Origin of the sequence: Acinetobacter sp. ANC 5414 (assembly GCF_013004295.1) — a bacterium.
Taxonomy (GTDB): domain Bacteria; phylum Pseudomonadota; class Gammaproteobacteria; order Pseudomonadales; family Moraxellaceae; genus Acinetobacter.
The window spans coordinates 115,343-230,685 of record NZ_JABERM010000012.1; the positions used below are offsets into that span (position 1 = coordinate 115,343).

The 115,343-nt window shown below is 40.0% G+C and carries 98 protein-coding genes, 3 tRNA genes and 2 pseudogenes (2 of these 103 running past the window's edge); 44 read left to right on the plus strand and 59 right to left on the minus strand.

Features of this window, described 5'->3' with window-relative positions; genetic code table 11:
- The 3 genes from carB to HLH18_RS08605 form a co-directional block, all read left to right on the plus strand.
- Positions 1-2,500, plus strand: partial view of a carbamoyl-phosphate synthase large subunit gene (gene carB / locus HLH18_RS08595; RefSeq protein ID WP_171546493.1) — the 3' portion only. 731 nt of this gene lie to the left of the window's left edge; 2,500 of the gene's 3,231 nt are visible here — the last part of the coding sequence; the start codon falls outside the window, past its left edge; its stop codon occupies positions 2,498-2,500.
- A gap of 90 nt (positions 2,501-2,590) precedes the next feature.
- Positions 2,591-3,067 carry a transcription elongation factor GreA gene (gene greA / locus HLH18_RS08600; protein WP_171546494.1) on the plus strand — a complete coding sequence of 159 codons (477 nt, stop codon included), beginning with the start codon at positions 2,591-2,593 and terminating at the stop codon, positions 3,065-3,067.
- Between the two features lie 490 nt (positions 3,068-3,557).
- On the plus strand, positions 3,558-4,175 hold the full coding sequence (locus HLH18_RS08605) for a CatB-related O-acetyltransferase (protein ID WP_171546562.1): 618 nt from the start codon (positions 3,558-3,560) through the stop codon (positions 4,173-4,175).
- On the opposite strand, the gene HLH18_RS08610 is transcribed toward HLH18_RS08605, so the two are convergent.
- The gene (locus HLH18_RS08610) at positions 4,172-5,596 is read right to left on the minus strand and encodes a KAP family P-loop NTPase fold protein (RefSeq protein WP_171546495.1); all 1,425 of its coding nucleotides are present in this window, start codon (positions 5,594-5,596) and stop codon (positions 4,172-4,174) included. The genes HLH18_RS08605 and HLH18_RS08610 overlap by 4 nt on opposite strands.
- 323 nt (positions 5,597-5,919) lie before the next feature.
- Here HLH18_RS08610 and HLH18_RS08615 point away from each other — a divergent pair, with 323 nt between their 5' ends.
- Entirely contained in the window at positions 5,920-6,360 is a 441-nt protein-coding gene (locus tag HLH18_RS08615) for a universal stress protein (RefSeq protein WP_131292175.1), read from the plus strand.
- A gap of 71 nt (positions 6,361-6,431) precedes the next feature.
- Here HLH18_RS08615 and HLH18_RS08620 read toward each other — a convergent pair whose 3' ends face one another.
- Both HLH18_RS08620 and HLH18_RS08625 read right to left on the minus strand, forming a co-directional pair.
- On the minus strand, positions 6,432-6,767 hold the full coding sequence (locus HLH18_RS08620; protein ID WP_171546496.1) for an MGMT family protein: 336 nt from the start codon (positions 6,765-6,767) through the stop codon (positions 6,432-6,434).
- 83 nt (positions 6,768-6,850) lie between these two features.
- Entirely contained in the window at positions 6,851-8,350 is a 1,500-nt protein-coding gene (locus tag HLH18_RS08625; protein WP_171529838.1) for a cation:proton antiporter, read from the minus strand.
- Positions 8,351-8,585: 235 nt separating this feature from the next.
- On the opposite strand from HLH18_RS08625, the gene HLH18_RS08630 reads away from it, so the two are divergent.
- Complete coding sequence (locus HLH18_RS08630) at positions 8,586-9,143, plus strand: hypothetical protein (protein ID WP_171529839.1); 558 nt, start codon at positions 8,586-8,588, stop codon at positions 9,141-9,143.
- A gap of 44 nt (positions 9,144-9,187) precedes the next feature.
- On the opposite strand, the gene ypfJ is transcribed toward HLH18_RS08630, so the two are convergent.
- Positions 9,188-10,093 (minus strand): KPN_02809 family neutral zinc metallopeptidase, encoded by a 906-nt coding sequence (gene ypfJ, locus HLH18_RS08635; RefSeq protein ID WP_131292183.1) that lies wholly within the window; start codon positions 10,091-10,093, stop codon positions 9,188-9,190.
- Positions 10,094-10,144: 51 nt separating this feature from the next.
- A complete protein-coding gene (locus HLH18_RS08640; RefSeq protein WP_171546497.1) occupies positions 10,145-11,071 on the minus strand; it encodes a DUF808 domain-containing protein in 927 nt (308 codons plus the stop codon).
- A gap of 196 nt (positions 11,072-11,267) precedes the next feature.
- On the opposite strand from HLH18_RS08640, the gene trpS reads away from it, so the two are divergent.
- The gene (trpS, locus tag HLH18_RS08645) at positions 11,268-12,281 is read left to right on the plus strand and encodes a tryptophan--tRNA ligase (protein ID WP_171546498.1); all 1,014 of its coding nucleotides are present in this window, start codon (positions 11,268-11,270) and stop codon (positions 12,279-12,281) included.
- 375 nt (positions 12,282-12,656) lie between these two features.
- On the opposite strand, the gene lysS is transcribed toward trpS, so the two are convergent.
- Positions 12,657-14,183: a lysine--tRNA ligase gene (gene lysS, locus HLH18_RS08650; protein WP_214647307.1), complete on the minus strand. Its 1,527-nt coding sequence runs from the start codon at positions 14,181-14,183 to the stop codon at positions 12,657-12,659.
- A gap of 125 nt (positions 14,184-14,308) precedes the next feature.
- On the minus strand, positions 14,309-14,746 hold the full coding sequence (locus HLH18_RS08655) for an SRPBCC family protein (RefSeq protein ID WP_171546499.1): 438 nt from the start codon (positions 14,744-14,746) through the stop codon (positions 14,309-14,311).
- A gap of 300 nt (positions 14,747-15,046) precedes the next feature.
- Here HLH18_RS08655 and HLH18_RS08660 point away from each other — a divergent pair, with 300 nt between their 5' ends.
- Positions 15,047-15,553 (plus strand): YqiA/YcfP family alpha/beta fold hydrolase, encoded by a 507-nt coding sequence (locus tag HLH18_RS08660; protein WP_171546500.1) that lies wholly within the window; start codon positions 15,047-15,049, stop codon positions 15,551-15,553.
- A 44-nt stretch (positions 15,554-15,597) separates the two neighbouring features.
- On the opposite strand, the gene HLH18_RS08665 is transcribed toward HLH18_RS08660, so the two are convergent.
- A complete protein-coding gene (locus tag HLH18_RS08665; protein WP_171546501.1) occupies positions 15,598-16,140 on the minus strand; it encodes an adenine phosphoribosyltransferase in 543 nt (180 codons plus the stop codon).
- Between the two features lie 534 nt (positions 16,141-16,674).
- On the opposite strand from HLH18_RS08665, the gene rubA reads away from it, so the two are divergent.
- The 5 genes from rubA to HLH18_RS08690 all read left to right on the plus strand — a co-directional run bounded on the left by rubA (position 16,675) and on the right by HLH18_RS08690 (position 20,949).
- Positions 16,675-16,839, plus strand: a complete 165-nt coding sequence (rubA, locus tag HLH18_RS08670; RefSeq protein ID WP_067723781.1) for a rubredoxin RubA — start codon at positions 16,675-16,677, stop codon at positions 16,837-16,839.
- A gap of 69 nt (positions 16,840-16,908) precedes the next feature.
- On the plus strand, positions 16,909-18,087 hold the full coding sequence (locus HLH18_RS08675) for an NAD(P)/FAD-dependent oxidoreductase (RefSeq protein WP_171542506.1): 1,179 nt from the start codon (positions 16,909-16,911) through the stop codon (positions 18,085-18,087).
- A gap of 56 nt (positions 18,088-18,143) precedes the next feature.
- A complete protein-coding gene (estB, locus tag HLH18_RS08680; protein WP_214646093.1) occupies positions 18,144-19,088 on the plus strand; it encodes an esterase EstB in 945 nt (314 codons plus the stop codon).
- Between the two features lie 6 nt (positions 19,089-19,094).
- Positions 19,095-20,000: a LysR family transcriptional regulator OxyR gene (gene oxyR, locus HLH18_RS08685; protein WP_171542505.1), complete on the plus strand. Its 906-nt coding sequence runs from the start codon at positions 19,095-19,097 to the stop codon at positions 19,998-20,000.
- Positions 20,001-20,319: 319 nt separating this feature from the next.
- Positions 20,320-20,949: a response regulator gene (locus HLH18_RS08690; protein ID WP_171542504.1), complete on the plus strand. Its 630-nt coding sequence runs from the start codon at positions 20,320-20,322 to the stop codon at positions 20,947-20,949.
- A gap of 83 nt (positions 20,950-21,032) precedes the next feature.
- On the opposite strand, the gene ppk1 is transcribed toward HLH18_RS08690, so the two are convergent.
- Complete coding sequence (ppk1, locus tag HLH18_RS08695) at positions 21,033-23,114, minus strand: polyphosphate kinase 1 (RefSeq protein WP_171546502.1); 2,082 nt, start codon at positions 23,112-23,114, stop codon at positions 21,033-21,035.
- A 111-nt stretch (positions 23,115-23,225) separates the two neighbouring features.
- Entirely contained in the window at positions 23,226-23,900 is a 675-nt protein-coding gene (gene mtgA, locus HLH18_RS08700) for a monofunctional biosynthetic peptidoglycan transglycosylase (protein ID WP_067724298.1), read from the minus strand.
- 79 nt (positions 23,901-23,979) lie between these two features.
- Here mtgA and HLH18_RS08705 point away from each other — a divergent pair, with 79 nt between their 5' ends.
- Positions 23,980-24,792 (plus strand): rhomboid family intramembrane serine protease, encoded by an 813-nt coding sequence (locus HLH18_RS08705; protein WP_171546503.1) that lies wholly within the window; start codon positions 23,980-23,982, stop codon positions 24,790-24,792.
- A 29-nt stretch (positions 24,793-24,821) separates the two neighbouring features.
- Here HLH18_RS08705 and HLH18_RS08710 read toward each other — a convergent pair whose 3' ends face one another.
- A complete protein-coding gene (locus tag HLH18_RS08710; RefSeq protein ID WP_171546504.1) occupies positions 24,822-27,287 on the minus strand; it encodes an ABC transporter permease in 2,466 nt (821 codons plus the stop codon).
- Between the two features lies 1 nt (position 27,288).
- Positions 27,289-28,017, minus strand: coding sequence for an ABC transporter ATP-binding protein (locus tag HLH18_RS08715; protein WP_171546505.1), 729 nt, complete (start codon positions 28,015-28,017; stop codon positions 27,289-27,291).
- A 56-nt stretch (positions 28,018-28,073) separates the two neighbouring features.
- On the opposite strand from HLH18_RS08715, the gene HLH18_RS08720 reads away from it, so the two are divergent.
- Positions 28,074-28,658, plus strand: coding sequence for an arylesterase (locus HLH18_RS08720; protein ID WP_502708116.1), 585 nt, complete (start codon positions 28,074-28,076; stop codon positions 28,656-28,658).
- 35 nt (positions 28,659-28,693) lie between these two features.
- On the opposite strand, the gene HLH18_RS08725 is transcribed toward HLH18_RS08720, so the two are convergent.
- The gene (locus tag HLH18_RS08725; RefSeq protein ID WP_067724303.1) at positions 28,694-29,308 is read right to left on the minus strand and encodes a carbonic anhydrase; all 615 of its coding nucleotides are present in this window, start codon (positions 29,306-29,308) and stop codon (positions 28,694-28,696) included.
- 310 nt (positions 29,309-29,618) lie between these two features.
- Between HLH18_RS08725 and HLH18_RS08730 the strand changes: the two genes are divergently transcribed.
- Together HLH18_RS08730 and HLH18_RS08735 are read left to right on the plus strand one after the other, a co-directional pair.
- Complete coding sequence (locus tag HLH18_RS08730) at positions 29,619-30,650, plus strand: alpha/beta fold hydrolase (RefSeq protein ID WP_250852395.1); 1,032 nt, start codon at positions 29,619-29,621, stop codon at positions 30,648-30,650.
- Positions 30,651-30,664: 14 nt separating this feature from the next.
- On the plus strand, positions 30,665-31,672 hold the full coding sequence (locus HLH18_RS08735; RefSeq protein ID WP_171546507.1) for a hypothetical protein: 1,008 nt from the start codon (positions 30,665-30,667) through the stop codon (positions 31,670-31,672).
- A gap of 48 nt (positions 31,673-31,720) precedes the next feature.
- On the opposite strand, the gene nfuA is transcribed toward HLH18_RS08735, so the two are convergent.
- On the minus strand, positions 31,721-32,359 hold the full coding sequence (gene nfuA, locus HLH18_RS08740) for a Fe-S biogenesis protein NfuA (RefSeq protein WP_131291234.1): 639 nt from the start codon (positions 32,357-32,359) through the stop codon (positions 31,721-31,723).
- A gap of 159 nt (positions 32,360-32,518) precedes the next feature.
- On the opposite strand from nfuA, the gene HLH18_RS08745 reads away from it, so the two are divergent.
- Positions 32,519-33,136: a rhomboid family intramembrane serine protease gene (locus tag HLH18_RS08745; RefSeq protein ID WP_171546508.1), complete on the plus strand. Its 618-nt coding sequence runs from the start codon at positions 32,519-32,521 to the stop codon at positions 33,134-33,136.
- A gap of 218 nt (positions 33,137-33,354) precedes the next feature.
- A complete protein-coding gene (locus HLH18_RS08750; RefSeq protein WP_171546509.1) occupies positions 33,355-34,905 on the plus strand; it encodes a hypothetical protein in 1,551 nt (516 codons plus the stop codon).
- 70 nt (positions 34,906-34,975) lie between these two features.
- On the opposite strand, the gene HLH18_RS08755 is transcribed toward HLH18_RS08750, so the two are convergent.
- Positions 34,976-36,595 carry an inorganic phosphate transporter gene (locus tag HLH18_RS08755; RefSeq protein WP_214647308.1) on the minus strand — a complete coding sequence of 540 codons (1,620 nt, stop codon included), beginning with the start codon at positions 36,593-36,595 and terminating at the stop codon, positions 34,976-34,978.
- A 430-nt stretch (positions 36,596-37,025) separates the two neighbouring features.
- Between HLH18_RS08755 and metH the strand changes: the two genes are divergently transcribed.
- The 4 genes from metH to dhaK all read left to right on the plus strand — a co-directional run bounded on the left by metH (position 37,026) and on the right by dhaK (position 44,331).
- Positions 37,026-40,718, plus strand: coding sequence for a methionine synthase (gene metH, locus HLH18_RS08760; RefSeq protein ID WP_171546510.1), 3,693 nt, complete (start codon positions 37,026-37,028; stop codon positions 40,716-40,718).
- A 69-nt stretch (positions 40,719-40,787) separates the two neighbouring features.
- Entirely contained in the window at positions 40,788-41,309 is a 522-nt protein-coding gene (locus tag HLH18_RS08765; protein ID WP_171546511.1) for a hypothetical protein, read from the plus strand.
- A gap of 147 nt (positions 41,310-41,456) precedes the next feature.
- Positions 41,457-42,356 carry a hypothetical protein gene (locus HLH18_RS08770; RefSeq protein ID WP_171546512.1) on the plus strand — a complete coding sequence of 300 codons (900 nt, stop codon included), beginning with the start codon at positions 41,457-41,459 and terminating at the stop codon, positions 42,354-42,356.
- A 244-nt stretch (positions 42,357-42,600) separates the two neighbouring features.
- A complete protein-coding gene (gene dhaK, locus HLH18_RS08775) occupies positions 42,601-44,331 on the plus strand; it encodes a dihydroxyacetone kinase subunit DhaK (protein ID WP_171546513.1) in 1,731 nt (576 codons plus the stop codon).
- 163 nt (positions 44,332-44,494) lie between these two features.
- Here dhaK and HLH18_RS08780 read toward each other — a convergent pair whose 3' ends face one another.
- From HLH18_RS08780 to def, 3 genes are all read right to left on the minus strand, one after another.
- Positions 44,495-44,947: a hypothetical protein gene (locus HLH18_RS08780; RefSeq protein ID WP_171527787.1), complete on the minus strand. Its 453-nt coding sequence runs from the start codon at positions 44,945-44,947 to the stop codon at positions 44,495-44,497.
- A 25-nt stretch (positions 44,948-44,972) separates the two neighbouring features.
- Positions 44,973-45,824 carry a GGDEF domain-containing protein gene (locus tag HLH18_RS08785; protein ID WP_171546514.1) on the minus strand — a complete coding sequence of 284 codons (852 nt, stop codon included), beginning with the start codon at positions 45,822-45,824 and terminating at the stop codon, positions 44,973-44,975.
- Positions 45,825-46,259: 435 nt separating this feature from the next.
- Positions 46,260-46,739, minus strand: a complete 480-nt coding sequence (gene def / locus HLH18_RS08790) for a peptide deformylase (RefSeq protein ID WP_171546515.1) — start codon at positions 46,737-46,739, stop codon at positions 46,260-46,262.
- A 223-nt stretch (positions 46,740-46,962) separates the two neighbouring features.
- Here def and HLH18_RS16025 point away from each other — a divergent pair, with 223 nt between their 5' ends.
- Entirely contained in the window at positions 46,963-47,166 is a 204-nt protein-coding gene (locus HLH18_RS16025) for an amino acid transport protein (RefSeq protein WP_250852396.1), read from the plus strand.
- A gap of 414 nt (positions 47,167-47,580) precedes the next feature.
- Here HLH18_RS16025 and HLH18_RS08795 read toward each other — a convergent pair whose 3' ends face one another.
- The 3 genes from HLH18_RS08795 to pnuC all read right to left on the minus strand — a co-directional run bounded on the left by HLH18_RS08795 (position 47,581) and on the right by pnuC (position 49,105).
- A complete protein-coding gene (locus HLH18_RS08795; protein WP_171527790.1) occupies positions 47,581-48,078 on the minus strand; it encodes a DUF2505 family protein in 498 nt (165 codons plus the stop codon).
- A gap of 133 nt (positions 48,079-48,211) precedes the next feature.
- Complete coding sequence (locus HLH18_RS08800; protein WP_171546516.1) at positions 48,212-48,487, minus strand: hypothetical protein; 276 nt, start codon at positions 48,485-48,487, stop codon at positions 48,212-48,214.
- Positions 48,488-48,520: 33 nt separating this feature from the next.
- Complete coding sequence (pnuC, locus tag HLH18_RS08805) at positions 48,521-49,105, minus strand: nicotinamide riboside transporter PnuC (protein ID WP_171546517.1); 585 nt, start codon at positions 49,103-49,105, stop codon at positions 48,521-48,523.
- Positions 49,106-49,326: 221 nt separating this feature from the next.
- Here pnuC and HLH18_RS08810 point away from each other — a divergent pair, with 221 nt between their 5' ends.
- The 3 genes and pseudogenes from HLH18_RS08810 (at position 49,327) to HLH18_RS08820 (ending at position 51,632) form a co-directional block, all read left to right on the plus strand.
- Complete coding sequence (locus tag HLH18_RS08810) at positions 49,327-50,112, plus strand: crotonase/enoyl-CoA hydratase family protein (protein ID WP_171546518.1); 786 nt, start codon at positions 49,327-49,329, stop codon at positions 50,110-50,112.
- Positions 50,113-50,154: 42 nt separating this feature from the next.
- On the plus strand, positions 50,155-51,063 hold the full coding sequence (locus HLH18_RS08815) for an alpha/beta hydrolase family protein (protein ID WP_171546519.1): 909 nt from the start codon (positions 50,155-50,157) through the stop codon (positions 51,061-51,063).
- 35 nt (positions 51,064-51,098) lie between these two features.
- Positions 51,099-51,632 (plus strand): annotated as a pseudogene (locus HLH18_RS08820) (TetR/AcrR family transcriptional regulator).
- A gap of 60 nt (positions 51,633-51,692) precedes the next feature.
- Here the strand turns inward: HLH18_RS08820 and HLH18_RS08825 are convergent.
- Positions 51,693-52,175 (minus strand): hypothetical protein, encoded by a 483-nt coding sequence (locus tag HLH18_RS08825; RefSeq protein ID WP_171546520.1) that lies wholly within the window; start codon positions 52,173-52,175, stop codon positions 51,693-51,695.
- 121 nt (positions 52,176-52,296) lie between these two features.
- Here HLH18_RS08825 and HLH18_RS08830 point away from each other — a divergent pair, with 121 nt between their 5' ends.
- Both HLH18_RS08830 and HLH18_RS08835 read left to right on the plus strand, forming a co-directional pair.
- The gene (locus HLH18_RS08830; RefSeq protein WP_171546521.1) at positions 52,297-52,437 is read left to right on the plus strand and encodes a hypothetical protein; all 141 of its coding nucleotides are present in this window, start codon (positions 52,297-52,299) and stop codon (positions 52,435-52,437) included.
- Between the two features lie 72 nt (positions 52,438-52,509).
- Positions 52,510-53,472, plus strand: a complete 963-nt coding sequence (locus HLH18_RS08835) for a DMT family transporter (RefSeq protein WP_171546522.1) — start codon at positions 52,510-52,512, stop codon at positions 53,470-53,472.
- A 61-nt stretch (positions 53,473-53,533) separates the two neighbouring features.
- Here HLH18_RS08835 and pgaD read toward each other — a convergent pair whose 3' ends face one another.
- The 8 genes and pseudogenes from pgaD to HLH18_RS08875 form a co-directional block, all read right to left on the minus strand.
- Positions 53,534-53,947: a poly-beta-1,6-N-acetyl-D-glucosamine biosynthesis protein PgaD gene (pgaD, locus tag HLH18_RS08840; protein WP_171546523.1), complete on the minus strand. Its 414-nt coding sequence runs from the start codon at positions 53,945-53,947 to the stop codon at positions 53,534-53,536.
- Entirely contained in the window at positions 53,937-55,229 is a 1,293-nt protein-coding gene (gene pgaC / locus HLH18_RS08845; RefSeq protein WP_171546524.1) for a poly-beta-1,6-N-acetyl-D-glucosamine synthase, read from the minus strand. The genes pgaD and pgaC overlap by 11 nt, the downstream gene beginning before the upstream one ends.
- 11 nt (positions 55,230-55,240) lie before the next feature.
- Positions 55,241-57,175 carry a poly-beta-1,6-N-acetyl-D-glucosamine N-deacetylase PgaB gene (gene pgaB / locus HLH18_RS08850; RefSeq protein WP_502708118.1) on the minus strand — a complete coding sequence of 645 codons (1,935 nt, stop codon included), beginning with the start codon at positions 57,173-57,175 and terminating at the stop codon, positions 55,241-55,243.
- Between the two features lie 334 nt (positions 57,176-57,509).
- Positions 57,510-59,237 (minus strand): sensor domain-containing diguanylate cyclase, encoded by a 1,728-nt coding sequence (locus HLH18_RS08855; RefSeq protein WP_502708115.1) that lies wholly within the window; start codon positions 59,235-59,237, stop codon positions 57,510-57,512.
- Between the two features lie 274 nt (positions 59,238-59,511).
- Entirely contained in the window at positions 59,512-59,850 is a 339-nt protein-coding gene (locus HLH18_RS08860; protein ID WP_171546527.1) for an FKBP-type peptidyl-prolyl cis-trans isomerase, read from the minus strand.
- A gap of 159 nt (positions 59,851-60,009) precedes the next feature.
- Positions 60,010-60,192: pseudogene (locus HLH18_RS16320) on the minus strand (MgtC/SapB family protein); the annotation flags it as partial.
- A gap of 88 nt (positions 60,193-60,280) precedes the next feature.
- Positions 60,281-60,811 (minus strand): YaeQ family protein, encoded by a 531-nt coding sequence (locus HLH18_RS08870; protein WP_171546528.1) that lies wholly within the window; start codon positions 60,809-60,811, stop codon positions 60,281-60,283.
- 61 nt (positions 60,812-60,872) lie between these two features.
- Entirely contained in the window at positions 60,873-61,883 is a 1,011-nt protein-coding gene (locus tag HLH18_RS08875) for a CobW family GTP-binding protein (RefSeq protein ID WP_171546529.1), read from the minus strand.
- 478 nt (positions 61,884-62,361) lie between these two features.
- Between HLH18_RS08875 and HLH18_RS08880 the strand changes: the two genes are divergently transcribed.
- Positions 62,362-63,969, plus strand: a complete 1,608-nt coding sequence (locus HLH18_RS08880) for a bifunctional 3-(3-hydroxy-phenyl)propionate/3-hydroxycinnamic acid hydroxylase (protein ID WP_171546530.1) — start codon at positions 62,362-62,364, stop codon at positions 63,967-63,969.
- Between the two features lie 417 nt (positions 63,970-64,386).
- Here the strand turns inward: HLH18_RS08880 and HLH18_RS08885 are convergent, their stop codons facing one another.
- From HLH18_RS08885 to HLH18_RS08915, 7 genes are all read right to left on the minus strand, one after another.
- Positions 64,387-65,001 (minus strand): glutathione S-transferase family protein, encoded by a 615-nt coding sequence (locus HLH18_RS08885; RefSeq protein WP_171546566.1) that lies wholly within the window; start codon positions 64,999-65,001, stop codon positions 64,387-64,389.
- Between the two features lie 142 nt (positions 65,002-65,143).
- A complete protein-coding gene (locus HLH18_RS08890; RefSeq protein WP_171527804.1) occupies positions 65,144-66,037 on the minus strand; it encodes a LysR substrate-binding domain-containing protein in 894 nt (297 codons plus the stop codon).
- A gap of 12 nt (positions 66,038-66,049) precedes the next feature.
- Complete coding sequence (locus HLH18_RS08895; RefSeq protein ID WP_171527805.1) at positions 66,050-67,240, minus strand: MFS transporter; 1,191 nt, start codon at positions 67,238-67,240, stop codon at positions 66,050-66,052.
- Positions 67,241-67,267: 27 nt separating this feature from the next.
- A complete protein-coding gene (locus tag HLH18_RS08900) occupies positions 67,268-67,837 on the minus strand; it encodes a TetR/AcrR family transcriptional regulator (protein ID WP_171527806.1) in 570 nt (189 codons plus the stop codon).
- A gap of 135 nt (positions 67,838-67,972) precedes the next feature.
- Positions 67,973-68,494 (minus strand): acyl-CoA thioesterase, encoded by a 522-nt coding sequence (locus tag HLH18_RS08905; RefSeq protein WP_131292311.1) that lies wholly within the window; start codon positions 68,492-68,494, stop codon positions 67,973-67,975.
- Between the two features lie 367 nt (positions 68,495-68,861).
- Entirely contained in the window at positions 68,862-69,059 is a 198-nt protein-coding gene (locus HLH18_RS08910; RefSeq protein ID WP_171527781.1) for a hypothetical protein, read from the minus strand.
- A gap of 329 nt (positions 69,060-69,388) precedes the next feature.
- Complete coding sequence (locus HLH18_RS08915) at positions 69,389-70,384, minus strand: patatin-like phospholipase family protein (RefSeq protein ID WP_171527807.1); 996 nt, start codon at positions 70,382-70,384, stop codon at positions 69,389-69,391.
- Positions 70,385-70,523: 139 nt separating this feature from the next.
- On the opposite strand from HLH18_RS08915, the gene chrA reads away from it, so the two are divergent.
- Complete coding sequence (chrA, locus tag HLH18_RS08920; RefSeq protein WP_171527808.1) at positions 70,524-71,732, plus strand: chromate efflux transporter; 1,209 nt, start codon at positions 70,524-70,526, stop codon at positions 71,730-71,732.
- A gap of 56 nt (positions 71,733-71,788) precedes the next feature.
- Here the strand turns inward: chrA and gltS are convergent, their stop codons facing one another.
- Both gltS and HLH18_RS08930 read right to left on the minus strand, forming a co-directional pair.
- Entirely contained in the window at positions 71,789-73,030 is a 1,242-nt protein-coding gene (gltS, locus tag HLH18_RS08925) for a sodium/glutamate symporter (RefSeq protein WP_131292317.1), read from the minus strand.
- Between the two features lie 577 nt (positions 73,031-73,607).
- The gene (locus HLH18_RS08930; protein ID WP_171527809.1) at positions 73,608-74,951 is read right to left on the minus strand and encodes a DcaP family trimeric outer membrane transporter; all 1,344 of its coding nucleotides are present in this window, start codon (positions 74,949-74,951) and stop codon (positions 73,608-73,610) included.
- A 388-nt stretch (positions 74,952-75,339) separates the two neighbouring features.
- Here HLH18_RS08930 and HLH18_RS08935 point away from each other — a divergent pair, with 388 nt between their 5' ends.
- Positions 75,340-76,047, plus strand: coding sequence for a nitroreductase (locus HLH18_RS08935; protein ID WP_171527810.1), 708 nt, complete (start codon positions 75,340-75,342; stop codon positions 76,045-76,047).
- Positions 76,048-76,148: 101 nt separating this feature from the next.
- Here the strand turns inward: HLH18_RS08935 and HLH18_RS08940 are convergent, their stop codons facing one another.
- Complete coding sequence (locus HLH18_RS08940; protein ID WP_171527811.1) at positions 76,149-77,366, minus strand: multidrug effflux MFS transporter; 1,218 nt, start codon at positions 77,364-77,366, stop codon at positions 76,149-76,151.
- A 136-nt stretch (positions 77,367-77,502) separates the two neighbouring features.
- Here HLH18_RS08940 and yccS point away from each other — a divergent pair, with 136 nt between their 5' ends.
- From yccS to HLH18_RS08960, 4 genes are all read left to right on the plus strand, one after another.
- Positions 77,503-79,677 (plus strand): YccS family putative transporter, encoded by a 2,175-nt coding sequence (gene yccS / locus HLH18_RS08945; RefSeq protein ID WP_171527812.1) that lies wholly within the window; start codon positions 77,503-77,505, stop codon positions 79,675-79,677.
- 84 nt (positions 79,678-79,761) lie between these two features.
- On the plus strand, positions 79,762-80,322 hold the full coding sequence (locus tag HLH18_RS08950; RefSeq protein WP_131291587.1) for a YcxB family protein: 561 nt from the start codon (positions 79,762-79,764) through the stop codon (positions 80,320-80,322).
- A 175-nt stretch (positions 80,323-80,497) separates the two neighbouring features.
- The gene (locus tag HLH18_RS08955) at positions 80,498-83,161 is read left to right on the plus strand and encodes a PepSY domain-containing protein (protein WP_171527813.1); all 2,664 of its coding nucleotides are present in this window, start codon (positions 80,498-80,500) and stop codon (positions 83,159-83,161) included.
- Between the two features lie 101 nt (positions 83,162-83,262).
- Positions 83,263-84,045, plus strand: a complete 783-nt coding sequence (locus HLH18_RS08960) for a YdcF family protein (protein WP_171527814.1) — start codon at positions 83,263-83,265, stop codon at positions 84,043-84,045.
- Positions 84,046-84,082: 37 nt separating this feature from the next.
- Here HLH18_RS08960 and HLH18_RS08965 read toward each other — a convergent pair whose 3' ends face one another.
- The 6 genes from HLH18_RS08965 to HLH18_RS08990 all read right to left on the minus strand — a co-directional run bounded on the left by HLH18_RS08965 (position 84,083) and on the right by HLH18_RS08990 (position 86,175).
- The gene (locus HLH18_RS08965; RefSeq protein ID WP_171527815.1) at positions 84,083-84,544 is read right to left on the minus strand and encodes a DUF2750 domain-containing protein; all 462 of its coding nucleotides are present in this window, start codon (positions 84,542-84,544) and stop codon (positions 84,083-84,085) included.
- Positions 84,545-84,618: 74 nt separating this feature from the next.
- Positions 84,619-84,694, minus strand: a tRNA-Val gene (locus HLH18_RS08970).
- A 91-nt stretch (positions 84,695-84,785) separates the two neighbouring features.
- Positions 84,786-84,862, minus strand: a tRNA-Asp gene (locus tag HLH18_RS08975).
- 25 nt (positions 84,863-84,887) lie between these two features.
- Positions 84,888-84,963: transfer RNA gene (locus HLH18_RS08980), tRNA-Val, on the minus strand.
- A 289-nt stretch (positions 84,964-85,252) separates the two neighbouring features.
- Entirely contained in the window at positions 85,253-85,783 is a 531-nt protein-coding gene (gene elsL, locus HLH18_RS08985) for a cell wall-recycling L,D-carboxypeptidase ElsL (protein ID WP_171546531.1), read from the minus strand.
- Between the two features lie 8 nt (positions 85,784-85,791).
- Complete coding sequence (locus HLH18_RS08990) at positions 85,792-86,175, minus strand: YbaN family protein (protein WP_171546532.1); 384 nt, start codon at positions 86,173-86,175, stop codon at positions 85,792-85,794.
- 94 nt (positions 86,176-86,269) lie between these two features.
- Between HLH18_RS08990 and HLH18_RS08995 the strand changes: the two genes are divergently transcribed.
- The 3 genes from HLH18_RS08995 to dapE all read left to right on the plus strand — a co-directional run bounded on the left by HLH18_RS08995 (position 86,270) and on the right by dapE (position 88,684).
- A complete protein-coding gene (locus HLH18_RS08995) occupies positions 86,270-87,139 on the plus strand; it encodes a DUF1853 family protein (protein ID WP_171546533.1) in 870 nt (289 codons plus the stop codon).
- 129 nt (positions 87,140-87,268) lie between these two features.
- On the plus strand, positions 87,269-87,418 hold the full coding sequence (locus HLH18_RS09000; RefSeq protein ID WP_131291600.1) for an entericidin A/B family lipoprotein: 150 nt from the start codon (positions 87,269-87,271) through the stop codon (positions 87,416-87,418).
- 129 nt (positions 87,419-87,547) lie between these two features.
- Positions 87,548-88,684 (plus strand): succinyl-diaminopimelate desuccinylase, encoded by a 1,137-nt coding sequence (dapE, locus tag HLH18_RS09005; RefSeq protein WP_171546534.1) that lies wholly within the window; start codon positions 87,548-87,550, stop codon positions 88,682-88,684.
- Between the two features lie 70 nt (positions 88,685-88,754).
- On the opposite strand, the gene HLH18_RS09010 is transcribed toward dapE, so the two are convergent.
- From HLH18_RS09010 to pilG, 6 genes are all read right to left on the minus strand, one after another.
- The gene (locus HLH18_RS09010; RefSeq protein WP_171546535.1) at positions 88,755-89,213 is read right to left on the minus strand and encodes a hypothetical protein; all 459 of its coding nucleotides are present in this window, start codon (positions 89,211-89,213) and stop codon (positions 88,755-88,757) included.
- Between the two features lie 4 nt (positions 89,214-89,217).
- On the minus strand, positions 89,218-93,621 hold the full coding sequence (locus HLH18_RS09015) for a hybrid sensor histidine kinase/response regulator (protein WP_171546536.1): 4,404 nt from the start codon (positions 93,619-93,621) through the stop codon (positions 89,218-89,220).
- Between the two features lie 173 nt (positions 93,622-93,794).
- On the minus strand, positions 93,795-95,867 hold the full coding sequence (locus HLH18_RS09020) for a methyl-accepting chemotaxis protein (protein ID WP_171546537.1): 2,073 nt from the start codon (positions 95,865-95,867) through the stop codon (positions 93,795-93,797).
- Positions 95,868-95,912: 45 nt separating this feature from the next.
- Positions 95,913-96,449 (minus strand): chemotaxis protein CheW, encoded by a 537-nt coding sequence (locus HLH18_RS09025; RefSeq protein ID WP_131291610.1) that lies wholly within the window; start codon positions 96,447-96,449, stop codon positions 95,913-95,915.
- Between the two features lie 5 nt (positions 96,450-96,454).
- On the minus strand, positions 96,455-96,823 hold the full coding sequence (locus tag HLH18_RS09030; protein ID WP_067723813.1) for a response regulator: 369 nt from the start codon (positions 96,821-96,823) through the stop codon (positions 96,455-96,457).
- A gap of 25 nt (positions 96,824-96,848) precedes the next feature.
- The gene (pilG, locus tag HLH18_RS09035; RefSeq protein ID WP_067723812.1) at positions 96,849-97,232 is read right to left on the minus strand and encodes a twitching motility response regulator PilG; all 384 of its coding nucleotides are present in this window, start codon (positions 97,230-97,232) and stop codon (positions 96,849-96,851) included.
- Between the two features lie 280 nt (positions 97,233-97,512).
- Between pilG and HLH18_RS09040 the strand changes: the two genes are divergently transcribed.
- From HLH18_RS09040 to HLH18_RS09055, 4 genes are all read left to right on the plus strand, one after another.
- Positions 97,513-98,154, plus strand: coding sequence for a hypothetical protein (locus HLH18_RS09040; RefSeq protein WP_171546538.1), 642 nt, complete (start codon positions 97,513-97,515; stop codon positions 98,152-98,154).
- 60 nt (positions 98,155-98,214) lie between these two features.
- Positions 98,215-99,345 (plus strand): efflux RND transporter periplasmic adaptor subunit, encoded by a 1,131-nt coding sequence (locus tag HLH18_RS09045; RefSeq protein WP_171546539.1) that lies wholly within the window; start codon positions 98,215-98,217, stop codon positions 99,343-99,345.
- Positions 99,346-99,367: 22 nt separating this feature from the next.
- The gene (locus HLH18_RS09050) at positions 99,368-102,472 is read left to right on the plus strand and encodes an efflux RND transporter permease subunit (RefSeq protein WP_171546540.1); all 3,105 of its coding nucleotides are present in this window, start codon (positions 99,368-99,370) and stop codon (positions 102,470-102,472) included.
- A gap of 96 nt (positions 102,473-102,568) precedes the next feature.
- Positions 102,569-104,284 carry a proline--tRNA ligase gene (locus tag HLH18_RS09055; protein WP_171546541.1) on the plus strand — a complete coding sequence of 572 codons (1,716 nt, stop codon included), beginning with the start codon at positions 102,569-102,571 and terminating at the stop codon, positions 104,282-104,284.
- Between the two features lie 58 nt (positions 104,285-104,342).
- Here HLH18_RS09055 and HLH18_RS09060 read toward each other — a convergent pair whose 3' ends face one another.
- The 6 genes from HLH18_RS09060 to HLH18_RS09085 form a co-directional block, all read right to left on the minus strand.
- Positions 104,343-105,767 (minus strand): hypothetical protein, encoded by a 1,425-nt coding sequence (locus tag HLH18_RS09060; protein WP_171546542.1) that lies wholly within the window; start codon positions 105,765-105,767, stop codon positions 104,343-104,345.
- Between the two features lie 18 nt (positions 105,768-105,785).
- Entirely contained in the window at positions 105,786-108,092 is a 2,307-nt protein-coding gene (locus HLH18_RS09065; protein WP_171546543.1) for a DUF6160 family protein, read from the minus strand.
- Positions 108,093-108,120: 28 nt separating this feature from the next.
- Positions 108,121-108,843, minus strand: coding sequence for a hypothetical protein (locus tag HLH18_RS09070; RefSeq protein WP_171546544.1), 723 nt, complete (start codon positions 108,841-108,843; stop codon positions 108,121-108,123).
- Positions 108,844-108,855: 12 nt separating this feature from the next.
- Positions 108,856-110,745 (minus strand): hypothetical protein, encoded by a 1,890-nt coding sequence (locus HLH18_RS09075; protein WP_171546545.1) that lies wholly within the window; start codon positions 110,743-110,745, stop codon positions 108,856-108,858.
- 244 nt (positions 110,746-110,989) lie between these two features.
- Complete coding sequence (dcd, locus tag HLH18_RS09080) at positions 110,990-111,559, minus strand: dCTP deaminase (RefSeq protein ID WP_171546546.1); 570 nt, start codon at positions 111,557-111,559, stop codon at positions 110,990-110,992.
- Between the two features lie 125 nt (positions 111,560-111,684).
- Entirely contained in the window at positions 111,685-112,278 is a 594-nt protein-coding gene (locus HLH18_RS09085) for a LysE family translocator (protein ID WP_171546547.1), read from the minus strand.
- Between the two features lie 274 nt (positions 112,279-112,552).
- Between HLH18_RS09085 and HLH18_RS09090 the strand changes: the two genes are divergently transcribed.
- On the plus strand, positions 112,553-113,101 hold the full coding sequence (locus tag HLH18_RS09090) for a DUF2062 domain-containing protein (protein WP_350642878.1): 549 nt from the start codon (positions 112,553-112,555) through the stop codon (positions 113,099-113,101).
- Between the two features lie 288 nt (positions 113,102-113,389).
- Here the strand turns inward: HLH18_RS09090 and apbC are convergent, their stop codons facing one another.
- Complete coding sequence (apbC, locus tag HLH18_RS09095) at positions 113,390-114,670, minus strand: iron-sulfur cluster carrier protein ApbC (RefSeq protein ID WP_171546549.1); 1,281 nt, start codon at positions 114,668-114,670, stop codon at positions 113,390-113,392.
- 385 nt (positions 114,671-115,055) lie between these two features.
- On the opposite strand from apbC, the gene HLH18_RS09100 reads away from it, so the two are divergent.
- Positions 115,056-115,343, plus strand: the 5' portion of a protein-coding gene (locus HLH18_RS09100; protein WP_171546550.1) for a hypothetical protein. Its footprint extends 36 nt past the window's final position; the window shows 288 of its 324 coding nt (coding positions 1-288); the start codon lies at positions 115,056-115,058; the stop codon falls past the right edge of the window.

The following is a 115,343-nucleotide window of genomic DNA, read 5'->3' on the forward strand; positions in this document are numbered from 1 at the left end:
AGGTGACTCAATCACTGTTGCTCCTGCGCAAACATTGACAGACAAAGAATACCAGTTGATGCGTAATGCTTCGATTGCAGTTCTACGTGAAATTGGTGTGGAAACAGGTGGTTCGAACGTTCAATTCGGTATTAACCCGAAAGACGGCCGTATGGTTGTAATCGAGATGAACCCGCGTGTATCACGTTCATCTGCACTTGCATCTAAAGCAACCGGTTTCCCGATTGCACGAATTGCAGCGAAATTGGCTGTGGGTTACACCCTTGATGAATTGAAAAATGACATCACTGGCGGTGCAACACCTGCGTCATTCGAACCTGCAATCGACTACGTAGTAACTAAGATTCCTCGTTTTAACTTCGAGAAATTCCCACAAGCTGAAGCAATTCTAACGACACAGATGAAATCTGTGGGTGAAGTCATGGCGATTGGTCGCAACTTCCAGGAATCGATGCAAAAAGCGCTTCGTGGTCTTGAAGTTGGTGCTTCTGGTTTTGATGAAAAAATCGAAGTCGGTGCTGATGGCGCGAAAGATAAAATCCTTCAAGAACTTAAAGTTCCAGGTCCAGAGCGTATCTGGTATGTGGCTGACGCATTCCGTCACGGCTTCACTTTAGATGAAGTTTTTGCTGCGACCAACATCGACAAATGGTTCCTGATCCAGATCGAAGACATCATCAAAACTGAAGAACAAATCAAAACGCTTGGTTTCGGTGATTTGAATGCGGACAACATCCGTTCGTTCAAACGCAAAGGTTTATCGGATCTTCGCATTGCACACTTGATGGGTATTTCACAAAAACAATTCCGTAAACACCGTTGGAACTTGGGTGTGACCCCTGTTTACAAACGTGTCGATACTTGTGCGGCAGAATTCGAATCGGATACTGCTTACATGTACTCAACTTACGATGAAGAATGTGAAGCGAACCCTTCAACTCGCGACAAGATCATGGTCATCGGTGGTGGTCCTAACCGTATTGGTCAAGGGATCGAGTTCGATTACTGCTGTGTACACGCGGCGCTTGCAATGCGTGAAGACGGTTATGAAACCATCATGGTGAACTGTAACCCTGAAACAGTTTCTACCGACTATGACACATCAGATCGTTTGTACTTCGAACCAATTACTTTGGAAGATGTACTTGAAATCGTGCGTATCGAGAAGCCTAAAGGCATTATCGTACAGTACGGTGGTCAAACTCCGCTTAAATTGGCTCGTGCTTTAGAAGAAGCAGGTGCTCCGATCATTGGTACATCACCTGATGCGATTGACCGTGCAGAAGACCGTGAACGTTTCCAGCAAATGATTCAACGCCTGCAACTTCGTCAACCAAGCAACAGCATTGTTAAATCTGCTGAAGAAGGCATGGCTGAAGCGTCTAAAGTAGGCTACCCACTTGTAGTACGTCCTTCATACGTGCTTGGTGGTCGTGCGATGGAAATCGTCTATAACGACGACGAATTGAAACGCTACTTACGTGATGCCGTTCAAGCCTCTAACGAAGCGCCTGTATTGCTTGACCACTTCCTTGATGATGCAACCGAAGTCGATGTTGACTGTGTATCTGACGGTAAAGATGTGGTGATTGGCGGTATCATGCAGCACATTGAGCAAGCCGGTATTCACTCTGGTGACTCAGCATGTTCAATTCCTCCTTATTCTCTATCTCAAGAGATTCAGGACGAAATGCGTCGTCAAACTGTTGCTATGGCGAAAGAGCTTGGCGTAATTGGTTTGATGAACGTACAGTTTGCGGTTAAAAGCAACGACGTTTACATTCTGGAAGTGAATCCACGTGCATCACGTACTGTGCCTTTCGTTTCTAAATGTATCGGTGAGTCTTTGGCGAAAGTGGCTGCACGTTGTATGGCGGGTCAATCTCTAGAATCTCAAGGATTTACTAAAGAAATTATTCCGACTCACTTCGCTGTTAAAGAAGCTGTGTTCCCATTTGCGAAATTCCCTGGTGTTGACCCGATCCTTGGCCCTGAGATGAAATCTACAGGTGAAGTGATGGGTGTGGGTACAACTTTTGGTGAAGCATTCTATAAAGCTGTGTTAGGCTCGAATGATCGCTTACCAGGTAAACCAACCGAAGGTGAAGTGAAACACGCATTCTTGTCTGTACGTGAGTCAGATAAACCGCATGTTGCACGCATTGCACAACAACTTGTTGATTACGGTTTCAAACTTGTAGCAACAAGTGGTACGCATAAAGTAATTACTGAAGCGGGTATTGCATGTGAACGTGTGAATAAGGTAACTGAAGGTCGCCCTCATATCGTAGATCGCTTGAAAAACGGCGAGATTCACCTCATTATCAATACATCTGAAGGTAAACAAGCTCAGCAGGATTCGTTCTCAATCCGTCGCTCTGCGCTTCAAGGTAAAGTGTATTACACCACAACCTTGAATGGTGCTGATGCTGTATGCCAAGCTTTAGCAATTAAATTGCCGATGGATGTATACCGCTTGCAAGATTTAACAGTAGGTTAATAAATTACCGATAAGTCCCGTCACCTTATTGGTGGCGGGATTTTTTTATTTATAAACCATTATTTTTTATACTCACTTAGAGGGACAACAATGAAACGTTATCCTATGACTCCCGAAGGCAAAGAAGCCCTAGAGAAAGAATTACATCAATTAAAAAGTGTTGATCGTCCACGTATTATTGCGGCAATTGCTGAAGCACGTGAACATGGGGATTTGAAAGAAAACGCGGAATACCATGCGGCTCGCGAGCAACAAGGTTTCTGTGAAGGTCGTATTCAAGACATCGAAGGTAAACTCGGTGCAATGCAAGTGATTGATGTTAAAACACTTGAGCAAAACGGTCGTGTCGTTTTTGGCGTAACAGTAACGATTGAAAACCTGGACACCGAAGAACAAAAGACTTATCAAATTGTAGGCGATGACGAAGCAGACTTTAAGATCAACAAGATCTCTGTGAACTCTCCTATTGCTCGTGGTCTTTTGGGCAAAAGCGAAGGTGACGAAGTGAAAATCGTAACGCCTCAAGGTGAAGTGGAATACGAAATTGTAAAAGTTGCCTATCTTTAATTTTAAAGATTGAATACTTTTTAAAGCCCCTCTCTTGAGGGGTTTTTTATTGCAAAATTTTCGATTTATCTTTAACTTATAAACCAATAATAAAATTGATAATGAAAAATGGATGATCGCATCATACAAGCTTTTTACTATGCAATAGGTGGTTTGGTACTTGGTATTGCCATCGCAATAAAGTGGTCATATTTCATAGACACGCATACCAACTCTGTACTTATTATCTTTATCACCACAATCAGCTCTGCAATTTTAGGTTTTCTTTTTCCTAATAGCATAAAAGGGTTATTTATGAGTTTGTGGAATTTTTTTAGATAAAATTTTTCATAATTTTAATCTTCTCCCTCACCCCAACCCTCTCCCAGAGGGAGTAATCATTACAAATCAAAATTCACAATGGAAGTTCCCTCTCCTTAAAGGAGAAGGCTAGGGAGAGGTTATGAAATTCAGCTATAATCCCCCAACCTCCCACGCTGCACATTTCTCTATGGATAATCTGATCAATTCCCCTGTTAAACACTGGTGTGAATTCGAATTCATCTCAAAAACTGTGAAAAATCTGAATATTCACATTAAGGGAAATTACAGTTATTACAGCGCTTATTGGGATCAAGGATTTGAGCGCTGTGTGGTGCGTTATCTGCATGACAAGCCTGCAACTGTAGAGAAACCGATTGATCAGCTGTATATCGGTAATTTTGTCTGTTTTGGCGCTGAATGCGTGATTATGATGGGTGGCAACCAATTACACCGTACTGACTGGATTTCAGCATTTCCCTTCGATACACGCAGTTTTGTTCCTGCCGGCGACACTGTCATTGGTGATGGTTGCTGGATTGGCTCACGTGCCATGATTATGCAAGGCGTGAAACTCGGTGAAGGGGCTGTGGTGGCAACAGGTGCAGTCGTCACTAAAGATGTGCCACCTTATGCGGTTGTGGGTGGTGTACCTGCAAAAATTATTAAATACCGTTTTTCTGAACAAGATATAGAAAAACTGCTTTCCCTTAAAATCTACGATTTAGATGAAAAACAGTTTTTAAAAATGCGCGAGCAGTTGCAGACGGATGATGTGGAAGCATTAATTTCTTTTTTTGAAAATTAAATTCCTCCAAATATGTAGTTTTTCCATCCACTATGAAAATCCGTATTATTTGTTGGTCTAAGATTTCTAACTGATATAGCGCTAAACTTTTTCTGTGAGTTAACTAACTGTTCATAATATTCAACTAATTGAATAAAAATCAAAATTCCAAGTTCTTCTTGAAAGAAATTTGCCTTTCTCATTAATACTGTAGTATGGGTATCAGCCCTATAATTTTCCCCATGGTATTTTTCAAAATCATCTTTATTCGACTGAATATAATTATCCATTTGATCTAATAAAGTTTTAAGTAACTCCAAAGAAGTATTACTTTTTAAAAGAAATGTAGGATTCAATAAAAACATTATCAATAATTGATTTTTATAACTATCAAAACTATCAGAATAGAGTAATGCAAACTGACTTGCTAATTTTGAAATTGCTCTCTTAGATAATTCTTTTTCTCCTACGTAAAAATCTATAAGTTCTATACAGCCATCAAGATTTTGATGGTTTAAATCTATCCCTAAATGCTCAAAAATATTAAATATATTTATCTTCAAATTATCAATGAGGTCAGGAGACAATGAATTTAATCTCACTGTAAAATCAACAAACTTATCTAGATATTCTTCACCGAGTGTTTCATCATAGCCATAATTATGGCAAACAATTTTAGAAAATTGAGATTTATCCATCACTAGAACAAACACAATTTTAGGAATATCAAAAAAATGTTTAATCCGCTCAATTAAACGAATCGCAAAATCTGGTCGGCAACGATCTAGCTCATCAATGATAAATACCAAAGGCTTATCTAAACTTTCTGCCAATTGTGCCAATGTTTGCTTAAAAGCATATACTGAATTTTTTTCTTCTTCATAGCTATCAATTTTGCTTTGAATCGCTTCAGTAACTTTTTCACCAATATTATCAGTCACCTTATCAATAGCATCGTCTAACTTATCTGCAATCTTTTCACTATCAATTTTTATCAGCGGAATTATTCCACCAGTTAAAGCACAGCTAATCACAGATGCAATGAGCGTTGGTGCAAGAGTTAAAAGACCCTGCTGCATAACTGCTGCAGCTTTCTTAAATTTATGAACTAGCGGCTTATTTTTAGCAGTTTTATCTAACTTTGCTGCTATTTCTGAGGCAATAACCAGAAAAGGATCGTCTAAATAATCATTCGCAAAAGCATCCAAATAAATCACGTTATGCTGAGTATCATCTAAATACTTTGCCCAATGCCGTACAAACCACGTTTTACCTTCACCCCAACGTGCATCCAATGCCAATACAGCACCACACTGCAAACGATCAACATAATTTGTAAGCTGAATTCCTAAACGCTGTCTCTCCCAAAGATCGCCTTCCCACGCTTCTTCAATATTTTCAAAATTATCGCGTTGCCAATTCAATTGCTTTATTTCAGTCATTTCTAATTCATTATTAATAAGTTACTACACATATGATATGACAATTCTCAAAGGCAGTTTGCCTATTTTTTTACATATAATTTCAAATTAAAAATCTGCTTACAATTTCATCATACTTTAGTTTTAAACCCTCTAATTTCCCACCCAATCCATGTTAGATTAAATTATAAAATCTTTTTGGGAAGTAAAATATCCCTATGAAATTACTAGGTTTTGTTTTACCGGAAATACAACTAGCATCAAGTTTTAACCTGTTTTAATACACAATAAATCATAATGCTAAAAGCATCTATTTAAGTAATGATTATAAGGAGAAATTCCCCATGGCTTATCACAATATCCTTGTTCCAGTTGACGGTTCAGAAACTGCATATGCAGCGGTAGCAAAAGCAGTTGAGTTTGCTAAAGCATTTGGCAGTAAAGTTACAGTGGTTCAAGTTTTATCACTCGACCCTTATATCGCAGCGGAATATATCTCGGCCAATCAAACAAATGATTTAATTGAACGCGCTCGTACAGCAATTGTAGAGTCGCTTGAGGCTGCAAAAGCAAAGTTTCATGAACAAGGAGTTGAAGTAGAAACAAAACTACTGGAAGGACAAGTGGTTCATCGTGAAATTGTCAAAGCTGCAGAAGACAGTCATGCAGACCTGATTATCATTGGTTCTCATGGTCGTACCGGCTTCAAAAAACTATTCCTCGGCAGTGTCGCACAAAGCCTATTGGGTGAATCACATATTCCTGTACTGATTGTTCGTGAATAATCATTAGCTTGCCTTTCCCATCTTTTTCTAAAGGTGGGAAATCACTAACTCCAGAGCATTTATTGCTGTTATCAATCATTCATCCATTGATATTGTTTTAAATTAATCTTATCTCCAATCACCATCACGCCTTCTTCCAATAATTTCAAGCGTTGAATATTGTCACCACGATCATCCAATTTACTTAGGCTAATTTTCCCTTGCGAATTTATCACTCGATGCCAAGGAATTTTTGCATCAGCATCCAGATGCTTCAAAACATAACCCACTAAATGCGCATGTTTCGGCAACCCTGCCATCTTTGCGATTTGTCCGTACGAAGCCACTTTTCCATAAGGAATGAGAGCAACCACCTGTAAGATTTGACGGGCTAATTCATCACTAGAACGACTGGAATGTTGCGGCATAGATTATCCTTAAATCATCCAATTTAAACTTTCGAGCATAAAAAAAAGCCCTTTAAAAGGCTTTTTTTATCAGGGCTTTACGATTAGAAATTATCTGGACTTTCTAAACGTTTTACGACCTGTACCTTTTCCGGATTATGCATAACAGCAACACCATCTTCAGCTTTCTCATCAATTAAGGCATCCGGGTTATAAACCGTAATGGTTTCATTACCATTGGCATCCTCACCGACAATATACTGAAAACCTTTCCGATTCATTTTATGACACATGCGTTGATACCAACCTTTAAAACCCGTCGTCTCTTCATTCGGGTTGTAATAGAACGCATTCATTACAGCAGGCAAACCCAGTCCACAGACTACACCGGAAAGTAATACCGCAATAAAGGTATAACCAATTAAGATACTGCTATATTCACTCAGTTCAGGAACGTTCGCAACCGCCAGGATCAGGGCAAGTGAGATCCCTCCACGTACCCCGCCCCACGATAAAATGGTCAAACTACCGTTATAACTTTTATTGCGAAAACTAGGGAAAAAGGCAAATGACAAATAGTTTGCAGCAAAGCGCGAGGCATGCAGAATAAAGAACGCGACGATCCCTCCCAGAATCAAACTGATGCTTAAATCTAGAATAAACAGTTCCAGACCAATCAGTGTAAACAGGAATGAATTGATAATGCCTTCAACGGTATGCCAAAAATGGTTTACTTCACGAATTTCACGTTCCTGTAAAATTTCTTTCCATTTGTTCCCAACCACCAAACCACCAATCACACAGGCAATCGGTGCAGAAGCATGCGCAAATAAAGCCACTAAATATGAACCACAGGCCAATAATGCTGTGGTTAAGATTAAAGATTCCATTTCGTGTTTACCACGAAGCAATCTTAAAATACCCAGACCAAAGCCCCAACCAATGATGATTGCAACCACAATCTCATAGAGTAAGGTTTCTAAAGTACCAATAATGGTAAAGTGTTCGCCCTGTAATACATTTAGTAAGGTCATGAACACGGCGATACACATGGCATCATTAAACAGTGATTCGCCTTCGAGTTTCACAATCAGATGATGAGGTGCGCGTACCGAACTTAAAACAGCTTTCACCCCAATCGGATCCGTTGCCCCAAGTGCAGCACCTAATAACAGCAAAACCAGTAAATCGACATGTTTGCCTATCAGGAATTGATATCCATATAAAGTGACGCCAAAAAAGACCGCACAAAGCACCAGTGCAATACTGGCCAAGATACTGATCGGCTTCCAGTGGCTTTTTAAATCGGACACTTTAAATTTTAAAGCGGAAGATGTCAGGATAAAACAAATCACCCCGTTAATTAAAAAGTCATAAAAATCAATATGACGAACCGCTTCTTCAATATTGTGAATGTTAATTGTTATAAACTGATTACCACTGAGTAAGCTCGCGCCCCATTGTAAAATAAAGACAAAGATCGCCGAGACAATCGGTACACCAATGGCTTGCGGGAACCCCAAAATCCGTTTATTAAAAATAGTCGTGGCAATAGAAAGTGCAAAAATGACAGTAAAGACCTGAAGAAAAAAGAAATTTCCCATTAAAGTTCCAATTTTAGCGATGCATTGGAATAAAGCGAATTCATCCAACTATTTCCAAGTAAAATATTTCATTAAATAGCATTTATTAACTTAATCAGTTTAACTATTTTTTGTAGGGCAAACAAAATAGTTAAGTTTTTTTACATATTTTTAGCAATGATTTAACATAGATAAACATCTAAGCATTTAGTGTAGCAACACTTTCTTTAATCTCCACATTAAGTTGAATTTATTCATGCATCAAACAGTTAAAACAATATTTCGACTTTTTTTTGCAGTTGTGATTTTTCTCATTACATTGGCTTTGTTTTTCAGTGCCTATTCAAAAAGCAAAGAAATTTTACAAGCAGATCAGCAATTCCAGCAAGCAAAACACATCTCACTTAAATCGACCGATCAAGAACAACTGGTTTTAGTGTCCAATAATAAGCGACCGGATCAAGCGATTTTTATTTTGATTGCCCAGAATGGTTATATTGCTAAATTAAACTGCGAGCATTATCTGCAAGATATTTGTACCGATGAATATAACCAGCTGCATACCAGACAAATCCAGCAGCTCGATTTGTTAAAAGTAGGTCAGCAGGATTATATTGAAAATATCCGTTATCAAGATAGTCGCTCTCATAAGCAGCAACAATGGTCTTATTCTACCCAACAAATTCAGCAGTTTTATCAGGCAGATATTGCCAGTTTAAAATATATTGTTTTTAGTATTGTTCTGTTTGCCCTTGCGGCACTTTACGTTTCCATTCGAATTATCCGCAATTTCAAAAAGTTTTTAACGCGCTAAAAAGCAAAATAAAAAGAGGATTTTAAATCCTCTTTTTATTCTATTTAAATGGCTTGATTGAAGGTATCGCAATCATTGATCTGGCCTGACTTCAAACCTGTTTGAAACCATTTCATGCGCTGCTCACTACTGCCATGGGTAAAGCTGTCTGGAACCACCTGTCCTGTCGAACGTTTCTGTAAATAGTCATCACCAATTTTATGCGCTGCATCCATCGCTTCTTCAATATCGCCTTGTTCCAAGAATTGGGTACGTTGCTGATTATGATGCGCCCAAATTCCTGCAAAGCAGTCTGCTTGTAATTCCTGACGTACAGAGAGTTGATTGCCTTGTACTGCACTGGATTGAGCACGTGCTTTTTGCACTTGATCTGAAATACCTAACAAGGTTTGAAGATGATGTCCGACTTCGTGCGCAACCACATAGGCTTGAGCAAAATCGCCTGCCTGATCTTGGCGTGAGAGTTCGGTGCTGTTCTGCTCACCGGAAATACCCATTTGCTGACGCATATCTTTAAAGAAAGTCGTATCGATATATACTTTTTGATCTGCTGGACAATAAAAAGGCCCCATCGCAGATTGTGCCGTACCACAGCCGGAATTCACCACGCCACTAAACATCACCAGTTTAGGGGCGACATACTTCGCGTCCAATTGCTGCTGGAAGACTTGAGTCCAGGTATCTTCTGTATCAGCCAATACTGTCCCGACAAAATCCATCGCTTCTTGCTGTTCCGGAGTGGGATTATCTAGACCTCTGGTTTCAGCCGGCTGTGATTGGGAAGTCACCTGCTTGGTTGCCTGATAGGCTTGTTGAGGATCAACGCCAAAAAACTTCCAGGCCACAAATGCAACGATAAGGCCTAAAATACTAATACCACCTGCTTTAGCTCCGGCTCCACCGCGGCGGTCTTCCACATTTGAACTTACACGACGTCCTTTCCAGCGCATAGTGATATTCCTTATAGTTGGCTTTTAGCTTATTTTAACGAGCTTTTGTGATTATGCCTGTTTTGATTTCGGCCAAAACTTTTGAATGCTTGTAACCACCAATAAAACCAATAAGCCCGCAACAAAACCAATGCCAAGATTGATTAAAGTTGGCGTAAGTGCACCTATAATATTTCCAATGGCTGGAATATGTTGCACTTGATCAACAGAATTTTCAGTTAAATGATGAAACCACGGAATGGTATGGGTAATAATCCCCCCACCGACCAGGAACATCGCAATGGTTCCGACAATGGTCAGGGTTTTCATCAGTTTTGGTGCAAATGCCAGTAAACCACGTCCAATGCTTTGCTTGAAACTTGATGCCTGCTCAGTTAAGTACAATCCCAGATCATCAATTTTGACAATCATGGCCACAAAACCATACACACCTACCGTCATTACCACTGCAATGGCTGAAAGCACCATGACTTTAGTAGCAAAAGCAGCAGTCGCCACTGTGCCCAAGGAAATGACCACAATTTCAGCCGACAAAATAAAGTCGGTACGAATCGCACCTTTGACTTTTTCTTTCTCAAACTTGGCCAAATCGGTTTCAATCGCGGTTAATTCCGCTTCAGCAGCCTCTTCGGTCTTGGCTTTTTTATGCTGCAAACTGTGCAGCACTTTTTCCACGCCTTCATAACATAGAAACAAACCACCAATCATCAATAACGGATTGATCAGCCACGGCGCGACCACGCTAATCAGCAAGGCTAGAGGAACAAGAATCAGCTTATTAACGAAAGAACCTTTGGCAACACCCCAAACCACTGGAAGTTCACGTTCAGAACGAACACCACTGACTTGTTGAGCATTCAGTGCCAGATCATCTCCCAATACCCCTGCAGTTTTTTTGGCTGCCATTTTACTCATGACAGCAACGTCGTCTAAAACAGTCGCAATATCATCTAACAATATTAATAAGCTACTCGCCATTCTTGTTTTCCTTAAAGTTTCTATCTTGCATTTTAAAGATAAATATTTAAAAAAACTGTATCAACATCATTAAATTGTTCTTATTTTTTCTATGTTGTGTTTTCATTGTGCCTGACATTCAAAAACATTATGCCGTACAATAAGGCCATTCATCAGCATATACGTGTAGTGCTAACTACTTTGGAATAGAGAAACAATGAGTAATCAAGACAATCGTCCTGTTATTTTGACTGGCGACCGCCCAACCGGACAACTTCATTTAGGTCATTTTGTTGGTTCTTTACGTTCACGTGTAGGACTGCAAGATTCTCACCATCAACATCTCCTCCTTGCCGATGCTCAAGCTTTAACAGATAACGCAGACAACTTCGAGAAAGTACGTCGCAATATTATTGAAGTGGCAACTGACTATTTAGCCGTGGGTATTGACCCAACCAAAACAACCATCTGTGTTCAATCATGCTTGCCTGCATTGAATGAACTGACGATGTTGTATTTAAACTTTGTGACTGTGGCACGCTTGGAACGCAACCCGACCATTAAATCTGAAATTCAGATGCGTGGTTTTGAACGTGATATTCCAGCGGGTTTCCTTTGCTACCCTGTAGCACAAGCCGCTGACATCACCGCTTTTAAAGCAACGGTTGTCCCTGTGGGTGAAGACCAGATTCCAATGATTGAACAGACCAACGAAATTGTACGTCGTTTGAATCGCCAAATTGGTCATGACTTGCTTCCAGAATGCAAAGCACTGCTTTCAAATGTAGGTCGTTTACCTGGTTTTGATGGTAAGGCGAAAATGTCGAAATCTTTGGGCAATACCATTGTGCTAGATGCTTCTGATAAAGACATCAAGAAAGCAGTCAATGCGATGTATACCGACCCGAACCATCTTCGTATTGAAGATCCAGGCCAGGTTGAAGGTAACGTGGTATTTACTTATCTAGATGCGTTCGATACCAACAAAGAAGAACTTGAAGAGTTAAAAGCACATTATCGTCGTGGTGGTTTAGGTGATGGTACGGTGAAAAAACGTCTTGAAGGGATTTTAAAAGAATTGATTACACCTATTCGCGAACGTCGTATGGAACTTCAAAAAGATCCTGATTACATCATGGATATTTTAAAAACCGGCACCGATAAATGTCGCAATATTACCCAGCAAACTCTGGATGAAGTTAAAGCAGGACTAGGTGTTTTTCACTTCTAAAAGCACCTAAAACCGGAAAGGCCCTTTTTTGATAGAAGGGCTTTTTTATGCCAAAATAATGAGCAACAAATCACACTCAGCAATCGTTATTAACCTGAATTAACACAACTTTACTCAAAGCCCCATGAAATGACTCATCATTCATTTTATTATACTCTTAATGCTTAGACCTCTTAGAGTTCTAACATTCTCCTTAACCGAAACTGTGCAAACAGATTCGTTGTTATACGCAGTGATCACCCCAATCATTGCGTATTTTTTTATCTCAAATCTCTATAATTCCAGTGAATATCATCATACTGATTAAGATTGGCATTTATCCTGTCTTTAAAATAAAAAACCCGCTCTAAAGCGGGTTTTTTATTTCAACACAACTTAGTTTTTATGACGCATATGCGGGAATAAAATCACGTCACGAATACTTGCTGCATCAGCAAATAACATCACTAAGCGGTCAATACCAATACCTTCACCCGCTGTTGGAGGAAGACCATATTCAAGTGCTTCAATGAAGTCCGCATCGTAATGCATCGCTTCATCATCACCTGCATCTTTCTCGGCAACTTGCGCTTGGAAACGCTCAGCTTGGTCAATCGGGTCATTTAATTCCGAGAAACCATTCGCCAATTCACGACCACCAATAAAGAACTCAAAACGGTCTGTAATGTGTGAATTAGTGTCATTGCGACGTGCAAGCGGTGAAGTTTCCGCCGGGTATTCTGTAATGAAAGTAGGTTGACGAAGTTTAGTCTCAACCGTTTCCTCAAATACGATGGTTTGAAGTTTGCCTAGACCAAAACCAGGTTTTACTTTTTCTTTCAATTCTTCTTCAATAAATTTAGCCAAGAATTCACGATCAGCTACATTCTCTGCTGTGAATTGTGGGTTATGTTCAAGAATCGCATCAACCATTGAGATTTTTTTGAATGGGCCTTTAAAGCTAAATACTTCACCTTGATAAGGCACATCTGTCGTACCCAAAATGTCGATCGCCAATTTTTCAAGCATATTTTCAGTCAAAGCCATCAAGTCTTTGTAATCTGCATAGGCTTGGTAAAATTCGATCATGGTGAATTCTGGGTTATGACGAGTCGAAACACCTTCATTACGGAAGTTACGGTTAATTTCGAATACGCGTTCAAAACCACCCACAACCAAACGTTTTAAGTAAAGCTCAGGCGCAATACGTAAGAATAAAGGCATATCAAGCGCATTATGATGTGTTTCAAATGGACGCGCAGAAGCACCACCCGGAATCACATGCATCATTGGAGTTTCAACTTCCATGAAGCGCTCATTGGCTAAATACTCACGCATACCCGCAACCACTTTGGCACGAATTTCAAAAGTTTTACGTGTTTCATCGTTCACCATCAAATCAAGATAGCGTTTACGATACTTCATTTCTGTATCGCTTAAACCATGGAATTTATCTGGAAGTGGACGAAGTGATTTGGTTAAAAGCTCGAAATGTTCAATATGAACATACAGATCGCCTTTACCCGAACGACCAATATAACCTTCAACGGCAATAATATCGCCAAGGTCTAAACCTTTAATGGTCGCCAGAACTTCTGGATCTAATTCTTTACGTGCAACATACAGTTGAATACGGCCAGTCATGTCTTGAATCACGATGAATGAACCACGGTTCAACATCACACGACCTGCAACTTTTACATAAACCTTTTCACCAGCTTCAATTTCTTCTTTAGACTTATCAGCAAATTGTTCTTGTAAGTCTTGAGCGTAATGTTCACGCTTGAATGTGTTCGGCCAAGGGCTGGTTCCCTTTTCCTTAGCGTGTTTTTCAATATGCTTTAACTTGGCATGACGCTGTGCAATTAAATCGTTTTCGGAAATTTGTGGTTCAGAAGTCGATTGAGCGTTATGTTGCGTCATCTCTGCCTCGAATATGTGTAAAAAACGGAAGTTGCATAGCATAGCAGATTTAGCAAAAATTTCGTATGACTTATTGCCAAACAAAAGCATTGATTTGCTAAACAGCACTTGCTCTGATTTACATTTTAAGCATCGGCTAATTGTTTGACAATCTCAAAACCTCTTTTTAAGCCATTATTCATCAATTCCACATGTTGTTTAGAGGTTTCCAGTTCTACGCCCAGCTTGGTTGATCCATTTAAATCCTTAAGAACATACTTTTCTAAAACACCACTCCACTTTTTCACGTCTTCACTGTCTAAATCCTCAATTCCATCTTCCAGCATCCCCAAGTGTTTAAAGGTCACGCGTTTAAATTCTTCGAGTTCGGTAATGGTCGAAATCATGCCATCGCCATTGGCATCGAGAAAAACAGTTTGTCCATTCACTTGCCAATCGGAATGCATAGATGAGCCCGGAGCAAAATATTGTGTCCATTCGGTATAAGTGTCTGGATCCCACAAAATCTGCCAAACCTTTTGTGGGGAAGCGTTAATCAAAATTTCATAATTTAAAATTTCCATAGGCTCACCCCGCTCAGATTCATCTTATAAATACCAAGCTATCCAAATTTATTTTTGCATGATACGCAGCTTTTGTTATTGCTTGTGAGATCAACAATCTTATTCTTCTATCCATCTATTTTTAAACCATAATTTATTTTGTAAGTGGGTTTATTGGGTTTGCTTGAATTCATGCCTTAGACCAAAAGCTAACTTCCTTATTCCTCATAGTCACCTACAATAATTTGAGCAAAATGGTTGAAAAGGAAACTATTCAACTTTTTCCATCTTTGTGAAAAAAACAGTGTGAACTATAAAACAATGAATACATGCACTTCGAAAATCTTATTTTTACATGGATTAGATTCCTCTCGTGAATCCACTAACTTCCATGCCATTGATGCCAATCAAAAATATTGCATCGATATAGATTATCGCAATCTAAATTTTCAAACTGTCGCTGATTTTTATCGCGATATTATTGCCAAAATTAAACCTGAAATTCTAGTCGGACACAGCTTAGGCGCGTATTGGGCATTAAAAATGTCGGCCTTATGTAAAATTCCAACGGTGATTGCCAATCCAAGCTTAAGTCCAAATTTTCGTGAAGACTACCCTCCAATTAATGAAGAAGATCTGGAACATGACATTGCGCAAATTGCCTATCTAGAATTAGGCGATGAAATACTGGATATGTATGCAGTTCAAGAACAGCTCGAACCCTATATGATCGTTCAAGCCTTAGAAGGTGGACATCACCGTTTAGCCAGTCCAGAAAACATCAATGGTTTAATTCAACATATGCAAATCCATTTTCTCAAAAAATAAAAAAGCCTTGGTTTAACCAAGGCTTTTTTATGACATACAATTGATTAAGCGACGTCTTGTTCTGGCTGAGATTTATCATCCAACACAGACCAAATATCTAAACCTAAGTCACTGTGCAAATCAGGTAAATCAAGGAAAATGCTCGCTCCCAAAATTTCATGGTTGCATTTGTCTACCAGCTGTTTCACCGCTTTTAAAGTGCCGCCAGTTGCCAAGACATCATCCACAATAATAATTTTTTGCGCTTCGATATTCGCTGACATTTCCAAACGATCCATACCATATTCCAGGCTATACCCTACACCAACAACCGGTGGTGGTAATTTCCCTGCTTTACGAACAAGTAACAAGCCTTTGCCCAAACGCTGAGCCAACAAACTTGCAAGTACAAAACCACGTGCTTCTACCGCAACAAAACTGTCTACTTGTTCCAGTTTTTCAGCAGGAATACTGGCAATTAAAGCATCGGTTAACGGCCCAATATTACTCATGAATAATGGGGTTAAATCGAAGAAGCAAATACCCGGTTTAGGGAAATCTTGGACAGTACGAATGTGAGACCACAAAGTTGTAGACAAATTGCTCATGGGGAGAAAAGTAATTTAAAGGAGAATAAGTGAATTTTAACGCTTTATGTCGTTCATGACCAGTAAATGAGCACACTTACCGGGTAGAAAAACAAGCTAACAAACCATAAGTGATTGATTTAATTGTGTTCATTTTTTAAATAAATATTAGCTATAGATTTATCTGATCATAAACTAACAAACTCTGCTTGTTTTTTCTCCCCGACCTTAGTCTAAACCAGACTTTTCAACTGGCTAAAGTCATTTCTTGTGCTTCTCAACCCAACACTCATTTATGGATATTTTAAAATTCAGATTCAATTTAAATTGTGAGACAAAAACCATATTTATCTATTTTTATGCCAAGTTTTGTCCTGCTATGCAATTCTGGTTTCAAATTCACCAATTAAACTCGGATATTCGCTTTACATTAACGCTAGAACTGCGTAAAAATTTGACTGAATATGTACCTTGAAAGTCATATCACTAGAGTCATGCTGTATATGGGATTTTACTGACTTCACTTTTTAAAAAGTCAGTGTTTTGGAGAGTCAAATGAAAAAGTATCAATGCATCGTTTGTGGATGGATTTATGACGAAGCTGAAGGTTGGCCACAAGATGGTATTGTCGCAGGTACAAAATGGGAAGATATCCCAGATGATTGGACCTGCCCGGACTGTGGTGTATCAAAAGTTGATTTTGAAATGGTTGAATTCTAACAATTGATACCAAAGACCATAATGAATGGTCTTTTTTTAGGTCTTATAGAAAACAGTTTGGAGAAAACTATGCATCCTATCGTCATCATTGGTTCGGGTATGGCAGGATATACCGCAGCGCGTGAGTTTCGTAAGCTAAATCCCGAGCATGAACTGGTCATGATTTGTGCAGATGATGCGGTAAACTATGCTAAACCCACGCTGTCTAATGCTTTAGCCGGAAAAAAAGCACCTGAGCAAATTGCTTTAGGTGATGCCAGCAAAATGAGTGATCAACTGAAGATGCGTATTGAAGCGCATACTTGGGTGAAAGAAATTCAAGCTGAACAGCATCAACTCGTTTTAGAGAAAGATGGACAACAAACGACTCAACCCTATTCAAAGCTGGTTTTAGCGGTGGGTGCAAATCCGGTTCGCTTAGCGATTGCCGGTGATGGCAGCGATGACATTCACGTGGTCAACAATTTAGATGACTACAAAGCCTTCCGTAAAAATCTTGATCAACATCACGATAAACGTGTGGTGATTCTGGGAGCAGGTCTGATTGGTTGTGAATTTGCCAATGACTTACAAAACACAGAACACCAAGTGACGGTGATTGATTTGGCTGCGCAACCTTTAGGACGTCTTATTCCTGATTATGTTGCGGCGTCTTTCCAGGAAAAACTTGAAGACATTGGCATCCACTTTGTACTGGGTACAACCGTTGAAAAAGTGATTAAAGTTGAAAAGGGTGACTATCAAATTACTTTAGCCAATGGTCAATCTGTTATAGCGGATGTTGTACTTTCTGCGATTGGCTTACAGCCAAATTTAGAGTTGGCAAAAGCTGCTGATATTCACTGTAGTCGCGGTATTTTGACCAATGGTCATTTAGAAACCAATCAAGCCGATATCTATGCGATTGGTGACTGTGCAGAAGTGAACGGTTTGCTCTTGCCGTATGTCATGCCGATCATGCAGCAAGCACGTGCTTTAGCGAAAACTTTAAATGGTGAACAAACGCATGTTCATTATCCAGCGATGCCTGTTGCCGTTAAAACTCCTGCTGCCCCCCTGACCGTACTTCCTGCACCAATGGGTGTGGATGTGACCTGGGATAGAGAAGAACTTGAAGATGGCATGATTGCCAAAGCTTTAGATAGTCAAAATACCTTGCGTGGTTTTGTTCTATTAGGTGCTACTGCGGCAAAACAACGTTTAGCTCTAACTAAACTTGTACCTGACTTGATTCCTGCAGCAGTTTAAGGTTTTAATACAAAGGACATTTTTTCAACAGAATGTCCTTTTTTAGGAAAACAATAATGAATAGCGCACTCAATTTTACAGGCTCTCCCTATACTTCTTTTATGCATGAAACCAAAGTCAATTTAGGCAATGGCGTTGAACTGCATGTTGAAATGGGTGGAAATCCTGAACATCCTGCAATCATGCTGATTATGGGTTTAGGTGCGCAGATGTTGTTTTGGCCCGATTTTTTCTGTAAATCACTGATTGACCAAGGTTATCGTGTCATTCGTTTTGATAACCGTGACATTGGATTATCTTCAAAAATCCGTCATTCAGGTCCACGCCTTAATACCTTAAAACTGATGGGTCGCTTTGCTTTAGGCTTAGATAATCAAGGTGCGCCTTATGATTTATATGATATGGCTGAAGATGCAGCATTACTGATTGATCATCTAGGATTAGAGCAAGTTTCTGTGATTGGTGCTTCAATGGGCGGCATGATTGCGCAAATTCTTGCCGCTCAGCATCCTCAAAAAGTCAGCAATCTGGGGTTAATGTTTACCAGTAACAATCAGCCATTATTACCACCGCCTTTTCCAAGACAGCTTTTAAGCCTGATTGGTCGACCTGAATCGACTGATGAAGAAGGTATTGTCAATCATAGCGTGAAAGTTTTTAACATTATTGGTTCACCTGGATATATCAACCAAATTGAGATTATTCAGACCGCACGTAAACTATATCAGCGAAGTTATTATCCAGCAGGTGTACTTCAACAATTTTTAGCAATATTATGTACCGGTTCTTTGCTACAATTGAGTAAGCAAATTCAGCAACCTACCCTTGTGGTACATGGCTCTCGTGATCGTTTACTGCCACCGAGTCATGGCAAAGCAGTTGCAAAGGCAATTACAGATGCTAAGTTTGAATTAATTGATGGAATGGGGCATGATATGCCTCCGCATTTTATTCCATATCTTAGCGGATTATTTGCTGATCACTTTAAATCAAAACATTAGGACACTATGGCTGCATTACCCTCTTTAAGACAGCTGTCATACCTCGTTACACTGTCTGAAACGCTACATTTTACTGAAGCTGCGCGCCGTTCATTTGTGACCCAATCGACTTTGTCAGGCGGGATCATGGAGTTAGAGCGTTTGTTAGGTGGAGTCCTCGTTGAACGCGACCGCCAAAATGTACGTTTAACTCCGCTAGGAGAACAGGTTGTTGCTCGAGCCCGTGTTTTATTGGCTGACGCTCAAGACTTGATGCGATTAAGTCGTGAGATGAGCGAGCCTTTAACTGGTGATTTACATTTAGGGATCATCCCCACCATTGCACCTTTCATTTTGTCGCAACTTTTAGATGAAGTGCATAAACAACTTCCTAAAATTCAATTGCATTTGTATGAAGCGCAAAGCGAAAAAATTGTCGAAAAACTAGAACACGGCAATCTGGACATGATTGTTTTGGCACTGCCTTTTGACACTCGTGGTTTAAAAGTAGCTGAAATCGCTAAAGAAAATCTTTATTTGGTTCACCATAAAGCCGATCAAAATGCGCACAATGCCAAAGTTCTAGATGATTTGGATTTATCACGTTTAGTGTTACTTGAAGAAGGTCACTGTTTACGTAATCATGTTTTAAGTGCATGCCCAATTGGCGAACGTAAAAATGATCATCGTTTGAAAGCAAGTTCATTGCCGACATTGGTTGAAATGGTCTCTGCTGATTTAGGCTTTACCCTGCTTCCTGAAATTGCAATTCATACCAATATGATTAAAGCGAATCCAGATTTAGCGGTTAAATCCATTGAAGCTGCACCAAGTCGCACGCTCGCTTTGGTCACGCGTAAGAGTACGCCATTGCAAAGTGAATTTGATGTGTTATTGCAAATCTTGCAAAAAATCATGCAAAACCTTCATTAAAAACAAGCCATATATCCAAAGGAGCAATTGCTCCTTTTTTTATTGCCCAATTCTCTTACTGACCACTTTTTTTTGCTGAATAGTTAAAATATTTTTATAAATAGTGCTTTTTCTTAATGGATAAAAATTAATACGCTTTGAACAAAAAGACTCAATAACCACCAGATCATCATAAGACCAAGTTTTTCAATTCTTTATTATTCTTTAGATACTTAAATTTACTTTAATTCGATAAATTCCCTAGTTCTTGGGATAGTACTTTGAGGGGTTGTATAGCAAAGTTACTCAATAAAATCTAAACCAGTGTGAGAATAGCCTAGTGGCTGAACTGATGTTGCCTGTTCCTATCTTGTTGATAGAGGATCTACCCGCCTTTAATCATCTATTAAAGAGCATTCTTGTTGGAATAGGCTATCCTGCTGAATTAATTATGAGTACCGATCATCTTGCTGAAGCTGAACAACTCTTACAACAACATTTACCCAACCTAATTTTAATCGATTTATCTATTAATCAAACAGCCACTATTACATTGATCAAGCAACTCAAAAAAAATCATCCCGATGCAAATGTTATTGCAGTCTTAACACAACAACAGACATCTTTACTGTTTGATGCTATTCAAGCAGGTGCACAGGGTTATATTTTTCAAGACAATACTGAAGCAGAAATTTTAAATAACATTAAAAGCATTCTGCGCGGTGGAGCACCGATCCATCATGTTTTAGCGCAATATATTTTGTCGCATCAAGTAGAATCTAAGCAAATAATATCCACTGCTCAACTCAATACGCCAATACATTTAAGCGCAATTGAATATAAAATTTTAACTTTAGTATCAGCGGGTCTTAACCTGCAGCAAGTCGCAGAGCAGACTTTCACCTCTCTTTATAAAATTGAAGGCAATATTAAAAGCACTTATCGGAAAATCGCCTGCTTAAAAAATTAGATCTTTTTATTTTCAATCTTTCTATCGCATAAAAATAAGGGAGTCCAAAGACTCCCTTATCTCTTCATCGACACTTGAAGGAATTATTTGATGATATCCAATAATATTCTTTGTGCATTATGCGGCTCTTGACCTTCTGCGACTGTCGCACGCAACCAGGTTCCATCACCTTGTAACAACCACGCTTGCTGATTGTCTTTCAAATACGTCAGTAAACCCTGCTGATAAATACGTTTTTTCAGTGCAGGGTCTTCAATTGGAAAACAGGCTTCAACACGGTTAAATAAATTACGATCCATCCAGTCAGCACTGGAACAGTAAATTCGGGCATTGCCATTATTGCCAAAGTAATACACACGGGTATGTTCTAAAAAACGACCTACAATGGAACGTACACGAATATTTTCGGAAAGCCCCGGTAAACCAGGACGTAAACAGCAAATTGAACGAATAATCAAATCAATTTTCACACCGGCTTGCGAGGCTTCATATAACTTGTTAATCAGCTGCATTTCAGTGAGTGCATTCACCTTGACAATGATTTGTGCCGGCTTGCCTGCTTTGGCATTGGCAATTTCTTCATCAATAAAATTAATCAGTTGAGCATGCAGGGTAAATGGTGCATGCAGCAGTTTTTTCAACTTCGCCATTTTGCCCATACCGGTCAATTCTTGGAAAATGCGATGCACATCTTCACACAGTTCTTTATCGGTGGTCAGCAAGCCATAGTCGGTATAAATACGGGCATTGCCTGCATGATAGTTACCGGTACCTAAATGCACATAACGCACCAGTTTGTTATTTTCGCGGCGCACCACCAATATCATTTTGGCATGGGTTTTATAACCCACAATACCGTATACCACCACGGCACCGGCTTCTTGCAGCACATTTGCGACTTCAATATTGGATTCTTCATCGAAACGCGCACGCAGCTCAATGACCGCTGTGACTTCTTTGCCATTTCGTGCCGCTTCTGCAAGCACCTGAACAATTTCAGAATCTGCTCCACTACGATACAAAGTTTGCTTAATCGCGAGCACTTGCGGATCACGTGCTGCTTCACGCAACAAATTGATGACCGGTGCAAAAGATTCAAACGGATGATGTAAAAGAATGTCTTGTTTCTGCATGGCAGAGAAAATATTTTCAGACTTCCTCAATACTGTCGGAATAATCGGGGTATGGGAATCATAACGTAAATGTGGACGTTTAAAATTCGACAATAAACGCGCCAGGTTGACCGGACCCGCTACTTTGTAAAGCTGTTCTTTATCGAGATCAAATTCATCGAGCAAATATTCATAGATATGTTCAGGACAGTTTTGAGTCACTTCCAGGCGTACTGCACGGCCAAAACGACGCGAATTCAGCTCCCCTTTTAAAGCTTTGGCTAAATCTTCGACATCTTCATTTAAAGCCAAGTCGGCATTACGTGTGACACGAAATTGATAGCAACCTGTGGCAGTCATGCCTGGGAATAAATCAGACACGTGCTCATGAATAATCGCGGATAGCATGACATGATGCTCTTTGCCATCGGTGAGTTCATCCGGCAAACGGACCACTCGCGGTAATGAACGCGGTGCGGGCACAACCGCCAAATCAATTTGACGACCAAAAGCATCTTTCCCTTCCAAAGTCACAATAAAGTTTAAGCTTTTGTTGACTAAACGTGGAAATGGATGGGCTGGATCTAAACTAATCGGGGTCAGCACTGGAGCCACTTGCTCTTGGAAATACTTTTTAATCCAGACCGATTGAGCAGGTGTGAGTTCTCCACGACGCAAGAAGCAAATATCTTCTTCACGCAGTTTTGGCAGAATTTCTTCATTTAAAATACGGTACTGGCGTTCGATGGCAGCATGGGCGGTTTTAGAAATAATCTCTAGGACTTGCTTTGGGGTTAAACCGTCCGGACTGTGACTTTCATTGCCTAAATCGAGCTGTTCCATCAATCCCGCAAAACGAATTTCAAAAAACTCGTCCAGATTACGCGAGAAAATAAGCAAGAAATTCATGCGTTCAAGTAAAGGATGTAGTGGATCAACCGCCTGTTCCAATACACGTAGATGAAAATCTAAAATAGAAAGTTCACGATTAATATAGCGATCGTTATATGCATATTCTGTTTGTGTAGGAGATGTGCCAGCTGCAGTATTCATACCTAACCTATGATTATTCGAAAGTGATCCTTATCTTCATAAGTATGCTTCAAAATCATGACAATTTCATAAAAAAACCCAAAAATTTGGGCTTTTTATTACCGTCTTGAATTAGGGAATATTGCTATAACGCATATATTTTTGAATCATACGTTTACGGTATTGTAGTTTTCGGTCATCACGATGGTCTTGGTAATATTTTGGATTAGGTAAAATGGCCGCTAAAAAGGCGGCTTGTTCACGACTTAAACTTCTCGCACTTTTGCCAAAATAATGCTGGGTTGCCGCCTCCACACCGTAAATATTGTCGCCAAATTCAACCGAATTTAAATACACTTCTAAAATACGTTGTTTCGTCCAGACGCGCTCCATCATCCATGTTGCAACAGCTTCTTGACCTTTACGCAGAAATGAACGCTTATTATATAAGAATAGATTTTTCGCCAATTGCTGTGAAATAGTCGAACCACCGGCCACAACCTTGCCTTTGTCTTTATTCCGCTCCAAGGCAAATTGCATGCCCGCCCAATCAAAACCATGATGTTGTAAAAACTTACCGTCTTCTGCTGCAACCACGGCATGTTTGAGATAGTCACTGATTTGATCGTAATCACGCCATTGATGTTTGATCGGCTTAGACGGTTCAGACCAATAATCCAGACGCATCATCATGGTCGTATCAACCGGATGGGTTCGCCACCACACCAGACTTGAAAATATCCAAAGTTGTACTAAAAGCACCAAACTGACAAGTATTAACAAACTACGAACAATAAAAGCTTTCATGTCAGTGAGTTACTCCAAAATATCTGTTTTTTCGTGCTAAGCTTGAAGCTGAATATAGCAAAGATTATAAAAGAATAGCATGGCTGAACTTTCACCTCCCCCCATTCAAAGTAAACCCGAGGTTCACCTTTGGTGGCTGACTGCACTTTTTATTGCCATCAATATCGGTTTGTTTCTCTGGCAAGTGCTCACAGGGGTCAATATTACCAGCCCAAGTCTGGTAGACGCTATTCATTGGGGAGCTGATTATGCACCTTTAACCTTTTTAGAGGAACCCACCCGCCTGTTTACAAGCATGTTTTTTCATTTTGGCTTGATCCATTTAATGCTCAATATGTGGGCCTTGTATATTTTCGGCAGTGTGGCGGAACAACTTTTTGGTCGATTCTATTATTTAGGGTTGTATGTCCTTGCAGGCCTGATGGGAAGTTTGCTCAGCGGTTTTATCGATATTCAAAATACCTTTGAACTGCTGCAAACTAATGATCCTAAACTTTTCCCGACTGTCAGTGCTGGTGCATCTGGGGCGGTGATGGGTCTTGGTGGCGCTTTGACCGTTTTGTCTTTATTACCCATATTACCGAAACAACGCTTTATTTTAGATAAAAAAACCTTGGTCATGGTGATGGGGATTAACCTGTTCATTGGCTTCACCATGCCGGGAATTAATAATGCAGCCCATATTGGTGGTATGCTGATGGGCGCAGTATTAGCGGCTATTTGGTACGTGGGACAACGCATCCATAAACCCCGTTTAGGCTTTATTCTAGGTTTGGGTGTCGGTGTAGTGACCTGCTCTGTATTTTATGATTACTGCATGCAACAAGTGCAAATCCTTGAACCAGTTTGGCGTCAAATTCTTGCAACCATGCGCGCACAACTGCAGTTTTAATGTTAATGAATCCTGTTGGAGAGATGAATCTATGATTGATTCATCTCTCGCAAACTTTGTAAAGGCGGAATATCGCAAAGATAACTTAAGCGATAACGTCCAATCACAGCACACACCACGGTCATTAAAATCGGCAATATGAGCCAAATTTCCCAATGCGCCTGAATGGTCAAATTCATTTTATAACTGGCAATCGCACTGATCACTTCTGCAAATAAGCATGAAACCACGCCTGCCATGAATCCAATAAAACCGATCTCCACACTCATCATTTGTTTTAGCTTTTGTTTGGAACTGCCAAATGAGCGCAGCAAAGCCACTTCCCGTTTGCGTTCATCCATCAACAGGTTTAAACAGGCCACTAAAACCAAAATCCCTGAGACACTCACCAATAGCGCGAGTATGGTAATAATTTGCACCAGCACATTTACCACGCGTTTCACTTCATCCAGAATCAAACTGACATCAATAAAAACCGTATTGGAAAATTGCTGAATCACGGAAACCAGTTGTTTTTTATCCTGTTCAGGCACATAAAAACTGCCCAAATAACTGCCCGCATTTTCATCCATGGTCTTGGGTGCAAAAATAAAGAAAAAATTCGGACTAAAACTTTCCCATTCGACACTACGCAAATTAATGACTTTGGCTTGGATTAAACCTTCAGGCAAACTAAAGGTGAGTCGATCACCTATTTTAATGCCCAGTTCTTCAGCTGTTTTCACTTCAACTGACACATCACCTGCCTGTTGCAATGCTGCGGTGCCCTGCACAATTTTATTGTCGGTAGGATATTCAGCGGTTTGGGTTAAATTAAGTTCACGGCGTAAAGACTCATTGCTTTTAAGCAAGTTTTCCGAAAAAGGCTGATCATTTTTTGCCACCAGTCGCCCACGGATATTGGGATAAAGTGGCGTACTGTGCCAACCCCGTTGCTCAAGTTGGGCTTTAAATAAAGGCATATCAAACGGTGGTAAACCGTAAACAAACTGATTCGGTGTACCTTCTGGCAATTGCTGTTGCCAACGCTCAAGCAAATCCGTTCTCAATACCGCCAAGACGGTAATCAAACTTAGACCGAGTGCCAAAGCAGTAATTTGAAAGGCAGTTTGATAAGGTGCACGGATATAAGCTGAAATGGACCACTTCAAACTTTTAATCAGTTTTAAGCAGCCCCAAATCAGCATATACAGCACCGTACACAAGATGATAATTGCCCCGATCACCCAAGCAGTCAGCACAATATTTTCAGTCAGTACTACACTAAACAGCACCAGACTGGCTGTTCCCATCAGCAACATCCATAGCATGGATTGCACTGATTTTTCTTGTTGGCGAATCACCCGAATAGGCGGTGTATTCAGTAACTGCCATAAACTTGGCACGATAAAACCCAGTAACACCACTGCACTGGTCAGCATCGCAATCGGCAATGGACCCAGCAGCATATCCCATGCAGAAAATTCAATTTGCAGATGTGGAATCAGTTGTAGCATCAGTTGCAACAAACCATATCCAAGTGCTACCCCCGCCAGACTGCCAATCGCCATTGCGACAATTAGAACCACGCTCAATAAAGCCAGGTACGCGCTAAGAATTTGTCTTTTTGTTGCCCCGATACAACGCATCAATGCAATGCTATCCTGATTTTGTTGCACATAACGCTGACTGGTTAAAGCAATCGCAATACCACACAGCAAAATGGTCAAAATATTGGTGAGTTGCAGGAAGGTATCTAGATTGGCAATCGGCTTCATTAAACGAGTATTGCCTTCACTGGCATTACGCAGCTTCAGGCTGGGTTGTTCATTCTGTATTTTGCTTTGCGCAGATTTATGCAGTCGATTGAAATCCTGTTCAAACTGTTTGGTCTGTTGTGCAGCCCCTGCCATCAATAAACGATATTCCACTCGACTGCCAATTTGAATGGCGTTGGTTCGGGCAATGTCGGCTTGAGAAATAATCACCGTTGGCGAAAAACCGGAAAAACCCAGTTCCTGATTGGAGTCATGTTCAATTTTAGCTGTGACTTTAAAGGTTCCATCGGCAATATTGACGCTATCCCCGACTTTGACATGCAACAAATCCATGGCACGTGAACTGAGCCAGACTTCTCCTGACTGAATTTTCTGTGCCTTTGGGGCAACCCGAATTTCACCACGTAAAGGGAAAGCATCATCAATGGCTTTCACATTGACCATCACAAATTGATCATGGGTATGCGCCATCGAACTGAATGTGGTGACTTCAGATTGTTGTAGCGCTAATTGATCAGCTTTATGTTGCCACTTTTTTTCAAGCGGCTGATTGTCGCTCAGGACTAAATCCCCTGCCAGCATTTCAGCCGCTTGTAATGCCACGGCATTTTGGATTTGTTCATTACTGAATTTTAGTGCTGTGGTCGCACTGATCGCCAAAGTCAAAGCAATAATCAGTAAGTAAACGCCGGTACTTTTAAAACTTTGCGTCAGCAAGGGTCGAAACAGTGGATTCATTTCAGCCCTCACCGTTACGATGTTCAATCAAGCGACCATCCAGCAGCTCAAAATGGCGCTGACATTGCTCGGCCAATGTTGGATCATGGGTGACCAAAACCAAAGTCGTGCCAAATTCACGATTCAGCTGAAATAACAGTTGCTCAATTTCTTTAGCGGTTTGGGTGTCCAAGTTACCTGTAGGCTCATCGGCAAAAATAATTTTCGGGTCGCTAATTAACGCACGCGCAATGGCAACACGTTGCTGTTCTCCGCCAGAAAGCACTTTGGGCGTTTGTGTCGCCTGGCGTTCTAAACCGACTTTTTTAAGTAAAGCGAATGCCTTTTTTTCAGCTGCTGCAAAATTAAAATTCTTCTGTAAGCGCAACGGTAACATCACATTTTCCACCGCGGTTAAATGCGGTAACAGCTGGAAAGACTGGAACACGAAGCCGATATATTTTAAGCGTACCAAAGCACGCTGTTCTTCATTCAGTTCTGCAATTGATTCGCCACAAACCACCAATTTCCCTGAACTGGCCTGATCTAAGGTCGCCAGTATTCCGAGCAAGGTCGATTTTCCTGAACCTGAACGTCCGGTAATGGCAATCTGTTCACCCGCCAAAATATCCAGACTGAAATTTTCGAAAATAATAAATTCCTTTTGAGGAAGTTTTATCTTTTGTGTCAGTTGTTGTGCATAAATTATTGCTTGTGGCATGATGGAATTGTCGCTCGTCACTTGGATCATAAAATCCCTATATGCAAAATCGCAATCTAAAAACTCGTGTATTTGCTTGCCTGGCGATGCTCAGCCTGTGTCTTGCTCCAGTGGTGGTGTCTGCTAAAACCATTATGATTCTGGGTGACAGTATTAGCGCAGGCTATGGCATACAAGCACAGCAAGGTTGGGTGCATTTATTACAAAAACGTCTAGAGCAACAGTATCCGAAACAACATAAAGTGGTCAATGCCAGTGTCAGCGGTGAAACCACCAGCGGTGCCTTGGCGCGCTTGCCTAAATTATTGCAAATCCATAAACCGCATATTGTGGTAATTGAGTTAGGGGGAAATGATGGTTTGCGCGGTCAATCACCGCTATTGATTCAAAAAAACCTGGCTAATTTAATTCAACAAAGTCAGAAAGCTAAAGCCACTGTACTGGTTTTTGGAATGAAAATTCCACCGAATTACGGTACCGCCTATAGCAAAGCTTTTGAAAAAAATTACAAGATTGTGAGTCAACAGTACAAAGTCAAATTGATGCCATTCTTTTTAGAAGGAATTGCAGGCAGGAAAAACTTGATGCAACAGGATTTAGTTCATCCCAATGCAAACGCACAAAGCATTTTACTGAACAATGCTTATCCCTATATAAAAGGCGCTTTATAAAGCGCCTTTTATTCAGTTTGAAGCTTAATTTAATTTTAAAAATCAAAAAACAAAACTTCACCCGTTTCTAGAGAATATTCTGCACCGACAATTTTCAACTGGCCTTTGGCAATCAGGCATTCTAAAACCGCAGAACCATGACGCAGCTGATTCACAGAGGCAAAGACATTAGAACGAACCGCATGTTTCGACAGTTTAGCCAAATCATTTTTCAATTCAGTTTGCATCAATGTTTCAACCGATGGGCGAACACGGTTGACAATAGACATCAGGTTTAATGAAGGCGGATGATCGGGATTCATTAAGGTATCAATGGTCGCCTGAATAGCGCCACAATGACTATGTCCTAATACCACCACTACAGCGCAATCATAACGTTCTGCAGCAAATTCCACACTGCCGACCTGTGAAGGTGCAACCACATTACCTGCCACACGGATGACAAATAAATCACCTAAACCCTGATCAAACACCATTTCAGCAGGAACACGAGAGTCTGAACAACCCAAGACGATGGCAAAAGGATTTTGATTTCCTGCCATTTCTGCCCGTTGCTGATGTGAAAGTTGTTTGGGGTGTGTCGTTTCCCCCGATACAAAACGCTGGTTCCCTTTTTTTAAACGATCTAAAGCTTCTTCTGCTGTTAGCATGCTGGTCTTCCAATGTTTTAAGTTACAATATTTTAATGCGATGAAATTGGAAAGTCACTTGCAAAAAGAATAGCTGATTAATTAATAACAAAGTTACAAAATATTTTATTTAGCTCATAAATTTGATCTAGTGCACACTTTTCAAGATTCACGCAACGGAATTCAAAAAACTATTCAGTGACAATTATTTAATAATAATTACAATAAACTACAGACATTTTTAAAAAAATAAAATGCAGTAAAAATCAGATGATTTTTATATGATTGCGTATAAAGAATTATCGTCATTAACATATTAGGATGATGATCAATGACACCGCTTCACTCGATTTTATCCCGCTTTTTGCAAATGACGTGCTTAGCACTTTCTATCAGCACGCCTCTTTATTCTTATGCAGCAATAAATAAAACACCCCGTGATGCTCAACTCTCATTAGAAAATTATTTAGTTAAAGAACGTAATGCAGCCGGCTTACGCAGTAAAACCATTAAAATTGATGATATTAGCTGGAGCTATAGTGAAGGTGGCTCCAGCAATAAACCTGCCGTATTACTCATTCATGGCTTGGCGGGAAATCGGGATAACTGGAATGGGGTGGCACATTTTTTAACACCTTATTACCATGTGATTATTCCAGACCTTCCTGGTAATGGTGAAAGCAAAGTTGCAGATAATTTTGATTTGTCTGTTCCCAATGTTACGCAACGCTTACGCCGTTTTGTTGAAGCCATTAAAGTTGAAGACAAACTGAACATTGCCGGACACTCGCTGGGCGGCTCCATTGCAACTGTTTATGCATCACAATATCCATTTGATACGCAAAGTCTGTTTTTACTCAACAGCGTAGGCATCTATAAACAGGCCAATACCGCCTATACCAAAGACCCTTATTTTTTAAAGCATCTCATTGTGTCTAAACCCGGCGATCTAGACGATGTGATGGGTCAAGTAATGCAAACCCCACCGGACTTACCGCTTTATTTTAAAAAAGCACAAGAAAAAAGACTGATTTCACAGTCCTTGCAAACCCGTAAAATGATTGAACAATTGATCACCCTGAGTCGTATTTATACGCCTGAATCATTTGCCCGGCTGACACGAACCATTGAAGCACCCGCGCTAATCCTTTGGGGCAAGCAAGACAAGATCATTAATGTTGAAGCAGCAAATGAATTACAATCTTTATTAAAGCGGGCCGAAACGCCTATTATTTTAAATAATGTCGGGCACATGCCTATTTTAGAAGCAGAACAACAAGTGGCGAACCACTATTTACCTTTTCTAGCAAAAACCCAAAAGTTAAAAAACCCACTTGCTGATAAACTTATCCCATTAAATTAGCTTGCAGAGACAGTATGCAAAAACATCCGATGATTGAGCAATTGATTGAAGCTCATCTTGACTTTTTAGAGCAGGAGTTTTCACATACTGCCACGATTGAAAATGAGTTTTTGAATTTTTATCACTGGTTTAGAAAACAAACCTTGCAGGATCTCTGGTCATTTGAACAAATCAACGCGCTATTGCAAAAGCAGATTTTAGCCACACCTGCGAGTACTTTTTTAATTGAGCAAATTACCGAACATCTTCGTTTTGCTTTAATTCATCCAGCCAATGAAAACACGCAAATTGCGGATGTGATTCCGGTATTAACCGTCGATAAAATTGCCCAATATGTCGCGAGTAAAAGTGGACATCGTCAACGCCTGATTAAAACCGTGGTCAACAGCCCTGCTTTTTCAGCCATGATCACGCAATTGATTCAACATTCAATTCAGGATTATTTAGATAATTCGGTGATGGCAAAACGTGTTCCGGGTGTTTCACGTTTTATGAAAATGGGTAAATCGGTTTTAGAAACCGTGACCGACTCCAATCTGGATGAGACCATTGGCCATTATCTGCAAAAGAATATTTTAAAGCTCAGCCAAATGAGTGAGCATGTTTTAAATCAACATTTTGATGATGAAAAGCTCTATCACTTTCAGGCCAATCTGTGGCATAAAATTAAAGATATGCCTTTAGCTGTTTTGAAAAATTATATTGAAGTTCAAGACCTGCCTAACACTGTGGGCTTAGGACATGAAATTTGGGATCATCTGCGTCAAACAGAATATTTAAAACAACAAGTTCATGATGGTGTCTATGCCTGGTACACCCGGAATCAGCAGCGTAGTTTTGACCTGTTACTCCGCGACTTGAATATTGATGAAGCCTTAATTCAACATGAATTACAGCAATTGTTAGCGCCTGTTGTTCAAAAGCTCGTTTCATCTGAATATTTACGAGAACGTGCAAGAGCCTATTTAGAAAAGTTTTATTATGCTGAAACAGCACAGAAGATTTTAAAGATTGAACAATAAAAAAAATAACCTCCGTATAGGAGGTTATTTTTAAAGTACTTTCAGAACTTACTTGAAGTAAGCACCTTCAGTATTGCTGTGGTCAGTTTGGTCAACCACACGTGCCAACTCAGGAACATGTTGTTTTAAGGTTGTTTCAACGCCTTGTTTCAAGGTCAAATCAATCGATGAACAACCTTGGCAACCACCACCGAATTTTAATACAGCAGTTAGGCCATGTTCTTCATCTTCAACAATTTCAACCAAGGCACAGTTACCACCATGACCTGCAAGACCCGGGTTAATTTCGGCTTGCAATACATAGGTAATACGCTCTTCAATCGAAGCATCCGCACCTACGCGTGGCACTTTTGAGTTGGGTGCGCGGAATGTCAATTGACCACCAAAACGGTCTTTATTGTAATCAATCACCGCATCTAACAAATATGGGATAGATGGAGCATCAATATAAGCCGCAAAATTCGGGTAATCTTGTTTATAGTCTGTAGGAATCACTTCTTCAGGTGCACTATATGCCATACAACATTCAGCACGTGGCGTACCAGGATTTTCCACAAAAATACGTACAGCAATCCCTGGAGTATTTTGTTTTTCAAGCAAATCAAACAAATACTCTTGTGCCGTTGGCGTAATCAATAAATTTGGAATTTCTTCTGCAACTGCAGCGCTGATGTTCTCAGTCGACATAATCATATTTCCTCAAGCTGAAGTGATCATTTTAACTGAAGATGCGGGGTAATAAAAAAAAATCAACTAAAATTGTCGGAATTATTATAAAAGTTCATCTTAACACTTCATTTAATGGCATTATTAGGTATAAATATTTAAAAATTGAACTGTCACTTTATGCTAGATTTACCTTTTAACCATACTGTTAGCCTGATCCTGATTACAGTGGCTGTTTCACTGATTGCATTTTCAAATCAGAAGGTCATGAGCCGTCTTATTTTTTGGCCCCCTGCAATGCAACGTGGGCAATATGACCGCTTTATTACCCATGGTTTTGTCCATGCCGATGGTGCCCATCTGATTTTTAATATGATTACGCTGTTCTTTTTTGGCAGTGTGATTGAAAGTTTTTACCGACAGTATTTTTTTGATCTTGGCTTTGTATTGTTCTACTTAGGCGGCTTGATTGTTGCCATTATTCCAAGTTATCTCAAACATAAAAATGATCATCGATGGGCAAGTTTAGGCGCTTCCGGTGCAGTTTCGGCAGTTTTGTTTGCTTATATTTTATTTGAACCGTGGAAACTAATTTTTGTTTTCTTTATTCCTGTACCGGCGATTATTTTTGCAATTTTATATGTTGCTTACAGTATCTGGTCAGGCAAACGCGGCAATTCCAACATCAACCATAGTGCACATCTTTGGGGAGCTGCATACGGGGTGATCATGACGATCATTCTTGAACCGCGTGTTATTCCACACTTTTTGAACAAGTTGGTACAATTGCCTTTCTAGAGTTTATGGTTCACCTATCAATATTCCAAGACGCGGAAGGCGTTTCTAAATAATACTGAAATGATAATATTTACACCTTAAGGAGCTTCGGCTCCTTTTTTGCCGTTTTTTGAAAAAGATTTACACAATTTTGTCATTAAATGCTACCCATCAAATCAATTTGGCATAGATAATGTAGACATCTGTATATTAATGATCAAAAAAACGAGATTTTTTGCATGTCCACTTCATTAGATGGTCTTCAATTCCCTATCAATCCCACCAGCAACAAACCCAGCAGCTCCCAGACAGGCAAAGAAATTATTGCTGAAGCTTTATCGATTGTTGACAACAAGTCATCAATGAATGCCCTTGCGGAAAAAAACTGGCGTAAGCGTTATCCTATCTATTTTAAAGCCTTGGTTGAACAAGGTATTCGTAACCTCAACAATCCAATTACCATTGCAAAACAAGGCTTACACAAGGCTCATCATAGCTTTGACTTTTACAGAAATGGTCAACGCTATTTACTTAAAGACATCATGAAGGATATCGATACAGCAAACTTGTATACAGTTCAGCTGAAAGGTGAAAGTGAGACTGCCCCTGAATGGTATGTGCCTTATAAAGGGCAAAAATTACAAGGTCAGGCTTTACTCGATCAAATTCAAACCTGGCAAAATGCAGGCATTATAGAACCAAGCCATGCGGATGCTTTACGTGCTGCACATGCACATCCTGAATGGTTTGATCTTTCTGATCGCACCATGGTCTTATTTGGTGCAGGTTCTGAAGCCGGTCCACTGACCTGGCTGTCTAAATGGAAAGCCAATATTGTGGCCGTGGATTTACCCAACAGCCGAGTTTGGGACAGAATTTTAACGACCATCCAACAAGGCAATGCAACCCTATATGCACCCTGTGCGGAAAATTTGGCAGATGATACGCCAACGGCCACACTCAAAGAAAAATTGGGGGTCGACTTACTCACTCAAACACCTGAAATTGCCCATTGGCTGATCCAAAGTGAACGTCAGCTAGACCTTGCAGCCATTGCCTATTTAGATGGGGAAAAACACGTCCGGGTATCTATGGCAATGGACAGCATTATGCAGTACGTCAGTGAGCAAAAGGCTGACACCAGTCTAATGTTCATGTGTACCCCAACCGATGTCTATGCCATTCCTAAAGAAATTGTAGAGGCTTCAAACCTGAAGTTACTCCAGCGCTCAAAATCGCAACGTATCATCAGTGAAAGCATTTCGATGATTTCTGCTCAGCACTTTTTCAAGAAAAACCTGGATGCATTAATCAGCTGTGATAATGGCCATGAATATGGAATTGCAGACTGTCTGGTGGTGGAGCAAGGTCCAAACTATGCTTTGGCAAAACGCATTCAACAATGGCGCGCAATTTTGGCTCGTCATTATGGACAACGTGTCAGCATCAATATTGCCCCCTCTACCACTACGCATTCAGTGACTAAAAACCCATTATTGAAAGCCGCATTTAATGGTGCAAGTCTGTTTGATGTTGAATCTTTTCATCCGGAAACCACCAATGCGCTGATGGCCGCATTATGGATTTATGATTTGCGTCATCCTGAATCGGTAGCGAATCCGGAAACGCCTTTGGATCACCCATTAGAGTTAATGATGAAAGGTGCCAACCATGGGGGTTTATGGCGTGTGGCTTATTTGGCCCGTACCGCACTGCCTTTTGCTGCACTGTATGGCCTTGCCAATGAAAAATTGCCAATTAAGAAGATGTTAAAAGTGTTTAAGAAGTAGTTTTTACTATTACTTTTTATGAGCATAAAAAAAGCTGCAATTGCAGCTTTTTTTATTTCAAATAGATATCTTAAACAAACTGTAAGAACAACCAGAACAGACCACCGGATAAACAAATCGTAGCCGGTAGCGTGAAAATCCATGCTGAAAGAATGGTGCGTACCATCTGGAAGTTTAAGCCAGATTTATTGGCCACCATGGTACCAGCAACAGCACTGTTTAATACGTGTGTTGTCGATACTGGCATACCCAAACCATCTGCTGCGGCAATAGTCGTCATGGCAACAAGTTCGGCTGACATGCCTTGGCCATAAGTCATATGACTTTTACCAATACGCTCACCCACTGTTACCACAATACGTTTCCAGCCCACCATGGTTCCAAGACCAAGCGCAAGCGCTACCGCCACTTTTACCCAGGTCGGAATATATTGCAGGAATGAATCGAGGTTTTTACGGTATTCCTTGACTGTCTTGGCTTGACTTTCCGACATTGCAGGAAGCTGTTCAGCTTTATCTAAACGCTTGAATGCCGTCGTGCTTAAGTACATATCATTACGAATAGTAGAAACTTCTTTTTCTGGAATATCTTTTAGATCACCATATTCGGCAACGTGATTACCCAAGTGATCGGTCAAACTTGCCAAAGCAGGCACCACTTCAGGTGACATCTCTTTAGTTTGAATATACTTGGTCAACACTTCACGAGCTTGTGTATCAGGAATATCCTGATGATTTGGATAAATAACTGCCGCAGTTTGCTCAGATAACTGTTCAAATGATTGGATATGCTTCGCGTCCAGGTTTTTATTCAATGAGTAAGCCAAAGGTACACAACCGATCAAGATCAGCATGATTAAGCCCATACCTTTTTGACCATCATTTGAACCATGCGCAAAACTTACCCCGGTACAGGTAAAAATCAAGATGGCACGAATTAAAGGTGGTGGTGGTTGATTACCTTTTGGAGGTTGGAACAATTCCATTTGTTTTTTAAAGACTTTCTTCACCAACAGAAATAAAATCGCAGCAAAAGCGAAACCAATCAAAGGCGAAAACAACAGTGCTTTACCGACTTTAAGCACTTGGTCCATGTCGACACCACTGGCACCATTACCCGAATTCAGCAGGTAGTTCATGATGCCCACACCTAAAATCGAACCGATTAAAGTATGTGAACTAGACGCTGGAATACCCAGGAACCAGGTACCCAAGTTCCATAAAATAGCCGCTATCAGCATGGCAAAAACCATGGCAAAACCTGCACCTGAACCGACATTCATGATCAGTTCAACAGGCAATAAAGCAATGATGCCGTAGGCTACCGCGCCACTTGCCACCATCACCCCAAGGAAATTACAAAAACCTGCCCACATCACAGCAACAGGTGCAGACAAGGCATTGGTATAAATGACTGTCGCTACCGCATTGGCAGTGTCATGAAAACCATTAACAAATTCAAAGCCTAAAGCGATTAACAAGGCGGTCGCTAACAGAATAACGGAATATAAACTTAATGCAGGAACATGTGTCAAATCGGCAGAAACTTGAAAGCCGATGTACACCAAAGTAGAAATAATAACCGTAAGAAACACCGGCATAAAAAATTTAGGTGTAGGAACATGCACATTCGTCGATTTCGCGGGTGCTGAATGCGCCTGATCTTGGACGGGAGGAATATTAGAATTCATGCAGACGGTTCAAGGGGATAATAAAATCCCCTTATTGTTCAATTTAATTGTGACAATTATATGACAAAAAGCTGTCATATAAAGCCAATTTTTAATAATTGACTTAATTTAATTCACTCGGCCTGCTCTTGGGGAGTGGAACTGTTTTAAATCCATAATTTAAAAATATTTAAAGCCCAAAATAGTTTGTGCCTCAATATTTCAAAGTACCTGGATACATGTATAAAAAATCTTTCCGATCAACCAACCACTCAACTTTTTCTTTTCCATGCTGAATGTTAAGGGGGTCATATTTCAATTCGATGAAAAATTCGGCACAAATGGGCTTATTTTAAGCAGTGCTTAACGAAGTCGGCTGAATATTCCTCAAATGCAGTCTAATTCTGTTAAAATAATGCCCATTTTGTATTCCATCGGATTGGGGTTATTTATGTCCACGCTTGCCACCCTGAAAGAGCTTCTCGCCAAACGCATCCTGATTATTGACGGTGCTATGGGTACCATGATTCAACGCCATAAACTGGAAGAAGCGGATTATCGTGGTGAGCGTTTTGCTGACTGGGCATCTGACCTAAAAGGCAACAATGACCTTTTAGTCCTTACTCAACCGCAGATTATTCAAGGCATTCATGAAGCTTACCTCGATGCCGGTGCCGATATTATTGAAACCAACAGCTTCAATGGCACACGTGTTTCCATGTCTGACTACCACATGGAAGACTTGGTTCACGAAATTAACGTTGAAGCTGCGCGTATTGCCAAAGAAGCATGTAAAAAATATTCAACACCAGACAAACCACGTTTTGTTGCGGGTGTTCTTGGACCGACATCTCGTACTTGTTCGATCTCACCGAATGTAAATGACCCGGCATTTCGTAACATTACTTTTGATGAATTAAAAGAAAACTATATTGAAGCTGCACATGCCTTAATTGAAGGCGGTGCCGATATTCTGCTGATTGAAACGGTATTCGATACACTGAACTGTAAAGCAGCGATTTTTGCAGTGAAAGAAGTCTTTAACCAGTTAGGCTATGAGTTGCCGTTGATGATTTCCGGCACCATTACCGATGCTTCAGGTCGTACCTTAACCGGTCAAACTGCTGAAGCGTTCTGGAACTCGGTTCGTCATGGTGATTTGCTTTCAGTTGGTTTTAACTGTGCCTTGGGTGCAGATGCGATGCGTCCACACGTCAAAACTGTGGGTGATGTCGCTGATGTGTTTATTTCCGCGCATCCCAATGCAGGTTTACCAAATGCGTTTGGTGGTTATGATGAAACCCCTGAACAAACTGCAGCATTCCTTAAAGAATTTGCAGAAAGCGGCTTAATCAATATCACCGGTGGTTGCTGTGGTACCACTCCAGATCATATCCGTGCCATTTATAATGCAGTCAAAGACATTAAACCGCGTCAGATTCCTGAGATTGAACCGGCTTGCCGTCTTTCAGGTTTAGAACCATTTAACATCACCAAAGATTCCTTGTTTGTAAACGTCGGTGAACGTACCAACGTGACCGGTTCAAAAAAATTCGCCCGTTTGATTCGTGAAGAAAACTATACCGAAGCTTTGGAAGTGGCTTTGGATCAAGTGCAAGGTGGCGCACAGATTGTCGACATCAACATGGATGAAGGCATGCTGGACTCGCAAGCAGCAATGGTGAAATTCCTGAATCTGATTGCCTCTGAACCGGATATTTCTCGCGTACCGCTTATGATTGACTCATCAAAATGGGAAATTATTGAAGCCGGCTTGAAATGCGTACAAGGTAAAGCCGTGGTCAACTCTATTTCCTTAAAAGAAGGTTATGACGAGTTTGTCGGAAAAGCGCGCCTTTGCCGCCAGTATGGTGCTGCAGTCATTGTCATGGCGTTTGACGAAGATGGTCAGGCCGATACAGCGGCACGTAAGCGTGAAATCTGCAAACGTTCGTATGATATTTTGGTCAATGAAGTCGGCTTCCCTGCTGAAGACATCATTTTCGATCCAAACGTGTTTGCCATTGCTACAGGTATTGAAGAACACAACAACTACGCAGTCGATTTCATTGAAGCGACGGGCTGGATTAAACAGAACCTTCCGCACGCCATGATTTCTGGTGGTGTATCCAACGTATCGTTCTCTTTCCGTGGTAACGAACCAGTTCGTGAAGCCATTCATGCAGTCTTCCTTTATCATGCCATTCAACAAGGCATGACCATGGGGATTGTGAATGCAGGTCAGTTGGCGATTTATGATGATATTCCTGCTGAATTAAAAGCTGCGGTTGAAGACGTTGTTCTGAACCAAAACCAAGGTGAAAGTGGTCAGGATGCCACTGAGAAATTGCTTGAAGTTGCGGAACAATACCGTGGCAAAGGCGGTGCACAGCGCGAAGCTGAAAACCTGGAATGGCGTGAAGAGTCAGTTGAAAAGCGTCTTGAGTATGCATTGGTTAAAGGCATCACTGCTTATATTGATATCGACACTGAAGAAGCACGCTTAAAAGCTGCCCGTCCTTTAGATGTGATTGAAGGTCCGCTCATGTCTGGCATGAACGTGGTCGGTGATTTGTTCGGTGCAGGTAAAATGTTCCTGCCGCAAGTGGTGAAATCGGCCCGTGTAATGAAACAAGCCGTAGCTTGGTTGAACCCGTACATTGAAGCGGAAAAAACCGAAGGTCAGACCAAAGGAAAAATTCTGATGGCGACGGTTAAAGGCGACGTACACGATATTGGTAAAAATATTGTCGGCGTGGTACTTGGCTGTAACGGTTATGACATCGTTGACCTTGGCGTGATGGTACCTGCGGAAAAAATCCTGCAAACCGCGATTGATGAAAAAGTCGATATTATTGGTTTGTCTGGTTTGATTACACCGTCACTCGATGAAATGGTCTTTGTTGCCAAAGAAATGCAGCGTAAAGGTTTCCATGTTCCATTGATGATTGGTGGTGCAACCACTTCTAAAGCGCATACCGCAGTGAAGATTGATCCGCAATATTCAAATGATGCGGTGATTTATGTTGCCGATGCTTCACGTGCAGTCGGGGTTGCAACTTCCCTGCTTTCACCTGAAATGAAACCTGAGTTCATTAAAGGCTACCGCGAAGAATATGCCAAAGTGCGTGAACGTATTGCCAACAAGCAACCTAAAGCGGCAAAACTGTCTTATGCAGATTCAATTGCCAATGGCGTGAAAATTGACTGGGCGAACTATGTTCCACCTAAGCCAAATGTGTTAGGTCAGCAGGTTCTGAAGAATTACCCGCTTGAAACTTTAGTGCCTTATTTTGATTGGACACCATTCTTTATCTCTTGGAGTTTGGCGGGCAAGTTCCCTGCAATTTTGACGGATGAAGTGGTCGGTGAAGCAGCAACTGATTTGTATGAACAAGCGCAAATCATGTTGAAAGATATTGTAGAGAACAAGCGTTTTGATGCACGTGCCGTATTCAGTCTTGCTCCTGCAAAACGTACCGGTGCAGATACCGTTTCGATTTATGATGAAAATCAAACTGCAACGCACAAGTTTGAGCATACTCGTCAGCAGTCTGACAAAGTTTCAGGTAAACCGAACTTCTCATTGGCAGATTTTATTGCGCCAGAAGATACCAATCTTGAAGATTACTTGGGTGGTTTCACCGTATCAATCTTTGGTGCGGAAGAATTGGCGCATGAATACAAAGCCAAAGGCGATGACTACTCTGCAATTTTGGCACAGTCTTTAGGTGACCGTTTTGCAGAAGCCTTTGCTGAGCATTTGCATGAGCGTATTCGTAAAGAGTTCTGGGGCTATCAAGCGTCTGAACAGTTGTCGAATGATGACCTGATTAAAGAGAAGTATGTCGGGATTCGTCCTGCACCGGGTTACCCTGCTTGTCCTGAACATTCTGAAAAAGCGACCTTGTTTAACTGGTTAGATTCAACCAATGCCATTGGTACCGAACTGACTTCTAGTTTTGCAATGTGGCCACCTTCAAGTGTTAGCGGCTTCTATTACAGTAACCCGCAATCTGAATACTTTAATGTCGGCAAGATTGCACTGGATCAGTTAGACAGTTATGCAGAACGTAAAGGCTGGTCAATGGATGAAGCGAAGCGTTGGTTGATGCCAAACTTAGATGATTCGATTGAGATTTAAGACTTTTAAGATGTAAAAAATCCCCTCAAGTGAGGGGATTTGCTCTTATTATAATCTCTGAGTATTCAAATGGAATTAGAAGATTTTGAAATTCTATGTGACACCTTATTAGTTAATAACTCTGAATTAAAACGAATTTCAATTTTAGAATTATTGGCAAACGAACAATTATTAAGCCTTATTAAAAATGAGAAAATACTTCATAAAATTAGCCGAAAATCATACATACACAACAATGGATTTATAAAAATTGTTTTAATAGATAAACGTCCACATTATGCAATTCGACTACATATTTGGCCAAATACAGAAATTAATAATGCTTCAGCACACAATCATCCGTGGGATATAACAGTGAAAATTATATCTGGTGAATATGAATGGATAAATTGTTCAATCTATAATTTAGGCAATAAAAATGCTTTACTTTATAATTGTATTTATTATAACAATTACAACTCTCACAAAATAATTTTTTTAAAAAATGTGAAACTCAATCAAGATGAAATCATAAGCTATAAAAAAGGTGATATTTTCGACTATTCAAAAAATATTTACCATACTATCAAAAAGATCAACAAAATTACGTAGACTCGTTAGTTATCTGTGGAGAGACAGAACAACCTACTGCAAATATTGTAAGCTACAACGATATTACTTCACTTTCTGGCAATAACAAATATATAGATTCAAATCATCTTAAATATATTTTAATAGAGCTTATAGAGAGAAATTCATATGTTAATCAGCAATAACAGCGAAAGCTCTAGCTTTAAAAAGTTATTTTTCTTTACATTGATATTAATCAGTATTTTTCTAATTTTGATTAATTATTTTGTTATACCCCACCTAGAAATTAAAAGCGAAAAAACAATAGAAATATTAACAAGTATAATTAACAATTTAATAAGTCTAAGTATTACAAGTATAGGGGCTTCAATAGCATATTTAATCTTTATCCCAAGAAAACTTAAGGAAAGCGAATTACGTGTATTAAATCCTAATGATTTAAAAAATAAGTTCAAATCATTGATTAATAACACATTTTATTTAAACTATGCTGGTCATACGGCTAGGTGGAATCGCTCAAAATCTTTGGATTCATTGATACAAGAAGCTGAGAATGAAAAAATCAGCAAAGAAGTTCAGTTTTTAATATTAGATCCTAGCAATGATAAGGTATGTGAATACTATTGTTCTTTTGGTCATTCCAATAGAAATAAAGGTAACTCAATAAACACACTAAAAGATATTAAAATTGAACTTATTAGTACTATTCTAATATGTTTAATTAAGAATTCTTCCCCTTTTGTTAATATAAAAATATATTTAAGCAATTCTGTTTCTCTTTTTAGATTTGATATAATTGAGCATGGCTGTATTTTAACCAAACCATATTCTGATGAGCCCGCTCTTTATTTTTCTTATGGTTCTTTTTTTTACAAATCATATTCTGACGAATTTAGAATTATGAAAGATCAATCCAAGGAACTAAAATTGAGTAAAAATTATAAAAAAATAGGTTTATCTGATATAAAAACCATTTTAAATTCTCTTGGGATTGAAAATTTTGATTTAGATGAAAGTGATCTAAAGAAAATTACCTCAACTATAAAAAAGGATATATCACCATACTAAACAGTTTCTTACTTCCACAATGAGACTCCTCCTGAGTAAGCTTTAAGGCACCTCCTTGAAGCTTAGTACAAGTGAGATTCAGGGGAAATCTTTTATAACAAAAACAGTCAACCAAACTGCCCTTTTTCTAACCCATCAACCCACAAAAAACCATTTTTACAGTTTTAAGTCTGCAAACTTTCTGACTTTCTATAATAATAGATCCATAAATTTATCTCCCAAATTCATAACTATTGGTGTTTCAATGAAAAAACTCATGAACGGTGCTGAAAACATCGTTGTCGAAATGTGCAAAGGCTTTGTTCTGGCACACCCAGAACTCGCATTCAATGAATCATCTAAAATTATTTCACGTAAAGCAAAACACCAAAACGTGGCTTTAATCAGTGGCGGTGGCAGCGGTCATGAGCCTGCACATGCAGGATTTGTGGGACAAGGCATGCTGGATGCCGCGGTTTGCGGTGATGTCTTTGCATCCCCTTCTCAAATTCAGGTCTATAAAGCCTTGCAGCAAGTTGCGACTGAAAAAGGCGTACTAATGATCATCAAAAACTATTCTGGCGATATGATGAATTTCCAGAATGGTGCTGTACTTGCTGTCGATGATGGCATTAAAGTCGATTACGTCAAAGTTGCCGATGATATTGCAGTCAAAGACAGCTTATACACTGTAGGCCGTCGTGGCGTTGCCGGTACGATATTCGTGCATAAAATCGCTGGCGCAGCTGCATCAAAAGGCTATGACCTAGTACGTGTCAAAGAAATCGCGCAAAAAGCAGCGGACAATGTCACCAGCTTAGGTTTTGCCTTTAACTCATGTACCGTACCTGCCAAAGGAACACCGACCTTTACATTGGCGGATGATGAAATGGAATATGGTGTGGGTATTCACGGTGAACCGGGCATCCGTCGTGAAAAAATCTTGCCTTCAAATGAATTGGCGCAACGAATTGTCGATGATCTATTCCTTGACCGTCCAGATCTGACAGAAGTTGCAGTGCTCATTAACGGTTTTGGTGCAACACCAACACAAGAACTGTATCTGTTCAACCAAGACGTGTGCCAACAGTTAGCGAAAAAAGGGATTAAGATTTACCGTACCTTTGTCGGTAACTACATGACTAGTATCGATATGGCAGGCGCATCCGTTTCGTTATTGGCATTAGATGATGAACTCAAAACCTATTTAGATGCAGAAGCAAATACGCCAGCATTTAAAATGGATGGTTCCGCTGCCTTAGCCATTGAGTTTGCGACCAACGATTCAACAGCTGAACGTGCATTAAATGTTGATGTTGAAACACATGCAGAACACGCTGAAATTGTGAATGAACAATTTACCATTCACAATATGCGCTATGTGGTTGATGTAATGAGTGCCTGCATTATTAAAAATGAAGTGCCATTTTGTGAGCTGGATGCCCATGCGGGTGATGGTGACTTCGGTATGAGTGTTGCCAAAGGCTTTAAACAGCTTAAACGTCAATGGAATGAGCTTTTGCAAGCTGAACATATGGATGACTTTTTGCTGAACTGTTCAATGATTATTATGGAACATTGTGGTGGGGCTTCAGGTCCAATTTGGGGCTCAGCATTCCGTGCAGCAAGTAAGTCGATTAAAGGCAAAAAAACACTATCCGTTGCCGACTTTGCGACGATGCTGCAAGATGCGGTAAAAGGCATTCAAACCACAGGTGAACGCTCATTTGGTCGTGGTGCTGTCGTTGGTGACAAAACCTTAATCGATGCATTGGTTCCTTGTGCCGATTCGTGGTCTGCAAATACAGATAAAACCTTTAAAGAAAACTTTATCTTAGGTGCGCAAGCTGCCGTGCAAGGTGCCGAATCCACCAAAGACATCGTCGCGCGTATGGGGCGTGCAGGTACAGTTGGTGATCGTAGCCTAGGTTATCCAGATGCTGGTGCGCATGGTTTAGGTGTGATCTTTACCGATATTGCAGAACATATTAAATAACTTTTGAAAAGCATCCATTGAAAAGCCTCTATCAAAAAGCACCGGATTGATTTCGGTGCTTTTTTTATTCCTGCTCTAATTCAATGTACACCTAACTTTAATCATGGGATTACCTTTCCATCAAAAAGATGAAGAATATTACACCGCAAGGAAGAGGTTATTTTTAATGAAATGCTGTTGCTAATTTACCCACTCTTATTTCCACCACATTCCAATGGTGCATCATTTCTCGTATAAAAACGAAATACACAAATAGATAAAAATGCTCGCTACTGAGCTGCTGTACATAATATTCGGTATGGTCGACAAATTCATTAAAGGCATGTTCAAGCTGTATTCGGTCTATGACTGTTTCATTGTTAAAGAACAGTTCTGATAACTGTTGCATAAATTCATCAGAAGTGTCCGCTACCCGCTGAATTTTATAATCAAATTTAAGCTGTTCCAGTATTTCCTCAACCCTATAAATCATATTTTCTAAAGCCAAAGCATCTAGCTTTTTATATCGGATACTTTCTGACTCAATATCATGTAAACCTTTAGCAACTTTAAACGGCTGTCCGTTAACGTCAAACTGGACAGCATCTCGACCCAAAGAAAATTGGATTTGTTCCATGACAGCAATCCCAAGAAATATATCTTTAAATAGCAGGATCTAAGTTTAACTCCAGATAGTTTCTTACCTGATTTCTGCCCTGCCGTTTAGCCAAATATAAGGCCCGATCTGCCATACGAATGGTCTGTTCTTTATTTAAATGGGTTTCAGATAAGGCGACACCAAAACTGGCACTCATATTTAAAATATCTCCCGTTTCTAACGGAATTTTTTCCTGCTCAATTATTTTACGACAACGTTCTGCAATCTCAATCGCTTGCTGTAAATTTTGTTCTTTTAAAATCAGAATAAATTCTTCACCACCAAAACGCCCAACGATATCCTGTTCCCGTGTAGTGGCAGATAAAATGGCAGCAACCCGTTGCAAAACCATATCTCCAACTTCATGGCCATATTGGTCATTAATGAGTTTGAAATGATCCAAATCCAGTAAAATTACCACATAAGCCGTTTTTTTCTTGCGTTCTAAAGCTGTGAGTTGTTCGCCAATATAACGACGATTAAACACATTCGTCAGCACATCAGTTTGGCTCATTCTTTTAATATTTCTTTCACGCCGACGCCATTGTGAAAGTAAAATTTCAAAAAACAAAATCGAAACCAGCAAGATCGGCAAATAAACTTCCGCCATACTTCCGATCCAGAATTCATTATGATAAAACGCGCCATTCGTAAGTGCATCACTAAACACAGGCGCGTAACGAATCACCCCATTAAAAGTTAAGTAACTAATAATGACGATAAAAATAAGAGCAGGAATCGCAATACTATAAATAATTTTTCGTGAATAAAATACCAAGCCAATCAGGACAATATTGACAAATCCTGCAATGGTGGCGGGGCTATAAATACCGACGGTATAGCCCGCATAAATCATGGTGGCACCAAAAAACATGGGGGAAAAATAAGAAATAAATCTCCGGAATTTTCTATTTCTTTTATATCTGAAGCTAAACCCAACTATAATTATAAAAATGATTAAAGTAATAAACACACTGATAATACGGATGAAAAAAAAGTCCGCATTAATCCAGACAGCATTTTCAGCAGAGAAATAGCTGACCAAATACCATTTAATTGCACTGACCTGGCAAAATGCGCCAAAAATCAGGAGCAATACCCCTTTATCAAAATTAGGCCAGTTAATAATTAAATTATCAGATTCGAGTATATGAAACCTAAATCTGCCCCAATAATGAAAAATCAGTGTATGTATTTTTCTAAACAAGTTCATAGACTTAATTACTATATTTATAATTTCTAAAATTTTTATTGCTTTATATTTATAGCACAAAAATTAAACAATTTAGACTTATATCCGCTGAATAAACAACACTCCATCCAAATGATCCACTTCATGCTGCACAATCCTTGCAGGAAAACCCATATAGCTCGTTTCTATTCGTTCACCTTGCAGCGTTAAATAACGCACTTTAACCGTTTCGGCACGTGCCACTTGCCCACGCTCATCCGGAACACTTAAACACCCCTCTTCTCCCAGAACAGTTGCTTCAGAGCTTTCTAAAATTTCAGGATTCACCATCACCACAGGATCCATCTCAGGTGCATCGGGATAACGTAGGTTAGGACGTGAAGCGACAATAATCACCCGTTTAGAGACATAAACCTGAGGGGCGGCAATACCTACACCATTTCGTTCCGTCATGGTGTCATGCATAGCCAAAGCGAGTTGATTTAACCATTCACTATTCAGTTCAGACTTTGCCACCTCAGCCGCTGTTAAGGTCAAAATGGCTTCACCACGCTGTGCTACAGGTAAAATGGTACTCATAAATTCATTCCCGGCTTAAGTATAAAGCTAAACTCAATACTGTTTTAAATCATAAATTCTGTATAAATCTTAACGCTAAAAACATATCGATCATATGCAATTTTAATCCTTGTATTTCACCTTTCCTGCAGATCAAGGTTTGCGATCCTTAAGTAAAATCTTTTAAGCCTATTTTAATTTTACTTGGTTATAATCAGCTCAAATCCTTTATAAATATAAAATAATGACCACAGCCCAACTTCTTCTTGGTGTTCTTTTTAGCTCTATAGGCTTAGGCTATTTTCTATATGGGAAAAAGCAGAAAGTCACTATGCCCCTGATTTGTGGCTTAGTACTGATGATATTCCCCTATTTTGTAGAAAATACCGCAATGCTAACAACCACCGGCATCATCCTCTCTCTTTTGCCTTACTTTGTAAGACTCTAATATCCATACAAATCACCAGTCATTATTAATAAATTTAAGTTGTCGCACTCAGAAGAAAGAATGATTTTTCATATAGATAGCAATTGATTAAAATCAAAACTTTAGCACTATTTGTACACGCGCTATTGGCGCAATGTATTACATTTGGGTTGTGTGCCTGGTCTCGTTCTTTACTGCAATGCTTTATAGAGCCAAATTTGAAAAACAGAATTTAGCAACATCTGCAATTTCTAGACCGCACAATCCAGTGCAAGATTAATCATTAATGAAAGAACAATAAAAGAAAAAGCGCTTCATTAAAATACAGTTGCGAATGACGTTTCAGCGTATTAAATAACAGGATGAATTCAAAATAAAAAATGCCAGTCAATTTCTTAAATGACTGGCATTACTTCATTAAAGGGCTTTTTATTATTAAGCAGAGCGGTTTTTCTTTAATTCATCTTCAACAATCTGGATCTCAAGATCACTGAATTTACGAATTTCCCCTTCAGCATGTTTTTCTAGCATGCCTGCAATCAAAGGGACTTTAATCTTAACCTGCCAATTTAAGGTAATATGAATCTGCAGATCGTCCCCTGTTACTGAACGTTCACAGTTTGCATGTAAAGGCAGATTCGCACCCAATTCTATAGTCGAAGTTAAAGCTTCTAAATTGGTGATATCGGTACGCTTCAAACGGAAAGCATCTTTAATTAATTTTTTTGCGATATCCGGAATCTTCACATCTAAATTATATGCACGGCGTAAAGTATAGGTATCGCCCTGAATCTTAGATTCAATAATTTCTAATTTTTCACCTGGAATACGTCTGCATACTGCTTCGTGCAAAGCTGTATCTGATGCAAGCCGTTTAAATTCATCAATTGAAACTCCCTGAATTGTAGAATTTACAGTAAAACGATGTGCCATTTTTCTATCCTTTGTTTTTTTATTGGTCGTTTTGAATACTTATAAACCATTTGATCATCACTGATCTAGGGCATTTTGTCGCTTTTTATTTAATTGAATTTTAGTAATGCTGTCATTGACCATCTATACCGAACTATTGACCATGTACGCCATAACGTACTTCAATTTGCTCGAAACAGGAAATACTGAGGAAATTGCTTCTGTATTCAATGATCGCATAGAATTGTTCAGCACCATCATCCAGCCCTGTCGCTGCCCATGTAGTGCCTTTGGGAAAATCATTCAACCATTCAGCCTTATAAAAATCAGAGACTGAATCGAAGTTAATATAATCTTCAGGCACAGCTTGAATCCGTGCTGCCATTTCATCAAATTGCTTCAATTGATATTGAATGAAATCAATCAGCATAGAGGTCAATCCAAGTGCGCTATAAAAAGATATTTATACACCCTTAAAATGCGTGATTGCCTGTTTCTTTTTCACTTGTTCCCACTGCCACCAACCAAAAGCGGCCAAACCGACAAAGGCTGCATATAAACCCGCAGTCAGGAATAAATCTTTATAAATAAACATGCCGACATAAATGATATCGACGAAAACCCACAATACCCAGGTGGCAATATGTTTACGGCTGGTCCAATAGGTGGCCAGTAAACTAAAAGCCGCTAATTGTGAATCCAGCATTGGCACAGCAGCATCGGTAAAATTTTTTAAAGTTAAACCGAAAATTAAACCGCCCACTGCTGCAAGTAACATTTGGAAAATCACGATTTTTTTGGCAATCGGTTCAATCCGAATTTCATGGTCTTGCTGTTTGCCCTTCAACCAGTGATAGAAACCATAAAAGTTCACCACCATAAAGAAGAACTGCAAGATGGTTTCACCGTACAGCTTAAATTCATAAAATAAATAAGCATATAAAACAAAGGCTGCGAAATTAAACCACCAACACCACATATTGCGTTTAATGGTCAATGTCACCCCAATAAGACTGATAATGACCGCAACAATTTCTAAAGGTGACATAGCAATAAACAGGCAGGAAAAGAGTGCTGCTATTATGGAAAAAATAGCGCTGAACGCAAGATAAATTGTACCAATCCAGCTACACAATCTGACGGACACCATAGTTGTTTACAACTACGATCTGTAAAGTCAATGTAAATTGAAAAATAGACTGCCCAGATTTGACTGTTTTCTAACGACCGTTTAAGAATATAAAAAATGATCACCTTGGAAGAATAAAAATGTCCCAACAACAAGGAAAAGTCAGCCGAGAAATTCGCGGGTCTCTGTGCCTGATTGGACTCGACCGTACGACAAAACGAAATGCCTTTGATAGCCATCTAATTCATGACTTATCACTGGCCTTAACCGAATATGAAGATCATCCCGAGTTACGCTGTGCCGTGATCTTCGCGCATGGAGATCACTTTACCGCGGGCCTAGATTTGGTGGAGTTACAACCCAAGCTGAGTAGTGGCATATTTAGCTACGATGAACAACAGATCAATCCATGGGGAACCAGTGGACGTCAGCGAAAAAAACCGGTGATTGTGGCAGTACAAGGCTATTGCTATACCGCAGGGATCGAGCTGATGCTCAATGCCGATATCATCATTGCTCAGGACAATAGCCAATTTGCACAAATGGAAGTGCAACGTGGAATTTTACCTTTTGGTGGTGCAACAGTGCGTTTTGTACAGGCGGCAGGCTGGGCTAAAGCCATGCGCTACTTGCTCACGGGTGATGCATTCAATGCCCAAACCGCGCTAGAGTTAAACCTGATCAATGAAATTACCACTGAAGCTCCCCTCAAGCGAGCCATTGAACTGGCTGAACGGATTGCTCAAGCTGCCCCACTTGCAGTACAGGCGACACTTGCTTCAGCCAAAGAAGCTGCTGAACATGGTGCAGAAACAGCATTTTCCAATTTACAGCAACACCTTACTCCGCTGCTAAAAACTCAAGATGTACAAGAAGGTATCATGGCGATGCTGCAACGACGTGCGCCCGAATTTAAAGGTCAATAATTTAAAAGTGAATCATCTAAATCCAATAAAAACGAGTTTGCTATGCCGTATTTAAATCATAAGCCACAAAATAATCACTTTAGCGTCCGTACCCAATCATTCATGGCAACCGATGGTTATCCCCTTATTGGAACACTTTACACACCTAGACATGACCTAAAAGCCAATATTGTATTGTCCAGTGCCACTGGTGTTCCACAAGCCTTCTATCGCCGCTTTGCAGAATATGTGACTCAGTTTGGCTATCAGGTTTTAAGCTTTGATTATCGTGGCGTAGGACAGTCTGCACCGCAAAATTTAAAAGGTTTTAAGATGTCTTATTTAGATTGGGGTGCTTTGGATCTTGCTGGAGCGATTGACTATCTGGCACAAGATCAAATTCCGCTGTTTATGGTCGGACATTCTTATGGTGGACAAGCGCTTGGGCTAGCTCCCAATCATGCCAAAGTGACTGCCATGTACTGTTTTGGCACAGGTGCAGGCTGGCATGGCTATATGCCGTTGAAAGAAAAGATCAAAGTTCAGGTGATCTGGAATATTATCTTCCCGCCGATGGTTGCTCTAAAAGGCTATTTGCCTTGGAGCAAACTGAATATGGGCTCAGATTTACCGATTGACGTTTATAAACAGTGGCGAAAATGGTGTAAAAATCCGACCTATTTCTTTGCCGACCCTGAACAGCACGCGTTGATTGAGCAATATGCACAGGTCAAAACGCCAATTTATGCAGTATCTGCAATGGATGACAACTGGGCTTTACCCAATTCACGGCATGCTTTTATGCAATATTACAGCCAAGCTCCGATGCAATTTATTGATATTGCAGCGCAAGATTATGCTCTTAAACAAATTGGGCATATGGGCTATTTCCGTAAAGGTGCGGAAAAAATCTGGGATGAGCTTCTACACAGCTTTGATGATTTACTTGCTCAAAAAACGGATAGAGATTAAAACAAATGCGTCCACAGAAACTCAGCCGAGAGTAAATTCTTCACTTATGTGCCTTACAATTTAAGACACAGGGTTATGCAGGCACCAGTATGGAAATGCTAGCCAAAGCCTGTGGACTCAGCAAAGCCTCTTTTTACTATTACTATCCGAGTAAAGAAGCTTTACTCATGGATGTGCTGGAACTGATCCAAAAACATTTAAAGCAGCATTTATTTAAACTGAGTGAAAATCCTGAAATGTCAGCCGCGCAACAGTTTGAGCATCTACATCAACGGGCAATACAGTTTTTTAGTTAGGGAGTCAAAGGTTGTCTAATCGGTATTATTTCTATTGAAGCACTGTATCAATCGAACGATATTTTAGAAAAAATTCGCACTATTTTTCAGGATTGGGAAATGGCGTTCTATCAATTATTTAAAATACATCTTGATGAAAATGACGCCAAAATTTTAGCCAAACAAAGTCTGGCCGATTATGAAGGGGCGATTTTAATGTATCGCCTGAATGATGATCCGTTCTATCTTGATCAAGTGAAGCAACGCATTTTAAAACAGCTGCAAACTATATAAAGATGTATAGCTTTTCATCCTTTAGCTAAAAATATGTGGCACTCAAGAGAATCACTTTCATCAAACGTGGCTATGCACATCTTTCATTTCAAATTTATGCTCATCCCCAAAACGGTCAACATGAGTATAAAACACTCCATAACGTCCGACATAATATTCCAAAGACTGATCATAGAAAGTCCAGTAAATAGACCATTCTGCCAAATCCAGCTTGCGAATTTGGGTTTGGGTTTTGGCTGGCATTTTTCTTAATACATCTTCTTGAACTACAATCGCCTGACTCAAATTTCGTTCAGCCAATTCGCGCTCAAAAAATATTTGGCAAATATCATCAAATAATTGTTGTTCGTATTCCTCCACTTCATCGATACGTGCTTCATGGGCAGATAATGGCTTTGTTGATATAGCGGCTTGTTTATCTAAATCTGCTAACTGCTTGATTTTGAATTGCTGAAAATGTTGATTGATCTGAAATTTAAAAATGACTTTCCAAAGTCCAATAAATACAATGAAAAGACACAACCACAAGAGTATTTTTATCATAGCGACACTCTCACGAGTAAATAATTGTTATCTTTATATTTATAAAACAATTTGAATAAAAATCATACAATTTTTAAATTTATATGCTATAAAAAATGTTCATTCGGAGACTTTTTCTTTCATGTTACCTATTCCATATCCTCAATATCCGCTTGTGATCTGGCTCGCTTTGGACATTCAAGTCAACAAAGCCGCTTCACGACGTGTGAACTTTTTGCATGAGGTGTCTTGGAATATGTACCGTGATCATTTCTTTGAATAATCACTAAAATAAATATCTAAAGGTCGCCTCAACAGCGACCTTTTTTAATGCCTAAAAATAAGGAAATAAATAATGAACCTTCCATCGAATAAAAATGACTTCCCCTCGCCACTGTCTGAGCCGGTTGTAGCTTCTTTTACACGATCCTCACGCTTCGCTACAGCCGGTCAATTTGTTACTGTGGTGCTGATTTGGTCCCTGACACCCTTGGCAGCCGTTTGGACAGTGCATGAAATTCATTGGGCGTGGGGCTTATTTATCCGATTTAGCTTGGCTATCCCAGTTGCTTTAGTCTGTCAGGCTTATTTTAAAGTCAAAGTACCCTTGCACCCGCAGGCTTTACTCAGCTATGCGGCAGGCGCACTAGGCTTGTTTGCGTCTATGACCTTTTGCTATATGGGCGCATCAAAAGTTCCATCCGCCATAATTTCAATCATCTACGGCATTGCCCCATTTGTATCCGGCTTGCTGGCAACCTGTATTTTTAAAAGTGAAAAGTTGAGTGTTTATCAATGCACAGGGTTAATGATGGGTATGCTCGGGCTGTATTTTGCTCTGGGCTTAAGTTCGCAAAACATACGCCTGAATTATCTCGGGATAGCTTTAGAAGTCATCGCCATGATGCTTTATGTACTGTCTGCATTTACAGTTCGTGGTGTGGCTGCCAACATCCATCCAATCAGTCAAATGACCGGTGCGACACTGGTATCATGGCTAGGCTATTGTGCTCTACTGCCTTTTTTCTGGTCAGATCTGCCATCGCAGCTCCCTTCATTACAAACCGGTGTTGCGCTGATTTATAGCGCTTTATTTTCCTCGGTACTGGCGATGATTTTTTATTATCAATTACTCAACACAATTCATCCAACCACACTGATGCTGATCACCATCATGACACCCGTACTCGCCACGCTGTGGGGCACATGGCTTAATCATGAAACTTTAGGCACACATTTAATTCTTGGACTGTTTTTAATATGTGTGGGATTGTCTTTATATTCATATTCCATCCGTATAAATGCATCAATCAAATAAAAAATCCCGGGTGTAATATTCACTCGGGATTTTTAAAATCTTTAACTCGAACAACGTTTCATTATTCGATCCGAATGATTTTACCGTGATCATCATGATGGACCACACTGACTTTTTGTTGACGTCCCTGCTCAATGTCCTGAACAGGCAAATCAAAATGCTGTTCATAATCGAAGATATTTTTGGCAGAGCTTGGCTTTACTGTTTTTGCAGGAACAAAATTCGTCCACAATAATAATGCGACCACACATGCCAATAATGCACTCACACCATGTTCAATCCCCAAACCAAAAGCTGAAAACAGTTGATGAATGACATGCTGTTTTTGCAGACTGACTACACCAATTACAATTAACAATGGACGCCATAAAAATAACCATACTGCCCACATCATCGCGGTAGAAGTATTAGATGCATAGCGTTTATGCCAAGGCAATAAACGGCGTAAATCAATAATTAAAGTATTACTTTTCATGGCTGATGCTCTCATTATGGACAGTTGAATTGCGCATCCCGCGGTCTGGACTCACCCAGCGTGCGCGCTTACCGTCACGACGCAACAACACTTTTGGAAATGCCACAATACTGGCAGACAGCGTAATTAACCAAAATACAAATGGATACCAGATCATCCAGAAGTAATTTTTACCGAGTCCAGGCTCATAACGACTGTCCATCCATTTACTGATTGCAAACTGAAGTAAACAGGTTGCCCCTAATAGCATGCCTGTTCCATAAGGCAAAAATGGTGAACTCGTGCCACTAATTCCAAGCGGAACGATAAAGTGAATGATCCAAATCATGGCCATAAACAGCATTAAATAAGACCAGACCAGCGTCAGGATCAGTTCAAATAGTAATGGCCATAAAAAATTCAGTTTCGGTTTAAACAGCACGTCCATATTTTTAATCAGCACTTGTGCCCCACCCATCGCCCAACGCAGCCGCTGTTTCCACAAACCATTAAAAGTTTCTGGCATTAGAATCCAGACCAAGGCATTCGGTTCAAAGTGAATATTCCAGCCTGCACGTTGCAGCTTCCAGGTAATATCAATATCTTCAGTCAGCATATCAGGTGACCAATAACCGACTTCATGCACCGCACTTTTACGAAATGCAGTGATCACACCCGATACGGTAAACAATCGACCAAAACTGCGTTGCGCACGTTTGATCATCCCCACGATAGAGGAAAACTCTCCGACCTGAATCCGTCCAATCAAGGTGGAACGGGTACGAATCCGTGGATTACCGGTGACGGCAGCGACAGTTTCATCTTGCAGAAAATGGCGTAGCATCCAGGTGGCTGCATGCGGATCGAGCAAGGCATCACCGTCGATGCCAAGCAAATATTCCGCATCCGTCAACAAGCTTCCGGCTTGCAATGCCATGGCTTTACCCTGATTTTGCGCCAAATGCACCACACGTAATTTTTCATGCTGTGCAGCCAAACAGTCTAACACTGCTGCAGTGTTGTCTGAACTGCCATCATTAATCGCAATCACTTCAAAGTTTGGATAATCCAGTGCCAGGGCATGCGTTAAGGTTTCTTCAGCGTTATCCCCTTCATTAAAACAAGGCACCAGCACTGCCACCTTAGGATAATAAGGCAGTGCTTCAGGCTGTTGATATGGTGGATCCTGTCGCTCTTTCCAATAGAAAATCAGTGCACCCATCATCCATAAATACGACATAAACAATGGATAATAAAAGACAAAGTGCAAAGCAGAATGCCAAAAATGCTGCAGCGTTGACATATAAAATTCCTTTAAGGAACAAGTTTGCTTGATTTCAAATCAAAGGCCTGGCGTAACACTTGCGTATTGGGATGATCTTGAATCGGATCATCGGGATAGTAAGCCACGTGCATTGCACCTTGTTGATATAAAGATTGAATGGTGCTTGCCATTTCATCTGAGGGAACCTTTTGATTGCTTCGCCAGTTCACTGCCTGCAATTCAAAGACCGTTTTTTTGATTCCCTGTGGAAACTGCTTCACGCGATTGACAATATCCCGATAAAAAACATCACTATTCGAGGCTTGTTCCATATAGGGCATCGCCATGATGGCAGTGAAATCATAACGATTGATGGACTGTTCTAAAGACTGTGAATACCAGTTTTCCGCATACGGTTTCAGCGCAACTTGCGCATATAAATTTCGTGCGGTGAGTAAAAAAGGATGATACTGACGGACTTGTTGTGCCAGTTGCATGGCAAAGTCATCAATATACTTGGTCTTATAAGCCGTCCATTTTTGCAGCTCGGCATCATTGCTGCGAATTTCGGCTAAATCGGTCGGCAAACCAATCGCCGCATAAGCTTTCAAAGCTTCGGGACTGGCATCTTCATAGTCAGATAAGGTGGTATCGTCATGGAATAAAATACCGTTAAAAGGCACGGACTTGGCCAGATCTTGATAAATCCCGCTAATAGTTTTTCGCGCATCGGGTGAAAATGGACTTAAACGGCGATAGCCCATATTCAGATGTTCTGAGTCTTGGCTTTGCTGGGTTTCAACAAGATGTTGTGCAACTGGATTATTTTTAGGTAATTCCCAAGCCAGTAATGGCATCCACGCGTAGACACGCCCCACTTGGGTTCGGGTCTGAATTTGCCAGGCCACACGGTTAAACAAGTCTGCGCGCATCGGTAAATAATGATTGGGGAAATACACCATATCCGCTGAACCGTTGGCATCAGGATCGGAAAAAGCCTGTAAATATACGGTATTCACTTTCATCGCCACAATCCGGTCCAGCAGATGATCGAGGTTACGTTCTTGTTGAATCGGATCTTTGTCGTAAATGTAATCTAGATCGATATGCATGATTTTTTGAGGACGATTATTGTCGCCCAAATGTTGCTGACGATTTTGAATTTCTCGCGCTAAATCCGTTGTAGTCATATTACCTTCAATCAGAATACGATTGAGCTGGCCCAGTGAACTTTTCGCTGAATCCGCACCATCATCCAGACTGATGGCAACCGGCATACCCAGTTGTTTGGCAATTTTCACGGTTTGCATATTATAGTGACCATAAGGCCAAACCATCACACGAGGTGATTTCAAACCATGTGCAGTCAATAACTGGTTATTCTGCTTTAAGTCACCTGTAATCCGTTGCTGATAATGACGTTCGGTTTCATAACTGGCAGATTTAGGATCGTATAACCGTGTCACTGCCGCCGGTTCCATATTGCCCTGCGGATTGCCCAAGATGCCACGATGCAGGTTATAGCTATGACTGGCAATTTCGACCAGACCACTGTCCTGCATCTCTTTCAATTCAGCCCAGGACAACATTTGACTACGCTGAATTTTCTCACCTGAAAAGTCAACGCTTTGACCTGCTTTAGGCTCTAGCCATGAACCCACGACCGCCAGCACCACCGGAATTTTATTGGCTTTGGTCACCGGATAGGCATTTTTATAAAATGATGCATAGCCATCATCCACCGTCAATAACACCGGTTTGCTCGGCAAGCGATATTTCCCTTCGTGCGCTTTAATCAGCTGATCGACATTAATAAAATGAAAGCCATTATTTTTAAGCCAGCTGATATGTTGCTGAAACTGCTGGGTCGTTACCGAATAGTCAGGAATCAGGGCCGATTGACGATCGGTAATTTCATGGTAGCCAATCACGGTAAGGGTTGGATTGCTGACTGGCAGCGTTTTACTCCAGGCTAAATGAGGCATCTGACATAAAACGGCGGAAAGAGAAGCAGAAAGCAAGGTGGACAGCAAGCGAGTCTTCATTGAATGGTGCTCAAAAAACATTTTATGCTCTGAACACGTAACATCATTGATCAATAGAAAACTACCCTTTTCATGATTTACGACGTTCAGAACTCTGAATCTGTCTTTTTATCCAATCAAGCTGAAATGAAGCTTAAAAAATAATAATTTTTTGAAAATGAAACGTTTAAAAATAGAGGAACTGTGATCAAGATCATCATACTTTAACTGGCATACCTACTTTTTATTTTAGTCAAAAGAGCTAAAAAAAGGTTAAATATCCACAAAACTTAAACTAAGTTCTAGAGGGCTGATATTGATCCCGTCCGGCATCCTTGGCTGCATAAAGCTGAATATCGGCAGCTTTCATCAGTTCATGAATATCGCTATAGGGATGATTTCGATCCATCCATGCGACACCCATACTTAAAGTCACATACTGTTTTTGATCCGGCCGGTTTAAATGTTCAAATTGAGAATCTCTGACTGCATTTAAAACCTGCTGCAACACATTCAAGACCACTTGACTCGGAATATTATGCAAAATAATGGCAAACTCTTCCCCACCGTAGCGGGCAACATAAGCAGATTCAGGCAAAGCCTGCTGGATCAGCTTGACCAGGTCTTGCAAAATTACATCCCCCTTCAAATGCCCATAGTAATCATTATAGTTTTTAAAATAATCCACATCTAACATGGCAAATGCCAGACTATAATGGGTATGATTTTGTGTCAGGGTAAATAATCGCTGAATTTCAGCATTTAAAGCCCGCCGGTTAAAAGCCCCGGTTAATGCATCTATTTGAATTTGTCGCTCTAGCTTCTGGTTCAGTTGATGTAATTGTGAAGTGCGCTCCTGTACTTTATGATCCAGAGAACTATTCAGCTCAAGTAAGTTATTATTCAATTGCTCAATATGCGAGGTATGCTGTGCATAGTTTTTTGACTGCTGAAACATAATCAGCAAGGCATAGAAACTGGTTGAAATAAATGAAAGATTAAATGAATCGAGTAAATTTAAGGTCAACAAGAAATCATGAAAAAAGGTCACACATAATAAAATTATCGCCCATACATTGACACTGGAATATTGCTCTTTTGATTTCAGGGTCAGATAAAAACCGTAGCCAAAATTTACAATGACAATCGGGCTGATGACCCAACTATAAAAGGCAAAACGCTGAAACACTTCAGGCACAGTAAACAAGGTCACCATCATATCCATGATCAGTACGCACATTGCCACACTGTAAACAATCGGATGTATATAACGCCGACTGAGTAAAAACATATAACTGATAAAAAAAGTGACTGCCAGATAAGTAAACAGATATTCTAAACGCTCTCCCCATAACCAGCTGATATTGGTAAAGGTGGTATAGGCATAAGGGGCTGAAAATAAATTATGCAAGGCCAGAAACAGGATAAAAACACCAAACACAAAAACCCGGATACTGCTGCGATTAATCACTCCTTGGAATACTGAAAACATTAAGGTAAACATTCCAATACCCAAGACTGCTCCACATACCAGGCCAATACTCATCATCATCTGCTGGAACTGGCGACCAATGGTTGTGCCTATGCCTATCCGCATCGGATTTTCAAGACCACCATGCTGAGGATCAAAATTGGATGCCTGAATGGTGATGGTGAAATACTCTTTTTCCACCACAAAAAAGGCAATTTTAGGTGCATTTTCCGTTTGATGATGGCTTGGGTCTTTTCCAACTTCTCCTAAACGCAGTATAAAATCACCATTCAAGAACATTTTATAAGCCCCATATTGATTGGGAATAAAAATGGCTATACGGCGCCCTACAAATTGCTTAGGTATTTTAAAATGGCCAATAAATGTGCCATAAGTTTGGTTAGTTCCAGTGATTTCTTTAAAAGAGACTGGCAAAGTTACGCTAGTCGATTTTAAAACTGAACTGGGTTGCGTGATGAATTGCTCAGGATAATACTGCCATGTCCCCTTAAAAGGCGTAGAACTATCTTCAGTAAACTGAACATCATTCAAGAATTTTTGATGTAAATAATAAGATTCAGGCGCGGCTTCATAAAGTGCCCAGACCTGCTTCTGCCCCAGACCTATGCATAGACATATTGCTAGAAAAAGTTTAAAAAAATGAATTAATTTCTGAATTTTATACAAAAAGCGAATCATCCTTAAATACGCTTAGCTATTTCTTAATGTAGCGGTAAAAAAATAAAATTCAAACTATTTTTCACCTATCTGCAAGATTCATCCTTGCCTCTTGCAGAATATTTTTCAACCTATAATCAAGGCGCACTTAATCACGTGTTTTTACATCAAACAACTCTATTTCAAAAATAAGATTGGAGTTTGCAGGAATGATTTTACCCATTTTACGTTCACCATAAGCCAGGTGTGCAGGCACCATTAATTTACGTTTACCACCGACTTTCATGCCCATAATGCCTTGATCCCAGCCTTTAATCACACGACCAGTACCAATCACGGTTTCAAAGTAGTTGCCACGGTCAATGGATGAATCAAATTTGGTTCCATCTTCCAGCCAGCCGATGTAATGAGTCGTAATCAGCGCACCTTTCACCGCTTCTTTACCTTCACCTACTTTTAAATCGATAATTTCTAATTCATTTATCATGGTCATTTACCTAAACTGAGCAGCAATTTTTCAATGCCTAGTATAACCGGATTTGGCTGCATGCTTTAGAATTTAAGAGGTATCCGTTCTTAGCTGTATTTAAAAGCTGAGCTCCTGGATATTTGAATCATTCAATAAATAAGCCATCAATTTTTTATGATTTTTATCTTTAAAAATCACCCCTGCCCGGACAAATCCAGCCCGGTCAGAATATTGGCAGGAACTCAAACTGACCATAATCATAGTTCAAAGGCCGGCCGATTTGCTGCGATATTCTCGCTCTGCATCAATAATTACCCCAATACCGAGTGCAATCAGCAAACGATAGAGATCCAGATACATATATTTTCCCTTTATTCATTTTTATTGTTTTCAGGTATAGGTAATTTTGTGATCAGGATGCAAGCCTAAGCCTGCAACCTGTATCTATTTATTGTAAGCGTTCCCATTCCACCACGACTTGAGCATGATCCCCAATCAAGGTCCATTCGCCATCCATAACATTTAGCTGTAACTGCATGGTACGCTCGCACAATTGTGGCAATGCCTCTGTGGTTGCAGTAGAGAGTTTCCAAACTTCTACATTGCCTAAGGTTTTGAGTTTGCTGTTGCGCTTATACCATTCATCTACTGATGAACCATAAGTAACCACAGCCACCTGTTTGCAACGCGCACTGGCCTTTTTCACCTTGTCTTCATCCGGACTGCCCACTTCAATCCATTTAATCAGTTGGCCGGTCAGGTCTTTTTGCCATAACGCCGGCTCATTAGTTTCAAACAGATCTTTGGTAAATTCCAGAGCTTCATCAGCAAAACGCGCATAAGCCAAAATACGCACCATCAAACGTTCAATGGTTTCTGAAGGATGCAAAGCCATAGTGAGTTGATAATCACCATATTGATGGTCATCCATATTGGCAATATTCAAATCTGCCTTATAAATTGTTGCTTTTAGCGCCATAAAAGAGTCCTCAAATTTGGCGCCTAGCATATAAGATTTGCGGCTATTTTGCTGAAATGTTTTAATCCTGATCTGAATGGATCTGACACTGGAATAGTTGCTGTTCAAATAACTGCCAGTCACGCGGATGCTGCACAATAATTTCAATACGGTTATCCACGCCTTCTTCTGCAGACTGATAGTTAAACTGCTCGGGATTAAAATTGAAGGTTTTCCAGCCCTGGTTGGTATTAAAAATCCCTTTAATCCGCAGCCACTGTTGCTGTTCACACAGCAGATCCAGCAAGGCATAAAAGTCGAATTGCCAGCGCTTGGGCAACTTCCACCCCGCTACACTATAGCCTTGTGCAGTTTCAACATAGTGATAAGGCAACTGTTTAATTTCTGGTAGAGGCTGTCCAGCTGAAAATGTTTTTTGGATTTTCAATAAAGGCTGAATTTTACGTCTGGTTCCCACATAAGGCAGGTCAATTTGTTGCAGAAGAATTTTATCTTGCCCGCTCATCAGCCAGGTTTGCTGATAAGCCTGATATTCACGCTTTAACGCCTGCAAAGCCTGATCATCTGCAAAACTCATAGTATCCGCATGGGACACCACAATGATTTGTGCTGCTTTTAACTGATCGGCATATAAATTCTGCTTGCTCCAATCACCATCATGCAAACGGGAACCATCAACTACAGTTACCAGCGCACGCATGGCAATACTCGGCTGCCAGTGCGGTTCGGTCAGCTGTTCCAGCAATTGTGCAGGATGCCCCAAACCTGTGGGCTCGATAAACAACCGGTCCGGTTTGCTTTCTGACAATAAACGCGATAAGGCAATCTGCATCGGTAACTGGCTGCTACAGCAAAGACAACCGCCCAACAGCTCTTTCACTTCATAGCCTTGAGTTTGCGGTAACAGCTGCTGATCGACCCCAATTTGCCCAAACTCGTTCATCAACACCGCCCAGACCTCATTTTCTGGCTTCTGACTGAGCAAATGTTGAAGCAAGGTGGTTTTTCCAGCCCCTAAAAAACCAGAAATAATATGAGTCGGTACCGCTTGAGTAGGAGAAATCAGTTTCAAAATCAACTCGCTTTCAGATAGATATAATCAGTTCACCAGTAAGCACAACTCACCAACCCATACGGATCATGAGGATGCTCACTTTCATTTTTTCCGTACTGCATAGTAAAGCATCCAGTTTATTTTGAATCCTTCATCATTCAATTTTATTTTTTGACGTTTTTAAAATCTAACTGCAAATCATTCACTCCATGCTGTTGTATCCAAAGCAGGATTAAGTCAAAAAGCGGAATGAGGTAAACCCTTGCGCTTTTTATGTTTAGCAAATATTTATATATGATAGAAAAAAATGATCATTAAGCCCAAAAACCATATAGTAGACAATTTAAATAAATATTTATTTTCAATATCTTAGATAATCATATGTATTTCCGCTGTTTTGTTTTCATTCAACATATCTACTATGGCATAGCTTGTTTAGACCCTCAAATTCACCGTTAATACGCTTAAATGTGAATTGATTGAATGGGCATTCGCTATGAGCAACAAAACAAATTACACCACTGAAGTGGCAATCTTGGGCGCAGGCCCTGTGGGTTTGACTATTGCGAACTATCTAAGTAAACAAGGCATTCAGGTCACTGTAATCGAACAACTGGACAGTTTGATTGACTACCCGCGTGCTATTGGTATTGATGATGAATCTTTACGTACCATTCAATCACTCGGTTTAGTCGATCAGGTCTTGCCGCATACCACTCCGAACCATGCGATGCGTTTCTTGACCCATAAAGGTCGCTGTTTCGCAGATATTCAGCCACTTACCCGTGAATTTGGTTTCTCGCGTCGTAATGCCTTTATTCAGCCTCAAGTGGACAATGTGTTACTGCAAGGTTTAAAACAATACGATAAAACTGAAGTGCTTTTTTCACGTCAGCTCAATGAGTTTAGCCAAGATGCCAATGGCGTAACGCTTAAGATTCAAGATAAAAACCAGAAAGAAGAAACTGTTCAAGCAAAATATTTAATTGCCTGTGATGGTGGTAACTCAATTGTACGTCGTACTTTGAATATTGGTTTTGAGGGTAAAACTGCACCGAACCAATGGATCGTGATCGACATTGAAAATGATCCTTTAGCGACTCCACACATTTACTTGTGCTGTGACCCAGTTCGTCCATATGTATCTGCTGCACTTCCGCATGGTATCCGTCGTTTCGAATTCATGGTGATGCCAGGTGAAACTCAGGAAGAGTTAAGCAAACCAGAAAACATCGCAAAATTGCTGTCTAAAGTTTTACCGAATGCTGAAAATATTGAAGTAATCCGTCAACGTGTCTATACGCATAATGCACGTATTGCCGATAAATTCCGTGTCGACCGTATTTTACTTGCCGGTGATGCAGCGCATATTATGCCAGTATGGCAAGGTCAAGGTTATAACAGCGGTATGCGTGATGCCTTTAACCTGGCTTGGAAAGTTGCACTCGTGGTACAAGGTAAAGCAACTGCAGATTTATTGGACTCTTACCAGATTGAACGTAAAGACCATGCCAAGGCGATGATTGATCTTTCTGTGATGGCAGGTCACGTACTTGCACCACCTAAAAAATGGCAAGGTTTTGTCCGTGACGGTATTGCCTACGCATTGAATTACATCAAGCCGATTAAACAGTATTTGCTGGAAATGCGTTTCAAACCGATGCCAAAATATAACGATGGTGCCTTGCTTGCAGATGGTAAAAAAGAATCTCCAGTCGGTAAAATGTTCATTCAGCCGCATGTGAAACTTGAGTCTGGTGAAAAGGTTTTACTGGATGATGTGATTGGCAACAACTTCGCAATTATTGCCTGGGGTGTGGATCCACAATGGGGACTCAGTGACAGCACCATGCAAGTCTGGAAAAAATTAGGCGTTAAATTTATTCAGATCATTCCTGAAGTTCAGTTTGGCAATGAAAACCGCAAGAAATTTGACGGTGCGATTACCCTTGGAGATATTGGTACCGATATCCGTACCTGGTTTGGTAAAACGTCTGAATCGGTTGTTATTTTACGTCCTGACCGTTTTGTGGCAGCGCTTGCAATTCCACAAACTCTGGATCATGTCAGTCAGCAACTATTCAAAAAGCTGCATGTAAAATAATGCAGATATAAAAATATATTCACTGAATCATATTCAGAGGCCTGACCACGTGAAAGCGTGGTCTTTTTTATTTCAACTTCTATTAAGTATTTAAATTAGATCCTGTTTATAGATCAAATAATTTCAATATTAGATTTTTTTCATAAATCATTTTCAATGACTACAAGTTATTCATCATGCCAAAATAAAAATAGATTTTAGTAGGTATTGGATTCATGAGTGTGGCATGGATGCCACACGTTTCCCATCACGACAAGGAAATCGTGTATGGGAAACAAAAGGTTTTTGTCTACTTTTGACCTTTCAAAAGTAGAAAGATTGCCTACGCGAAGGCAAAAAAATTAAATCAATCAAATGAGGCCGTGCTGATTTTAAAAAATCTAATATTGAATATTTTTGATTTATGAAAGAAGTCAATTAATCATTGATTTTATGCAACCATGGTACACCTTTCATGGAATCACGCTGGGCCAGAAGCTGAATAAACGGCTTGAACTCATCCAGATACGGCAATATTTTCAGATAGATAGCAAAAATCACCCAATAACCCAGAAATAAATCTGCTGCTGAAATTTTCTCACCCAGCAAATACGGATTTGCTTCTTGCATACCCTTTTTTAGAAATGCCAATACGCTCTCTTCATGACCAAAAGTCAGGCTCCGTTTTCTTTGTTCAATTTGCTCGTCCGGCACGTTAAGCCCTTTTAAATCCATAAACTCAGTCAAAGGACCATGAGTAAAGAACATCCATTTCAGATAGGCACCACGCTTGGGGTCATCTAGAGGGGGTGCTAAACCTTTTTCTATACATTTGTCGGCCAGATAGGTAAATATGGCCGCGACTTCGGAAATCATGACCCCTTGATCGATCAGGCAAGGTACTTTCCCCATGGGATTAATCTTTAAATATTCAGCTTGATGCATATTTTCATAGGGCACGTTTATTTCTTCAATCTGGTCTTCTATACCCAACTCTTTTACTAAAAGCATCACGGTCATACCACGGGACTGGGTATTGTTATACAGCTTCATCATTTTTATTCGACCTATCTTGTTGTTTTAGATTTTAAGTATAAATCGTTTTAGATGATGTGTTGATTATTGTGATGTGAAGCATGACATTAACTCCGATGCTTCTACTTTATAAAAAGCATCGGTTCATCATGACAATTCTTTAAAAGAAGCCCATATAAAACTGTTCTTTCAAGATTTTTAAAATCAGTTCAATCACTTCATTTTTTTGACCTTTACGGTAACTTACGTACAGGTCAATCATCGGTAAAGGCTCAATGGTATTTTTCACCACAATTTTATCGCCCAACAATGGAATGACATAGGTAGGCACCAAACTCCAGCCCACGCCCATTCCGACTAAATTGACATTCAACAAAATATTGGTCGATTGCTGCACCACATTGACATTCAATTTAGATTGCTTAAAGAAGTCGGTAATAATTTTATGTAATTGAGGTGAAGCAATTTCATCACTGATAATAAAATCCTGGTTGTTAAAACTCTTAATACTGACGTGACGCTGCTCGGCAATCGCGGAATCTTTAGGCACAATTAAAGCCAAAGGCTCGCTAAAAATTTGTACATGCTCAAGTTCACTGGACTCATCAATATAGCGGGTAAAGGCGATATCAATATCGCCTTTTTTTAAGGCCTTGAACTGATTTGCATCGGTCATACTATGAAAGTTAATTTTAATTTCTGGAAAATGCACCCGGATATTCGGCATGATATAAGGGAAAATTTTCATTTCAGCCACAGGCACAAATCCAATATTCAACTGGTCTTTGTTTAGGTTGGCAATCTGACGTGCGTCCTGAATGGCTTTTTCAGCATGTTCCAAACTTAATAGTGCTTCTTTTAAAAATGCTTTACCTTCTTCCGTCAGTTCAACTTTTCGGTTCGATCGAACCAATAGCTGAACTCCAACTTCCTGTTCAAGGTCTTTAATCTGCTGGCTTAAAGAGGGCTGTACCGTGCACATCCGTTGTGCAGCCTTGGTAAAATTCAGCTCTTCTGCCACTGCAACAAAATAGCGTAAATGACGTAATTCCACAGCCGTACCTCTTTATTTGGGTTGTTTAAGTGATGCTGAAACGGTGTATTTATAAACACATAAAGTTGCCACAGTAATGACCGCACAGAATAGATAAGTCATTTGATAACCATAATAGGCAATGATCAGACCCAGAATCACTGAACCAAGGGCCATACCTAAATCAAATAATGTAAAGAAAGTCGAAATTGCATGTCCCATTCGCTGCTTAGACACAGACTGAATCGCCAAAGTTTGAAAACATGGAAAGAGTGAACCATAGCCAATCCCAATAAATATAGCAGATAGCCAGAGAATCCATTGGTTTGAGATAAAACTCACCACCACCAAGCCTAAAGCAAAGAAAATAAACGAAGGATAAATGACGGCACTGGCACCTTTACGATCATAAATTTTCCCGACCCAGGGCCGTACCACAATCATGGAAATTGCAAATACAATAAAAAATAAACTGGTATAGGCCAGTAAATCCTTGGATTCACTATATGCGGTAATGAAGCTCATAATGCTGGAATAGGCAAATGCAGTCAGTAAGGCCACAAAGCCAATCGGAACGGCACGCATTTCAATAATGTCATGAAAACCTAAAGGTTTTTCTTCTACTTTATTGGTTAACTTATCGAGTTTATTTTCTTGTACAGGAACCATTAAACAGAAAATAAAGCCCAGACAAATCACGGCAGTCAATATTGCAAACAAGCTGATAAAGTCAGTAAATTGCAGCACGGTTAATGCAATCAATGGTCCAAATACCACGGCAAGGTTAGTCGACATCACGAAATAGCCCATCCCCTCGCCCTTACGATGATCAGGAATGAAATCATTGGCAATCGGCACGGTTACCGTGGTCAATATGCTAAACCAAATACCGTGGATAAAACGAATCACCAATAAAGCCCACATGCTATCGGCAAACAAATAGCTAAAAGCAAAAAGAACAAATAAAAATTCGGAACCGCGAAAGGATATTTTTTTCCCGAGTTTTTCAACAATCAATCCGGAAAATGGGCGAACTGCAATTGAAGACAGCAGAAATAAAGTCAGTGCCAAACCTGCTTCTTTGACCGTTCCACCTAAATTTTTCATGATATAGATGGGTAAAACGGTCAGTAGCGCATAATAATAAGTAAATAAAAACAGGTTATTGAACAGACACAATATGAAAGAACGGTTCCATAAGCGCTCGGTATTCGTGGTAGTCATAACGATCAACTTTCTGTGTAGCCATGGCTACTTTTGAACAAGTGCGGGTTGCATGAGTAGATGTACCAAATTTTGAATGTAGGTTGCATCGGGCATGCGATTGAAGAAAATAATTTGATAATGAATCGGCCCATAAAGCGCATCCAGCATCAGTTCAAAAGGATAGTCAGCAATAATTTCATGACGCTCAATTGCAATTTGAATCAGCTTACGGGTTTGCTCACGGCGCGGTAATAAATACTGTTCAAAGAATTCACCCGCAGCTTCACGATGCTCAGCCATCACCACCAGTAAGGCGCGCCCAACCGGATGATTCAATGCATGCGATAACTTTAAAAGTTGCTGATTCAAATTAAATTGCAGACTTTGCTGAAAATCCAATTCAAATACTGAAGCGGTCTGTTCTTTGAAGGCATCAAAGACCAAATCAGACTTATGCTTCCACCAGCGATAAATCGTGGATTTCCCGACCCCTGCCCGTGCCGCAATATCTTCTACAGTTAAATGACTGTAGTCATATTCTTCTAATGCTGCGATCACAGCTTTCAAAATACATTGCTTACGGCGTGAAGTTTTCTCAACCTCGACTTCAGTCATAGCACCACCCAAAAACGAAACGATACGTATCGTTTTTTATATTATGCCGATTTAGGGCTGCTGTATAGACCAGAATCACATTTTCATATTAAAAAAAAAGACCGCTTCAAAGCGGTCTTTTTCATTCAATGCTGATTAGCATTGTGAAGTTTTTTTATAAATACTGCATGATGGATGATGACTTTCTTGTAGACGTGCCACTTTGCGATGTTCAGCCGCTTCAAAACGGCAGCGTTTCCAATCATTGTCTAAATTTAGAGCTGGAATTTGTTGTGGCTTGCCATTTTCATCCACAGCAACCATGGTGAAATAACAACTATTGGTATGACGTACTGTACGCTTTTGAATGTTCTGCGCTTCTACACGAATCCCGATTTCCATAGAAGTACGCCCAACATGGTTCACGCTGGCAAGGAAAGTGACTAATTCACCAACATGAATCGGTTCTTTAAAATTGACTTTATCGACCGACAAAGTGACCACATAGCTACCTGAATAACGGCTGGCACATGCGTATGCGACCTGATCCAACAATTTTAAAATTGTTCCACCGTGAACATTACCTGAAAAATTTGCCATATCTGGAGTCATTAAAACCGACATAGTTAATTCAGACTGGTCATCTAATGCTGGAGCAATTTGATCTAATGGGGACATCGCGTTCTCTAGTCTCTTGGATAGACAATAGTATTTAGTCATTATTATATCGTTTTTCGACGAAATAGAATGTCCAAATCGGCAATAAAATCATCATTATTATTTATAGTGATTTCACCATCATTCAAAAAAATATATATCAATCTATTTAACACACTGTATTTTCTATCTTTTTAATTTATCGTAGTTTTTATAGAATAAATACTCAAAAACCTGATTACAAAAAACACATCAACATTCATTTAAAAACATTCCATCTTAAAATAAAAATGTTGTCAGTTTGATGAAAACTCAATGCAAATCCATTTGCAGATATTCTTTTAAGTATTTAATTGCTTAAAAATAAAATACAGCTTATTAAATAAAATTAAGAAGCTATTTTACGTAACATCTCTTTGGAAATATTACCGTAACTGAGTACATTTTGCTGATCAAGCTGTGTTTCAATACTTAATGTACCGTCCGCATTTTCTGCAATCACAGTAAAAACAAGATGTTCCATAGTGGCCATTTTGACTTTATGCCCGATGCTAATTTTTTCTATATTCATACTGCTGCTATTCATTTAACGATCCTTACAGAAATATGTTTTCATATCGATTTTAATGAAATGAAGTTTATTGACTTTTCACCCAGCGGTAAACTTAAATCATTGAACAAAAACATATTAATATAAAAATAATATAATATAAAACTTTTAACCACTTAATTAATTTTATTTAGCAATATCAATTAATTAATTTATCTTTACAATAGAATGAGTCTTCATTGGATTGTTTTTCAATCAAAATCCAACTCCATATGACACTATTGCAAGCAGGAACAAGACTTAATTAGATAAAAACATGGATGCCTTGTTCTTGGCTCACTCATTATTTCAGTTTATTTACAACTTCAATCATGCGCACTCAATTGCTGAATTTTATTCACGGGTGAATAATAATGCTTTTGATTGAATACTGTTGAAATGGAATTTAATTGATTTCGTGCTGCTTCAGCACCTGCTCGCATGGTCATTTCACGACCTTTAACATCAAAAATATGTGCTTTTTCTCTTAAATCGGGCTGAATCACAATATCTGCATGTTTAAGTTCCTCTCTGGCCAAATGGTTCTGCATAATATTAATATTTTGGTTGAACAAGCCCCAAACATTGCTGGTTTCCGTATATATCGGTTGAGCCAGAATATCTACAGCAATAATAATATCTGCACCTAGCTCGCGCGCGACATTCACAGGTACAGGACTGACCAAACCACCATCTACATATTCATCTTGACCAATCTTAGTGGGCACAAACATACTTGGAATGGATACGGAAGCACGTACTGCTTGCCCAGTGTTGCCATAATTAAAGACCACTTTTTTGCCTTCTTTTAATTCTGTCGCCACTACATACATGGGCGTTTTAAGCAATTCCAACGGTGTATTATTCACTTGCTGATTAACGTAGTTTTCAACTTTTTTACCGTCAAAAAAACCTTTCATATCCAGTTTTACATCACGGACATCATTGGCTTTCATATTTAAAGCAATATCACGCAATTCATCCGCAGTTTTGCCGCTGGCATAAATTGAACCCACAATACTTCCTGCACTGGTACCCACAATAAAATCAGGATGAATGCCTTGTTGTTCCAATACTTGAATGACACCAATATGTGCATAGCCCCGCGCACCACCACTACCCAGTACCAAGGCTACAACCGGACGATTTTGCTGTTTTTTTAATTTTTTAAAATCAATGCGATCAGCATGTACTTGTGCATCTACACTTGGGGACTCAGATAAGCCTGTAGAGCCAACAGTAAGCTTAGCGTGTGGAACACTTTGGCATCCCACTACACTCACTACCGCTAAAGCAATATAACCAAATTTGATATTTATCATGAGCCACCCAAAGATTAATAAGCTTATCTTTTAAAAGTCGTACAGTTTAAGAACTATATGTTTTTCACATTGTAGTATTTCGTTAAACTGCCATCGAAAAATATTAGACTTTAAAAAATTAACCCTAGTGAAATTGCCAATGCCATCTCTTCATTATCGCACTATTTTCCTGACTTTTCTAAAATTAGGTTGCCTCGCATTTGGTGGTCCGGCGGCGCATCTGGTGTTTTTCCATCACACCTTTGTGAAGCAGTTAAATTGGTTAGATGACCAGCAATACGCCCAACTGGTGGCTTTGGCACAAATTTTACCTGGCCCGACCAGCAGTCAAGTAGGCTTGGCGATTGGCTATGTAAAAAAAGGCTATTGGGGTGCCATACTCGCATGGCTGGGTTTCACTTTACCTTCTGCACTACTGATGACCATAGTGGCACTATTGGGCAAACAATTTTTCCCCCTGCTTTCTTCAGCATTTTTTCATAGTATTCAATTGATTGTTTTGGCTGTGGTCGCCTGGGCATTCTGGCAAATGCTACGCAGCTTTTGTACCCAACTTTGGCAATACATTTTAATGCTCTGTTCCACCCTCTTTATTTATACGGTTTCGCTGCCGATGAATCAAATCATTGTGATTTTTATCGCGGCATTATTAGGGATATTCTTCGCACAAAAAATTGCTCCCACAAAAGTAAATAAAGTGGAAACCTCTTCTTTAACAGATGCTATTTCTTCTACAAAAAAATCATATGCTTATCTTTGGTTAATACTTTTTATTCTGCCTTTTTTTATCTTTCCCGTTATGAACTGGCTACACAGCAGTATGTTCACTCAAAGTGTTGAAAGTTTTTATCGTACAGCTTCGCTGGTGTTTGGTGGTGGCCATATCATTCTGCCTTTTTTACATCAGGATTTCGTTGCCACAGGTTTACTTTCAGCAGAAAAATTCGATTTAGGTTATGCCTTTGCCCAGCTGATGCCAGGTCCTTTATTTAGTTTTGCCAGCTATATTGGTGCGTTAATACCTTTAACTCCATTTCCCGCACTCAATGCATGTATCGCTACCTTGGCTATATTTATTCCTTCCTTTTTGCTGATTTTTGGAACCCTGCCTTATTGGTCGTGGCTGATGAATCAAACTTATATTCGGCATGCGGTTGTGGGAATCAATGCGGCTGTGGTGGGATTGCTGCTGTGTATGGTCATACAAATGGCGCAGCATTATATTGTACAACTGACTGATCTTTTATTTGTTATAGTGGTCATTGGATTACTTAAAACCAAACTTCCCGTCTGGTTGTGCCTAATTGGCAGCTGTATAGGCTACCAACTTATTCTGACTTTTTTATAATATTGAGGGATAAAAAAGCCCTAGTCAGCTAGGGCTTTTTAGACATATATTCAGACTTATACAAAAAACTTAAGAATCAGCTGAATGACGGTCGCATTAATTAAATCGACAAAGAATGCCCCACATAATGGAACAATCAAGAAAGCTTTATGCGAAGGACCATACATATTGGTAATGGCCTGCATATTAGCTACGGCAGTAGGTGTTGCGCCCATACCAAAACCACAGTGCCCTGCAGAAAGTACGGCAGCATCATAGTTTTTACCCATAACGCGGAAAGTCACAAATGCCGCATAAAGTGCCATGGTTAAGGTTTGCGCACCCAGAATGACCACCAATGGGCCAGCCAAATCTGACAATTGCCATAACTTCAAAGAAAGTAAGGCCATAGCGAGATAAAGCGATAACGAGGCATTTCCGAACACATCAATGGCACGATCGAAAATTCCAACTTTAAATACCCCTTCCAGAACATTTCGCAGAATTACACCACCGGCCAAAGTCCATACAAAGGTCGGAAGCTCAAACCAGGTATCCTTACTAAAGCCGGTCATAAATTCAGCAAAGGCCAAACATGCTGCGAACATGCCCAAAGTGGTAATCGCATTATCAGCCGTAATTAAACGCACCTGATGCGGATATTCAAATTGAGTAAATTCAGTTGAATCGGTATCAGCATTGAGTGTTGAGTCCCGGGCTTCAATTTGCTGATTACTACGCGGCTGAGCAAGTTGATAACGGTTAATCAACATTTTGGCTAAAGGACCGCCAATGATGCCACCAATGATCAAACCAAAAGTTGCGCTGGCCATACCCAAGGCTAAAGCACCCTGAATACCGTGTTCAACTTCTAGAATTTCACCCCAGGCACCCGCTGTACCATGCCCACCAGTCAGGGTAATTGAACCAGCAATTAAGCCAATTAAAGGATCAATTCCCAATAAAGTTGCTAAACTAATCCCGACAAAGTCTTGTACGACAATAAATGAAGCCACACAAACCAGGAAAATTACCAGCCCCAAACCACCTTGTCTTAACTTGGCAAAGTTTGCACTTAAACCAATAGAGGCAAAGAAAATCAGCATAAAGCTAGTCTGTAGTTCACTACTTGTAGAGATGCTGAGACCCCAAATATTGTGCACAAATAGTGAAGCAATCGCCGCGACTAAGCCACCTGCCACGGGCTCGGGAATATTGTAGCGTCTTAAAAAATCAATTTTATTGACAAGAAACCGTCCTAATAAAAGAACGATTACCGCTGCAATGAGCGTATAAAAGGCATTAAAAGTAAATTCCATCATCATTGTCCATAAAATGGTTGGATTCTTTTTGTTCTATAGCCTTGTTATTTTCTTGAAACAAAGAAGCTCAAGAACCATTTGATAAAGATCAAATAAAATAAAAGCTGTACAACAAAAAGGAATAAAGAAAATTCATTTTTGATAAAACTACGGACAAGGAGATCATTTTTTCATATAGATGAAAAATATTAAAAAAGACGATGCAAGTTATTATATTCTTGGAATTCAATGAAAGAACATTTCCTTAAATCCCTACTAACCCGCTTACTCATGAGAGATCGTCTCAATTAAAGCTTCTAGTCCATATCATGTTTATTTCTGCAGGATATGCAGAAATAAACATACATTTTTAGCAATGATAATACTATCACGCCAGGCAATGTTCAAAAGAGCATATATTATCCAGATTTGGGGATTAATGTCTCTATTTATTTACAATTTTGCCTATTACTAAAAATTAGGTTTTCACGTTTTAATTTTTTAAATAAATAACTATTCATATTGTCAAACTTTAAATAAGAAAAGAGGCGATTTATTCGCCTCTTTTCTTATTCTGTATTTCTAAACTTCTAGATTAGAAATTGTATTTTGCCATCAAGCCTACACGGTTATCTTTAAATGTTTTACCTGTAAATGCTTCACGCTTACCATTCACGTATTCCAAACCTAAATCAACAGGCTTAACTGGTGAATAAATAACGTTTAACCAAGCCTGCTGAACTTCTTTGTTTGCTGTTGTATTTCCAGCAGCTATAAAAGTTTTTGCATAATTAGTATCATCATCAGCAAATAATGCACCGTACGCTAAAGTAGAACGTAATTTTTCATTAAACTTATAGGTCGCACCCACTTGAACTGCAGTAAATTTATTCTGTTCAATGTTGCCATTTGCATCTACAACATATGCGGTATTAGCACCGTATAAATAATTGCTGTTTCCTTCCACGTACGAAACATCGCCAGTGAATTTAAGCTGATTAGTTACATCAAAAGTAGTGCCTGCGGCTAAACCCCAACCTGTTTTATCATCATTTCCATCCTGAACCTTATGATGCTCAACTAAAGCACGTCCAGTTGCATTGCCTTTTCCTTCAGCATAGCCTTGAGTAATTTTTGCAGTTAATGCAGGAAGGCTATATTTTACTGTTGAATCTGTCACATTATCTGTTGGAGGATTTGCAATGATATTTTTAGAGGCTTTACTATCACCTTTTTCGGCAGAAATAAGTAACTGAGTAGCTGGAGCCAGTTTTAGACCATAGCGTACTTGTGGAACACGTGTTGTACCACCACCAATGTTCGTCGCAAAGTCAATCATTTCTGGCGCATGATTCGACAAGAAGTTAGATGTAGTTTGACCAAACAGCCAATCATTATAGGTTAAATAAGCATGACGAATACGCAATGCCTCATTGGTCCCTGCAAAATCAACTTCAACTTTACCACCGACTTTAGCATCACCAACAGGTGTATTGAAATCAAGGCCTAAACGTGTCGTTTTACCCGTTGCACGTAATTTATCTTTTACAGTAGATGAACCTGTACCCACAGTACCGGCTTTAGAAGCATTACCGAAGTCATCATCAGCACCTTCAATGATGTAGTTCGCATCACCACGAACAAAACCATATAAGTTTACACTTGAACCCGCTTTAGTTTTAAAGCCGGTTAATGCTGATTCAGGTTTAGCTGCTGGTGCTGGAACAGGTTGTGCTTTGACTTGCTCAATTTGAGTTTGCTGCTGTTGTTGAACTTGATGTTGCTGTTGAATTAAAGATTTTAATGCTTCAACTTCTTGACGTAGTTCTTGAATTTGTTGTTGCTCAGCTTTACCTGCATGCGCTGTGCTTACCATTACAGCTGTGACTGCCAATGCTAAACTTTTAGCCATAAATTTACCGTTGAGTAAACGACTCATTCTAATCTCCTATTTAAATATTTCGCATCCGTGCATAAATGACCCTTAAAAACTCAACAAATCAATAAAAAATCATGATTTAAAATTTTAAAAAGCTTCAAAAATCATTGCATTTTCTGCTTATCAGTAAAGTGAAAAAAGTTTAAAATTTTATAAAAGTACAACATATGTAACCCATATGTAGCCATCAATCTACCAAGTTCTCTACTTGATTAAAATCAGTTTTATTGAACAATGATTAAAAAATAATCTTATTTTTAGATTTATATTACAAAATTATGAATATATTCTTTAACTTAGCAAAAATTTACACAAAGTCTTACGTACAAATATTCGACTAATGTATATAGTCATAAGCGCTAAAAAACTCATTTCAAAAGGATTTTTTATGAATTTTGAACAAGTTCGTTATGTTGATGATGCCATTACTTCACGCCATTCAGTACGGGCTTTTTTGAATAAACCGGTTAATCCGCAAATCATTAAAGACATTTTAACTGTCGCAAGTCGAGCACCTTCAGGAACCAATACACAACCCTGGAAAGTGTATGTGGTGACTGGGAAAAAACGTGATGAAATGGTTCAGCGAGTGTGTAAAGCACAAATTGAACTGTTTACCCAGCCAGAACTTGCTAATCAATACCAGGAAACATTTGCCTATTATCCAGAAACGTGGATTTCACCCTTTATTGAGCGTCGCCGTGAAAATGGCTGGGGTTTATACGGATTGTTAAATATCCAGAAAGGCGAAAAAGAAAAAATGGCGCACCAACAACTGCGTAATTTCCAGTTATTTGATGCACCTGTTGCCCTGTATTTCACCGTGAATAAGGTCATGGGCATTGGTGCTAAAATGGATATTTCCATGATGATTCAAAATGTCATGATCACGGCCAAAGCGCGTGGTCTAGATACTTGCCCTCAAGCAGCCTGGAATCATTTCCACCCGATCGTGCTGGATGTACTCAATGCTCCTGAAGATGAAGAACTGGCCTGTACAGTTGCGCTCGGTTATGCTGATACGGACGATATGATAAATACCTTTATTACCCCGCGTATTGCAGTTGAAGAATTTACCGTGTTTTTAGATGAATAAATTGGACGAATAAACTGGATGAATGAATTAATTCACTTCATCTAAAAAAAGACCTGCATTCAGGTCTCTTTTTAATTCGATTTTTGCTTTTCTTTCCAATATTAGGTGCTTGATTCCTCATAATGTTTGGGCGGGCTTAATTTCATAATCGCCACTAAAGTTACAGCTACAAACATGATCATCACCAAGCCCATGTTTACGAGTGCACTCCAAATCAGGAAATTCAAGATCACGCCACCGAGCAAGCCACAGGCAAACTGCATGCTGCCCATAATGGCACTGGCTGTTCCTGCGCGCGAACCTTGTTCCGACATCGCCAAAGCCATGGCATTTGGTCCAGTAAAGCCAATACCGGACACCGCCAAAAACATGCCTGCAAGTACAATCCACAACGGGATCTGTCCCATTAAACCGGCAACGAATAAAATAGATGAGCCTATCAGCTGAAGCACAGCGCCTATTTTCAAACGGCTGAGTACTGAAAATTGATGCGCGAGTCGTTTATTTACAGTCGACAACAACACAATACCAAAAGCATTAATAGCAAAGGCATAAGCAAATTGTTGTTGGTCTAAGCCATAGTTATCCATCAATACCGAAGCTGAGGAACTGATATAGCAAAACAACACCCCGCCCGAAAAACAGCCGGCCAGCATCGGCCATCTAAAACTGCGGTCAGTAAAAATGGCAGCATATAAATTGCCGATCTGGTTGAGATTCAATTTTAAACGGCGTTCAGGCGTTAGACTTTCCTTAAAGAAGAAGTGTACGCACAGCAAGCAGATCAAGCCTATCAGCGTTAAAAACACAAACACGGCATGCCACGAAAAGAACTTTAATACCATTGCACCCAAGCTTGGTGCAATAATCGGTGCAATCCCCATCACAATCATCATACTGGCAAAGGCCTGTGCCGAAGCTTGCATGTCTAAACGGTCACGAATGGTCGCCCGAGCAATCACTACCCCGACGCAGCCGCCAACAGCCTGTAAAATACGTGCCGCAATTAAGCTCCATTCATTGGTCGCAAAAACGCATAGCATGCTTGCCACGATATAAAGCACCAAACCAAAATAAAGTGGCTTTTTGCGGCCAATTCGATCGCTCAAAGGCCCATAAATCAACTGTCCCAATGCCAAACCTAAAAAATAGGCAGGTAAAGTATTGGCCACCATTTGTGTGCTGACCCCAAAGTCATTGGCCATTTGTGGCAATGCCGGCAAGTACATATCAATGGAAAGTGGACCCAATGAAGTCAGTAACGCCAACAGCATAATCCATGCCGTAGAATATTGTTGAGTAGACTGTTGTTCAGACATATTGATATTTAATTTTTAAATGGCTACCTTGAAGACAAGCTTACACTGTACATAGTATTATTTCTCAGAATTGAGAGTGAAAAATCACATAATTCAACTCCACAATGCACAGATCACCTTGCGGTAGGAATAAACTTTGAAATCTTGGCTGACGCGGCTTAAACAAGCGACGTATAACACCACCTTTATGTATAACCTGCGCATGGTGATTGCATTTGCGGGTACGGCTTTTGTGCCTTATTTTATGGGGCAACAACTGGCGACTATTCCTTTAACTCTGGGTGTAGTGGCTGCAGGTTTAAGTGATATTGATGACCGTTTCTCGGTTCGGATCATGAACCTGATTTATACCTATATCGGTTTCTTTATTACTGCCAGTTCTATTTATTTCTTGTTTCCTTACCCGATTTTATTTGCCTTAGGCTTGATTGTCTCCTGTATTGGCTGGATTCTGCTGGGGTCACTAGGACGCCGTTATGCCACCATTTCCTATGGCTGTCTGGTGGTTTCCGTTTACTCTATGTTGGGTGTTGAGCTATTCGACAACTGGTATACCCAAGCCTTGCTGCTTGTTGCGGGTGCTGCATGGTATGGCCTGATTTCAACGATCAGCTTTTTATTGTTCCCTGTTCGCCAAGTGCAAGATAAATTGTCGCAGTGTTATTCATCACTCGGCGATTTTCTGTTTGCTAAATCAAACCTGTTTGATGTCGATATGACGCCGAGCAGCTATCAACAAAGCATGATTGAGCTGTCTTTGGAAAATGGAAAACTGGTCGGCATTTTCAATGAAATGAAAACTGCGCTCCTGACCCGTTTAAAGGGTGACCGTGGGCAAAAAGATACCCGTCGCAGCTTGCAGTATTATTTTGTCGCACAAGATATTCATGAACGCGCCGATTCAGCGCACATTGAATATCAAAAACTGGTTAAAATTTTTGAACATAGTGATATTTTATTCCGCTTCCAACGGATTTTATACCTTCAGGCAAAAGCCTGCAAAGATCTAAGTTACAGCATTTTGCACCGTGAAACCTATCAGCATAACCAGCGCTTTAAGCATGCTTTTGCCAATTTAAAACTCTCTTTAGAGAAATTACGCGCTGAACAACAATATGACCCAGTCTGGGTCAATGCCCTGTTTTCCCTGTATCAAAATTTAAAGTCGATTGATGCGCAACTACGCAATGTAGAAACAGAACGTCATATCAAGTTTGATAAAGCCAAACATATTGAAAACCAGCTGAAAGATGATGACTTAAAAGGCTGGAATGATGTGGTGATCCGTATCAAACAGCATTTAACCCCGGAATCTGTGCTGTTTAGACATGCAATTCGTGTCTCTATGGTCTTGCTGATTGGCTATATTTTTGTGCAAGTGACCAATATTGAATATGGCTACTGGATTTTACTGACGGCTCTTTTTGTCAGCCAGCCGAATTTCAACGCCACCAAACGCCGTTTACGCTTGCGTATTGTCGGCACTTTAGTCGGCATTATTCTGGGTTATGCAGTTTTATACTTTATCCCGTCAATTGAAGGACAATTGTTATTACTGGTGTTCAGTGGTGTGCTGTTCTTCGAATTGCGCAGTAAACAATATGCGCAAGCTACCGCATTTATTACCATTCTTGCGCTGATTAACTTTAATCTGGATGGAATGGGCTTTGAAGCAGCATTACCTCGCATGATTGATACCTTAATTGGCTGTGCTTTGGCCTGGTTTGGGGTCAGTTTTATTTTCCCGGACTGGAAGTTCCGTCGCCTGTCGCGCACCATCAAGCGCTCTCTCACGGCACAATGTGACTATTTAGCCGAAGTGATTGAACAATATAAACAAGGCCGTAATAACGGTTTGAAATATCGTGTAGTCCGTCGTGCCGCACATAATAATGATGCTGAAGTTGCCTCCCTGATTTCAACCTTAGCCACTGAGCCTGATTTCGATCCGACCCAAAAAACTTTAGCTTTTGAATTCTTGTGCTTGAATCACACCCTGCTCAGCTATATTGCCGCACTCGGGGCGCATCGTGAAAAAATCCAAGATCAAGAAGTGTTAAAGCTTTTAGACTTGGCTTTAGAGGATATTCAGGGTTCTTTATTAAAAGATGAATTTCCCGATCTGACAGCACAAAATATGTTGAACACGATTCGTCAACGCTTAACCCACAATAATGAAGATGATCAGAAATCGCTGATTGTTTTACAGCAACTCTCTTTGATGTTAAGCATTCTGAATCAACTCAGTCGCTTAAAGCAAAGTTTGAGTTATGACCGGGATGAGAAAGCCACCGAATTAGGCTCATTATAATTCGCATGATTTTGGAACAATATACTCACTGAATGGGTATAAATAATGCTAAACTTTTTACAGTTCTAAATTTGTTAATTCACTATGACCACGAAAAATTTATACGCTTATACCCTACAGCCTGTGAACTATGAAATTTCAGAGGCTGAACAACGTCAAGCTCAACTTGCTATTTGGCGTAGCACCAACAAAATCGGCACGAAAACATGGATCATTATGGCTGTCGTGGCTGCTCTATCTATTGTTGGTATTATCTTATTAAAGAACTATTCGACTATTTTTTGTTGGGTTGCATTGGTCTGCGTCGTGGCATACTTCCTAATCCGTAAATTCGGTTTGGAATGGTACGTTAAACGTAAAATGAATGAATTCCCGGTACAGGAAATCAAAGGCATTCGTTTAGGCGTACAACCACACGGCATTATCATGCGTCAAAAAATGGGTGCGCAAGAAGGTGTGGGTGCAATCGGCTGGAAAGATATTTATGAATGGTATAACACACCTGACTTTATGTTGATTAATTTCAAGGTTAAAGGTCAGCAAGGTGCTTATATTCTGCCAAAACGTATGGATTCAAAGAATTTTTCATTCAACACCATTCGTAAGCATTTAACTGAAACAGTGGGCGAAGCTAAACAGGTTTAAGCCCTGCTGTAATCAAAAATATTTGTATAAAAACCTCCAGACTATTGGGGGTTTTTTAATAAACCAACTATAAATGATAATGAGAATGAATATTACCTGCAAAATCCATATGATTTGCCAAAAATTCAGTTATAATTTGCGCTAATACCATTCACCCCCACATCTTTTTTCAGCTATGTTAAAAAAAATATTTTTTCAGATCCATTGGTTCCTCGGAATTAGCGCTGGGTTAATCCTCTCGATTATGGGGGTTACCGGTGCCATTTATTCATATGAACAACCGATTCAAAAATGGCTGAATCCAGATAGTTATACCGTACAAGCTGAAAATCGTGACAAGTTAACACCTGCAGAACTGTATCAGCACTTTAATAAAGCTGCTCCAGAGATGAAAATTAACAGCATCACTGTAGCCAAAGACCCCACTGCATCTTCTAGCCTAAATATTGTCAAAGAAGGTGCACGTAAGGGCTATAACATGATGATTAACCCCTACACTGCCGAAGTTTTGCCAGAAATCAAAGGGCGAGAGTTTTTTAAGTTTATCGAGCAGTTGCATCGCAATTTAACCATCGGACCAGTCGGCAAACAGATCACCGGGGCTTGTACCCTCATGCTGATCTTTTTTGTATTAAGTGGTCTATATCTGCGCTGGCCGAAAAAACATTCTTTTAAACAATGGCTGATGATTAAGCCGCAACTTAAAGGTCGTAATTTCTTATGGGATTTACATGCGGTTGTGGGTACTTGGGTGGTTATTTTCTTCCTGATTATCGCGTGTACCGGTTTAACCTGGTCTTATGGCTGGTGGCGTAGCGGCCTGTATAGCGTAATGGGCGTCGAACAACAAAAAGAATCAAAAGGTGAAGCTCCACAGCGTGGTGCTAAAGAAAGTCGCAGTGAACGTGGCGGAAATACCCCAAGCGGTGAAGGACGTGGTAGTGCTGAACAGACACAATCAAGTAACCAAGATCGAGAAGGTTCTAAACCAGGTTCTCGTGGTGAAGGTGGTGATAAACTTGGTCTAAGCCCTGAGCAAATCAATCTTGCCCTAAGCCAAACCTGGACTGGATTTAATGCACAAGTCGGTCGTGATTATTCAAGCCTGACCGTCAATTTGCCGAAAAAAGCCAATGGCGAAGTTGAACTGAGTTTTGTTGATGCTATTCCACAACATGAACGTGCACGGAATAAAGCCACATTTGACTATAAAACTTCATCCATTAAAGACATGGAAATTTATGAAGATAAAAAGTTAAATGAAAAAATCATGAGCAGTATGTTGCCGGTTCACCGCGGTAGCTTCTTTGGTCCAGTGTACCAATTCTTGGCCATGTTAGCTGCTCTGTCTATGCCATTGTTCTTTGTCACAGGCTGGATGCTGTATCTTAAACGCCGTAAACAAAAGAAACTGACCCAAGCTGCGCGTAATAGCTTAACTGCTGCCAATATTGATCCAAATGCCAAACCTTGGCTGATTGCTTATGCCACTCAAACCGGCACTTCTGAACAACTGGCTTGGCGTACAGCAACCAGCTTGCAAGAAGCTCATCAACCTGTAACCGTGAAATCCGTACAACACTTAAGTCTAGATGATTTAAAAAATGCTGAACAAGTCTTGTTTGTGGCAAGTACTTACGGTACAGGTGAAGCCCCGGATTTAGCTTCAAGTTTTGCCAAAAAAATACTTTCATCACAGGTTGATTTAAACCATCTGCACTATGCTGTCTTAGCTTTGGGTTCGAGCGAATATCCAGATACCTTCTGTAGTTTTGGTCATGAAATTGATGCCTGGTTAAAGCAAAATGGTGCGCAGCAATTATTTGCCACCATTGATGTGGATAATGCCAATAATCAGCAGATTCAGGCATGGAACAGCGCTTTAGCCAAAGTGACCAAACTAGACTTACAAGCCATGAATATCGAAAAAACATTCGATACCTGGACACTCACAAAACGTGATCTACTCAATCCAAATAGTTTAGGTGCGCCTGCCTTTAATATCGAATTAAAACCAAGCCATGAAGTGTTTTGGCAAGCCGGCGATATTGCAGAGATTCAACCGGGCAACAGTGCTGAACGTATTACAGCTTTTATGCAAAAGCATCAAATCCAGCCGCATACGCAAGTGGATTCGTTACAACTCAGCATTGAACAAGCGCTATGGGATAAAGATTTAACTGTTGAGGTTGAACCTTTTGCCAACATGGAACATTTACTGGAACAACTTCCTACGTTGCCTTCGCGTGAATATTCAATTGCCAGTATTCCATCGCAACAAGTGCTGCGCTTGGTAGTTCGTCAACAGTCAGATGCACAAGGCCAATTGGGTCTGGGTTCAGGTTGGCTGACTCAACATGCAGCATTAAATAGCCAGATTGCACTGCGTATTCGCACCAATGAATCTTTCCATCTGATTCATGACAATCGCCCAATCATTTGTATTGGTAACGGCACAGGTCTTGCCGGATTAATGAGCTTGTTACATGCGCGTACCCGTCAGAACTATACGCAAAACTGGCTCATCTTTGGTGAACGTCAACGTGAACATGACTTCTTCTATCAAAGCACGATTGAAGCCTGGCAAACCACAGGCATGCTACAGCGCCTTGATTTAGCCTTCTCCCGTGATCAAGAAGAAAAAGTCTATGTGCACCACAAACTACGCGAACAAGCTCAAGAACTAAAAGTCTGGGTCGATCATGGCGCTGTGATTTATGTTTGCGGTAGCATCGATGGTATGGCCAGTGATGTTGATCAAGCACTGATTGATATTCTAGGTGAGGCAACCGTCGATCAGCTTCGTCAAGCAGGTCGTTACCGTCGTGACGTTTACTAAATATTAAAGCCAATAAAAAACCGAGCCTTAGTGCTCGGTTTTTTATACTTAAAACATACAAATTGTTTAAACTAACAGCAACATTCACCCAGAGCCAGCTTATGTCGGACCATCTAAAACGTAGCTTCAGTTTTATCATAGGCAGTTTATTGGCACTCGATGGCTTATGGTTACTTTCACTCGATAAAATCCATTTAGGCATTATTCTTCCGATGATTATCGGTATCGGCTTAATCCTGTATGCCATATTTTTTAAGTGGATTCAAAGATTTATCCAAGCCAGTAAATTACGACTGACTTTGTGGCGTTGTGCTTGGGCAGCATTCTTTCTATGGCTCAGCACATTACTGATTTTTTTCGCTTATCTGCAATATACGATTCAGCAGAACACGACATCCCAACCGGCAGCCGCAATTATTGTACTGGGTGGTGGCATAGAAAATGGTCAGCCCTCTCTAACTTTAAAACAGCGTTTAGATGTTGGGGCAGCCTATGCCAAGCAATATCCGGAAGCTATCCTGATCATGACTGGAGGTTTAGGTTTTAAAGAGCAAATGACTGAAGCAGAGGTGATGTCCGCCTATCTGCAAAAACAACACCAAATAGATCCATCACGAATTTTATTAGAAGATCAAAGCACCAGTACTGAAGAAAATCTGCTTAATGTCCAATCTCTGCTCAAAGAACATCAGATTAGCCTGAACCAGCCTATTGTTATTGCCACCAGTGATTTTCATATTTTGCGTGCCAAAGCCATAGCCAAACATCAAGGCTACCCGCAGATCCTCACTATAAGCGCCCCAACACCATTGTATATTCGCTACAACTCTTGGTTGAGAGAATACTTTGCCTTTATTAGTGGATGGCTACTTAATGAATATTAAACCGGTAAACAACCTTAAAAATAATGGATAAGAAACATTAATTCAAACGAATGCTACGTGGCATAGGCAATTTGGTGTCTTTAAATAATTCTGGTTTTTGCAAATAAATCTGATACAGATAATTTTTGATGTCTAATAATAATTTTTCAGGGGCAACCAGGACATTCTGTCCTTCAGGCGTTAAATCCATCGATACACAGGTATTTTCTTGACGTAAAAAAGGGATGACTTTTTCAACAAAATCTTTGAGTGAAATATCCTGAATTTGATAATATTCCCAATTGTCTTTAATCAGCAACTTTGCCAGGCTTTTATGTTGCCAAACTGCTAAAGCGCGCTGACCTGTAGGAGTCGCACATAAAGCCCAACCGTCATCATATAAAGCGCTCACAGAGCCTTGCGCAATAATTGTTTCAATGAATTGTTTATAGATGTCTTGAGCATTATAGGTGGTATTTAGATTTTTGGACGCAGCTTTGCGTTGATATGGATTTCTCATAGTTTTTCAATATTTAAAATTATTATAGTCTTGAGATTCTATGAAAAAAACAGGATTGGAGCAAGGAGAATATATGGTGGGCGCTGACGGGATCGAACCGCCGACATTCTGCTTGTAAGGCAGACGCTCTACCAACTGAGCTAAGCGCCCTTGAGGAATAAAAATAGCATGGCTATTTTTATGACGCAAGAAAGAAATCTTGCTTGATGTAACCATAATCTAGAACAAGGAATCTAGAAAATGGCGCAGCGGACGGGACTCGAACCCGCGACCCTCGGCGTGACAGGCCGATATTCTAACCAACTGAACTACCGCTGCACTTAAAACATTTAACGTAAAGGCTTGGTGGGCGCTGACGGGATCGAACCGCCGACATTCTGCTTGTAAGGCAGACGCTCTACCAACTGAGCTAAGCGCCCTTTACGACTTCATCGTTTGTGTGGTGCATTATAGAGAATCTATGCAGCCTGTCAAACGCTTTTCTGCCTGTTTTTGGTTTTTTACGTTTGAGTGATTAAAAAATAGGTTAATCGCTATAAAAACAAACAATTTCTGTAATTTATTTAGAATTTTCTGCAAAAAACCACAAACTCATACTGTAGTTTTGACTCAAAAAATTTCATCTTTTTTGAACAACTAGGAAATAATGCTATTTTTTAGCCAACATCGATAGCGGAGTTTTCACTTTTCATCTCTTGAGATGTTGCTTTAAATGTTTGTGCTTGTTTTACAGTCAATTAAATTCATACTGTATTCAGAAATATAAACCAATGCTTGTTCAGGAATAAGGTTGAACAATTCAACCACATCATCATTACGCATACGGATACAGCCATGTGACATCGGGATACCCATCGGTTCGGTATCGGGTGTGCCATGAATATAGATATAACGTTTAAATGTGTCGCAGCCCTCCCCTTGATTAAAGTTCTCTTCCAAACCGCTTAACCAGAGAATACGGGATAGAATCCAGTCCCGTTCAGGAAACTGTGCCGCCAATGCTTCATCATAGACTTCGCCAGTTTCCTGTCTTGCTTTGAAAACTGCATTTTTAGCTGCACCGTGACCAAATTTGAGTGCGATCTTGTGCCAGCCTCTAGGGGTCTTGCCTGAATTTTCCTGCTCCCCAATCCCATTCTTACCTGAAGAAATCACATAAAACTTATTATGCTTTGGCAAAGTTAAGCTTTGTTCAGCCAAATCAATCCAGACATCTGCTTGTTCTAAGGTATATGACATGATGGGTATCACTCTGTTTCTTTGATCTGTTCAGTCGAAGGTTCAGGACGTAGCCACAGCCAAATTGAAACTGTGAGCATGGTTAAGTCAGTAAATACTTTGACCAATAACGGCGCATGGGTAAACAGCATAATCATGGCACTGATCAGCATCATGATACTGGCGAACCATTTGGCTTTACGCGGTACAGTGCCATTTTCACGCCATGATCGCAAGGTCGCACCATATTTAGGATGATTGAGTAACCATGCATCCATTTGCGGCCAGCCTTTAGAGGCGGACCAGGCGGCTAAAATCAGAAAGACTGTTGTTGGCATACCCGGCAAAAGTGCTCCGATAAAGCCCAGGATGACGAAAATCATCACCAAACTTCGCCAAAACAACATCTTCATAGCACTGCCCTACCCGACTAATTGCGGTAGTATAAAGCGTTTTTAGCTATTATCCGTTGTAATTCTGCACTTTTAATTTTGCAGTGGGGTTTCTATGTTTGCTTTAAATCAAGCCTCTGACCTTGAAGAACCTTGGCTTCAATTTAAAAATTTACTGGTTCGACAACTGGCATTTTGTGTATCCAGTCCGAATATTTTAGCGACGATTCCAGCAGAACTGGTACTCAAGCATTCTTTTCAATTACATTACAATGCAACATGGGCAAGGCATTTTCAGAATTATCGTTCAAGACTGCTTTATTTAGATCAACATCCTCAAGAATTAGAAGTCTTTTTACAACAGCTTAAAAGTACCCGTTTAGGTCTACGCTTTGAAATGTTTATCTGGTTTTGGCTGCTTGATCAAGCCTATCATCCTTATCAATTACTCGGTCATAGCATTCAAAAGATAGCGGGTCCTAAAACCTTGGGTGAACTCGATTTCCTATTACTCAATACTGAAACCAATCAGATTGAACATTGGGAAGTCGCTTTAAAATATTATTTGGCTGAACGGGATTTCTCTTTGGCGTATTGGTATGGCTTAAACCGTAGCGACACCTTAATTCGAAAATTAAATCACTTTAGCCAAAAACAGTTTCAATTTGACCACGCCCTTGATCGTCAAATTGATCAGCGGTTTGCCATATTAAAAGGTCAACTCTATCTTCCTGTTGAACATACCCAGCAAGTTATTCCGACTTGGGTGAATCTCAAACGGCGTTTAGGTTATTGGGGAAGCCATATTCCTCCTCAAAATGCACATTTTTATCGTTTAGACCGTCAAGAATGGATTTGCCCGCAACTGCAGTTCAGTAGCGATACGGCACAGTGGTGGAGCAATGGTTTATATCTGCAAAAAGATAAGTCCAATTTCTATATGTTTAGACATGCACCACTGCTTTCTCAAAGAGTGAATGGTTAATCTTATGAGAAATGTCTACTACTTTTATAACAATTGATTACTTTTCTACCATCAAAAACTCATATTTTTTACGTTGGGTATTAATTAACCTAAATCCACATCAAAATAATGAAATACTTGGAGATGATGATGAAAAAAATTCTGGCTGCTTCGCTTATTCTGGCGTTTGTTTTAACCGGTTGTAATACATTTAAAGGTATGGGTAAAGATGTATCCAAAGCCGGAGATGCCGTAACCAATACTGCTGAAAAAACTTCTGAAGAAATCCGCAAAAACTAGTTTGTCTTTAGCGCACACAGAACCCTGTCCAAGATGGGGTTTTTTTATGGCAATTTTATGGCGGTCATTCACATTCAAGGTCATATTCGCCTATTATAGCTGACAAATTTATCGACTGATGAAAATCGCATGACATCTTCCGCTACCCTTGATTTAAGCCTGCAACTGTTACGTCAGCCTTCTGTAACACCAATCGATCATAGCTGCCAAAACATTATGGCGGAACGTTTAGAAAAAATCGGCTTCAACATTGAACCGATGCGTTTCGAAGATGTCGATAATTTATGGGCACGTAAAGGAACTGAAGCGCCAGTTTTATGTTTTGCAGGTCATACCGATGTGGTTCCAACAGGCAGTTTAGACGACTGGAACTCCGACCCATTTGTACCCGAAATTCGTGATGGAAAGCTCTACGGTCGTGGTAGTGCAGACATGAAAACTGCACTTGCAGCCATGGTGGTTGCATCTGAACGCTTTGTAGCGAAACATCCAGATCATAAAGGCTCGATTGCATTCCTGATTACTTCTGACGAAGAAGGTCCGTCGATCAACGGCACGGTAAAAGTCGTAGAGGCTTTAGAAGCACGTAATGAGAAAATGACCTGGTGTCTGGTTGGTGAACCATCAAGCACCAATCAACTTGGTGACATTGTTAAAAATGGTCGTCGTGGTTCGTTAAATGCCAATTTAACCGTTAAAGGCAAACAGGGGCATGTGGCCTATCCTCACCTTGCAATTAACCCGATTCATACCGCTTCTAAAGCATTGGCTGAACTTTGCGATACAGTTTGGGACAATGGTAACGAATATTTCCCTGCCACCTCTTTCCAAATTTCAAATATCAATGCTGGTACTGGTGCAACCAACGTTGTTCCGGGCACCATGAACTTGTTGTTTAATTTCCGTTATTCAACTGAAGTCACGGCTGAAGAACTCAAAGCACGTACCTTGGAAATTCTGGATCGTCACAATGTTGACTATGATATTGACTGGACGCTTTCAGGTTTACCGTTCCTTACTCCAGTTGGTGAACTGGTGAATGCTGCAAAAAATGCAATTCGCAATGTCACCGGTATTGAAACTGAACTTTCGACCAGTGGTGGTACTTCAGATGGTCGTTTTATTGCCCCTACCGGTGCACAAGTGCTTGAGCTGGGCGTTTTAAATGCCAGCATTCATCAAATTGACGAACATGTAAATGTGGCCGATTTAGAACCACTTGCTGAAATTTACGAACAGATTTTAGAAGGCTTGTTGGCTAACTAAAACCCCAACAAACAAAAAAGGAACTTATTTAAGTTCCTTTTTTTGACTCATATTTGAGCTATCGCTAAAGTTACAATCCTAAAGAAGATTGAATTTGCGCCAGATTAGGGATATGAAAAACTTGATCGGCCATGCGTACGTATTGGAATACGGCCGGATCATTTAAAGCCTGTTCTTCATCGACCACTTCAGAAATACGTAGACGAATGGTTTTTGGCATTTTATTGCACATCAGGGCAAAACGTTGACTCACGTCATCGCCTTCAATAACCAAAGCCACCCCTACTTTCTGTTCTGGATTATTCACCGCATAGACAGGTAGCTTGAGTTCATGCCATTCCACAAATGGAACTTGCGTGGAACTATCCAGTGCGGACAAAACGATATTTTGCGGTAACAACATCGCCTGTTTACCATGACAATCGATAATATACGCATCGATAAATCCAGTCGACACGGTAATAAGGTGATGTAACTCTTGTTGTGTCATTTGATTCACAGCAGAGTTTGAAACACTATTTTGGCTCATTTATTTACCCCTGACTGGTCTCTAACAAGTTTTCAACATTGCTCACCAATTCTGCTTCCTGGAATGGTTTACCCATATAATGACTTACACCCAAGCTGAAGGCACGTTCACGGTGCTTCTCACCTGTTCTTGAAGTAATCATGATGATTGGTAAATCTCGATGCACTTCATGGTGACGAACAAGATTCGTCACTTCAAAACCATCCATACGTGGCATTTCAATATCCAGCAACATCAAGTCTGGTTTAATATTTTCAAGCTGTTCCATCGCATCGACACCATCTTTGGCTGTCACAATGTCATAACCATGACGTTCAAGTAAACGTGATGTCACTTTACGTACAGTCACCGAGTCATCCACAATCATGATTAAACGACGTGCATTATGATGACGCGACAGATCACGCTGATCCAATGCATGTTTAAGACGCTGTGTAGTCTGAATTTGTCGAGCAATATTTTGACCATCCAGAATCAGACAGACTTGACCATCACCTAAAATGGTTGCCCCAGCAACGACACCCACACTTGAGAATTGCTGACCAATCGGTTTCACCACAATTTGTGCACGCGAACCAATCAACTGGTCAACCAATAATGCAATGGTTTGACCACTATTACCTTTAATGAGCAACACCGGCAAAGAATGCGCAATGCTACTTAAACGCGGTAATGGCTGGTTTGAAACAAACTCGGATAAATAACGCAGTTTATAATTGGTATTGTCAATTTTAAAGAAGTCCTCTTTACTATTGAAATACTCTTCCAAGGTAGAAGGTGCAATTCGGACGATACGTTCAATTTGAGCCAATGAAATCGCAAATTGCTGATCGCCCGCTTTCACCATCAAGGCATCACTTACCGCCACTGTAGTTGGTACACGAATGGTAAAGGTTGTTCCTTTACCCAGCTCTGAATCTACAGAGACATGCCCACCAAGTGCTTTAATTTCACTCTGAACCACGTCCAGACCTACGCCACGACCTGAAATTTGGGTAATTTCTTTCGCAGTACTGAATCCGGGATGGAAAATCAGTTGCAGGATTTCTTGTTTATCGAGCAATTGATCAGCCTTAATTAAACCTAAGTTTAAAGCCTTCTCTTTAATCTTCGACTCATCAATCCCTTTACCATCATCACTAAACGAGACCAGTACATCGGTACCTTGACGGCTGATATTTAATACGATTTGCCCAACTTCAGGCTTCTGTACTTCTTGTCGTACCTGAGTGTCTTCAAGACCGTGGTCAATCGCGTTACGAAGCATATGTTCAAATGGCGTCACCAAACGCTCAAGAATGGTACGGTCCAATTCACCTTCAGTGTTTTGAACAATCAACTCTGCTGGACGGTTCAATGTGGACGACGTTTGACGCACGATACGTTGTAAACGTGGCAATAGGCGATCAAATGGTACTAGACGCGTACGCATCAGACTTTCTTGAATCTCGGCTTGAATACGTGATTGTTGTAACAGTAAACCTTCTGTATCACGAATTTTATCGGCCAACGTTGTTTTAAAGTCAACCAAGTCGGATGCAGATTCCGCCAAAGATTTTGACAATTGGTTTAAAGATGAATATTGGTCCATCTCTAATGGGTCAAAATCGGCATAGCGTGAATTTTCTGAACCATGTTTTGCAATAATGTGTGACTCTAACTCACCTTCCATTCGACGTAATTGGTCAGCTAAACGCTTCATCGCCAATTCCATCTCGTTCAAGGTATTGCCGAGTTGGCCCAAGTCCATTTCGATACGCGAACGGTTAATTGAATTTTCACCAGACAAGTCGATCATCTTCTCTACCAAGTCGGCAGAAATACGGATCATTTCATTGCTGTTATCTTGTTGCGAACTTAAGTCCCACTCACCCAGCATTGCCGGTGGTTCAGCACCATCACCTTGAACAAATTCAAAGGTTTTCGGTGTAGTTAACAGATCGGATTGGGTCACACGATTTGGCAATTGTACAGTTACATCAACAAATCCAATCGACTCTAAACTTAATTTCAGACTATCAAAATTACTGTAATCACGCTCGAAGATGGCCTGTTTTAACCATGCAAACGTGGTTTGTAATAATAAGTCGTAAGCATTTGAATTAAAGTGATGGACCGCGAACTGCTCGAAGGTGCTTTCCAATTGATACGAAATGGCAGCTACAGGTTCATTTTCAACCATACGTGCACCACCTTTCAGACTGTGGGCAGCACGTTGTAATTGAAGCAGTAAGCTACGATCGCTTCGTTGATCAAACCACTGTTTTAATAAATCATCAGTAGATTCTAGAATTTCTTCCGCTTCTTCCAGGAATGTTTCTTCTGCAATTAAGCGAATACTATCATCAGGATCTTCAACAGCTTCAGCATTTTGTGAAACAACCTCTTGTTCTGTTTCAAATTCTGTAGTGAATATCTCAGCTACGGGTTCTGCTAATTCATTGACCTCGATTTCAACAGCAACTTTTTCTACTGCAACACTATCAACTGCAACCGTTTCAGGCACGGCAGTGCTCGCAAACGTGCCTTGCGCAATCTCTTGGATATTACGCAAAATCTCAATCGATTCAGCACCAGAGTAGTCAATATGATCTTCACGAATGGTTTGAATTCGATCTGACACGTCATCTTGGACTAAACGGATAATACTAATCAGTTGTGGCGTAACCGTAATTTGTTGACGAATCACGCGCTCATAAATTGACTCTAATTCATGTGAAATCAAGCCGATATGAGTCGCTTGAATCATATTTGCACCCCCTTTCAAGGTATGCAAATAACGCATTAAATTATTCAATGCAGTGGTATGGGCTGGATCTTTGCTCCAAGTATTTAGATCCTGGTCAATACCACCCAACAACTCCTCTGCTTCTTCCAGGAAAATATCCAGTAAATCCGCATCGAAATCACTGTTTGCATCCGCTGCATGCATTTGAGCACGATCAGAACGCATTCTTTGTGAAATCTGTGCCAGATCAACCGTCGTAGATGCTGTATCTGGTATTGTGGCAAGCAGTTCTTCAACGACAGATTTACTATTTTCAAACTGTTCAAGGTCTTGCTGAACAAAGGCAGAAAGATCACTCAATATTTTCTGAACTTCATCGGTTAATATGACACGTTGCCCTGCGGCCAAGGTATCAAACAAATGAATAAATTCTTGATGTGCTTGTCCAAACAACTCATATGCATAATCAATATTAAGTAACTCTGGCTTTAATACCAATGCTTCATAACTGGACTTTAACTCATTGGTAAATTGGTGAATACCCACCGCAGCACGATTATCAGTATGATCCAATAACTGTTGAGCTTGATCACTTAAGGCCTGAATATATTCTGGATATTCAACTTTGGCGCGTTTTTCAAATTCGAATTCAGCATCGAGTAATAAATCAATATTCAATGCGATCAGCTTGGAAACCAGACCTTGAGGATTCACATCTTCATCTAGTTCAGCTGAGGTGAAGCCATAGTTATTCCATGCAGTATTAAAGGTTTCATAAATCGCATCAAGTTTCTGCATTTCACCTTGTCTAAGGGTATGCAAATAATCACGCACAAATTCGGCATACTGAATCAGCAAAGCCGTTTGCTTAGAGGTCGAAACAATTTCTTCTTGCAATAAGGTTTTAAATAAATTCTCTGCCTTGGTACTGGCTTCAAAAATCTGCTCGATTTGAGCCATTGATGAACTGCCGCGCAAGGTATGTAAAGCACGAATGAGAGCATTATAATCTTGTTTATTTTCATGCTCATTCTGCAAGAACTGATCAATCGTTGCTAAATGCTCTTCAGCTTCTTCAATAAAGATAGCAACTGTTTCTTCGATATCATTATTTGTTTCTGTTGCAGTGTCTCGTTGAGTTGATGCTTCATCATTCAACTCTAAACCTGTAACGCCATCTTCAGCAGTCAAGCTGCTAGAAAGCGCCAGTAATTCTTCCAGAGCAGGTTCTAAACTTAATCTTTGCTGTATTTGCTGACCCAGTAAAACCAATGGACGCAAATCAATATCAGCCAGCTGAACAGTTTTAAAAATTGGATATAACTTATATTGATAAATATTGAATACGGTTTGAGCGAAGCGTTGAACCGTTGTATCCAATGGCACGGCGCCTGAAATGACACGATTTAAAGTATCTTCCACTGCCCAAGCCACTTCACCGGCAGATTTAGCCCCCACCATGCGTCCAGAGCCTTTAAGCGTATGGAAATGACGGCGAATGGTAGTCAAAATTTCTTGGTCATTGGGATTTTCAAACCAAGTCGGAAATAAAGTACTTAATTCAACGAAGATTTCCTCGATTTCTTCTACAAAAATTTCGAGAATTTCTGCATCTTGATCAAGATAACTATCTTCAGGAAGCGTAGTCGTTTCAACTAAATTTTTTAATATTTCTTTCATAGCTTAGGCTTCTTACGTTTATCTGCCACCAAGAAGGGCGCTCAAACTTAATTGTCACCATCACGCGAGACCTAACTTCGAGGTTAAGTTCATCTTGTCGATGCTTTATCTGTGATTTATTGATGCGCCATACCCGAGAGTAAGGCGCATCACCCCAAAGCTTTCGTATTACCTTAGTCAGGTAATTTAAAGTCAGTTACAGATTCACGTAACGATTCGGCCATATTTGCCAATTCAGATACTGATCGTGCGGTATCAAACGTTGCCGTTGTAGTTTGTGAGGTAATTTCCTGTACAACATTCATCGTGGTTGCAATATGACCTGCAGAAGCAGACTGTAGTTTTGCAGCATCCGAAATGTTGGCAATCAATTTCGCCAAGTTGCTCGATACAGTTTGAATTTCATCCAGTGCCACACCGGCATCTTTAGACAAGTTCGCACCACGTACAACCTCGGAAGTGGTTTGTTCCATCGAGATTACAGCTTCGTTGGTATCCGTCTGAATGGTTTTTACTAAGCCTTCAATCTGTTTGGTTGCAGATGCTGAACGTTCCGCAAGACGCTGTACCTCATCGGCTACCACGGCGAAACCACGACCTGCTTCACCAGCCATCGACGCCTGAATCGCAGCGTTTAATGCCAGGATGTTGGTTTGGTCGGCAATATCGTTAATCAAGGCAACGATGTTACCAATTTCCTGAGAAGATTCACCCAAACGTTTAATACGTTTCGAGGTTTCCTGAATCTGTTCACGAATCGTGTCCATACCTTCAATTGAACGGTGTACAACATCAGCACCATTGGCAGCGATTTTTACAGAACGTTCCGCAACCACTGCTGATTCTTCAGCATTTGAAGATACCTGGTCAATTGACATTGCCATTTCATTAATCGCGGCAGATGCACCGGCAATTTCTTGCGCCTGGTGTTCTGATGCTTCAGCCAGCTGGTTGGTAATGCCCTGCGTGTTCGCCGTATATTGCGCAACTTCATGAGAAGTTTCGGTAATACGCGATACAAGGTCACGTAACTGGTCAATTGCGAAGTTAATCGAGTCGGCAATCGCACCGGTAAAGTCTTCCGATACCGTTGCATATGAACGTAAGTCACCGTCTGCCAAGTCAGCGATCTCGTCCAGTAAACGTAAAATCGCATTCTGGTTACGGTCATACTCTTCTTGCAGGTTAGCCACACGCTGTTTATCTGTCTGACCACGTAATGTAAGCAATTTAAATACACAGATCAAAAAGCCAACTAAACACAAGATTAAAAATAGTGCAGGAATAGCAATCGACAAACTTGAACCAACGGATAACTTATTCAGGTTGGCCAACAATTCATCTGCTTGGGCAAAAATTGAAGATGAGGCTTGACGTACTTTTACAATTTGCGTTGAGTTTTTAAGAATCGTTGCAGATGCTGATTTTAATACATCATCATACTCAGATTTAATCCCTGCAAGTGACTCACGTAAAGCTGGATCAGCAATACGCTCCACACCGAGTTCAGCACTACCATTCAACTGTGCTTCAAGATAAGAACCGAATGTTTCGGTATCGGCACTAAAGTCGTCTGCTGACTCACGCGAGTTATCACTACCCGTTAATACCGAACTGATCGAACGAAGAATACGTTCTGCAATGAATACCTGGTTTTTCGCGATCACTACCTGGTTACTTGGCATATCTTGACGTGCCATTTGGTCAACCATCAAGTTATATTCAGCCTGAATCCCAGGAATCGTTTCACCAATGGCAATATTGGTATCATAAAGCTGGTTAATCATTTTTTGTTGAGAAGAAATTAAATCAATCCCTTCAGATACTGTTTTCCATTGCTTTTCAACTTCACCCAACGCTAGAGTCTGCGGATGAATATCCTTTACTGTTTCAAGGTTTTCCGCGAAACTTTTTTGAGATTCAATTAACTGATCAATCGATTCTTTAGTACCCGATGCCGTCGCTTCAGTTGCCTGACGAGAAATCGTCTGCGACAAAAGACGTAAATCACCGACGCTACGTGTTAATTCATTATTACGCGGCACACTATAGAATAAGTACAGCAACAGGAATACTGCGATGACCAGACAGAATGCTGCGCCCAAAATTAAGGGTTTGGACTTCTCACTGTCACCAAATACACGTGATAATTGATCAGTTTGTGATTGAATCTTTGACAATAAAGCATTACCAACCTTACGGTTGCTGCCTTCACTTGTATTTTTCTTTTTAAGTTTAAAGCCCATCCAGCTTCTCCCCGACTTTCGCCAGCATTCTTCAGCGCGCGACTATTAGTTTATAAATTTTATAGATGCATTCATGTATTTTGGGTTTTGCAATAAACGACTAAATAAGAAAACATGCCAGTGTTGATTATGTTGATAAAAATATCCCTGACAATATTCTTGTAAATTGCTGTCTAATTCACTGTGTTTAGAAAAGAAACTTTTCTTATTAAAGTGTTGAATCCCCAAAACTTGATCTACAACCAAACCGACATAATGGTCATTATGACTAATACACAGTACTTTTTGAGTGGGTGAAAACTGACTTCGATGCCCAGAAATATATTGAGCCAAATCAGCCACTGAAAGTAAGCGTCCCCGAATATTAGCCAAACCCATTACCCATGATTGAGTATTCGGAACCGGCGTATATTTAGGTGGATAAATCACTTCAGATACTTCACCTAAAGGGGCAACAAAATATTGCCCCATCATCTCAAAAGCAATGCCTGACCATCGGTTTACTTCATTTTCAGTTGAAACGTAGTTTTTGTTGCCACGTTTAGCAAGCCGAAGTAATTCGATAAATCCATTAGCTGCCATAGAGCTTATCCTGCATTGAGGTGTTGTTTAATCACATCAATTAATTGTTTTTCGTCTACAGGTTTTGTTAAATAATCACTTGCCCCTTGACGTTTCCCCCAAACTCGGTCAGTTGCTTGATCTTTGGTGCTGACAATCACAATCGGAATGTGTTTTGTCGTAGCACCACGTGCAATTTGACGTGTTGCTTGGAAACCATTTACCCCAGGCATCACCACATCCATTAACACAAGATCCGGCAACTCTGCTTGTGCCATTGTGACACCATCAGCACCATTCGCTGCCTCAATAACATCGAAGCCATGTTTAGTTAAAATCTCTTTAAAACGAAATGTTTCTGTTGGTGAATCATCAACAATAAGGATACGTGACATGCTTTCTTTTCCCCAAAAAATAAACTTATGCTGTTACGTGATTACGGATTGCGTTTAACAATTCATCTTTACTAAAAGGTTTAGTTAAATACTCATCTGAACCGACAACACGACCTTTAGCCTGATCGAATAAACCATCTTTACTTGATAGCATAATGACCGGAATATTTTGATAATTTTGAGAGTTTTTGATTAAGGCACAGGTTTGATAACCATCCAAACGCGGCATCATAATATCGACAAACACAATATCTGGATTTGCTTCAGCAATTTTTGCCAATGCTTCAAAACCATCTACTGCGGTTACGACTTCACAACCTTCACGCTGGAGTAATGTCTCTGCTGTACGACGAATGGTTTTTGAATCATCAATCACCATCACTTTTAGATTTTGGAATTTATCGTCCATTTAATGACCCTTCCCATTTTTAGAATGTACAAACAATTTGAGTAGAAAGTTTGATTACAAGTTACAAACATTTTTAACATATCTTTACTTGCGTTTTCAATGAACATTTTCTGCCCAAAGACTCATTTTTCAAGGTTTTCAACAACAGCTTCACACTTTCCGTCGATCAATGATTTTTTTTTGACTAAGAGAGGTTTTTTATTCATGATTTTGAGTCTAATATAGCATTTTTATTACTTTAAAATAAGTAATTTAGTCAACTTTAAATTTGGGGGTTTCAATGCAAAGTCAGTTTAAACAAAAACTTGCTTTCATTGCGCAAAAAAAAATGACTAGAAAATTCACGTTTCTAGTCTTGATGTTTTTTCAATCCATCGCTATTTTTGCCGAAGCTCCATCTAAAGCGACATGGTATCGTTACTATGACAGTAAAGGCGTTGCCAATATTAGCAGCAATGTAACGCCAAATCACATTCGCCATGGTTATGAAGCATTAGACCAGAACATGCAGGTGATTCAACGTAACCGTGCTTACAACACCGAAGCAGATATAAAAAAAGCACCGCTACGTGCCGCACAAGCCAGACAAAATGCAGCTGACTTAAAACTTAAAACGGCATATACCAACAGTCAGGTTGCTGCAACCAAGCGTGATGACGCATTGCGGCACGTTAAAAAACAAATTTCCTTTCAACAAGACCAGCTTAAACAGCTGCAAAATGACCGGATTTACTTCAAACGTCAGCAAATTGAATATTTACGTAAAGCCGAAAACCTTCCAACAACTTTAAAAAACAGCCTCGATAACAACCAAAAAAATATTGAAGCAAAAAAAGAAAGTATTCAGTCGTTACAAATGCACTATCGCAATACACAGCTAGAATACGACAAAATCATCAATCGTTTAAAAGCTATTGAATAAATTGCATTTGTTATAACACGGCATAATTTATGCCACGATAAATAAAAAGGATTTGCCTGCATGCTATTTGGACAGCGTATTATAAAAAGAACTAAATTAAGCCACCATAACAAATATCTAACCTATAGCACCCTCTGTTTGAGCCTGCTGCTGTGTGCTTGTCAAAAAAATGAAATCGAACAGCCGGTTCAAACCACAAATAAAATTGAATTGATTCAACAAGATTTAGTTTTAGTCAAGGATGGGGTCTCTGTTGCTAAAACTGCATTTACCGGCACACTTCGTGCAGTGAATCAAAGCAGCATCCAGGCGCAAGTGACTGCGACCGCAACGGCTGTAAGTGCTCAAGTGGGGCAAGCCGTTTCAAAAGGTCAGGTTTTAGTTCGCTTAAATAATCAAGATAATGCTGCACGCCTTGCGCAGGCTCAAGCCAATCTCAGCGCGACTCAGGCACAAGCCAGTCTTGCAAAAAACATGATGCAGCGAAAAAAGCGTTTGCTGGATCAAGGTTTTATTTCCAAGGTCGAATATGAACAGGCAGCAGTTGATTATCAGGCGCAACTTGAAAATGTGCGCGCACAACAGGCCAATGTCAATATTGCTCAAAAAGCCGATCGCGATGGCACCATCTTGAGTCCGATCTCAGGTGTCATCACCAAACGTGAGGTTGAATCCGGGCAAACGGTTGCGGCTGGGCAAACCCTATTTGAAATAGTCGATCCTGATCATTTAGAAATACAAGCCAAATTACCCAGTGACATGCAGGCCGCATTAAAAGTCGGTCAAAAAATTGAATATACCATTCAAGGGAACCCTGCCCAACTGACGGCGGTATTGAGCCGTATCTCCCCTGTTGCCGATCCTGCAAGTCGTCAAATTGAATTCTTTGCCAAACCGAATGAAACCATCAACTCACTCAGTATTGGTTCTTTTGTTGAAGGTAGCATTCTTTCCTCTACCCAAATTAACGGCCAGTTGATTCCGTTGGATGTGATCCAGAATCCGAAAGATAAACCTTATGTATGGGTGATCCGCCAGAAAAAAATCGAAAAAGTAAATCTGGTCATTTTAGAACAGCGCTATCGCGACAATTTAGCCGTGGTTCAAGGACTGCAACCCGGTGACAAAATCAGCCGTATTAAATTTAATGACCAAGATATTGATCAAGAAGTCATAATCACTCAAAAATAAAAATAAGCACAGGATTGCTGTTATGTGGTTTACCCGAATTAGTGTTAAGTATCCTGTTTTCACTATCATGATGATGTTGTGTTTACTGGTGTTGGGGTTCGCGTCTTGGCAACGGATGAGCGTTGAAGAATTTCCGGATGTCGATTTTCCATTTGTGGTGGTGTATACCAGCTATCCTGGCGCATCTCCTGAAATGATTGAATCTGAAGTAACCAAGAAATTGGAAGAAAGAATCAACACCATTTCAGGCTTAAAACAGGTGATTTCACAATCGAGTGAAGGACTGTCGACCATTATTGTCGAGTTTAATCTCGATGTTTCATCTACTGTCGCAGCACAGGATATTCGCGACAAAATTTCCACCGTCACAGCCGGATTTCGCGATGAAATTCAGGACCCTGTGGTGGAGCGTTATGACCCAACAGCCAATGCGGTGATGTCGATTGTTTTTGAATCGGATACCATGCCGTTACGCGACTTAAGTTCCTATTTGGATCAACGCATTGTGCCGCAATTGCAAACCGTGACTGGCGTGGGCGCTGTCAATTTACTCGGTGATGCACAACGTCAAATCCGTATTGAAGTTGAATCACAAAAACTACAAAGCTTCGGCATTGGGATAGACCAGGTAATTAACACCTTAAAAGGCGAAAATATTGAAGTTCCGGGCGGAACTTTGAAACAACCCACCTCAGAACTGGTGGTTGAAATCAAATCCAAGGTGCTTCATCCACAATCGTTTGGCGATTTAATTATTGCCAATAAAAATGGTGCACCGATTTTCCTAAAACAAGTGGCGAAAATTGAAGACAGCCAAGCGGACTTAGAATCCAGCGCCTATTTAAATGGCAAAACTGCTGTCGCGATTGATATCTTGCGCAGTTCTGATTCCAATGTCATTGAAGTGGTGGATGCCACGTATAAAGCCATGGAGAAAATTGAAAAACAGTTACCTCAAGGCACCGTTGCCAAAGTCGTGGTGGATAGTTCGAAAAGTATTCGCGGCAGCATTAAAGATGTTGCACGCACGATTATTGAAGGGGCTGTTTTAGCTGTTCTGATTGTATTACTGTTTTTGGGTTCATTCCGTTCTACTGCAATTACTGGCTTAACCCTTCCCATTGCCTTACTCGGAACACTCACTTTTATTTGGGCATTTGGCTTCACCATTAATATGATGACACTTTTAGCGCTGTCTTTGAGTATTGGTCTGCTGATTGATGATGCTATTGTGGTACGGGAAAATATTGTCCGCCATGCAGATATGGGCAAAGATCACGTTACCGCAGCGTTGGATGGCACCAAAGAAATCGGGCTTGCAGTTTTAGCCACTACACTGACCATTGTTGCAGTATTCTTGCCCGTTGCTTTTATGGGTGGAATTATTGGTAAATTCTTTTATCAATTTGGGGTAACCGTCAGTGCTGCAGTGCTGATATCCATGTTTGTCAGCTTTACGCTTGACCCTATGCTTTCTGCACATTGGGTTGAAAAACATGATCCGAACAAGCAACCCGGCAAAATCAAACGCTTTTTTAACTGGATCTCCAGCAAACTTGATAATTTAAGTCATTACTACGAAAAACTGTTAAAACTGGCGCTGCGTTTCCGCATTCTTACACTGCTGATTGCAGTCGCCTCACTTTTTGGTGCATTAGGGTTATCCAAGCTTGTGGGTACAGAGTTTGTTCCGGTTCCAGATAAAAGCGAAATTCGGATTAAGTTTGAAACCCCAGTGGATGCCTCTTTGGAATATTCACAAGCCAAGTTATTGCAAGTTGAGCATATTATTCGCCAACACCCGGATGTACTGAGCACTTACAGCATTATTAACGGCGTGACTGACCGGGGTAAAAACCACGTCAGTATCCGGGTGAGTGTAACCCCTCGTTTAGAGCGTAATAAGACCCTGACACAGCTCAACAATGAGTTTCGTCAACGCTTGCAAAGCGTAGCCGGTATTACCATTACTTCAGTTGCTTCTGCCGATGAAACGGTTTCGGGTGGGCAAAAGCCGGTTCTTATTTCGATCAAAGGCCCGGAACTGGATGAGCTACAAAAAATCTCGGATCGCTTCCTGGCAGAAATCTCTAAAGTGAACGGAATTGTCGATCTGGAAAGCTCACTTAAAGAACCGAAACCGACCTTAACCGTTCATATTAACCGCTTGCTTGCGAGTGATTTAGGTCTTTCAGTCAATCAAATTGCCAATGTAGTTCGTCCATTGCTTGCGGGTGATGATGTGACAACTTGGCAAGATGAAAAAGGGGAAACGTATGATGTCAATCTTCGCCTGACCGAAAATAAACGCAGCTTACCGAGTGACATCGAAAATCTTTATTTAAACTCACAAAAAACCGATGCTTTGGGTCAGCCTATTTTAGTGCCATTGGCAAGTGTCGCATCCTTTAAAGAAAGTATGGGTGCATCACAAATTAACCGTCGCGATTTAGCACGTGAGGTATTGGTTAAAGCCAATACTGCAGGTCGTCCTGCGGGTGATATTGGGCAAGATCTTAAAAAAATTCAAGATAACTTTGATTTGCCACCGGGTTATAGTTTCGTTACCCAAGGTGCGAATAAAGATATGGCTGAATCTGCAGGTTATGCCATGACTGCGATTACCCTTTCGATTGTATTTATCTATATTGTGCTTGGATCACAGTTCAATAGCTTTATTCATCCCGCTGCCATTATGGCATCCCTACCCCTATCACTGATTGGGGTCTTTCTTGCCTTGTTCCTGTTTAATTCAACGATGAACCTATTTTCCATCATTGGCATTATCATGCTGATGGGATTAGTCACTAAAAATGCCATCCTGCTGATCGACTTCATCAAGAAAACCATGGACCGAGGTGAAGATCGTTACGATGCGATTATTGCTGCAGGCAAAACCCGTTTACGTCCCATTTTAATGACCACCAGTGCCATGGTGATGGGCATGATTCCCCTGGCATTGGGTCTAGGCGAAGGCGGTGAACAAAGTGCACCTATGGCCCATGCCGTGATTGGCGGTGTAATTACTTCTACCCTATTAACCTTAGTGGTCGTGCCGGTGATCTTTACCTACTTAGATGACTTTAAGAATTTTATGACGCGCCAAATACGAAAAATCATGTCATAATTTATGACATCACAATGAGGTGACATTCAGAAATGTTCACCTCATTTTTTATTGTATAATCTTGGCTTTCAAGGCTTAATTTTTAGGACAGCTTCCATGCGCGCGAGTCGCTTTTTATTTGCTACGTTAAGAGAAACCCCAAACGATGCTGAAGTCATTTCACATCAGCTCATGTTACGTGCGGGTATGATTCGTAAATTGGCTTCGGGTTTATACACTTGGTTGCCGATGGGCGTACGTGTGCTAAATAAAGTTGAAGCGATTGTACGTGAAGAAATGAACCGTGCTGGCTCACTTGAAGTATTCATGCCAGTGACTCAACCTTCAAGTTTATGGGAAGAATCAGGTCGCTTTGTGCAATATGGTCCTGAACTGCTACGTTTCAAAGATCGTCATAACAACGATTTTGTGCTTGGACCTACCCATGAAGAAGTGATTACCGATCTTGCGCGTAACGAATTGAAAAGTTACAAACAACTTCCAATCAATTTCTACCAAATTCAAACCAAATTCCGTGATGAAATTCGTCCACGTTTTGGTGTAATGCGTTCACGTGAATTCATCATGAAAGATGCATACTCTTTCCATGTAGATCAAGCATCATTACAAGAAACATATGACGTGATGTACGATACCTATTGCCGTATCTTTACTCGTCTAGGTTTGGATTTCCGCCCAGTACAAGCAGACACCGGTTCGATTGGTGGTTCAGGTTCACATGAATTCCACGTATTAGCATCAAGCGGTGAAGACGACATCGCTTTCTCAACCGAATCTGACTATGCAGCCAACGTTGAAATGGCTGAAGCCGTACTTATTGGTGAACGTGCTGCACCGACTAAAGAATTAACTTTGGTAGATACACCAAATCAAAAAACCATTGCTGATGTATCGGCATTCCTTAAAACTGAAACCAAAGATTCAGTTAAAGCCTTATTGGTTCAAGGTATTGCAGACGAAAAAGGCAATGTACCAGTCGTTGCATTATTCCTTCGTGGCGACCATGAACTCAATGAAATTAAAGCGGAAAAACATGCAGAGATTGTTGCGCCTTTAACTTTTGCAACTGAAGAACAAATTTCTGCGTTGGGGTTAACTACAGGTTTTATCGGTCCTCAAGGTTTAGTTGAAAAAGGCTTAACCGTGATTGTGGATCGTGCCGCATCAGTATTGTCTGACTTTGTTGCAGGTGCGAACGAAGCAGATAAACACGCGACTGGCGTAAACTGGGAACGTGATGCGAAATTCACAGAAGTTTATGACTTGCGTAATGTGGTTGAAGGCGATCCATCACCAGATGGCAAAGGTACACTGCAAATTAAACGTGGTATTGAAGTCGGTCATATCTTCCAACTCGGGAAAAAATATTCTGAAGCTTTAGACTGTAAAGTTTTGGGTGAAGATGGTAAACCGCAGGTTGTAACGATGGGTTGCTATGGTATTGGGGTAACACGTGTGGTTGCTTCTGCCATTGAACAAAACTTCGATGACAAAGGCATTATCTGGCCTGCTGCCATTGCACCATTTGACGTTGCGATTGTGCCAATGAACGCGCATAAATCACCACGTGCTTTAGCTGCGGCAGAAGAGTTGTATGCTGAACTTCAAGCTGTGGGTTATGATGTTATTTTAGATGACCGTAATGAACGTCCAGGGGTCAAATTCTCTGACCTTGAATTAACCGGTATTCCACATCGTATCGTGATTGGTGAAAAAGGTTTGGATGCAGGCACCTTTGAATATAAAGGTCGTACTGACGCTGAATCTGTGAATATCTCTAAAGAGGAATTATTAGCGAAAATCGCGAAATAATTTTGATTTGAGATAAAAAAATCCCGCTTTAGCGGGATTTTTTTATGAGACAAAGAAATTAACAGAATTTATGTCCACCAAAGCAGTTTGTAGGAACTGCCTGGTTTTTCAATATCTTATCCTGCAATGTTAAACTTGCAGGTCGACCAGTGTCATAGCTGGTAAAACCACCCACATTAATGTTCAATTTTTTAACCACAGGAACGTCTGCAATTGTTCCCAAAGCCTCAGTCAAACTCACATTGATCAAGTTTTCAGGTTTTAATAAGAAGTCTGAAATTGCTGTAGCAACTTGTGGCAGTACGTAAGAAATATCAACTTCATCTTGTGTTTGCAAATAGCCCAATTGAATGGGGTCTTTAAATGACATCCACCAACCTGGTCTTGCCATATCTGCGGCATCAGCACCTTGCCAACGAATATTTTGATTCTGTAATGATAGATACCCCCCGGTTCCATTCAATGGAATATTATGAATCATACTCAGTGCTTGAACAAAAGTAATATCCATATTTAAGTTATCAAGCGAAGAACCTGTATCCATTTTGAAGAAAGAGTGCTCACCTACATTCAGGCCCAAAAGACTAATCAGTGGGTCAAAGGTCACAAAAAGTTGGTCATTAGCAAAATTGGGAGTACCAATTACATTGGCAGGCAAACCTGCAGTCGGCGCTGCCAAAGGAATAGAGGCAATACTTGAACGAATACCTGAAACCGTCGCAGCTTTCATACGTGTACCCGTCACAATCGTTTCAGGCATAACAAACTCTACTCGCATTGATGGCACGGTAATACCCGTATGACCTTCTGTCTGCTGACCATTTGTAATTGGCTTACTGGTAAATTTACGTGTTTGTCCTAATGCCTTTAAATTACCTGAAATTTTTTCACTTTCTGTCAAGCCAAATTTGGTGGCTTTGGTTCTTGATTCGCCTGCCGTTTGCGCCATCTTCATATAGCCGGTAAAACTTTGAATCCCATCACTTGGATTTTGTGAGTTTTCAGTACCTAAAGTCAGTAAGCCAATAATATTTTGTGCACCTAGACGAAAGCCTGCAACTTCACGTGTCGCAGCACTAGTACCTTTAATCGCAAACTCAATAAATGGATTGGTAATTGACGCACTGGTTGCTGCACGACCATCACTGCCAAATGTAGGACTACCATTGGCATCGCTACCGGTATTTAAGCCACTTAGTGAAACATTTGAAATATCAATGTCACAACCGACTTTATAACTATTATTGGTTCCACCACAGCCCAACTGCAAGGTTTTAATATTAACGTTCAATTCCATTAATGCCGCAATACTTAATTTATGGAAATTTAAACCTTGAGATGCATCTGAACTATTTTCTAAATTTAATAATGCTTGTCCATCAACTTTCGACAATTCACTGTCATCTAATGCAATCATTGCATGACTATAATGGGTCAGATTCAATGCAGCAAAAATTAAACCACTTAATAATTTCTTTTTCATTATTATATCTTCCTGATTTTAACGTGGTGTGATGCCCAAAGTGCTACGAATTGTGCCACCCGTCAGTGCGATTGATGCGATATTCTGCATATTGCCATTTGTCGACATGGCAAAATTGGTTCTAAATGGTGTTGCAATGTTATTACTAGCATTTAATTTAACTTGGTTATCAAATGTTATGGTATCTGCACTCACACGAACTTTCGCTTTCATGGCAAGATCCCCTTCAATACGGTTAAAATGAATCGCAGAGGTCTTTAATTTACCTTCTATATCAATATCTTCATTGGTAAGACTAAAATAACTACCTAAGTTTGTGACGTCAGCGACCTCAGCTGTGCTTAAGGGTCTAAATTTAAAATTTGCATCAAAGGCTAAGAAATTACTATCGGGATTCTCAGTTGTTGGGTCTATGCCTGGAATAATTAACAACTCCCCACTGCCATCAAGCTTAAAAGCAATATTCGTGATTACATCTTCACGCTTCGAAAAATTATCATGGGGCACATAAGTACCACATTTAGTGTAAGTGCCTGATGCACAATTATATTTTGAACCAGGTAATTGACCAATCGCAAGTTCCGCTTTTGCAGCAATTAATAACTTATCGGCACGGATATAAATTCCTTCATTTTCATACCCAATAACGCCGTCAGACTGGAAAAAAGCATCTATATTTCGAAAACCAGCATAATAATTAACAGGCTCACTATGAACCCCATTTTGACCATCAATTAATATAATAGACGTGGTACTTGGTAAACCTGTTTTTGAATCTATGCCATAGCCCTCTGTAGATGCCATAATATTGTAAGCAATTCCATTTTTGTTGGCTGCCCCATAGGTACCCGCAGACAATGCAACATTGGTATTCAGATTATAAATTGGAATACCAATCCCCCATGTTCCCCCATTCCCATTCAATTTTTGCAACGAATTATCTGAAATAATGCGCGCTTTTGCTGCAATGGATTGGAAATCCATACCACGAACGGCAATTAAAATAGCATCTTTAGGATTAGCTGCGGTGGTTAAAGTTTGTTTCAGTATGGGACTGGTAACAGCAAGCGTTTTTTGAATATTTTCATTAACAATGAAATCAAGGGTTTTTGTTGTTATGGTATTAATATAAATGTCACCAAAGTCGATATACGCATTTGTCTTATGTAATGTGCCATCTGCGATCCGAGTAGTAAGCTGTCTTAAATTTGAAAACTCAATAGCATAACTACCTTTGCCCGTATGCCCAATTTCAAGCGTTGTCGGTGACATCGTCGCAGGAAGATTGGTATCAGATGCATTGGTGAAGTCCGCCGCTAAACTTAAATGCAACCCGCCAGAGCCAACAAGTCCAGGATCATTTCCCGCACCGTTATAGCCTGATGCTGTTTTAGCCTCTTTCGTTAATACACCATTGACCATGTTATTGACTTCAAAATTAGCAACCTTTGTTTGGTTGCCATTCAAAGCTAATTTGGCATTCGTTACTGCACCGGAAGCACCTAAGCGCATAATATTTTTACGTTCATTTCTCGGAGTATTATAACGTAAATCGATATTTACCCCTGGATTCGTTGCATCAGTACGCCCGGTGGCAACATCTGTCGTATCGGTAACGCGTTTTAGATCAACATAGTGATTTTGATTTTCATTATATGTACTTAACACAAGCCCTTCGTCTTGGTCGATGTACATATAACCTTCACCAGCAAAATTAAAATTAAAATCATTAAAAATAAGGCTATTAAGGCCTAATTTATGACTAATGGTGGCATTTTTTAATTGAAAATCGACACTTGCTTTCGCATACTTATTAAACAAGCCACCTGTTGTTTGTAAAACAAAATTCAGTGGTGTAGATGTACTAATTCCGAGCATACCTAAACTTTGATTAGATTTAACCCCTGGAGTACGTAAACTATTTGCTGCTTGCTGACATGGATTGGTAGTGCAGGTGTTTTTAACCAGCATTAAATCTGCTGTTGCTGTAAATGGAGCTACACTTGCTGCAAGACGAATCCCTGCACCGCCAGATGTTCCACCACCCACATCAAGTTCAACCTGGCTGATAATAGGTTTATCATTCACCCCATCAATCTGCAAGTTATGTAGCCCTAAACCCATTTGCACATTTGCTGCCGGATTTGGATCATACCAATTTGCTTGCTCAATTTTGACACGCGACACTTCATGCGTGATTACAATACCGTCCTGGCCCGTCACACTACTCAGTTCTTTCTCGTCAATTTGCTCTAGTGCGTATCCGTGTTGCGCAAGACATATACATACCGTCAGCACATTTAACTTCATTGTCGTTTTTATCATATTTATATCCTTATTATGCACTGAACTTCTAGCAGCGAATGCCTACACCACCAGTACAGTTATAGCTAAATATTTTTAAATTACCCGACATATGTAAGTTGCCATGCATATTTAGCCCCATGAAGCCTTTCTCTGCATTCCTATCAAATGTTGGAACATTCGTCTCAACATTAGTAAGAGAGCCATCATTTTGAGTCGTCTTGGCTCTATAAGTAGTATAATTGGATGTATTGGCATAGCCTTCATTGGCTCCTGTGCCTGTACCCGTTTCAACACCGACCGTACTAAAACCTAAGTTACGTATTTTTAATGGCTTATTATCATAAAATGTAACTTGCATGGCGGTTTGCGCTGCATTACCGCTGTTGCCGACTGTTACAGCATCAATAGAAAATTGATCAATTTGCAAGGTACCTTGAATGCCTTTGAACACCAACCATCTTTTATTGCCCAAAGCATCTACATGATTATTCGGTGCAATCGCTAAACGACAAAGTTGTTTGTTTGCGCCACATACGTTTGGATCAAGTGAATAATAAACTGTGGTTGGATTGCCATTACCATCCAAGATGGAAATCGAATTTTTTGTCATATCTGTGGCATATAAATGGTTTAACGATAAAGTCCAACTCAGTTCAGCCCCACCTTGACCCACAGCATTTGTAAGCTCTTGTGGACTCATGGCTTCAAGACCTGCATGTACAGTAAATGCAGAACTCAACAGCATAAAAAGTGTGATTTTCTTAAGCATTGCTGTACTCCCTTACAGACCGGTTGTTTTAATTTTAAGGTGTTGAATCAGAACACCATCAATAACGGCAGATCCATAATTTTTAATATCACCATTGGCATTTTTAAACATGATACCGGTTGAGTTATTGTCTTGCTTCGCACGCAATAGATTGGTTCCCGGAATACGTTCGGTACTTCCAATAGCTATACTGCTGTGCGTTGCGGTACGACCTTGATAAAGTGCAGAAGCATCAGTCGATACATTTTTGATCGCTTCACCACATTGATAAACATTACAAGTTGAACCTTTTAAAGACGTTGTGCCTAAGGTAGGCCCATAATTTTGATAAATTTTATTATAAATTTCAGGTACATTTGGAATACGTGTGACTTCCAGAATAATATTATTACCATCTGAGGCCACGATAAATGGCTGATCCATCGTACCCAAGACCAAGTTAATATTTGGGCTATAAATATACATACCCTCCAAGTCGTGGAAGGTGGGTGCGGCAGACGAATTTAACGCTGGTGTTGAGGCAGTGCCATCCGATTGATCATTCTTCGCCGCGGTACTGATACGAATTCCCTTGCTATCTAGATTCGTAGAAGCCGTGGTTAAATTTTCGGGCGTATCATTGGTATTAATTCGAATAAGACTGGCTAACCCTAAAGTTTGATTATAATCCTTTGTCGGAGAAGTGAAGGTTTGAAACAGGCGGAATTGAGAACCATTGAGACTTAAACCATTGGCAACAAATTGAAGTCTTAAACGCTCTGAAACCAGCAGATCACCCGGTACATTGGGCGCTCCAGTCTTTGGATCGACATAATTAGATGAAGTAAAACTGCGCGCAAAAATATCCGTCCAGAAACCCAGTTTAATATTATTGTCTGCTTCATTTGCTACTACGGTAGCCAATGGCGCCTCTAAAGCGATATATCCGAGGTCTTTTTCTGTAGCACTGAATTGTCTTACTTTTTCCGTACCTGCGTGGAATAGCCAAGGGTTAACCGTCGAGCCCCAGTTAAAACCCTGATTACTATAACGCGTACTTAATGAACCATCACTTTTGGATAAAGCCAAGCCATAAATGAAAATATCTGCCTTGGTTCTTTTATTGCTGATTTGTGCTGCTGTTAAGGATACAGCCGAAGCATTTCCCGCCTTAATCCCTTCAGCAATGGGATCTTTCTGAGACAATTGAGCTTGCCTAATTGCTTCAGCAGCGATCCATGTTCTGGTATCTGTGATAACTTTAGCTGTTGCATCAGTAATAACAGGTTTTTCAGCTTTGATCTTTTCTATTGTTCGACGTTCAGCTTCTGTAGCCCCACGCCAAATATTAGCATTATAAAAGGCTTGATATTCATTAAAAGGTTTACTTCTATCCCAATATTTATCTATTTCTGCTTTTTCATAAATTGTATATTTACTTGAATAAAATTCATTATATTTAGCAGCATATAAAACTGGATCGTTATTCACGCTATTTTGAATTGCTGTATATGTTGTAGCATTTGTAGTGACTGTATTTTGATAGGTACTATTGTAGGCTGCAGAATAATTTTTTTCGAATGCTGTATCATATAATTGCTGGTAGTTTTCACCAGTGGGAATAATACGAATAAGACCTGTATCATTCTGCCAAGGATTCGCTATGCCTCGTGAATAACTTGATCCGGTCGAAGCGTCGTAATAACCCGTCGCATTATTATTTAATGCAGTTGAACGGTCATTTGGTGCTTGAAAAACCATTTTGAAATTTTCAAGGCTTAAACCAATACCTTCACCTGTTGTTTCAGCAAGATGGTCATCTGATAAAGATTCAAGTGCATAAATTGATGGGCTAAGCAAAACTGCGATTAAACTCGCCAAACAAGATTTTTTAAATCTTGCATTATTCCAACTTTGAGTCATCACGACCTTCCTTTTTATCAGATGCTCCGCATCATTATTTTTTTGTTCATCCTAAGCTTGGTATATCTCTTTTATTTATTTGTCATTACAACAATATTCTTACCAAGTTTGTACAACTTTTTATTATGCTGAATATTGATCCAATTGCAAAAAAAACTGGGCGAATGAACCCAGTTTCCGATGAATGAATCCCACAAAAAATAAGCGGACCATAATGATCCGCTTATTCAATTATTTGTACTGTTTATGCTTTTGGCAAAGTCACACCAGTTTGACCTTGATACTTACCACCACGGTCTTTATATGAAGTTTCACATACTTCATCAGATTCAAAGAACAACATTTGTGCAACACCTTCACCCGCATAAATACGCGCCGGCAAGTTGGTTGTATTCGAAAATTCCAAAGTCACGTGACCTTCCCACTCAGGCTCAAGCGGGGTCACATTCACGATAATACCGCAACGCGCGTAAGTCGACTTGCCTAAACATACGGTCAAAACATTACGTGGAATACGGAAATATTCAACTGTACGTGCTAAAGCAAATGAGTTTGGCGGAATAATGCATACATCCGATTCAATATCGATAAAGCTTTTATCATCAAAGTTTTTGGGATCGACAATTGCTGAATGGACATTGGTAAATACTTTAAATTCACGCGCGCAACGAACATCATAACCATAGCTTGAAACGCCATAAGAAATGAGTTTTTCACCTGCTTCATCATAACGTACTTGGTTTTCTGCATACGGTTCAATCATGCCGTGATTTTCGCTCATTTCACGAATCCAACGATCAGACTTAATTGCCATTCTTTCAATCCAAAAATAGTTAAATCAATTATTGCGCTGTACTTTAACTGAAATTGGCTGCAATGGAAATGATGATCAGGCGATGATGTCATTTTTTACAAAATGTGTATTTTCATCGCCTCATCTCAAAGACCTAAAAGAGCAGAATATCCGAGTGGAATAGAGAAACTGACCAAAACCAAAGAAGCAGTTTTTTGCAAGTTAGATTGATTCAGCCAACGTACTTTATTCGTGGCCAAGATAGAACCGATAAAAGTCCAAAATAAAGCAATTGGCACAATTAAAATGAGAAACATGCCAATATGAACCAAATAATTATTCAGTGTTAACCACGCTGAACTTGGAAAAATAGCAGAAGCAAACAGTAATGCTTTAGGGTTCAATAAGGTTGCACAAAATAATTCACGTGCACGAATGGTCGGCAGATGATAACTGGCTTCAATATCTGCTGTTTTCCAGAGTTTAATAGCCAAAAAAATAATATACAGCGCACTTAATAACTTCAAAAATATCGGGAGAATAGGAAATTGACTTGAAACTGTACCAATAATAACTCCCCAAACAGTAATAGATATTAAATAACCGAATGATTCTGCTGGAATAAGTCGCAATGATTGGCGCACACCGACCTGAATTCCAGATGATGCAAGCAAGGTATTTGTTGGGCCCGGTGTCAATAAAATAGTGACGACTAAACCGATGAACAGCCATGAAATCATATGCGACCTCTCTATAGAGTGCGCGAAGAGTAAATTAGTTTATTGTACTTAGCAAATATGCAATTTTATATCTTTTCAAAAAATCTAAAAATATTAAAAATAATTAATATATATCAAATATTTAATAAAATTATTACCCATATAACCAGATAGTCATTTGTTAAAAATAATTTCAATGACAAAATTTTTTTAGCATTCATTTCATCATTCAGTCATACTTGGTCCGCTTTGAAGTGGTCTATTCAAGCATGACACATTATTATCAAAGTATCATATATTTATGGCAAAACAATTTTTTCAATCATGGCTTCCCTCTCCCCATAAAGTCGCAGAGATGAAATTGATGAAGATTTTTGGTCAACGCACCTTAAATCCTTTGCTATGGTATGTGAACAGAAAGTCTATTTCAAAAGCCATTTTTATTGGTACGTTTTGGGGCATGCTGCCTTTGCCTTTTCACAGTATTTTGATTGTTCTGACGGTTTTACTGTTTGAGGTCAATTTACCAGTGAGTTTATGTCTCGCTTGGCTGACCAATCCCTTTACGCTTGTTCCCATTTTATATCTTGGTTTTTGGTTGGGTGCGAAGGTGTTTCAAGTCAATATGATTGATCAAGATATGATACTGGGTGTTCTGCATCAGATCAGTCACTGGATTACTCACTTTGGTGAAGGGCATATTGATCTTAGTTTAGCTAAAATTTTATTATCCGGTTTAGTACTGGAAGCTTTAATTTTTGCCGTGATATTATTTGTAATTACGCGGCTGTTTTGGCGCTGGAATATTATTCAACATTATAACCGTCGTCGTCATATCAAATAATCATCAAACCTTTAAATATAAGAATGTCACTAGACGCATTATTACAACTGACTTTGCCTATAAAATTTACTTTATGATATTTTTTCTGACGGAGCCAACTTGTTTTCGCTCTCTGATTAAAGATCTTCCACAACGCAGTTTTGACATTTTTGTTAAGCATTATTGAAGTATCAACTCTGCTTCTAAACAGCTTTATCCTATTACCTTATACTTCAAAAAACATAATCCCACTCGATAAAAAAGCCCCACAGAAGTGGAGCTTTTTAAATCTGACTATTCAATCAGCAATTAGAAAATTCTATTTTGCGGCTTCTCTACTTTCGGTAATTGGTCTGCAATTTTTTGAGCAATCGACATATAGCTTTCAGCCGCATCATCACCTACAAGTACAGAAGGTTTACCTGCATCGGCATTTTCGCGAATTTGAACATTTAGAGGTAAACGACCCAGTAAAGGAATATTGTATTGTTCAGATAACTTGTCACCACCACCAGTACCGAAAATCTGCTCTTCATAACCACAGTTCGAACAAATATGTGTCGACATGTTTTCCACGACTCCCATGACAGGAATATGAACTTTATTAAACAGCTCAATTCCTTTTGTTGCATCTAAAAGTGCTACATTTTGTGGAGTAGTCACAATGACAGCACCAGTCACAGGAATACGCTGTGCAAGGGTCAATTGAATATCACCTGTCCCTGGTGGCATATCAATCATCAGAACATCGAGGTCTGGCCACAAGGTTTGATTAAACAATTGCATCAATGCACCCGTAGCTTTCGGACCACGCCAAGCCACCGGAGTATTGTTATCTCCTGTTAAATGTCCAATCGATAGAACCGCCATACCATAGGCATCAATCGGAACAAAATTTTCCGCTTCAATCATCGGGGTACGCCCTGCATTGCCTAACATGGTTGGGATACTCGGACCATAAATATCAGCATCCAAAACACCAACTTTCAAACCTAATTTTTGCAATGCCAATGCAAGGTTTACAGTGGTGGTCGATTTACCCACTCCACCTTTACCCGATGAAACCAAGATCACATTTTTAATACGTGGATGTTTAGGTACATCTCTTTGTTGCGGTGCCGGTTTTTGAATGGGTGGATTGTTTGGATCTTGCTCGTTTTTTGTTTCAGCTTGAGCTGTTTTACCTGAAGCATCCACTACAGGCGGAAGTTTTTGAGCTTGTGGAGTTGCATTTTCACCTTGAGGTTTGCTTGAACAGCTATGTCCTTCTTTTCCATGATCATGATTAGAACAGCTTTCACCTTGTGCATGTTTTTGCTGAATCACATGCATATTGAGCTCTTGGATACCACATTTTTCTAAGGCATCTGCTAAATCATCATGGATTTTTTGTAAATGATCCGCTTCCTCAGGATAAGTATTAATGGTTATTTGTAATACTCGCCCTTCGACATTGACTTGGGTAATTCGGTCTTTCAGTGCATGGTTTGAATTTGGCAATATATAGCCTTGTAGCACATTCTGGATTTCTTCCTCCTTCACCTCCTGCGAGGGTGAAAACACAGATTTAAGCGAAGAAAGCCACGACATAAGTTTACTCCAAGTACGAACATACAGCTGAATATCATAGTTTAGCTTTAAATGAGGCGAAGGTTAAGTAAAGTTCTAGCTTGCTTTATAAATGTCGCTAAAAATCCGACCTAATCAGTAGGTTTTAGGACTTAACTCTTTATTTTAAAGATGATATTACGTCTTTTTTATTGAACTCGCTATAAATATACCTTTATTAAATCATCGACTAGAACGAACTAAAGCAGAAAGATTAGAAACAGTTCAAAAAATTACATCTTGGTTTACCAATATAAATAACGATTATTTTTCGTAACAATTATTATGCAGACATATCTTTATTTTGTTCTTTATATTAACTGCACATTATTATTTTTATCATAACATTTTTTTCGGGGATCATATTTTGCTAAAACAATTACTTCCATGCATTTTATTGACTGCTATGTCATTTGCCCATACAGCAAATGAAACTTCTTCTATACGGACCCCGGAAGGACAATTAATCAGTTTAGGCGACACTTTTACAGATATGCAAAATCGCCTGAAGTTATCTCCAAATTCAATGATTACACGTGAATTCAAAGAAGGTGAAAAACTTGATTTAGCAATGGACTATAAATACGAAATAGAAAATATGATGTATACCATCACCATTGTGAACGATCGTGTGAGGAAAATTGAATGGCTCAAC

Bases quoted from the DNA above. Each gene is read 5' to 3' on its own strand.
- greA (WP_171546494.1), top strand. From the start codon at position 2,591: ATGAAACGTTATCCTATGACTCCCGAAGGCAAAGAAGCCCTAGAGAAA.
- HLH18_RS08605 (WP_171546562.1), top strand. From the start codon at position 3,558: ATGGATAATCTGATCAATTCCCCTGTTAAACACTGGTGTGAATTCGAA.
- HLH18_RS08610 (WP_171546495.1), bottom strand. From the start codon at position 5,596: ATGACTGAAATAAAGCAATTGAATTGGCAACGCGATAATTTTGAAAAT.
- HLH18_RS08615 (WP_131292175.1), top strand. From the start codon at position 5,920: ATGGCTTATCACAATATCCTTGTTCCAGTTGACGGTTCAGAAACTGCA.
- HLH18_RS08620 (WP_171546496.1), bottom strand. From the start codon at position 6,767: ATGCCGCAACATTCCAGTCGTTCTAGTGATGAATTAGCCCGTCAAATC.
- HLH18_RS08625 (WP_171529838.1), bottom strand. From the start codon at position 8,350: ATGGGAAATTTCTTTTTTCTTCAGGTCTTTACTGTCATTTTTGCACTT.
- HLH18_RS08630 (WP_171529839.1), top strand. From the start codon at position 8,586: ATGCATCAAACAGTTAAAACAATATTTCGACTTTTTTTTGCAGTTGTG.
- ypfJ (WP_131292183.1), bottom strand. From the start codon at position 10,093: ATGCGCTGGAAAGGACGTCGTGTAAGTTCAAATGTGGAAGACCGCCGC.
- HLH18_RS08640 (WP_171546497.1), bottom strand. From the start codon at position 11,071: ATGGCGAGTAGCTTATTAATATTGTTAGATGATATTGCGACTGTTTTA.
- trpS (WP_171546498.1), top strand. From the start codon at position 11,268: ATGAGTAATCAAGACAATCGTCCTGTTATTTTGACTGGCGACCGCCCA.
- lysS (WP_214647307.1), bottom strand. From the start codon at position 14,183: ATGACGCAACATAACGCTCAATCGACTTCTGAACCACAAATTTCCGAA.
- HLH18_RS08655 (WP_171546499.1), bottom strand. From the start codon at position 14,746: ATGGAAATTTTAAATTATGAAATTTTGATTAACGCTTCCCCACAAAAG.
- HLH18_RS08660 (WP_171546500.1), top strand. From the start codon at position 15,047: ATGAATACATGCACTTCGAAAATCTTATTTTTACATGGATTAGATTCC.
- HLH18_RS08665 (WP_171546501.1), bottom strand. From the start codon at position 16,140: ATGAGCAATTTGTCTACAACTTTGTGGTCTCACATTCGTACTGTCCAA.
- rubA (WP_067723781.1), top strand. From the start codon at position 16,675: ATGAAAAAGTATCAATGCATCGTTTGTGGATGGATTTATGACGAAGCT.
- HLH18_RS08675 (WP_171542506.1), top strand. From the start codon at position 16,909: ATGCATCCTATCGTCATCATTGGTTCGGGTATGGCAGGATATACCGCA.
- estB (WP_214646093.1), top strand. From the start codon at position 18,144: ATGAATAGCGCACTCAATTTTACAGGCTCTCCCTATACTTCTTTTATG.
- oxyR (WP_171542505.1), top strand. From the start codon at position 19,095: ATGGCTGCATTACCCTCTTTAAGACAGCTGTCATACCTCGTTACACTG.
- ppk1 (WP_171546502.1), bottom strand. From the start codon at position 23,114: ATGAATACTGCAGCTGGCACATCTCCTACACAAACAGAATATGCATAT.
- mtgA (WP_067724298.1), bottom strand. From the start codon at position 23,900: ATGAAAGCTTTTATTGTTCGTAGTTTGTTAATACTTGTCAGTTTGGTG.
- HLH18_RS08705 (WP_171546503.1), top strand. From the start codon at position 23,980: ATGGCTGAACTTTCACCTCCCCCCATTCAAAGTAAACCCGAGGTTCAC.
- HLH18_RS08710 (WP_171546504.1), bottom strand. From the start codon at position 27,287: ATGAATCCACTGTTTCGACCCTTGCTGACGCAAAGTTTTAAAAGTACC.
- HLH18_RS08715 (WP_171546505.1), bottom strand. From the start codon at position 28,017: ATGATCCAAGTGACGAGCGACAATTCCATCATGCCACAAGCAATAATT.
- HLH18_RS08720 (WP_502708116.1), top strand. From the start codon at position 28,074: ATGCTCAGCCTGTGTCTTGCTCCAGTGGTGGTGTCTGCTAAAACCATT.
- HLH18_RS08725 (WP_067724303.1), bottom strand. From the start codon at position 29,308: ATGCTAACAGCAGAAGAAGCTTTAGATCGTTTAAAAAAAGGGAACCAG.
- HLH18_RS08730 (WP_250852395.1), top strand. From the start codon at position 29,619: ATGACACCGCTTCACTCGATTTTATCCCGCTTTTTGCAAATGACGTGC.
- HLH18_RS08735 (WP_171546507.1), top strand. From the start codon at position 30,665: ATGCAAAAACATCCGATGATTGAGCAATTGATTGAAGCTCATCTTGAC.
- nfuA (WP_131291234.1), bottom strand. From the start codon at position 32,359: ATGTCGACTGAGAACATCAGCGCTGCAGTTGCAGAAGAAATTCCAAAT.
- HLH18_RS08745 (WP_171546508.1), top strand. From the start codon at position 32,519: ATGCTAGATTTACCTTTTAACCATACTGTTAGCCTGATCCTGATTACA.
- HLH18_RS08750 (WP_171546509.1), top strand. From the start codon at position 33,355: ATGTCCACTTCATTAGATGGTCTTCAATTCCCTATCAATCCCACCAGC.
- HLH18_RS08755 (WP_214647308.1), bottom strand. From the start codon at position 36,595: ATGAATTCTAATATTCCTCCCGTCCAAGATCAGGCGCATTCAGCACCC.
- metH (WP_171546510.1), top strand. From the start codon at position 37,026: ATGTCCACGCTTGCCACCCTGAAAGAGCTTCTCGCCAAACGCATCCTG.
- HLH18_RS08765 (WP_171546511.1), top strand. From the start codon at position 40,788: ATGGAATTAGAAGATTTTGAAATTCTATGTGACACCTTATTAGTTAAT.
- HLH18_RS08770 (WP_171546512.1), top strand. From the start codon at position 41,457: ATGTTAATCAGCAATAACAGCGAAAGCTCTAGCTTTAAAAAGTTATTT.
- dhaK (WP_171546513.1), top strand. From the start codon at position 42,601: ATGAAAAAACTCATGAACGGTGCTGAAAACATCGTTGTCGAAATGTGC.
- HLH18_RS08780 (WP_171527787.1), bottom strand. From the start codon at position 44,947: ATGGAACAAATCCAATTTTCTTTGGGTCGAGATGCTGTCCAGTTTGAC.
- HLH18_RS08785 (WP_171546514.1), bottom strand. From the start codon at position 45,824: ATGATTTATGCGGGCTATACCGTCGGTATTTATAGCCCCGCCACCATT.
- def (WP_171546515.1), bottom strand. From the start codon at position 46,739: ATGAGTACCATTTTACCTGTAGCACAGCGTGGTGAAGCCATTTTGACC.
- HLH18_RS16025 (WP_250852396.1), top strand. From the start codon at position 46,963: ATGACCACAGCCCAACTTCTTCTTGGTGTTCTTTTTAGCTCTATAGGC.
- HLH18_RS08795 (WP_171527790.1), bottom strand. From the start codon at position 48,078: ATGGCACATCGTTTTACTGTAAATTCTACAATTCAGGGAGTTTCAATT.
- HLH18_RS08800 (WP_171546516.1), bottom strand. From the start codon at position 48,487: ATGCTGATTGATTTCATTCAATATCAATTGAAGCAATTTGATGAAATG.
- pnuC (WP_171546517.1), bottom strand. From the start codon at position 49,105: ATGTCACCTTTAGAAATTGTTGCGGTCATTATCAGTCTTATTGGGGTG.
- HLH18_RS08810 (WP_171546518.1), top strand. From the start codon at position 49,327: ATGTCCCAACAACAAGGAAAAGTCAGCCGAGAAATTCGCGGGTCTCTG.
- HLH18_RS08815 (WP_171546519.1), top strand. From the start codon at position 50,155: ATGCCGTATTTAAATCATAAGCCACAAAATAATCACTTTAGCGTCCGT.
- HLH18_RS08825 (WP_171546520.1), bottom strand. From the start codon at position 52,175: ATGATAAAAATACTCTTGTGGTTGTGTCTTTTCATTGTATTTATTGGA.
- HLH18_RS08830 (WP_171546521.1), top strand. From the start codon at position 52,297: ATGTTACCTATTCCATATCCTCAATATCCGCTTGTGATCTGGCTCGCT.
- HLH18_RS08835 (WP_171546522.1), top strand. From the start codon at position 52,510: ATGAACCTTCCATCGAATAAAAATGACTTCCCCTCGCCACTGTCTGAG.
- pgaD (WP_171546523.1), bottom strand. From the start codon at position 53,947: ATGAAAAGTAATACTTTAATTATTGATTTACGCCGTTTATTGCCTTGG.
- pgaC (WP_171546524.1), bottom strand. From the start codon at position 55,229: ATGTCAACGCTGCAGCATTTTTGGCATTCTGCTTTGCACTTTGTCTTT.
- pgaB (WP_502708118.1), bottom strand. From the start codon at position 57,175: ATGCCTCATTTAGCCTGGAGTAAAACGCTGCCAGTCAGCAATCCAACC.
- HLH18_RS08860 (WP_171546527.1), bottom strand. From the start codon at position 59,850: ATGATAAATGAATTAGAAATTATCGATTTAAAAGTAGGTGAAGGTAAA.
- HLH18_RS08870 (WP_171546528.1), bottom strand. From the start codon at position 60,811: ATGGCGCTAAAAGCAACAATTTATAAGGCAGATTTGAATATTGCCAAT.
- HLH18_RS08880 (WP_171546530.1), top strand. From the start codon at position 62,362: ATGAGCAACAAAACAAATTACACCACTGAAGTGGCAATCTTGGGCGCA.
- HLH18_RS08885 (WP_171546566.1), bottom strand. From the start codon at position 65,001: ATGAAGCTGTATAACAATACCCAGTCCCGTGGTATGACCGTGATGCTT.
- HLH18_RS08895 (WP_171527805.1), bottom strand. From the start codon at position 67,240: ATGACTACCACGAATACCGAGCGCTTATGGAACCGTTCTTTCATATTG.
- HLH18_RS08900 (WP_171527806.1), bottom strand. From the start codon at position 67,837: ATGACTGAAGTCGAGGTTGAGAAAACTTCACGCCGTAAGCAATGTATT.
- HLH18_RS08905 (WP_131292311.1), bottom strand. From the start codon at position 68,494: ATGTCCCCATTAGATCAAATTGCTCCAGCATTAGATGACCAGTCTGAA.
- HLH18_RS08910 (WP_171527781.1), bottom strand. From the start codon at position 69,059: ATGAATAGCAGCAGTATGAATATAGAAAAAATTAGCATCGGGCATAAA.
- HLH18_RS08915 (WP_171527807.1), bottom strand. From the start codon at position 70,384: ATGATAAATATCAAATTTGGTTATATTGCTTTAGCGGTAGTGAGTGTA.
- chrA (WP_171527808.1), top strand. From the start codon at position 70,524: ATGCCATCTCTTCATTATCGCACTATTTTCCTGACTTTTCTAAAATTA.
- gltS (WP_131292317.1), bottom strand. From the start codon at position 73,030: ATGGAATTTACTTTTAATGCCTTTTATACGCTCATTGCAGCGGTAATC.
- HLH18_RS08930 (WP_171527809.1), bottom strand. From the start codon at position 74,951: ATGAGTCGTTTACTCAACGGTAAATTTATGGCTAAAAGTTTAGCATTG.
- HLH18_RS08935 (WP_171527810.1), top strand. From the start codon at position 75,340: ATGAATTTTGAACAAGTTCGTTATGTTGATGATGCCATTACTTCACGC.
- HLH18_RS08940 (WP_171527811.1), bottom strand. From the start codon at position 77,366: ATGTCTGAACAACAGTCTACTCAACAATATTCTACGGCATGGATTATG.
- HLH18_RS08950 (WP_131291587.1), top strand. From the start codon at position 79,762: ATGACCACGAAAAATTTATACGCTTATACCCTACAGCCTGTGAACTAT.
- HLH18_RS08955 (WP_171527813.1), top strand. From the start codon at position 80,498: ATGTTAAAAAAAATATTTTTTCAGATCCATTGGTTCCTCGGAATTAGC.
- HLH18_RS08960 (WP_171527814.1), top strand. From the start codon at position 83,263: ATGTCGGACCATCTAAAACGTAGCTTCAGTTTTATCATAGGCAGTTTA.
- HLH18_RS08965 (WP_171527815.1), bottom strand. From the start codon at position 84,544: ATGAGAAATCCATATCAACGCAAAGCTGCGTCCAAAAATCTAAATACC.
- elsL (WP_171546531.1), bottom strand. From the start codon at position 85,783: ATGTCATATACCTTAGAACAAGCAGATGTCTGGATTGATTTGGCTGAA.
- HLH18_RS08990 (WP_171546532.1), bottom strand. From the start codon at position 86,175: ATGAAGATGTTGTTTTGGCGAAGTTTGGTGATGATTTTCGTCATCCTG.
- HLH18_RS08995 (WP_171546533.1), top strand. From the start codon at position 86,270: ATGTTTGCTTTAAATCAAGCCTCTGACCTTGAAGAACCTTGGCTTCAA.
- HLH18_RS09000 (WP_131291600.1), top strand. From the start codon at position 87,269: ATGAAAAAAATTCTGGCTGCTTCGCTTATTCTGGCGTTTGTTTTAACC.
- dapE (WP_171546534.1), top strand. From the start codon at position 87,548: ATGACATCTTCCGCTACCCTTGATTTAAGCCTGCAACTGTTACGTCAG.
- HLH18_RS09010 (WP_171546535.1), bottom strand. From the start codon at position 89,213: ATGAGCCAAAATAGTGTTTCAAACTCTGCTGTGAATCAAATGACACAA.
- HLH18_RS09015 (WP_171546536.1), bottom strand. From the start codon at position 93,621: ATGAAAGAAATATTAAAAAATTTAGTTGAAACGACTACGCTTCCTGAA.
- HLH18_RS09020 (WP_171546537.1), bottom strand. From the start codon at position 95,867: ATGGGCTTTAAACTTAAAAAGAAAAATACAAGTGAAGGCAGCAACCGT.
- HLH18_RS09025 (WP_131291610.1), bottom strand. From the start codon at position 96,449: ATGGCAGCTAATGGATTTATCGAATTACTTCGGCTTGCTAAACGTGGC.
- HLH18_RS09030 (WP_067723813.1), bottom strand. From the start codon at position 96,823: ATGTCACGTATCCTTATTGTTGATGATTCACCAACAGAAACATTTCGT.
- pilG (WP_067723812.1), bottom strand. From the start codon at position 97,232: ATGGACGATAAATTCCAAAATCTAAAAGTGATGGTGATTGATGATTCA.
- HLH18_RS09040 (WP_171546538.1), top strand. From the start codon at position 97,513: ATGCAAAGTCAGTTTAAACAAAAACTTGCTTTCATTGCGCAAAAAAAA.
- HLH18_RS09045 (WP_171546539.1), top strand. From the start codon at position 98,215: ATGCTATTTGGACAGCGTATTATAAAAAGAACTAAATTAAGCCACCAT.
- HLH18_RS09050 (WP_171546540.1), top strand. From the start codon at position 99,368: ATGTGGTTTACCCGAATTAGTGTTAAGTATCCTGTTTTCACTATCATG.
- HLH18_RS09055 (WP_171546541.1), top strand. From the start codon at position 102,569: ATGCGCGCGAGTCGCTTTTTATTTGCTACGTTAAGAGAAACCCCAAAC.
- HLH18_RS09060 (WP_171546542.1), bottom strand. From the start codon at position 105,767: ATGAAAAAGAAATTATTAAGTGGTTTAATTTTTGCTGCATTGAATCTG.
- HLH18_RS09065 (WP_171546543.1), bottom strand. From the start codon at position 108,092: ATGATAAAAACGACAATGAAGTTAAATGTGCTGACGGTATGTATATGT.
- HLH18_RS09070 (WP_171546544.1), bottom strand. From the start codon at position 108,843: ATGCTTAAGAAAATCACACTTTTTATGCTGTTGAGTTCTGCATTTACT.
- HLH18_RS09075 (WP_171546545.1), bottom strand. From the start codon at position 110,745: ATGACTCAAAGTTGGAATAATGCAAGATTTAAAAAATCTTGTTTGGCG.
- dcd (WP_171546546.1), bottom strand. From the start codon at position 111,559: ATGGCAATTAAGTCTGATCGTTGGATTCGTGAAATGAGCGAAAATCAC.
- HLH18_RS09085 (WP_171546547.1), bottom strand. From the start codon at position 112,278: ATGATTTCATGGCTGTTCATCGGTTTAGTCGTCACTATTTTATTGACA.
- apbC (WP_171546549.1), bottom strand. From the start codon at position 114,670: ATGTCGTGGCTTTCTTCGCTTAAATCTGTGTTTTCACCCTCGCAGGAG.